Origin of the sequence: Reinekea blandensis MED297 (assembly GCF_000153185.1) — a bacterium.
In the GTDB taxonomy this organism is placed as follows: domain Bacteria; phylum Pseudomonadota; class Gammaproteobacteria; order Pseudomonadales; family Natronospirillaceae; genus Reinekea; species Reinekea blandensis.
This window is the reverse complement of sequence record NZ_CH724153.1, coordinates 212359-327701: the sequence shown is the minus strand read 5'-3', so window position 1 is coordinate 327701 and position 115343 is coordinate 212359. Positions and strand designations below refer to the sequence as shown.

Below are 115343 nucleotides of genomic sequence, written 5' to 3'. Positions count from 1 at the left end.
TTTGTGACATGTCATTATTCAACGCCAGATCCTGGCGCCAGAACTGTGCAAACTTGCGCTGACTCCACCGTCCGGCCGTGACTTTCATGACCATTTTCTGAGGACGGGTATCGGCGATGATGGCCTGTCGGTCCGCTTCCGCTTCCGGCAGATACAACGCACCGATGTAATATTCTTTACTGAGCTGTTCGTACGGGGAAATCCCGTTCAGGTAGGTCTGCGAAAAGGCAGAGCCGATCAACAGGGCAAACAAGGCACTTAAAAACAGGAAACGCATCATAATCAAAATACAAATCGGTCACAAAACTGCAGGCGATTGTAAAGAATCGCCCCATTACCGCAATTTTATTCACGACATTGATGCAGATTAATGAGGCAGCGGAAAGGATGGTTCTAATTTGACCAGCATTTACAGGGAAAATCCCGAGATCGGGGCCCGAAACCGCCCTGACAGACCGTGTCGGGCAGTCGCTATGACTGGCTTGTAAAAAAGCTCAATGATTGGCTGTCGAACACCCCCGAACCGGCGGCGCTCAAACGGCGATTGAAACTTATTGGAAGTAGGCGTTTTCGGTTACGGTGTGGTCGGTGACGTCCCGCACTCCGGCAAGTTGCGGAACCCGCTCCATCAGTGTTTTCTCAACACCGTCTTTCAACGTCATGTCCACCGCAGAACAACCCTGGCAGCCACCACCAAAGCGCAATACTGCCACATTATCGTCAGTCAGCTCTTCCAGCGAGACATCCCCGCCGTGCGCCGCCAGACCTGGGTTAATCTCAGTGTACAGGATGTAATTGACCTGATCCGGCAATGGGCTGTCTTTGGTCACTTTCGGCATTTTGGCGTTCGGTGCTTTAATCGTCAGCTGTCCGCCCATGCGATCTTTCGCGTAGTCGACCTCGGCCTCATCCAGATACGGCAGACTGTTTCGCTCCAGATACACACGAATATGACTTAACTCGACGAGTTCATCATCGGGTTTTTCTTCGCCGGGGCGGCTGTAGGCAAGACAGGTCTCGGCATACTTGGTGCCTGGTTGGGTGACGAACATCCGCACGGCCATGCCTTTGGTGTTCTGTTTTGCAAGCAGTTCAGCCAGATACATCTGAGCTGACTCGGTAATATTCAGGGCAATGTCCATCCAATACTCCAAAGACGTCTGTATTTTTGCCGCATTCTACCCAATCCGGCGCTGATAAAAAATACCTGAGTAATTTAGTCAGCTTTATGGCGATCGTCCAACCAGAAATCAAGGGGTTGTTTCGTTTCGGCCAACATCGCCTTTCACGACCAGCAAAACTATATCAAAATATTTTGATATAGCTTGAATTTCGCGTGTTTTTAGGCTTTCATTGCGCTCATCATCCGTTTCGAAGGCAGTATCCGACATGAGTCACCGAGAACAGCGAATCAAAAACCTGCATCAGGCCATCCGTGAACGGATTCTGATACTGGACGGTGCCATGGGCTCATTGATCCAAAGCTATCAGCTTGAAGAGCAGGATTACCGCGGCGAGCGCTTTGCCGACTGGCCTTCTGACCTGAAAGGCAATAATGACCTGTTGACCTTAACCCGCCCGGACGTGATCGAAGCCATTTACACGGCCTACCTGGAAGCGGGTTCGGACATCATCGAAACCAACACCTTTAACAGTACGGCGGTCTCTCAGGACGATTACGGCATGCAGTCTCTGGCTTATGAACTGAACCGTGAAGGGGCCGCGCTGGCCAGACGGGCCTGTGATGCCATGACCGCGAAAACGCCGGAAAAGCCACGTTGGGTCACCGGCGTTATTGGCCCCACCAGCAAGACGCTGTCCCTGTCACCAGACGTCAACAACCCGGGCTATCGGGCCATTACCTTCGAAGCGCTGGTCGAAGACTACAAAACCGCGACCCGAGGCCTGATCGACGGCGGTGCCGATCTGCTGCTGATCGAAACCATTTTCGACACCTTGAACGCCAAAGCCGCCATCTTCGCGATTCATTCGGTGTTTGATGAAGTCGGATTCGAACTGCCGATCATGATTTCCGGCACCATCACCGATGCGTCCGGACGCACCCTGTCCGGCCAGACCACAGAAGCATTTTATTACTCGGTCAAACACGCCAAACCACTGACTGTGGGCCTGAACTGCGCATTGGGGGCAGATGAACTGCGTCCTTATGTCGAGACGCTGTCGAGCATTGCCGACTGTTATGTGTCTGTGCACCCCAACGCCGGGTTGCCGAATGAGTTTGGCGAGTATGATGAGTCGCCGGAAGAAATGACGTCGGTCGTTGATGAGTTTGCCGCCTCTGGCTTTGTAAACATCATCGGTGGCTGCTGCGGGACCACGCCAAAACACATTGAACTGATTAACGCGGCCATGCAGAAGCATTCGCCACGACAACCAGCAGCGGATCCGCATCGCATGGCCCTGTCAGGCCTCGAACCCTTCGTGCTGACCGACGAGTTGAACTTCGTGAACGTGGGTGAGCGAACCAACGTCACCGGTTCGGCTAAGTTCCGCCGTCTGATTAAAGAAGAACTGTATGACGAAGCGCTGGATGTAGCCCGCGAACAGGTTGAAAACGGCGCGCAGATCATCGACGTCAACATGGATGAGGGCATGCTGGACTCCGCTGATGCGATGACGACGTTCCTGAACCTGATTGCCTCTGAACCTGATATCGCCCGTGTACCGATCATGGTGGACTCGTCTAAGTGGGACGTTATTGAAGCCGGTTTACGCTGCGTGCAAGGCAAAGCCATCGTTAACTCAATATCGCTCAAAGAAGGCGAAGCAAACTTCCTGCATCAGGCCAAACTCTGCCAGCGCTATGGTGCAGCCGTTGTGATCATGGCGTTTGATGAAACCGGTCAGGCGGATACCCGAGAACGGAAAATTGAAATCTGTCAGCGCAGTTATGACTTACTCACTGCGCACGGCTTTCCGCCCGAGGACATCATCTTTGACCCGAATATTTTTGCGGTTGCCACCGGTATTGATGAACACAACAACTACGCACTCGATTTCATCGAGGCGACCGATCACATTCGCCGTAACATGCCTTATGCCAGTGTCAGCGGCGGGGTATCCAATGTGTCGTTCTCGTTCCGGGGGAACAACCCGGTTCGTGAAGCCATTCATTCCGTGTTCCTCTATCACGCCAGTAAAGTCGGCATGAACATGGGCATCGTGAACGCCGGCCAGCTGGTGATTTACGATGACATTCCGGATGAACTGCGTGAGCGTGTCGAAGATGTGATTCTGAACCGGCGCAATGACGCCACTGACCGACTGCTGGAAATCGCCGAAAAATACCGAGGCGATGGCAAAACCGAGGTCAAAGAGGATCTCGAATGGCGTTCTCTACCGGTCAACAAACGTATTGAGCACGCGCTGGTCAAAGGTATTACCGCCCACATCATTGATGATACTGAGGAAGCCCGACAACAGGCGACCGCCCCCATCGATGTCATCGAAGGGCCATTGATGGACGGTATGAACGTCGTCGGTGATCTGTTCGGTGCCGGTAAAATGTTCTTACCGCAGGTTGTGAAATCGGCCCGGGTGATGAAACAGGCCGTCGCCCATCTGATCCCCTTCATTGAGGCGGAAAAATCAGCCGACGCCAAACCGAAAGGTAAGGTTCTGATGGCGACCGTGAAAGGCGATGTTCACGACATTGGTAAAAACATCGTCGGTGTGGTGCTGGCCTGTAATAACTTTGATGTGATCGACTTGGGCGTCATGGTTCCGGCTGAAAAAATCCTCAAGGTGGCCCGTGAAGAGAACGTCGACGTTATCGGTCTGTCCGGTCTCATTACCCCCAGCCTGGATGAAATGGTGCACATTGCCCGCGAGATGCAGCGACAGGACTTTCATCTGCCGCTGATGATCGGCGGTGCCACCACGTCCAAAGCTCACACTGCGGTAAAAATTGATCCGCAGTATCATAACGATGCCACCATTTATGTGACCGATGCGTCCCGGGCGGTATCTGTCGTGCAATCGCTGTTGAATCCAAAACAGAAACCCATTTTCGTTGCCGAAAGACAGGCCGAATACGAAACGGTTCGAGAGCGGAACAAAAACCGTAAGTCCAAAGCACTGCACCCCTACCCACAAGCCTGCGAGAATGCCGAGAGCTTTGACTGGGACAGCTATACACCGCCTGTGCCGGCCTTTACCGGCACCCAGGTGTTTGATAACTACTCCGTCAAAGAGCTGCGCGACTACATCGACTGGACACCGTTTTTTAATACCTGGGACCTGCACGGTAAGTACCCGAAAATTCTCTCTGATGAGAAGGTCGGTGAAACCGCAACGTCGCTGTTCCAGGATGCGCAGGCCATGCTGGACAGAATCATCGACGAAAACTGGCTGACACCGAAAGCCGTCGTCGGTTTCTGGCCCGCCGCTCGAACGAGCGCCGATACTATTCAGGTTCAGGAAGATCATGGCACAACGGATCTTGAGCACTTGCGCCAGCAGAGCATCAAACCCGATCAGCAGCCAAACTATTCGCTGGCAGACTTCATTGCACCCGACGGTCACGGCAGTGACTACCTTGGTGGCTTTGTGGTCACCACTGGACACGGTGTCGATGAACGTGCCAATGCCTACGAACAGGCCGGAGATGATTATAACTCCATCATGCTGAAGGCACTGGCCGATCGTTTGGCCGAAGCCTTTGCCGAGCGCATGCACGAACGGGTGCGTAAGGAGTTCTGGGGCTACGATCGTGACGAATCGCTCAGCAACGACGAGCTGATTAAAGAGCGTTATCAGGGTATTCGACCGGCACCGGGTTATCCGGCCTGCCCGGATCACACAGAGAAAGCCAAACTGTTTGATCTGCTCAATGCCACGGATGCGACCGGCGTAGCACTGACCGATTCTTTCGCGATGATGCCTGCGGCCAGCGTTTCCGGCTGGTACTTCAGCCATCCTCAGTCGAAATACTTTGGTGTCGGAAAAATCAGCCGTGATCAGGTTGAAGACTATGCTCAACGCAAAGGCATGACGATGGAAGAAGCCGAACGCTGGCTGAGCCCGAACCTGGCGTACGAGCCGACAGCCTGAGACATTTTCCGTTCAGTTAGATTGCCTGTGCTATAGTCAAAAAAGGCATCTGACTGGCTGGGATCATGCGTTGGTACCACCGACCATTACATGTACTGATGGCGATCACTCTGACGATTTTCGTTGGAACGGTACTGATGTATCTGCTGAACCATTGGCAGGATCTGGCCAAGGCTCAGAGTGATCCGCCCAGCGGACTGTCCTACGAGTTTGCTTATCTGAAAGAGGAGGTCGCGGTTGCTGACCTCCTTCGCCTGCCGGATTCGGCCTTTACCGGCAGTGACTGGAATCAGATCCCGTTAGGCTTTAGTGATCAGACCTATTGGCTCCGCATTACCCTAGATAACCAAACCAGCTCTGCCCGGGACCTCGTTTTAGTTCTGGACAACCCAATGATTAATCGTCTCGAGGTTTTCAGCACCAACGCTGATGGGTTGCCTGAACCCTTGTTGGTGACCGGAGATCAAACGCAAAACCCCGTTCGTCTGCAACTGATGCTGCCTCATGTTCCGTTCCGCCTATCCGATATCCCCCAGCGCTTTTATATCAAAGCGCAGACTAACGGCGCGCCCATCGTTCCCGTGACCATTCTGACCGCAGATGGGTTCAACCAACTGGAACAAAGCCTCCATCTGATCTGGGGGTCGTTCTGCGGCATCATCCTGTTAATGGTGGTTTATAACCTGGTGTTGTACATGGGTTTGAAAGACGAAACTTATGTTTACTACTCCGGCTATATCTTTTCACTTCTGCTGTTATTAGGGGTGGCGCATGGTTACGGGTACTACCTGTTTCCCCGCTCACTGCAACAGTGGTTGTCTGCCAACATCATCAGCCTGAACGCGCTGGCTACCTTAATGACTTTTTTGTTTGCGAGCAGCTTCCTGCGTTACTCGGCTGAACAGGGACCATTATCCCGAGTCATGCTGACCGTTCGTCATGCGTTATGGATCTACCTGGCATTCACCCTGGTCGCTCCGGAACACATCGAGGCGCAGATCTACCCATTCATTCAAGCCGTGGGTTATGTCGTAGTGATGGCGATGATCCTTTACCGGATACCGGAAAAACTTACCTGGACACGTTACTACATTATTTCCTGGCTACCTCTGTATATCGGTGGCGCTATCGCATTCCTGTTATTCAGCGGTGACATTGAGTACAGCTTCCTGACACGCCACGCCTTTTTGTTTTCCATTGTTCTGGAAATGGCGCTGATTTCGATGGCCCTGGCGGATCGTTTTTCGACCCTCGAAAAAGTCAGGCTTTATCAGGCGACTCATGATGAAGTTGTCGGACTGGCCAACACCGGCTTGCTTAAAGAGGCCATAAAAACATCGATGGCTCAGAGCATCGAACCGCGCCTGACGTTAGTTGCCATTGAAATTTCAAATCTGGATTCCATACGCCCCTACCTTCGGGATCAGGAAATGAGTGATCTGTTCCACGCGATCAGTCAGTCGTTTGATACCGAACTGAGTGGCTATGGACATCTGCATACCATTGATGATCAGTCTGTTCATCATCGACATTGCGCCGTGTTGCGTGGCGAGATTCTGTGCTTTCTGATGGATAATCACAGCCGTTCCCATCTGGATGCAACATTGAAAGCACTCAGTCAGCGCGATAACTACAATCCAATGCCAGACTCCTTGCCATTTCGCATTCAATGCCATTTTGCCGGCGCGATTTTACAAAACAACACTCAGGCAACAGAACTGCTCAGACAGGTTCGCCACGCGTTGCAGACCGCTAAAACCAGTCAACAGGCCTATCACATTTACCAGCCACTGGAAGTTCAAAGCCAGGGGCTGCATGTTCGCCTCGCTCAGGATCTGGTGAATGCCATCGAAGCGGGCGATCTGGAGTTATACCACCAACCGCAAATCAGTTTAACGCAACCTGAAGACCGAGCTTCTGAAGTGCTGCTGCGCTGGCATCATCCGACCGAAGGTTTGATCCCGACCATTGATGTCATCACCATCGCAGAACAAACCGGCCTGATTCGCAGCTTGACCCGATGGGTACTGAGCGCTGCGTTTTCGCAAACCAAAACACTGCGACAATTGGGCTACTGCGGTATCCGCGTATCCATCAACATTTCGGCAAACGATTTATCCCATCGGGGATTTTCATCCGACGTCATTGGTCTGCTGGACAGCACCGGGTTACCCGCCGACATTTTCACCCTGGAAGTCACGGAGAGTATGCATTTGTCCGATCAGGCCGTCTTTCAGCAGAATTTCACCGAACTGAGGGATCATGGATTTCTCTTTGCCATTGATGACTTCGGTACCGGCTATTCATCGCTCAGTTACGCGAACGAACATCCCTTTTCAGAACTGAAAATTGACCGAAGTTTTGTCACCGACATGCTGAACGATCCAAAACGCCAAACGATCGTATCCGCGACGGTGTCCATGGCTAAGAAACTGAAACTGATTGTGACGGCAGAAGGCATCGAAGACGATGCGACCGCCGAAACACTGAAAGCTCTGGGTTGCGATAAATTACAGGGCTTCGGCTTTGCACGTCCGATGCCCTTCAGTGACTATCAAGCCTGGCTCAATGAGCAACAGGGCCCCTTGAGTGAACACGCAGCGAAATCTGATGCAGAAACCACGTCAACGCTGCGGGAAGATCGTCACTGACTCTCGGCGTGTTTACCGATTTGATATTCGCGCAGTTTGTTGGCAATCGCGGTGTGTGACACACCCAGTTTTTTGCCGAGCTGTCGGCTGCTTGGGTAAGCCGGATACAACCGCTTTAACAACTCCGATTCGAAGCGTTTCATCGCCTCTTCTAACGTTCCTTCAAAGCTTTCGTCAACGTATCCCCAACCGCTTGAGAAACTGGGCAACTGTAAGTGCTCGGGTTCCAATAAATCCCCTTCCACCAGCGAAACGGCGCGCAACAAGGCGTTTTCCATTTGCCGGACATTACCGGGCCACGGATATTGCTGCAAAGCATTCTGGCAAGCCGAAGATATCCGGACGCGTTGACGATGAGGTTCCGCAAAGCGGGCAATAAAGCGCTCAGCCATAGGAATGACATCGGACTTACGATCGCGTAACGGCGGAATATGCAGCGTAAGAACATTGAGCCGGTAATATAGGTCTTCACGAAACTCGCCAGATTGACACAACTCCAGCAGATTTTTTTGCGTCGAACAAATGATCCGTACGTCCGCCGTGTATTCCTGCTCGTCACCAACACGCCGGTAGGAGCCATCCTGCAACAGACGCAGAAATTTATTTTGCAGCAGGCGGGACATGTCGCCGATTTCATCAAGGAAGACGGTTCCGCCTTCGGCCAGTTCAACAATGCCTTTCTTTTCGGTGGTGGCCCCTTCAAAAGCACCGGCCGCATAACCAAACAGCTCACTTTCGGCGACATCATCGGGTAACGCCGCACAGTTCAACACCAAAAACGGCTTGTCTTTGCGCAGACTGTGTTGATGACAAGCCTTGGCTAACAGCTCCTTACCGGTACCGGTTTCACCGCTAATCAGCAAGGGCGCATCCAAACCCGACATTCGTTTGGCCTGTCGTATTACTCGCTTCATGCTCTGGCTTTCAGCGATGATCATTTCGAACTGACCGGTCTGCTTATGATAGGCCGTCATCTGGCGACCCAGTTTTTCCGGCGACTTAAAGGTGATGACACCGCCGGCAAACAGCATGCCTTCTTCGTCGTTTTCAATGTGCACAGGATAAATGTCGGCCAGGAAGGTACGACCTTTGAATTGCAGATGAACCGACTCCGACTCCGGATCTTCTGTGGATAGCCATTTATTAAAGTTAAATCCGCGCACCCAGTTCTTCAGCAGTTTCCGACGAACTTCGTCTTCCGGCAGCTGAAGAATGTCCAGAGCCGCTTCATTGGCAATAACAACGTATCCTCGTGAATCAATGGAAATCACCGGTTCTGGCAGCGTTTGCAACAAGGTTCGCATTTCCTGTTGCTCACGCTCCTTCGGCATATAGGGCACCAGGGAAACGTCATGCACACCGGGAATCAGCCGTATTTCCGGCATCAGGTGCTGAAACTCATCGAACTCCACGGTTGGAAAATTAAGAAATATCTCCCCGCTGGGGTCAATTTCGATCCCACGCAGGTCGATTTCGTGATTGACCAGAATATCCAAAATTTCCGCGCAGATGCCCAGGCGCTCTTCGCAACGGATGTAAAGTCGCATGTCCGTTCTCTCCGACAAAGACATGGGTCGCCCTTAAAGCGCCCATTATTTCTTGTAATTAATTATTTGCAGGAGAGCAAATTGCACGAAATCGCCATTTTTGTCAATCAGACTTTACGACTAAGTGCTATTGGCGTTCAATTTTGGATCATCGTCCTCAAGCTGTCAGCGCAGGTTGACGATCATGCGGACTCGCCACCTGAGGCAGCTCAACCCCTTGCCAGGCCACTTTGACCAACTCATCAAGTGATTGCTCAGGAAAAGTCATCAGCCAGCGCGCCAGTAACTCAGGCACATCCGGGTAATTCACCTGACAGACCACTGCTTGCGCCAGGAAGCGCTGAAGGCTTGCCGTATCGATACTGCGTGTCGATAAGCCTAAACCCAACTGACTCAGTGCCAGGGCATTGGATGACTGCTCCATCTGCCCTTTCAGGGGTTTTACCATCAGGCGTCGCCCCAAGCTCAGAGCCTCGGAAGCCAGCTCAAAGCCCGCGTTACAGATCACACCATCGGTGGCGTGCAAGCTGTCCTTAAAGCCGTCGCGGGAAAACCCTTTCACAACCACATTTGAATACCGTCCGGGTTCGATGTCCGCACAATGAAAAACGAAGGCATGATCCACTGACTGCAATGTCTTCAGTACGGAGGCACTGTGCTCGAATGGCAGGTAGACCAATGTCCGATTCACCCGAACCACGTCAGTCGGATGATCCGCCTCAATGATCGGCGGCAAAATGGGTTGATTGAAGTGATGCCAATGAACACCAACACCCAGTGAAACCGGGGCGAACCACTTCATAATGGCGTCACTGGCAAAAGAATGTGCCGCCTTTGGAATGTCATGGTCAAACGCATATTGATGGCCAATACCAATGCACGGCAACCCTTGTTTTTTGGCTGCCCAGGCAACCACCGGTTCGAAATCAGTAACGGCCAGATCATACTGAGACAAATCGAGCGTACGAATATCCTGATACATCTGCCCCAAGGAGGCTTCGGCAAATGTCTTCAGCAAATCGATTTTTCCGGACTTCGTTGCGAACGTCAGTCCCTTAAAGACTTTAAAGTCCCCAAAGGCCTCCATATCAAAAAATTTGCTCCGTTCACGCCCGGAGAACACCCAATCGACCTCGATGCCTTTTACCGCAAGCGCTGCCTGCATGGCCCGCGCGCGGGTAATATGCCCGTTACCAGTCCCCTGAACCCCATAAAGCAGCTTCAAAACACACCTCCTGATGTTAGAACGACGAAACCGACCGTGCTGCCCAATGCCGCCCCGACCAGGGTGTCCGTGGGAAAATGGACGCCCAGAAACACTCGCGACAACCCCACCAGAACGCCCCAAAAGACCAGTAGAGGCAAAAGCGAGGGAAACTGAGAGGCCACCAGCACGGCAAACAGAAAGGCCGCTGAGGTGTGGCCGGATGGAAAACTGAACTTGTCCGAAGGAATAATGAAACTGGTGAAATCGTGAATGGCATCCGCCGGGCGGTTGCGTCGGCAGCTGTTTTTCAACACCCAATAGATCAATCGCTCGATCAGGAAGGCCGACACAAACAGCCGCACATAGGCATTACCTTCCGACCATTCCAGAGCGCCATAACCCACAATAAAGACCAGATACAGCCAGCCATCGGCGGTCCTGGATACCGCACGACCAATGGCGGTCAGGGTTTCCCGACGGCGACGGGCCATACACCACTTAAACAATGACAGGTCTATCTGCTGAACCGGCTCCAACCAACGCATAACGCATCCCCCTTGTTATAGGGATCATTATTCAGTTACGTATGTCACTTCCGGGTCAGGACGATGAAGATTTAATGACAACGCCCGGTGCCAGGGGATCACAGGACGTTCATGAGCTGGCCGGTGAGAAAGACCGGCCAGAAGGCGTGTTTATACGGCCGGCTTAAACGTTGAAGTCTGCAGCGCTTCGCGGAGCACGCGGATTCGCTGATCCAGCTCAGCGGCCTGGTAGGCTTTTGGAGGCACGGCACCCCACACCGGATTTGGCCAGGCCGCATCGTCTTCGCGACGGACCACATGGTGAATATGCAACTGGGGCACGACATTGCCCAACGCTGCGATGTTCATTTTGTCGCCATCAAATGCCGACATCAGTCGCTCAGCAACAAAGGAGCTTTCCCAGATCAACTGTTCCTGCGAGTCGAGATCCAGTTGAAAGATCTCACTGATGTTCTCGCGCTGAGGCACCAGTATGATCCAAGGGTAGTTCGCGTCCTTCATTAACAAGATGCGACACAGTGGCAGGGAACCGATGTCCACGCAGTCGTTTTCCAACCGGTAATCCAACTCAAACATGACCTTTTCCTGACAAGCTGTTCAAAACTGGCACAACTCTACCGTTTAATTCGATTAATTCAACAATATAGGGTCACTGACAGGCATTTTCATCCTCAATAGTCGGTATTCCAAGCGCTTTGCTGGCAGATGTACCTTTAACAACGGTGTAGCGCTTCTGCCCCCGCTTACATCCAGCAAGCCAGACACATCGTAACTACTCACAGATTCAACGGCGACATACCCAGCAGCGGGTCTGTCTTTTCATCCGGCACTGCCACTACAATGAACGGTCCGACCTTCAGGAATGTCACTCACAATGCAATTGAAACTGCATGAACAATGGCCGGAAACAGCCCCAAACAGCGAAAACCCGTTCATCAGCCGGGCCTTTCTGGCGGCGTTAAACGATAGCCACGTCTGCGAACCCGAAGACGGCTGGAAGGCTCAGCATCTGGAGCTGGATAATCGTCTTTACCTACCCGCTTACCTTAAGGGGCACTCTTGGGGAGAGTACGTCTTTGACTGGGCCTGGGCACAGGCTTATGAGCAGCACCATCTGGACTACTATCCGAAGCTCATCATTGCGGCGCCGTTTACGCCAAGCCAGGGACCACGTTTACTCGGGGCCGAAACCGCCGCGGACGCAGACCTGATCAGCCACGCCCTGAAAAGTCTGTGCACTCAACAATCCCTGAGTGGCTTCCATATACTGTTCCCCAACCCTTCTGAGCAAAGGCTGTTGAATGAAACAGAACTCCTGCGGCGCACCGATGTTCAGTTTCATTGGTACAACCAAGACTATCGGGACTTTGACGATTTTCTGGATCGGTTTTCATCTCGAAAACGAAAGAATGTCCGCCGCGAACGGCGCTCGATGGCGGCTCAGGGCATACGCTTAGCCACCCTGGAAGGTTCTGAGATCAGCGATCATCACTGGGACGCTTTTTACCGTTTTTACCACGCGACCTATTTAAAGCGTGGTCGGGCCGGGTATTTGAATCGCGCCTTTTTCGATCAGATCCGGCACACCATGGCGGACCAGATCGTTCTGGTCATGGCCGAGCAGCACGGCGACCCCGTCGCCGGCGCCCTGTTCTTTAAAGACCAGAACACCCTGTACGGTCGCTACTGGGGTTGCCTGAGTGAGATTGACAACCTCCACTTCGAAGCCTGTTACTACCAGGGCATCGAGTACTGCATCAAACACCAGCTGAAACGATTCGACCCTGGTACGCAGGGCGAGCATAAAATTGCCCGTGGATTTGAACCGACCTACACCCACTCGTATCATTGGCTTCAGCATCCTGAATTTTTTCAGGCCGCCAAACACTTCTGTGACGAAGAAGCTCGGATGACGGCTGATTATTTTGCACACACTCAGGCCGCGTTGCCGTTTAAATGTACCGACGATCAAGGATAACGCCATTCATGAAATACCTGCATACCATGGTTCGCGTCAAAGATGTTGACGCTTCTCTGCACTTTTATTGCGACCTGTTGGGTCTGAAAGAAATTCGTCGGACTGACCACCCGAAAGGCCGCTTTACACTGATATTCCTGGCCACAGAAGAAGGCGCCCCCGAGTTGGAGCTGACGCACAACTGGGACCCGGAAGACTATGATGAAGGACGCAACTTCGGTCACCTGGCTTACCAGGTCGACAATATCTACGAAGCCTGCCAGACCTTGATGGATGGGGGCGTCACCATTAACCGTCCGCCACGGGATGGCCACATGGCCTTTGTCCGCAGCCCGGATAACATTTCCATCGAGCTGTTACAGAAAGGCGATGATCTGCCACCGGCGGAACCCTGGGCGAGCATGGAAAACACCGGCCACTGGTAAGCCCTCCGGCCTGCGCTTTTCAGGCGCAGGCCTTCCGTTTACAATGCCTGCCCTGTTTTTATACCCGAATACTTAAAAAGGAACGCTCAATGCGCGCGAGTCGATACCTCCTGGCGACCGTCAAAGAAACCCCTGCTGATGCGGTCATTGTGAGCCACAAACTCATGCTGCGTGCCGGCCTGGTCCGCAAACTGGCCTCTGGGCTCTACAACTGGCTGCCAACAGGTCGGCGGGTTCTGAACAAAATTGAAACCATCATCCGTGAAGAACTGGACCGGTCCGGGGCTCAGGAAGTTCTGATGCCGACCATTCAGCCGGCCGAACTGTGGGAAGAAAGCGGACGTATCGACAAGATGGAAGGCCAAATGCTGAAAATGCAGGATCGCCATCAGCGTGATTTTGTGTACGGCCCAACCCACGAAGAAGTCATTACCGATATTGCCCGTAACGAGCTGACCAGCTACAAACAGTTACCGATGAACTTCTATCAGATTCAAAACAAGTTCCGTGATGAGTTCCGCCCACGCTTCGGTGTTATGCGCTCGCGTGAGTTTGTCATGAAAGACGGTTACTCCTTCCACGTTGATCAGGAGTGCTTAAACAAAGAATACGACAACATGTATCAAGCCTACTGTCGTATTTTTGATCGTCTCGGACTGGACTACCGGCCCGTCCTCGCAGATACCGGCGCCATGGGCGGCAGCGCATCTCATGAGTTTCAGGTACTGGCCGATTCCGGCGAAGACTACATCGTCTACTCCACCGACAGCAGCTACGCCGCCAACATAGAACAGGCCGAAGCGCCGATGCCTGCCGGTGAACGGGCCGCACCGACGGCTGAGATGACAGAAGTCGATACACCCAACGCCAAAACCATTGAAGACCTGGTATCTCAGTTCGGTCTGCCGATCGAAAAAACCGTCAAGACCCTGATGGTTAAAGCCAGTGACGAAGTGGACAGCGACCTCGTCGCGTTGTTGATCCGCGGCGACCATGAACTCAACGAAGTCAAAGCCGAAAAACTGCCGCAGGTTGCCGCGCCATTGACCATGGCCACCGATGAAGAAATCCGGGCTGTCATGGGCGCAGGCCCAGGATCATTAGGACCGGTAAACGCTTCGGTCCCCTGCATTATTGACCGTACCGTCAGCAAGATGTCCGACTTCGGCGCCGGTGCGAACATCGATGGTAAACACTATTTCAACATTAACTGGGAGCGCGATGTCGCGTTACCGGCCGTTGAAGATCTGCGCAATGTGGTAGAGGGCGATCCCAGCCCGGATGGCCAAGGTACGCTGAAAATCCTGAAAGGCATTGAAGTGGGCCACATCTTTCAGTTAGGCGACACCTACTCCAAATCGTTGAAAGCCGAAGTGTTGGATCAGAATGGTAAAAGTCAGGCGATGCAGATGGGCTGTTACGGTATTGGGGTGACTCGAATCGTCGCTGCCGCCATCGAACAAAACCACGATGAAAACGGCATCATCTGGCCGGACGCCATTGCACCATTCCATGTTGGCATTGTGCCGCTGAACGCGCATAAGTCGCCGGAAGTGATGGAAGTGGCCGAAAAACTGTACGCCGACCTGCAGGCTGCCGGTTACGACGTCTTGCTCGATGATCGGGATAAAAAAACCAGCCCCGGCGTGAAGTTCGCTGACATGGAACTGGTCGGTGTGCCGCACCGTATTGTTGTCAGTGACCGTGGCCTGGCCGACGGTAAAGTCGAATACAAAGCACGTCGGGCAAGTGACAAAGAGGAAATTGCCCTGACCGACATCCTGGCGCACATCCAACAACAATCGGCTTAATAGATTGCCAAATCGGGCGCACAAATCGGAGCATTCGTCGAATGCTTCGATTTACACTTTCGCCTTTCAAGACTACTATAAATTCATGAGATCAGTGTGATTTCAGCGCCAGTTGTCATTAGCGCAACCGGCCCGAATGCCTGATGTCCGCCTATATAATGACAAAAAGGAACTGCTCATGAGTGTTCAAGCTTTAACCGTTGCAGATTGCATGGTCCCCGCTCGGTTGACCGTTACTCCGGATACAACGATCCCTCAGGCTGTCGAAAAAATGCTCAATGCCAAGCTCATTGGCGCACCTGTTGTCGATGAAAATCAACGGGTAGTGGGTTACATTTCTGAGCAGGATTGTCTGCGTTACATGATCAGTGACAGCTATTACGACGACCAGCGTGAACTGGTGCGCGATGTCATGAAACATGAAGTATTGTTTGCAGAACCCAGCATGTCGATCGTCGATATGGCGCAATTGATGTGCGGCAACAAGCCGAAAAAGTATCCGGTTTGTGAAAACGGACGTCTCATCGGTGTCATTAACCGGACACACGTGATTACGGCCCTGTTAAAAGCCACCAGCCATAAGTAAGTCCCTACTCGCTTTTGCGCCGGCCATCCCTCCGGCGCAAGAGTCTGATTCACTATCTGCAGTTTCATTTTTCGGCCTCTCAACTCGTATTAGCTGACAAATCCGTTAAAATACCGGCCTGCTTATGATGATCGGTATCCTGCCATGCTCGCGCGCTTACATCACCTGACTGACGTTCAACAACAGTATCTGGACTTTTTATCGGCCGTTGCCGCCGAAGGTTTTCAGGGTGAACTCTGTCCGGATTACGCTAACCGAACCGTTTTGGCCACGGACAACTCGATCTACCAGGTGTTACCTCAAGCCGTCGTCTATCCGGCTTGCGTTGAAGACATTCAAACCCTGACCCGGCTTGCGGCCACGGATCAATGGCAATCGATTGTATTGTCACCTCGTGGCGGCGGCACCGGCACCAACGGACAATCCCTGACCGATGGCATCGTTGTCGATTTGTCCAAACACATGAACCGTATCCTCGAGATCAATCCGGAGGAACGCTGGGTTCGTGTTCAAACCGGGGTCGTCAAGGACCAACTGAACGCAGCGCTTAAACCTTATGGGTTATTCTTCGCGCCAGAACTTTCCACCAGTAATCGGGCAACCATTGGCGGCATGATCAACACCGACGCCAGTGGGCAAGGCTCCGTTCTGTACGGTAAAACCCGAGATCACGTGCTGTCACTGGAAACAATATTGCTTTCCGGCGACCGTTTGGTCAGCGGCCCGCTGTCCGATGACCAGTTGTTGCACCAGCGGCAGAGCACCGATCGTATCGGGCAGATTCACGCCACGGTTGACGATATCTATCAACGACGAAAAGACGATATCGCGGCGAAGTTTCCCCCACTTAACCGTTGCCTGACCGGTTACGATCTGGCCCACATTTATGATGATGGCCAATTTAACCTCAATAACATCCTCTGCGGTTCTGAAGGCACTCTGGGCTTCATTACCGAAGCCAAGTTAAATGTTCTGCCGATTCCAAAAGTTTCGGCACTGGTCAACGTTTTCTACGATTCCTTTGAATCGTCACTTCGCGATGCGCAAGCGCTCATGGGCGCACAACCCACGTCTATTGAAACCATTGATTCGACGGTTTTGGAACTGGCCCAAGGCGACATCATCTGGCATTCCGTCAGTGAGTTCTTCGATGCCAATGGTCAGACCATCAAAGGTATTAACCTGGTTGAATACACCGCCGACAGTCAAGCCGATCTGCAGGCCGGTATCGATCGCCTGACTCAGCAACTCGCTGAACAGGCCAGCTCTGGTTACTTGGGTCATTCGGTGGCAATGGGCACGGATAACGTCAAACAAATCTGGGCGATGCGCAAAAAATCGGTTGGGCTACTGGGGAATGCCAAAGGCGAAGCGCGTCCTATCCCGTTTGTTGAAGACACGGCGGTGCCACCGGAAAATCTTGCTGATTTCATCATGGAGTTCCGTGCGGTACTGGATCATTACAACCTGCGTTACGGCATGTTTGGACATGTCGATGCCGGCGTACTTCATGTCCGTCCTGCGCTGGATCAGAAAGATCCGGCGCAGATGGCACTGGTTCGAACGATAACCGACCAGGTCGTTGAACTGATCAAAAAATACAACGGTCTGCTCTGGGGCGAACATGGTAAAGGCCTGCGTTCTGAGTTTGCACCGGAGTTCTTTGGCGATTTATATCCGGAACTGCAGGCCATCAAACGTGCTTTTGATCCTTTTAACCAATTAAACCCCGGGAAGATCGCCACTCATCATCACAGTATCCCGTTGATTAAGATTGATGAGGCAACAACACGGGGAGAGCTAGACCGCACCATTTCTCTCGAAAACTGGACTCAGTTCGGCGACGGCATGTACTGCAATGGCAATGGTGCCTGCTTTAACTATGATCCGGCCGATGCCATGTGCCCTTCGTGGAAAGCGACCCGAGAACGCAAGCATTCACCCAAAGGCCGGGCTTCGCTGATTCGGGAATGGCTGCGACTGCTTGATAAACAAGGGCAGAATACCGTTGCACTGCAACGCACTGAAAAACGTAAGCTACCGTTGTTGCACTTTATACCCCGTGCCTATCACAGCTGGCAGAAAGCCCGCGGACAGTATGACTTCAACCATGAAGTGGCCGAATCGATGGCCGGTTGTCTGGCTTGTAAATCCTGCACAGGACAATGCCCGATTAAAGTCGACGTCCCAGAGTTCCGGGCTCGTTTCCTGCAACTTTATTACAGCCGCTACCTACGACCGTTAAAAGATTACTTTATCGGCATGCTGGAGTTCATTATTCCTCTGCTGGTGACACAGCCGTTCAAGAGTCTGTATAACACGCTGATGCGCTGGTCTGTGATTAAAGCGATATTGAAGTCAGTCGCGGGTATGGTCGACAGTCCATTAATCCATCCGATGAACTTCCGTAAAGAACTGCGTCAGCGAAAAGTCATGTATGCTGATGCGAACATGTTGCAGGCGCTCAGCGACTCCGAAAAAAACCGTTCGGTCATCATCGTGCAGGATGCTTTCACCAGCTTCTTTGAAACGCATGTGGTGATGGACATTGTGGACTGCCTGCAGGCACTGGGGTTCCGAGTTTGGATGATGCCCTATGCCGCTAACGGAAAACCCTTGCACGTTCATGGGTTCCTACACACCTTCCGCTGGATTGCTCAACGCAACCAGAGAAAACTGAAAGCACTGGCAGACTGTGGCATCGCGCTTGTCGGTATCGACCCATCGATGACGCTCACTTATCGCGCCGAATACGCAAAGTACGTAGACGAAGCCGTCCCCCGAGTGGACCTGCTGCAGGAATTTTTAGTCAAACACCCCGATCGGCTAAAAGCCGCGGCGTCAAAAGTAAGCGCCGGCCAGGTTGGACTGCTTGGGCACTGCACCGAGAAAACCAATGCGGCCTCAAGCATTCAGGACTGGGTCACTGTACTGGGCTTACTGAATCAGCAATGCCGGGTCATTCCAGTAGGCTGTTGTGGCATGGCCGGCACCTACGGCCATGAAACGCGAAACAGGGAAACGTCTGAGGCTATTTACGATCTCTCTTGGCGAGAGGTCATCACCACAGATACCAATCAGGAAACTCTCGTGACAACGGGTTACTCTTGCCGCAGTCAGGTAAAACGACTTGACCAGCAGATCTTGTTGCACCCGCTTCAACAGGTGCTGACTCAGCTTATCGGGTGATGCTTTCATTCACCCTTTCTCGACTGCCATGTAAACAATTATGGACATTTCCTCAAGGGCTCTGCCCTTGCGGACTTTGTCCGAACTGACCCCTATCAAAACCGGACATAATGATTTCGCGCATGCTATAACGATTTAAAGCAACGCACATAACAGAGCGTCTGGAGACCTCGATGAACAAATCCTTTACCCCTTCCGCCGATACGGATCTTAACTCACTTGCTCAGTCGCTTTTTGATGCGCTCGACGGACACATCGTCATGGGTGTTCCCATTGGGATCGGTAAAGCCACACACCTGATCAACGCACTTTACGGCGTTGCTAAAAACAACCCGACCTATTCTCTTGAAATCCAAACGGCCTTATCGCTCGGACGACCTCCTTTAAAATCGGACCTGGAAAAACGCTTGCTGACACCCTTCTTTGAGCGTCAGTTTCAGGGAGTTCCAGAACTGGATTATGTGCTTGACGGACGCAAAGGGCGCATCCCTGACAACATCCGTATTGTTGAGTTTTATTTCAAGCCGGGTGAAATGCTGCATAACCCCAAAGCGCAGCAAAACGCTCTGTCGGCCAACTATACACATGTTGCCCGCGACATTGTCACCCGTGGCGTGAACCTGGTAACCCAGATGATCAGCAAACGAACCGACGGTGACCAGGTTCGCTACAGCCTGTCTTGCAATCCGGACGTCACCCTGGACCTGCAACCCATGATGAAGGCGCAATCAGAGAAAGACGGAAAACCCCGATTCATGATCGCTCAGGTGAACGAACAACTACCGTTTATGCCGAACGATGCCGAAGTCAGCGCCGAGTTCTTCGATCACATTGTCGATCAACCCGACCTCTACTCCCCCATCTTTGCGACGCCTCAACAACCGATTTCACCAACAGACCATATGATCGGCCTCTACACCAGCGCGCTGGTCAAAGACGCTGGTACGTTACAGATAGGCATCGGTTCACTCGGTGATGCCGTCGTCAATGCGCTGCGGGTTCGTCACCAGCACAATGCAGAGTATCGCCGATTATTCGACACTCAGTCCGCGTTGGAGCGATTTCCGGTATTACAAACCGATGGCGACCTTCATACCTTCGAGGAAGGTCTGTACGGCAACACCGAAATGCTGGTTTCAGGTTACATGGAACTGATTAAAGGCGATATTCTGAAACGTCGTGTATACGATGACCTCGCCATTCAGACGCTCATTAATCAAGGGTTGAAAGCAGATGCAATCTCACGCGAATGGATCATAGCCCTACGGGAAATGAATCGACTCCAGTCGCCGTTAACAACTGAGGATGTCGAGTGGCTCAAGCACTGGGGTATATTCCAATCCCATGTCACCCTGCAAGATCAGCAATTACACGCTCATGATCAACAATGCTCTGCCAATCCGGATTCCGCTGAGGTACTGGCTTGGCTCGAAGAACATGCCCTTGCTACTCACCTTAATCACGCTCGCCTCATTCATGCCGGTTTTTTTGTCGGTAATGCACATTTTTATGAAGACCTTCGCCGAATGGACGATGAGCAACTCAACGAAATCAACATGACGACCGTGTCCTACACGAACCAGTTGCTCGGCGACGAAGCACTGAAGCTGGCACAACGCAAACATGCCCGTTTCATCAATGCCTGTATGAAAATGACACTGAGCGGTGCAGCCGTCAGCGATGGGCTGGCTGATGGAAAAGTCGTTTCTGGTGTCGGCGGTCAGTTCAACTTTGTCAGCATGGCGTTGGATACGCCCGACGCTCGATCCATTTTGATGATGCGGTCGACGAAATTCAAAGGCAACAAGGTCGTCAGTAACATTGTCTTCAACTACGCACACGCCACCGTTCCGCGACACATGCGAGACATCGTCGTGACGGAGTATGGTGTCGCCGATTTACGGGCAAAAAATGATGAAGAAATTGTAGATGCGTTACTTAAAATCACCGACTCCCGCTTTCAGGCTGGCTTAATCCGTGAAGCCAAAAAAGCCGGCAAACTGCCAAAACATTATCGGCTGCCGAAATGGGCAACTCAGAACACGCCGGAAAAGGTTCAGGCAACCCTGAGTGGACAGGCTGCCACGTTTTTCCCACCCTTCCCATTCGGTAAAGAACTGACCGATGAAGAGGTCGCTATTGGCGGCGCCCTTAAGCGCCTGAAACACAAACTCAGTGCAGTTTGGCCGCTGATACCAGCCTTGCTCACACCCATCAAAGACAGTCACATTCAAGCCAACCTGCCCTATTTGAAACGTATGGGGCTGGAGCAACCGAACAATATTCGGGAAAAGGTTTTCCGACGGTTACTGCTAAGTCAACTGCCCGTGAAAGAGACGACGTCAGCCAGCAACGCCCGGACCTGACAAGACACTGGATTTTCATGTCAATTCCACTGTAAGCATCGAAACATTGTCTATACTTCCGGTACATCCTGACAGAAGTAATCTCAATGCTTCGATGCTTTTGTGCCTTTCTCTTAGTGTCACTGTCGATTCAGGTTCTGGGCGACGACAGACCACTGAGAGTTTTTACCTGGCCAGAATACTTCGATCCCGAAATGGCCGATCGCTTCCAGTCCGAAACCGGCATTGAGCTGGAGTTCATCTATTACGACAATGACGAAATACGCGACCAGATCATGGCCGAAACTCAAGGTTTCGGTTTTGACGTCATTTTGATCGATGATGCGGAAGCCGGTTCCTATCGTGCTCAAAACTGGATTATTCCGCTGCAAGCGGACAAGTTGTCGCACCTGAGTGACCATGGAAATCAATGGCAACTTCGTGCACAGGACGCCGTCGACCATGTCGTTCCTTACGGTTGGGGCTACTACGGTGTGCTGTATCGCCAAGATCAATTGGAGCAACCGCCCGCACACTGGTCAGACCTGTTTCGCGATGATGCACCCTGGGCGGGTGCCGTACAAATGCCAGCACAGGTCTCAGAGCTTTTACCGATTGCCTTGATGGCAAAGGGCCTACGCCCCTTTATTCCGGATACAGACGCCATAAAAACGGCAGAACAGGCACTGATCAATCAACAACCACTGGTGTCATCCTATGGCATGCCAGATCTGGAAGCTGATGAAACGAAATTAGCTCAAGGGGAAGCTTTGGTCGCTGTCACCTATAATTCAGACGCCATGTTTTTGATGGAAGAGGATGACCGGCTGGCGTTTACGATTCCAAAAGGAGGCAACATTCAATGGGTCGATTTCTGGACGATAAGCGCGCGCAGTGAGCACATTGACGGCGCATACCAGTTCCTGGATTTCACCCTTCGTCCCGACGTCACCGCGGCCAATGTTCAGTACCATTACTCGGCCACTTACAGTAAGCCAGCCATAGCGCTATTGCCCCAGTCCATGCAACAAGACGACCGTCTGTTTCCAGAGTCGGCAGATAGCTTTTACGTTTACCAACATCCTGATCGTGAAACCATTCGCGCACTCATGAGACTGATTAACACCTTGGATGTTGATTGACGATGAAACTGCAAACCCGGTTTATGATGAACCTGAGCTTTGTGGGCCTGTTAGCCATGGTCACCTTTGGATTTTTGATCGAGTCTCAGCTCGCCAAACTTCTGGACAAAGAAATCAATAGTCAACTGACAAGCCATCAATCGCTCAGTACCGCCTATTTGTCAGACACAATTACAAACATTCAGACGGACCTCGATCTGATCACCAACAATGCACTGACCCGACAATATTTTTCAGCCTCAGAAACCATCCGATATCAGCTCTTCCACAGCGAGTTAACCCGGGTATTACAACGGTACCTGAAATATGGCGAACACTATGGAGAAATAGCGGTGGTCTTGCCGGATGGGTTTAAGGAAATCACCGCCTTTAATGGAAAAGTCCCCTTTCGCGACATTGATGATACCTTTATCCGGCTGCAGGAACATGATGAGCTGAACGCCTCTGAAGTAACCTTCGCGACCGGCCGAACGCCCAGTGGGGAATATCTTATTTCAGCCTACTCCCCTTTACGTGAGTATTCAGATCTCATCCAAACCAATGACAACCCCACACTGGCGTACATTAAAATCACACTGCCATTAAAGGCCCTTCTGAACTCTCTTAGCACCGACAATATTGCCGTCTCTTTAAGAATACCCACACCGCCTGGCAGCAATACCCGCTGGATTACAGTCGCTGACAGCTCTTTTACCGAAAAAGAGAAACAAGCTTTCAGATTCCTTGAAAGTGATATCAACGATCAGTTTCGGTTACGTTCTAGTCTGGACCCGGAGCTCTACACCAGCAATACCAGCCAGTTTTACCGACTCAGCCTGATAATTATGCTGCTGGCACTGTTCAGTTTAATTGTGGTCACCTACCTGCTCCTCAGAAAAGTCATCCTGAAACCACTGGATCAGTTCAGCGAGCTGGTCGATCAATCAGACCTGAACGCCGATATGCATCCCGCATTGACGGCCTATGACCAAAACGAGTTTGGACAACTTAAGGAAAAGTTTCATGGCATGTTGTCCCGCCTGAAGCAACATTCGTCCGACCTGAAACGTCAGGCGTTTACAGATACACTGACCGGACTGCCCAACCGCGCCGCACTCTATGAGTTACTGGCTAAGCGCACCGTAAACCCAAGCCAACCACTGTCGGTTTTGTTCCTGGACCTCGATGGGTTTAAGAACGTGAATGATATTTATGGTCATGACCTGGGTGATACGCTGCTCAAAGCCGTATCTCAAAAACTGTTGTCAATTGTGCGTGACGATCCAAACCTGCCTCTGGATAGCATAAACATTCGTAACGATGCCGTCTTTCGACTCGGGGGGGATGAGTTTACCGTGGTGCTGATGGCAAACTCGCACGCGGCGTTAGTGGCTCAGCGAATCATCGATGCATTTCAGAATGGCATTCAGATCCACGACAAGTTGCTTTATACCGGCACCAGTATCGGAATCTCGGAGTTTCCCAAGGATGCCATCGACCCCTCTTTGCTGATTCAGTACGCCGATATGGCCATGTACCAGGCCAAGCAAGAAGGAAAAATGCGCTACAGCATCTTCACTTCGGACTTAGCAGAAGAAGAACAGCGTCGGCTGAAACTGGAACAACTGGTGCGAGAAGGCGTTGAATTTGGTCGGTTCGAAACCCACTTTCAGCCCAAAATTCAGGCCAGCACAGGCAAACTGATTGGCTTTGAAGCACTCGCACGTTTAAGAGACGTTGATCAACAACTGATCCCACCAGGTATTTTCATTCCCGTTGCACAAGAAAAGGGGGTGCTCGAGTACATCACCTATCGGGTCTGTGAACAGGCTTGCCAGCTGCTTCAGGAAAGTAATAACCCAGAGCTGATCGCATCGATTAATATCGCCCCCAACCAACTGAGCGATCTGCGTCTGATCGCGGATATTCGCAGCATCATGTGGCGCTACCAGATCACGCCGAGACAAATAGAGTTTGAAGTAACCGAAGAAGAGCTGATCAGCAACTTCCGGCAAACTCAACGAGACCTGGAACTCATTCGTAACTTTGGATTTAAAACCGCACTCGATGATTTTGGTTCCGGCTACAGCTCTTTGGGACAACTGAAAAAATTTCAGTTTGATACGTTAAAATTAGACCGCGTCTTCGTCAGTACCGATGATTTTGATACCGAATCATCAATCGGAGTCCTATCCAGTATTAAAGAACTGGCGGACCGACTGAAAATGACTGTGGTGGCAGAAGGAATCGAAACGGCCAGCCAATTAGCGTTTATTCAATCGTTCAACATCGATATCATCCAAGGGTACTTCTATTCACGCCCTATCTCCGGACCGCAGTTTTCTGCCAGATACTTAAATAAACCTAACTCTCTCCCCGACATGAGCTCTTCGTCACTGAAACTGTAAACCAACACGCAAGATGCTTGCACTCAGTAGCAAGAGCAACTTATCTTTGCACATTCTTCATTAGCATTGCTCGTTGATATCCATAGAATAGCCTCTACGTAACTCACAGTATCATCATTGGAACCCTCAACATGACCCATTGGACGCCGGATTCATGGCGACAAAAAACCATTCGACAACTTCCTGAATACCAGGATCAAGCCGCCCTTTCTGCCACTGAGCAGGAGCTGTCTCAGCTACCGCCTCTGGTTTTTGCTGGTGAAGCCCGGCAACTGAAAGCAGAACTGGCAAAAGTTTCACGCGGTGAAGCCTTCTTACTGCAAGGCGGTGACTGTGCGGAAAGCTTTAGCGAGTTTCACAGCAATCATATTCGTGACACCTTTATGGCATTGTTACAGATGGCTGTCGTCCTGACCTTTGGTGGTCAGAGCCCGGTGGTAAAAGTTGGTCGTATGGCCGGTCAGTTTGCCAAACCAAGGTCGGCGGATATGGAAACCATCGATGGTGTGACCTTGCCTTCGTACCGCGGGGATAACATCAACGGCATCGATTTCACACCAGAGTCCCGGGAGCCGGATCCCGCAAGAATGCTCAAGGCTTATCATCAATCGGCATCGACACTGAACCTGTTGCGAGCCTTCGCTCAGGGTGGCCTTGCTGATTTGCACAAAGTCCATCAGTGGAACCGGAACTTTGTCGCGAAAAGCCCGCAAAGTGACCGCTATCAGTCGATGGCCAACCAAATTGACGACGCTCTGGCTTTTATGAGCGCGTGCGGTATTTCGCCGGAAAACACACCACACATCCGGGAGACGCAGTTTTACACCTCACACGAGGGTCTGCTGCTGCCATTTGAACAGGCACTGACCCGACAGGACAGTCTCACCGGTGACTGGTATGACTGCTCCGCACACATGATCTGGATTGGTGATCGAACCCGTCAGCTGGACAGTGCGCACATTGAGTTCTGCCGTGGCATCCATAACCCACTGGGTTTAAAAGTCGGCCCAACGAGCAATCCGGATGAGCTGATTCAACTGATTGACATCCTCAACCCGAATAACGAAGCCGGTCGCTTGAACCTGATCGTGCGCATGGGCGCCGACAACATTGCCGAGCATTTCCCGGCGCTGTTGCGGAAGGTGACCGAAGAAGGTCGTCAGGTTGTCTGGAGTTCAGATCCGATGCATGGCAACACCATCAAAACCGGTAATGGTTATAAAACCCGCGCGGTTGAATCGGTTCTGTCAGAAGTGAAAGACTTCTTCAACATACATCAGGCCGAAGGCACGTATGCTGGGGGTGTTCACTTTGAGATGACCGGTCGAAACGTCACCGAATGCATCGGTGGTGCTTTCCAGATCACCGAAACCGACCTGGCTGATCGCTACCACACGCATTGCGACCCACGACTGAACGCAGACCAGGCACTGGAGCTGGCATTTCTGATCGCCGATCACCTGCGCGGCAGCCGGTAACACGGATCAGAAAACAGTATGAGTCGCACATCAAAAAAGCCGGTCCCTGTCGTGGGTACCGGCTTTTTTTTGTACTGTAAGGGCCTGTATCAGACGACCCGAATGTGCCAAGGCTCGTAACGAACCCCCAGTTGGTTATCGGCCGTATAGCGGATACGCACGTAGCCGAGATCCTGCAGACGCTTGAACTCATCAGTTTCAGCAAAGGCGGCCGTAAAATTCTGCAAACCACCGCCAACCTGGCCAACGTCGAAGTCACCGATCGCGTGGTAGGAATGCCCTGGGGGAGCCAGTGAGCGACTTGCCCGCGACATGTTACCCGAAGCCTGGACGGTTTTTGCCAGAAACAGCTGATACTGCTTCATTACGTTTCGAACGCCACTGGTCAGAATGAGTGAATCACCCACTTCGTTGCGGATCTGATTATAAAATTTCTCTGAGTGACCACGGAACACATAATGCCCGGTGCCAGGCATCTTAATCACGTCTTTTTCTGAGATCACATGCGTCTGCTTACCTACGACCTTTTCACCAAAGAAGCCTAACTGGCTTGAGTCGTAGTGAAACATCTTGTCGAGAAACTCAAGTTCCGCCTTCGTAAACTCACCGATTCGAGGAGAGTAACGGGCATACTTTAAGGCATCGTCGAACGACAGGATGTTGAAGTTACCAAAACCGACATAGGATTGTACGCGGTTCACACGCTCCAATGATGCCACCAGCATCTGGTAGTCTTCTTCCGTCAGTACAACATCGTCATGGAAGTTGGCTTCAAAGTTTGCAACCTTTTCCTGAACACTTTCTGCCGATTCATTCAGGTCGCTCGCGCTGACCGGACCACCTGTTGGACGAGTATCAGACAGTACGATTTCTTCAATAACCGGGGCGTCTTCGTTTTTGGCAAAGGTCGAGATGCCTTCTGCAGGGATCTCGGCCATCAAACGTTCAGCTTTATGCTGCTCATAGGCCAGAGCCGGACGCGAGTGTACGCGCAGCTCCGGTTTGGCCTCAGCAATCACCGACGACAGAGTGTCGAGCATGGCTTCGTCACTGGTCGGGTTGCCATCGGCCACCACGCGGGCCGCAGCTCTGAGACCCCGTTCCTTCACGGTCATTTCCGCGACGGGTTGAGTGCGACGAAACATATCAAATGAAGCATAACCGGTCCCGACGACGACAGCGGATGCTGACAGGGACTGTTTAATAAAATCTCGACGCTTCACCAGGGTTCTCCGTGCAGCTGTAAATGGTTTACTCAGTTCGGAAAGGTCGTTTAATAATCCAACAGGGCGGAGCCTGACAGGCATCAAGTGCGCTTTTCCTGAGTCTAATTATTGTCGCTATCGGACAGATATGCCAATACTTTACCATGCATCCAGCTTTCTTACAGCGATTAAGCCATAGCCTGCTTTTATGGCAGCCATTAGCGTTTGAAAGCGTCATTTTTTCGACGCAAAACGGCCTGAATTCTCAATGTTGAGCGGCAGATTTTGCACGGATAAAGTGCGAATGGTGCAGATGGAGCATGTCGCAAACCCGACGGATTCGATGATCTTCAAACTTGTCTAATTGTCCGTCTGCAAAAGCGACTCGCCAAAGGTCCACAATCAGTTCATAACGCTGGTCTTCATCGAACGTGTCATTTATGACACGAGTAAACTCAAAGAGGTCGTGGGTTTCCTGCTGACGGTCCATGGCAACCTCAACACAGATTTCCGCATCACTTTTACTGACCGACATTCTGCGCGCCAGGATGTCCTGTATGCAGTCTTTTTCCCGATGATCCAGATCATGGTCGGCCATCATTACTTCGATCAATAATACGGCTGCCGCGTCCTCAGCGGACAGCGCAGGTTTGTCGTCTGTCTCAGACTCACCTTTAAAAAACGCTAATATCTGTTCAATCATGTTTGGATCACCTCTTCAGACCGTGAAGACTGCAGTACCCGTTCATTAAACCGGGCTCAAATGCTCTGTCAGCAGGCAACGGTTGCCTCAGCGGATGATTCATTTGATCGCCAGAAGAGACACTTTAAATTACACCTGTCTGGGACAATATAGGTTTTAAGGGTGGCATTTAAAACGGTGCGACCGAGAAATGGGAGTAAAAAAGCTGTATGAACATCACCACGCCGGCCCTGTTATTTCCGGCCATTTCACTGTTGTTGCTGGCCTACACCAATCGCTTTCTGGTGATTGCCCAGTTAATCCGGTCTCTTTACAAACAAAACGATGAAGACCCCAGTGCTGACATCCGCAAACAGATTCTTCATTTGCGCATTCGAATAATCGCTATCCGTCGCATGCAGGTTGCTGGCGTTATGGCGTTTATTTTCTGCGTGGTCACTATGTTCGCGCTGTTTTTGGATTGGGCATTTATTGCCAACATCCTGTTTGGCGCTTCACTCATCCTGTTACTGATTTCATTGGTTTTCAGTCTGTATGAGGTGCAGATCAGTGGCCAGGCTCTTAACCTGCAGCTTAAGAGCCTTGAAGATCGACGTGAGTAAGTTTCTTCTCAGCGATTCGCCAACAGGTTAACCATAATGCCGTAATACATTTCGGTTAGGGTATCCAGATCGGCGCTGGCAACACATTCGTCAATCTGATGAATGGTTCGATTCACGGGGCCCAGTTCAACCACCTGAGCACCGGTTGGCGCAATAAATCGTCCATCAGAAGTCCCGCCCGCTGTTGACAGTTCCGGCGCCTGACCCGTGACTTCGGTCACCGCCTGCACTGCCGCCTGTACCAAAGCACCGCGATCGGTCAGAAATGGCTGCCCTTTTACTTCAAATCGCAGTTCATAGTCGAAACCGTGTCGATCCAGAATCGTTCGTGCACGTTGCTGAAGCTCTTCGGCTGTCACTTCGGTGCTGAATCGGAAACTGAACATAATCTCGGCGGTTCCCGGTATGACATTGGAAGCGCCCGTTCCAGAATTAATATTAGAAACCTGGAAAGAGGTTGCCGGGAAAAAGTCATTGCCTTCATCCCAGACTTCAGTCGATAAATCAGCAATGGCCGGAGCGACCAGATGCACAGGGTTCTTTGCCAGATGCGGATAAGCGACATGGCCCTGTTTGCCCTTGATAGTCAGGTAGCCCAGCATCGAACCACGACGGCCATTTTTGATCACATCGCCAACCTGATCGGTACTCGAGGGCTCCCCGACCACAGCCCAGTCAATGCGCTCGCCTCTTGCCGTCAGCCGCTCCATCACCGCTACTGTACCGTGATAAGCATCGCCCTCTTCATCGGAAGTGATCAGATATCCCAATCGCCCCTGATGGTCCGGATAATCACGGACAAAGCGTTCGGTGGCGACAATCATTGCTGCAAGACTGCCTTTCATATCCGCCGCGCCTCGACCATACAGCATGCCGTCTTGCTCAGTTGGTTCAAACGGAGGGTACGTCCAGGCGCTGGAGTCACCGGTCGGTACGACGTCGGTATGGCCCGCGAACACCAGCAACGGCCCCTCCTGGCCATGCACGGCCCAGAGGTTATCAACATCTTCGATACGCATAGCTTCTATTTGAAAGCCACAGGCCTTCAAGCGATCCGCCATCAACGTCTGACATCCCTGATCATCCGGCGTTACCGAGGGGCGTTTAATCAGGTCACAGGCTAATGTCAGGGTTTCAGATCTCATCTCTCAGGCTCGCATTCTAATAATAAGGCCGGCTATGATACGCACAATTGTCACCGGAATTAAGAGCGCAATGAGACAACCACTGGTCCACTGGCTGCAAAAACAGACTGAGGATGACCGCCAATCAATCTCGGGCTTTACCGGCGGTGGATTTGTCTTTGCGGCCGGTATGATGGCGATTATACTCGCCGATCGTCTGATGCCGCCCAGCGTGTCACAAGAGTGGGCCACGCTCATTGGTTTGATCTTTGTGATCGGTGGTGCTGCCCGTGCGCTTTGGGGTTATTTGCGCATCAGCCTGTTTAAAATACTGCTGTTATTATTGGATAAAAATCATGACTGACGTTGCACCGACGGACATAGAAATCTACGTCAACAAGCTCAACCGGGACGATGCGGAGGCCTGGCTGACCACTGTGTTCGGAACGCTCCAGCCTCAGAAAAAACGCAAAGGTATGCCAAAATCGGCGTTTCCCTATGTTGCTCAATGGCATGACACCACCTTCCATCTCATGATTTTTGAGCAGGTTGTTCCTGGCTACACAAGCCTCTGGTTTGATACCACGGCATTACCGTGGCCCGATGATCAGGCGTGCGCCTTAGCGGCCGCGGACTTTTTTAAGAAACCGGCTCGAATTACGGCAGGAAGCTGGGCAACGGGGTCAGATCCGGATGCCTGGATTGAAATAATGCCCGATGGGCAAAGCCGGGAAATAATCTGGAAGGAATGAGGCAGCCAGGCTGCCTCTGTTAGCCGTCAGCTCAGCGCTGACGGACGATGGTCACATCTTCTGCTTGCAGACCTTTGGAGCTTTCAACCACCCCGAAGCGCACGCGCTGGCCTTCCTGTAAAGACCGATGTCCACGCCCGCGAATTGACCTGAAATGAACAAAAACGTCCTCGCCATTGTCACGGGTAACAAAACCAAACCCTTTGCTGACGTTGAACCATTTCACCAGACCTTCTTCACGATCGTCTTCTTCAATGCGTCCAAGTAATGGCTGCAAAATAGCTTGATAGATAAGAACCAGCACCAAGATGCTCAGCGCCAGCAACAGATAAACACCTAACGTCAAGCCAACCTGTTCACCGGCCAGCAAAGCCGACACGGTAACTTCTGTGGATCCAGGCACCAGGGCAACGGCCGCAGCCAGAATAATAGGTCCCAACGCAGCGACGATTAAACCGACACCCAGACGAACCAACCATGTTTTCAACTTCATATGTATGCTCATATAACCTGTTAATCTGTTATCCTGCCGCGGCACTCCCTACCGCCGGATCACAGTCATCTGTCACGACTCACGTTCAGATCAGTCCATGACCTGTGTAATGTTCGCCGAAAATTGGCGATCAATCCCGCATAATGCCAAACTTCGACCTGAAATTGCAACGAACGGAAAAACATGACTGACCCAGACCGCCTGACCGATCTCGAAAGCCGACTGATGCACCTCGATGACACGGTTGAACAACTGAACAGCATTATTGTTGAACAACAAAAGGCCATCGCACGCCTGGAAAAAACATTAAGAAAAATTACCGAAGAACACGTCGAAATGAAGGAGCAGATGGCCCCGGACATTGTTGACAGCCGCCCACCACATTACTGATCCGAGTCAACCGGAATGCTTGCTGCACGATGAAATGAGGCATCCATTTGCCGGTCAGATGATCGAGTTTCCGGGCAGAAACGGGTAAACTACGCCTTTTTAGATTTGCGCTGGATACCGAATCACGATGTCGTCTTTCCGATCAGGACTGCGTAAGCTCGTCCAAACCGTTCTTTTCTGGTGGGTCAAAGTCCCTCAAAACCCCCATCACACTGACCTGGAAACATTAAAGCGCCAAAAACACTGCGTTTTTGTGCTCGAGCATCAATCGACGGCCGATGCATTAGTGGCCGATCATGAGCTAAAACGCTTAGGCTTTCCCGGCATTTATCAGTCCATTGATTTACCCGAACTCAAAGATGAAGCGGCACTGCTGACTGTCCATGCCCGCCCTTCGGTCATCCGACGCCATAAGGCAGGCATTACCCCCCGAATCGAAACCTTATTGAACTATCTTGCTGAACACGAAGGCGAAGACATTTACCTTGTTCCCGTTGCCCTGTTCTGGGGGCGGGCGGCCAACAGTAAAAACGGGCTGATCAACGCGCTGCTGTCATCTAACTGGACCGTCATTGGCCGATTCCGCAAGCTTTTAACCGTGATATTCAACGGTCGCAACACCTACCTGGAAATCAACGAGCCGGTCTCACTCAGAGAGTTGGTCAATGACAACCCGGATATCAGTAAGGCCACCCGCAAGGTCGCTCGTGTGCTTCGTGTGCACTTCCGCCATGTGCGTACGGCCGTCATCGGACCGGACCTGTCACATCGCCGGGTTATGATCGATCGCCTGCTGAAAACCGATCCGGTTCGTAATGCCATTGAGCAACATGCTCAAGCGAAAGATGTTTCCATTGAAAAAGCTCGCGCCCTGGCCCATAAACACGCCATGACCATCGCCGCGGATGTCTCTTACGGTACGATACGGGCGCTGGATGTACTGCTGACCCGGTTATGGAACAAAATTTATAATGGGGTACGTATTCACGGCATTGAGCCGGTGCGTGAACTCGCTAAAGACAATGAAATTGTCTATGTTCCCTGTCACCGGTCCCACATTGACTATCTACTGTTGAGTTATTGCCTCTATAAGCATGGACTCAACGTGCCTCACATTGCCGCCGGTGAAAACCTGAACATGCCGGTTGTTGGCACCATTTTGCGACGCGGCGGTGCGTTCTTTATCCGTCGGCGATTCGGTGGCGATAAACTCTATACCGCCGTGTTCAATGAGTACATACACACCGTTTTCTCCCGGGGTTATCCGGTTGAATACTTCGTCGAAGGCGGTCGCTCACGAACCGGCCGGATGCGCACCCCGGCAACCGGCACCCTGGCGATGACCGTGCGCAGTCATTTGCGCGACAACAGTCGGCCTGTGGTGTTCATTCCCGTCTACATCGGCTATGAAAAAGTCTTTGAAAGCCGCTCCTACCTGGGCGAGCTGAAAGGCAAAGAAAAGAAAAAAGAAAACCTGTTCGACCTGGTAAAAAGCGTTAAGCAGCTGAAAAACTATGGTCACGTCTTTCTGAACTTCGGACAACCGCTGTCGCTGAACGATCAACTCAATACTAAACAGCCCCAATGGCAATCGAGCACCTATGGCCCGGATGATCGCCCGGCCTGGATGTTTAACTTTGTCGACGAGCTGGCCACTGACGTCGTGACCCGCATTAACTCGGCCGCGGCATTAAACCCGGTGAACCTGATTGCAACGGCGTTGTTATCAACTCCCCGCCAGGCCATCGAAGGCAAGCAGCTGCGCGCACAATTGCGGTTATTGGTGCAACTGCAAAAAGATTCCCCCTACAGCGATTTCATTACATTACCAGAAGGCGACGCCGAAAGTTGGATCGACTACGCCGTACAGATGGGTACGCTCAGATTAATTCCACAGAAACTCGGTAATCTCTATGGCCTGGACAGCCAGAACACGGTCCTGATGTCGTATTACCGCAACAACATCCAACACCTGTTTGCGCTTCCCTCATTGATTGCCGCGCTGATTGTCCGTTCCGATGGAATCAACAAGGACACACTGCGCAGCCGCATTCGGACCATTTACCCTTACATTCAAAGTGAGCTCTTTATTGAAGGTGATACGGATCAGGCATTAAGTCGCAGCGATCGCATTATTGATGTTCTGAAAGATCAGGGCTTAATCATCGAAAATGAACAGGGTGCGTTGATCGGCACAGACAAGAAACAAGACCAAAACCTTCAGTTACAGTACCTGTCAAACATCATGCTACCTACACTGGAACGATACCTGTTGACCCTTTCAGTGCTTGTGCGTTTAGGGTCCGGTGTCAGCAGTCAGAGTGTACTGGAAAACCAAGCACAACAGATGGCACAGCGTCTGGCGCTGCTAAACGGCCTCGACGCGCCAGAGTTCTTCGATAAGGCGTTGTTTAAAAACTTCATTCAGGCGTTAAAAAACAACCGGATTCTGACCTTAAACAGCGACGGTAACCTCGAGTTTGACGATCGGATACCAGCGATCATTAACCAGGCTGCCAGCGTCATACCCGATGAAATCTGGTACAACATTTATCAGGTCACCAAGCGCACACAGCCTGGCTCAGAAGGCTGACCAGAACGGTTCAAACAGGGTGTCAGAGGTAAACCCTGACACCCTAATCAGGTGTGTGCGTCCGGAATCGCTTTGCGGGTATAGATATCAAAGCGGCTGCTCTTGCCCGCCAGACTCAGTGACGGTTTTCGTCCCGCCAGCTCAGGGGCTCCTTTGGGCCGCTTAACAACCACCCGATATTCAGCGAGATCCAGCGCGGGCTCTAACAAATCGTCGGCATCCGGATCGGTACCGACCAGATCATGAAACAGCGCCATCTCTTTTTTAACCTTGGCAGACTTACTTCGCTCCGGAAACATCGGGTCGAGATAAATTACTTCTGGTGGAACCGAAACATCATTCGCTGAGGACGGCATTCCCTCAGTCACCAAGGTCATCCGATCATAAATCTCCATTAATGCCGGTTCCGCACTCAGCGATAACCGGTATAAACCATCCTGAAGCAAGGCCTGGACAACCGGATGCCGCTCGAACAGACACACATTGGCTCCCAAGCTTGCCAGAACATAGGCATCTCGCCCCAACCCTGCCGTGGCGTCCCAGACTGACAAATCCCGACGTTTTTTGAGCCCCACGGCTTTCGCCACAAGCTGTCCGGTCCCACCTCCATGCTCCCGCCTGAAACTCGCCGCACCTGACAGAAAATCAACGACGACCGGATGTACCTTGGGCCAGTCGGCCGAGGCAATGCCTAAACAGCCATCATTTATGATCAGGAAAGGTTGATCAGCAGGATGGGATATCGTCTGTATCCAAGGCACATCACTCAGTCTTCGAATCAGATTTTCGTTGGCTGGATCGTTGGGGTTCGGGCAGTACAGAGGATAATTCATAGACCTGACGCTTCAAAAATTCATTGCGTCGGTATTGTATGGCAAGTTGTCGTCTAAACGTAGACATCAACCCGGAACAGGCTTGGGTCCTGAGTTTGTGCATTGTCGACTCCTTGCTGAGCAATCTGTCGATACTGGTTAACGGCGAGGTTTTGAGATTCATCTGTTGTCGAAATAGTCTCACGTAACGCAGGGTCTTGCGGCGGCACTTCGACTTCATTAGGTGAGGTGACACGCTCAGGTGCCTGGACTGTCGCCTGGTCACGAGATTGTGGTGCAGATTGGGATTCTTGCGCTTCGGTAGCTCTGTTCGGAGTTGCGCGCTCCGGCTCACGGGCGGGACGGTTGTCGGCCGCCGGTGACGGCCTGGATGCAACAGGAGCTGTCAACGGAGTTGACGTGAATGAGGTCGGCAATTGCATCGTGTACGATCCTGTCCAGCCTGATAACCGGATCTAATTTAGCGTATTCCCGACAATACACCAGCCACCGTTACGAAAAGTACACAAAAAACAGAAACGCGCCCAAAATCAACCGATAAATCACAAAAGGTAAGAAGCCGGACCGTTCAATCCACTTCAGAAACAACACGATGCAGGCGAAGGCACTGACAAAGGACAGCGCAGTCCCATACACAATCGCCGACAGGTCAAATGCGGACGGCGTCTGAATCAGATCCAATGTTTTCAGCAACCCCGCCGCCAGTATCAACGGAATCGACAATAGAAAACTGAACCTTGCCGTATCACGCTTCTTCATGCCGAGCATCAACCCGGCGGTCATTGTGATACCTGAGCGAGAAGTTCCGGGGATCAACGCCAGAGCCTGAGCCAGGCCAATCAATAAAGCGTCTTTCCAACCCAGATCTTCCAGTGAACGTTTGGCAGGAGCCTGAACATCGGCCCACCAAAGAAGCAGCCCAAAAACCGTTGTGGTGATGGCAATCACCAGAATGCTGCGTAGATGGGTTTCGATCAGGTCTTCGAAGACGTACCCGAAAATCACAGCAGGAATGGTTGCAAGGATGATCAACCACGCCAACAAGGTTTCGGACTTGTCATGAGGACGGCGCATTAAAGACGCTATAAAACTGGTCGCCAGCCTAATGAGCGTCTGACGGAAATAGATGATCACGGCCATCAGCGACCCGACATGAACCGCAACATCAAAAGCCAAGCCCTGATCCGTCCAGCCAAGTAACTGGCTCGGCAAAATCAGATGCGCGGAACTGGAGATCGGCAAAAACTCAGTTATACCCTGAATAACAGCCAGAACAATCCATTGCGTAATACTCATAAAATCCTCTTAATCAGGAACCCACTTTGGGTTTGTTATCCCAGGTCACATTGTCGCGCAGATACACCGGTATGGCCTGATCGGCACTGACAGGTGTTGCCATGTCAGCCGCCAACAAACGCTGGGCAAGCTTAAGGCTGTCAAACGCATCAGGCAGAGCGAACTGCACAGGCTTTTGATCGATGTTGACTTGAACCGCCATTGGCAATGTATAACCCGCCTGCCAGCCATTGCCAACCAGAAGGACAGATGCTGACAGTTCTTCGGTAATGGCCGAAGGCGGTAGCACCTGCTCTTCATCAATTGCCACAGGAATGCCCTGCTCGTTCACTACATATCGGGCGAAATAGATTTCGTTCATCCGGGCATCCAGCGCGGTCCAGATACAGTCGCCGGCAGCCCCTTGTGAGCTGAAAGCAAGACTTTGCAATGTGCTTACCGGCATCACAGGGCAGCCCGCCGAAAACGCCAACCCCTGCGTAACACCTGCCGCAATCCGAACCCCGGTGAAGGATCCGGGGCCGCGACCAAAGACGATTAAGTCCAGATCCGGAACGGACAGTTCTACCTCAGTCAGTAATCGCTCAATTTCAGGTAATAGAATTTTGGCGTGTTGACGGGGGCGTTGCTCATGAAAGCGAACCGCGCGGTCCGGTGTCTGCACGGCAATCGAGCAGATATCAGCCGTCGTATCGATTGAAAGTATGTTGTTCATAGCCAATTATTCTGGGGTTGTAAAAACCGGCGAGATTCTATCATAGAGAATCCTGAGCTTCGCCACCCAGATTGGCTGAAAAACAGGATTTGCCTTTAAAAGCAGGCCGCTAAGCGTGCAATAAAGAAACTGCAGGCACAAAAAAGGCCCGCATCCGGGCCTTTTCATCACAGAATCAGCGTTTCTTACTTCTTCTTTGGCGCTGCTTTCTTGCGAGTTGTTTTCTTAGCGGCTGGTTTCGCCGTTTGTTTCTTTTTCAGGGTAGAAATCTTGGTTTTTACTTTCTTAGCGAAGACTTTACCCTTGGCGGCTTCTTTTTTCTCGAAAGCTTTCACTTTCTTAGCATCAGCTTTCTCACGGGCGGCTTGCCATTTTGCTTCGAATGCAGCCAGCGCTTTTGCCAGATCATCGCCGCGCTTAGCCTCTAAGGTAGACGCGTAATCAGCAACTTTTTCTGCACTTTTAGCTGCGTTCTCCTCGACCGTGGCTTCGATTTGAGCAACTTTCAGGTCAAACTTAGCCGTTTTAACAGAATCTTTTGCTTTTGCTACGGCTTCTTTGGCTTTAGAGACACCATTTCGGGCGGTTTCAAGCTGCTTCTTAACCGCTGCCGTCTTAGAGGTTGCTGCTTTCTTAGCAACCGTGGCTTTTTTAGCATTGGCTTTGGTTAAGGCATCTTCCGCTTTTTTCAGACCAGCTTCAGCTTTATCAACCGCTTTCATTGCTGACGTTACGGCTTTGTTTTCAGTCGCAACGGCTGCTTTCTTAGCCGTTGTTTTTTTAGCTGGAGCTTTTTTTGCGGTAGTCTTCTTAGCCGTTTTTTTTGCAGGCGACTTCTTAGTAGCTGCTTTTTTCGGGCTGCGTTTCGCAGTTGTTTTCTTCTTGGCTGCTGCCATAGTTTTTATCCTCGTATTCACGCACTTGAATGACCAAGGTTTTCTAATGCCCCTTGATTAAAATCTAATTTAGCTTTCTCAAAGTAAATTGCAAATGAATCGCTCCTAAATTCAACTTTTTTTGTGCTTTTTTTTGCATTTAACGATTTATTTTTACTTTGCTTTGTGTTTTTCGAGTCAGAATCGAAATTAAACGTACGATCACGTTCAATACACCATCGTTTCGATCAAACCTTTTCGATAAAATGAAAACAAATCTAACATTGAGTTTCAAACCAAAAACTTTACCAGCCGATCAACTCATTACCGCAAAAATATGCTTGTGAATGCGATTAAGTCGATCACTTAGTCAAGACCACATGTCTCGAAACTAAGTAACGCCATCGAAGCATTGATAAAGAACATAGAGAAAGAACCCAACTCGACGGCAAAAAAAACAGAAAGGTCTTATTGAGTTGGTTATTTATCTATTAAGTAACGCGACGAAAACGGTTTTGGATGATGGCGTTGCAATAAACTCTTGGGATGTTAAATCCTCGGTTTATGTTTCCGGTGAAGCATTCCTATAAAAACAATCGTTAAGAGACAGATGACACAAAAGGCGAGCGTTTCTGTTCAAGAACAGCAGGTTAAAACCCATCGATAACAAAAACCTCAACCCTTGAACTGGGTTGTAAGGTTTTACGACTTACTTGGATCAATCGGTAGCAATCCAATATCGACTCACTTTCACGTAACTAACCTGCCACGGTAAATACGTTAATCACCCCTGCTTTTGAAGATTAACAAAGTGACTTATCCCATCAATACATAGGCAAACCAGATAAATAGCCAGGCTATGGTTTGTTTGGTTCAACATGGTGCCAGTCCGATATAACTGAAGAAGCAGGTAGAGGAAATGCCTCCCATTGCGCTTTCACTCCATTGAAACGGGTTACAATAAATAACATATGCAGCAAGGCCGATTAATGCTCATGCTGGCGGTGAGTGAGCACTCTTCATCAGGGAAAACACATCTTATCCACAGAACGTCCCCAAGGTTATCCGTTGCAGCTCACTTGATAAGCGCAGTAGCTTAGCCATTCCAAATGAGGAATGTACCCATGCTGACTTCAGAACCAAGCCCACATCAGGGACATACCTCGAACCTGCTGTTCATGCGACGCCGACAAGCTGCAGATCTGCTGTTAGCACTCGCTGATGGTCCGAGTCATTCGTTGCCCGAACGCAATCTGCTGCTAGATGCCTTATATCAGTTACCAACCGGATGCTTTATCGCGGATGACTGGACCGTCATCCTGACACGCGTGACACGATTACTGTTGCTGCAGGAAGACAAAAATGGTGCAGGGATGCCCACTCACCTCAGTCGACTGCTGGCGAAAGTGAACCAACGGCTGGCGGTGCGAACGCACTGAGGTTCGTTATGTACCGTCTTTTTTTAAAGGTCGGTCGATTGCAACTGCCATTGATTCTCACGCCAAACGAAAACGGCCTGACCCGTTGTGGGTTCTGCCAAGGTGTTTAACAGCTTGGCCAGGTCGTCATTCCGTCGCAATGACGGCGCCCACAACCACGGTGCCGGCTGAGAAAGCTGCCAGCGAAATGAAACCTGGTACAGGATCTGAGACGACTCCGGCTGCTGTTCGGTCTGCCAACGATCAATCCCCAAAACATCAACCAGACCCATCACAATGCGACTGCCAGGGCGATTCTCTCTCAAACGGTATCGAAATCCCCGGGTTATCAGTGCACCTTGGCCTTCAGACTCATGAATGACAACGTCGCGCTGAAGCAGGCCTTCTTCGCTGAGTACGTCGTACAGGCGCCGGGCATCGGTGTCCGCTGACTCATCGATTTCTGTTGGAAACAGACTTTGATTCACAACCAGAGGATGCGCCCGATAATGTTGCTCCAACATTGACTGAAACTTCAACATCAGGCGCTGACGGTCATACCCGCCGATCACCTCGGCATTCGTATGCGCAATGAATAAGAAATAATAAATTAATAACAAAAAATCTTACGTTGCAGCGTCACTAGAGATCCCTCTGAAAGCCAGCGCTCAGCGGTTAAGTCTTAAAGTGTGACAGAAAGTCAGAATAAATAATCCCATTGACGATTTCGAGACAGCAATGCTCATTTTTTGGACTATATTAATCCTTACTGTTGATCGTAGCAGCAGCAGTATGGTGACTACTCCCATGTGGGCTCTGCCCCATGACTTTCGGACACTGACTTTCAGTGTCCGTTTTTTTTGTCACGGAGGAAGCGAATGTCCGACCAGCACTTTACAATAGATCAGGCAGCAAAACTGCTCGGTGTCACCGAAGTAACCCTGAAACGATACATTCGGGAAAACCTGCTGCCCACTGAAGATGTTCAGGGCATGAAAATGCTGCCCAAAGATGCCGTTCAGCGTTACAAAGCCATTCAGGATCGTCTTCAGCGCCGCTAGCGATCAGGATGTCTGCCGGTTAGTCCACGAATCTGATAAGCTTCGGCCTTTGCTAGCTTAGACAGACATCATGACACCAACGCTTCAACTACTGGACCGGCATCGGGACGAACTGTCCCTGACGCCGGTTTCCTGGTTTGATACACCATTGCCTTCCAACCTGATTGACTCTGATGATCGCGTTTTTAACCTTAACTGGGCACCGGACAATCAATTTTCCAGTGAATCCACGGGATTAGCGACCTCACCGCTCAATGTTCTGCATTACCCGAAAGCTAAAGACCGACTGGCGTGGTGGCTGGACCGATTGCAAAAGACGTTACAGCCGGGACAGCGACTGTGGATTGTCGGCGAGAACAACGGCGGCATTAAAAGCTTGCCTAAACGTCTGCCGCACTGGGAAGTAACAAAGCTGGATTCCGCACGACATTGCAGTTTATTTGAAGTGACCAACAACACCGATCAGCCATCCGCCGAAGAACAGTGGACAACATTCAGCTGGCAGGATTTAACCGGCTATGCGCTTCCCGGTGTGTTCAGTGCCGGTCGACTCGACAAGGGAACCGAAGTCCTGTTGTCGACGTTACCAGAGTTTCACGGTGAGCTGCTCGAGTTCGGGGCCGGTAGCGGGATTCTGACCTCGGCGTTAGCTAAGCAGCCTTCAGTCCGCCGGGTCGATGCCGTTGAGATTGATTTACTCGCCGTCAGATCGGCAAACCGCACGGTGCAGGAAAACCAACTAACGAACAAAGCCTTCATTCACTGGAGCGATGGACTGGAGAGTTTACCGGCACAGCGTTATGACGCCCTGGTGAGCAATCCGCCATTCCACCAGGGTTTACGTACGGCTTATGCCGCAACAGAAAAACTTTTTGCCCAGGCACATCTGTGGTTAAAACCCGGAGGTCAGTTCATTTGGGTGATCAATGATTTTCTGAACTACCAGATGCATCTCGATTCGGCTTTCAGTGCGCCGGAAACGCTGGTGCGTGAACGTGGCTTTAAAGTGCAAAAAGTGACGCTTCGCTGACTTTCAGGCACAGCAAAGGTGCCTTCTTCAGGGACTGACGTCACCCACAAACAAATAGCCTTTTGACCGAACGGTCTTGATGCGTCTGGGGTGGATCGGGTCATCACCGACTTTGGGTCGAATCCGAGACACCCGAACATCAACAGAGCGGTCCTGACCGTCGTACTCTATGCCCCTCAGCTGGGAGAATATTTCCTCACGAGTCAGCACTTCTCCAGCATGACTTGATAGCAGCCACAATAGGTCGAACTCGGCGCTGGTCAGGTCAATCGGTTGGCGATCGAGCCAGGCTTCCCGCATGGTGTTATCGATAATCAGGTCACCAAACTCCAGCCGCTCATCGGAGTGTCCATTGTGGGACAACTCCAGCCGTTCTGCCCGACGCAAGATGGCCTGGCAGCGTGCAAGAATCAGTCGAGGGGCGGTCGTGCGAGCTATGTAGTCATCAGCCCCCATATCGAGTCCGAGCACCTGATCGAGCTCGTCCATCCGGTGGCTGAGCAATACCAATCCGCCGCGGAAATCTTTTCGGGATAACTTACAGATGGTCAGACCAGACTCGCCCCGAAGGTCGACTTCCAGGATGACCAGGTCGGGCTGATCGTCGCGAATGCGAGACAATGCGGTGGAAGCATCGGATTCAATCGACACGTCATACTCATTGCTGCTCAGATACTCACGTAAACGCGAAGCAAACTCGTGATCATCATCGACGATCAGGATATTTTTTTTCTGAACCGCATCTGCACTGTATCCCACTGGCGCACCTGCCCTGCTATTTTTTGTTGGGTTGGAAACCCGGATAGGTCGTTTAAAACACCCCTTAATTTAGACGGTTTTCGCTAAAATGCGAGATTTTGGTGACAATTTGTTAAATATTGTGAAGCCTTCAGCGCCGCGACACAATCGCAGCTCTGAAGGCGTGAATTTAAACAGCGTTCAGCGAGTACCGAACAGCTTGTCTCCGGCATCACCGAGACCGGGGACAATGTAACCATGTTCGTTCAGCTTTTCATCCATGGCCGCAACATACAGATCTACATCCGGATGCGCTTTTTCAATGGCGGCGGCCCCTTCAGGCGCGCCAATCAGGCACAGGCCCAGAATGTTTTTACACCCTTTCTGCTTGAGCATATCGATGGTAGCCACCATCGACCCGCCGGTCGCCAGCATCGGGTCGACAATCAACGCGGTTCGTTCAGCGACATCTTCAACCACTTTGTCGAAGTAGTAGACCGGTTCGAGGGACTCTTCGTCCCGGTACAGACCGACCACACTGACTCGAGCCGACGGAATGAGCTGCAGTACGCCATCCATCATTCCGAGCCCCGCTCGCAAGATAGGCACCACGGTAATTTTTTTACCCTTAATACGCTCTACAGTCAGGCGACTGCCATCCCAGGCATCAATTTCAACCTCGTCGGTCGATAAGCTTCGGGTCGCTTCATAGGTCAGCAGATTGCCGATTTCTGACGCCAGCTCCCGGAACTGCTTCGTTGAAATACCCTGCTCACGCATGATGCCGACTTTGTGTGCCAACAATGGATGTTTAATCTCGATAACGGCCATTTACAGTCCCTCCAAAAAATCGAGTTCGGCCTGCTTACGGATCACTTTACGGTGATTCGCCCACAGCTCCTGAATTTTTTCCTGATTGCATTGCTGGCGATCCACCAGCACCTTGGTACTCAGCTCTCCGCGCCGCTGTCCATTTAACAACGGCACTTTTGAGAACACAAACTGATTCGAAATCATGTCCATAAACGGCCCGGACTTACTGGTCGGCATAATAAAGAGCAATTGCAGTCCTAACGACTCCGTCAGGTAGCGAATCACCTCTTTAGACCGGGTTTCATCCATTTTTGAAAAGGCTTCATCGACCAGCACCATGCGCAGATGGCTGTCACCTTCGTTAAACCGGAAAGCCGAAGTAATCGCCGCCGACCGGATGATGTAGGCCGGTGTTTCAAGCTGACCACCAGAGCCGGTACCGTACTGACTCAGCGCAATGGGTTGTTTGCCTTCCGGTTGTTTATAAATTTCATAACTTCGGTAGTTACGATAATCAGAAATCCGTTCCAACTCCCGTAGCGCTTTCTGTTCGTCCGCGTCCAGCAGCATCTCCATCAACTGATCGCGTATTTTCAGCGATCGGGCACTTAAGGTGGTGTCAAAAAGCGTTTTGCCTTCACCAATGGATGGGCTTTTGTAAACTTCATCAAAGAAATGCCAATACTCTTTAAATTCCGGCACCCATTCGTAATCAAACCAGTAGCGTTCGCGATCCGCACCGAAGCGATGGTGTTCCAGTTCCCGGTTCAGGTCCATCAACACCTTTTTACCATCATTGATCGCCTGGTGAATCGAGTGGCACAGATTGGTCACAAACGCGCTGTTAAAGCTTTCTTTCAAAACACCAAGCTGGTCAACCTTTTCCACCAGGACGTTGTTTTTAACACGGTTATGCACCCGATCTACGTCGCGCGCCAACCCGACCATGCCTCGGAAAAACTCGACGTTGTGCAACACGCTGTAGTTCAGTTCGACAACAATGGCATCCTGTGGCTGACAATCCTGATTATGTTCTTTTAACAGCTGCTCGAACTCATGCGACTTGGCATTTAACTCACTTTCCAGCGATTTGCGCAGATTCTCTTCTGTATCTGCGTCCGAATCTTCGGCTTGCTGGTCGGCTTCAGCCAGACGTTTTTCAACATCAAAGTTTGGCCAGACTTCAACGATATCACGCAGATACTGCTCTTTTTCTTCTGCCCGCAACTCGGTTTTTTCCTGTTGAGCGCTAAGCAACTCGCACTGGCGAGTCAGGGCTTCAATCCGCTGGTTCAGCGACCCTTTCTTCTCATCACCATCGCGAATCTTCTGGTTCAACTCGTTAAGCTGTGTAACCACCGCGCGATACTCTTCTTCAATACCTTGAGCATCGCTGAGGTCAAGTGCTGCAAGTGCCTGTTCGGCTTTTCGCAACTCACGCTGAGTTTCCAGCATGTCACGCATTAACTGCCCATGCTGCAGGTGTCGCAACTGGTTCACTGCTTTGTAGAGCTCACTGACCTCACTGACACGCGCCTGTAACTCATTAGCCTGCGTCGCCAGTTCGTTCAGCTCTCGCTTTTTGGCCGACAGCGCTTTTTCCCGTGCGCCCTGCCCGAACACCAGTTCGCTTTCCGGAATATCACAGCGATACATAGCATAGGCACCACTGCCCAACCCGTTCGCGGTGACACCACGCCGAATCGACTTCAGCGCCTGAGCGTCTTTTGCCTGTTCCACCAGACCATAACTGGCGGTGACATAAGCTTTGGCGACGGCATGATCAAAAGACATCAGGTGCACAATAGAGTTAGCTGGTAACGACACCCTAGCGGCATCCTGACGGGCTTTACTGCCCTGAATGACGCGGGCGCGATTGTCTTTCGGCAGGCCGCGGACGATTTGAATCGCCTGTGCTTCATAGTCGGCTTCGACAAGGATCGCAAAACGGGCACCACCCATATAGCCTTCGACGGCCGCCTGCCATTTTTCGTCTACCACCTCGACGTGGTCGCAGAGAACGCGAGTGTCGGCTTCAGGACACTCTCGACGAATGGCTTCCAGAGCCATCCGCACATGATACGGATAGTTGATCTGCTCAGTCGACAGACTGTCGATGTCCTGCTGCTTACGTGACAGATTGGTGCGCACCTGCATCAGTTTCTGTTCACGTCGATCCACCAGTCTTTGCAACTGATCGCGGCGCGATACACCATCCGCATGCAGTTCAGCATTGAACCACAGTTCCCGCCATTCATTGAGCAGTGCCTGTTGTGCGATGGCCGAGTCCAGATGTTGTTCCAGCGGCGAAATATCGATCCAATCCTGATTGAGCAAACTGCGAAAATCGATACCCAGCGCCTGAGACTGAGCCACTTTTTTGGACGTCTGCAGCAATGACTTGTCAGCCATCGACGGCAACTCAGTCGCCAGTGACGACGTTAACAGCGTTTTATGAATGACAGCCGAGGCTGACAAGGTACCTTCCAGAGCATCGTTCTGCTCCAGCAACGGCGTTGCCTGTTTTTGCAATGTCGCGGTTGAGGCTGCAATTTTGTTTTCAAAACGGTCTTTATCCTGCAGAGCACCGATACCCAGCCTGCGGGCCTCCATCGACACACGCTGTTCATCGGTCTGGTTGCGACGCTCCGTGGCAATGTCCAGGTCGTCGTTGAGCTGATCCAGTTCGTGTCGCACACGTTGCTGCTCAGACTTGGTGGCCAGGTATTTTTTCTGGTCAGCAAGAAAACGGGATTTGGCCGCCACATAATCGGCAACATTGTACTCAATCCAGCGATCAACATAGCCATTAGCCTGCGTTCGCGCCCGGACCAGACGATCGATAATCGATTTCAAACGGTTAGCTTCGCCTTCGAGACCATTAATGGTTTTCATCAGATCGGAGACGGTGCGAATGGCTTCGCCCAGATCTTTTTTCTCAAGAATTTCCTGAGCCACAAAGCCATCAATACTTTTTACCGGTTTGTACGCCATAAACCGTGAGAAAGAACGCGCAGCGTTCATCGCCTCGCGCTCACTGATCGCATCTTTACGACCACGCAGAGCAGAATACAGACGCCGCAGATATTGCTTTTTAGTGTCGTACTTTTCAGCGGACTCAATTTTCTGATGTTTGAAATGCGCGTTCAGCCGATCCAGTGATACGACACGACTGACGCCATCGATATCCTGCACGAAATCAGCCTTGGTGAGTTCAGCATCGGGGACGATCATGTACATCATATCGGACTGACGTGCCACGGGTGTCGCGCCTGCTTTGTCGATGTAAGCCGTGACGCCGATGATGGCCGTGAACGGTTCGGCACTTTCACCCTGCGTTGGATGGAAGACTGCGGCCAGATAACCCACCGTGGGTTCGGTGCGGGCAAAGGAGCCATCATCACAACCCATGACATACGACGCCAGCGTACGGACTTGTTTACCGCGGCCACGTTGCGTCGCTTCATCCTGTCCCGGGTTGAAATGAAACAGTGTGTCGTGCGCAGCCGTCATAATGGTCTGAATGGCATCCGCCGCCGTGGTCTTTCCGGAACCATTACCGCCGGAAAACAGATTAATCGGTCCGAACTCGAAATCCATGACCGGGATGTTTCCCCAGTTAACATATATAAATCGTCTTAACCGCATGGCAATTTATTCCTTGGTAAACACAGAATGATCTTCAGGCAGATCATCCGTCAGTAAACGGGGTTCTTCTTCGGTGTCGGCCGTCGCTGCTGTTTCAAACTCAGGCTCCGTCACAGTTTCAGAGTCCGACGAATGTTCACCCAACAAGGTGGACAGAACATCGTCAGAGACATAGCTGATGATCATCGGGCGGATACGAATCCAAAGATCGGCCGAGTCTTCATGAATTTCCTGATTCAATTGAATCAGGCGAAGCTGTCGCAGACGACCAAACAATTGGCGACGCTCCGTCAGTTTGTCCGGCAACGTTCGTTTCAACAGGTTTCGCAATGAGATGGTGATGTTTTCGATGGACACCAGCACACAGCCCTGTTCATCGAGCTGACCTTCCCGCAGTGCGCGGTCGTAGAGACTGCGCAGAATCAACACGAGGGCCACTTCGGATTGATTCAGCTTAACGCGGAAACCGTTGTTAAACGGTTGCTGATGCGGCTCAGCCATACCCGGAACTTCGGCGCCGGGCGGAAACAGGCGAACAAAATGAAAACGGGGTTCGTGCTGAATGCGGATTCCAATGACTTCCAGATAATCGGCAACGAGACCATCGATACGCAGGTAACGGTCATACAACACCTGCTCCGTTTGGCTTTCATCACGGCACAACACACCGTAATCCAGCAGTCGAATCAGCAACTCACTGTATTCGTTGCGGGTGATCCCGGCTTTGTCGAGTTGTTTTTCCAGATCATGAAGCATGGGGAGATTCCTCAGATGCCGGCACGCTCGCATCACGCAGCCGGATTTCAAACAGGTCCTGTTGGGTAAAGTATTCTGTAGCAACGGGCGCGTCACCAACGTAGGTGACATCAAACAGCAGCTCACTGGACAACGAGTTAGCGCTACCCACTTCAATGGCATGCGACAGATTCAGCAGGTCGGCGGCACTGCGCACTGGCAGGTCATCCGTTCGGATGGATTCGCCAGCCATCAGATGCCGGACCAGAAACTCACGAACCTGATTGTCGTTAATCAGAAATGCCTGATCCAGCCACTGCTGAACCACCAGTTCCTTATGGGCATCGCGGTCAAACTCTTCGTCGCTGTCCGGTACCACATCCAGAGCCAGTGAACGTTGAATGCGCCGGTTGTGTAACCGCATATGAGCCGGGTCTAACAAACCGATTTGCGGTACAGACATTAGCTGACTGGCGCGATCAAGCAGTGCTTCCTGCTCTGTTATCGGTTTTTCAGTGAACTGCTGCAGCACCTGTACCATGTCGTTATGCGTGGAGCTGGCCAGATAATTCATCTGACGGATGATGATGTCGGCACGCTTGGTAAAACTCTGCAGCGACCGCCTCAAGGCCGGCAACATGATGTCACTCGCCGCTTGCAGACGATGCTCAATGCTGTCGAGCACCATCCACAATACACTTTGACCGTCCTGAACCATATCCGGCAATAACTCTCGCAGGCGGCGTTCGGCCTGCTGCTTAAACCCTTTGTCCTGCTGACGGATCTGTTGGATCTTCTGGCTGATCTCATTGCGATATTTTTCAACGTTGTCCGCTGACAATCGAATGGCCAGGTCCGGCTGAAACCGCTTTTCCATAAAATCAAAAAAGTCGTTGGTAGCCTGCTGAATCATCACCTGATTTTCCATCTGCTGCACCAGGGAGCGTTTGCGGTCATCGAGTTCGGCAATGACATCGGTGAAATCACTGATGATGCGCTCGGAGTATTCCCACGCATCCAACAGATCATAGGCTTCACCGTTTTCCAAAAAGGAACTCATGGCGTTACGCACGTTGCGGGTGTTGCGATGCCGAGTGCGAACCTGTGAGGCATCGGTGGCCACAAAAGGTTCGGTAAAAGTGCGACCAAAACGGCTGAAGTTAAAACTGCTCTGCAAGGTGGCTTCATCCACCTGTTTTTCCAACCACCCAAACTCAAGCAGCTGATTAAGTACCCAACCCGCCTGCTCACGTGAGGTGCGAAACCGACCTTCGGTATCGTCATCATCCGTCTGCAAAACCGGTGCGCGAACCAGTGCGGCACTGAAGGTTTCGATCACATCATCCCGCGTCAGAGCGTGACCGTAATCGGCACTGGAGCTGGTATAAAGCCGGCGATACAGCTCGCGCAGACATTCAACCACCTGCTCGCGGTACTTACTCGTCAGCGGGCGAAAAAACTGAACCCTGTTTTGGTCAAAAAACATAATAAAATCAGCCGTTTGGCATTGGTCAACTCAGCCCTCTAGCATACCTGATTTCCAGTCGTACGGCATCCGTTAAACCGCCGAATATCCGTGACTGGTTCATCCATTTTGACCGGTTTTATCGTAGAATACCGGTCGACACATACCTGAGAAACGAGGAGAACATCATGCCGGTCCCACCCCTGGAACTTCCCGCCACCGGAAAAGCGGCCCCTGCTTTCACCACCGTGAACCAGAACGGTGACAAGGTCGCATTGAAAGATTTCAAAGGCAAAAAGGTGGTTCTGTACTTCTACCCGAAAGCCATGACGCCCGGTTGCACCACTCAGGCCTGCGGTCTGCGGGACACTCAAGCGGAGTTGGCCGAGCGCAACACCGTCGTACTCGGCATCAGCCCGGACGCCCCCAATCGGTTGGTCAAGTTCATTGAAAAACACGATCTGAACTTTGATCTGCTCAGCGATGAAGATCACAGCATTGCCGACAAATACGGCGTCTGGGCGCTGAAACAGTTCATGGGTAAAGAGTACGAAGGCATCCATCGCGTGACTTTCATCATTGATGAACAGGGGAAACTCGCTCACATTATCGAGAAGGTGAAAACCAAAACCCATCACGACGATGTACTGGCCATTCTCGACGCCATGTAATCCAAGCGTCTTCTTGCAGATAGAGCGCCAGAACAGCGATCAGCTTAAGGAGCCACACATTGAAACCTTTCTACCTGCTTCTGGCGATCTTGCCCGGGCTGGCACTCTGCTGGGACAACGACTCTCTCGACGAAGCCTGGCGACAGGAACGTATCACCCCCTTGATGACCGCCGCGCAACCGGGCGAGGACTTTCAAGCGCTTTATGCACACTATCGGGTCGCGATGATTGCCTTACGCAATGACGATAAAAAACAGGCAAAACGCTCACTGGAGATTGTCCAGGACGCACTGGAAGACTATCAATCCTGTGATGAAGCCGCGTTGTATGCCGCTTCCATTGGTCTGTCCATTTCGATCAAACCCTGGCAAGCAGCGTTTATTGCCGGTCGAGCTGAAGATGCTCTGGCGACTTGCGAACAGAGCCAGGGCCACGCCCCAACCCTGATGGTCAAAGGAATCGCGAGCTTTAACACACCAGCACTGCTCGGCGGTGATCGTGAGGCGGCCCTGGCGTTATTCAACGATGCCTTAACTCAATATGAAACGTCGGATGCCTGGGGACATGAGGACGCCTGGCTGTGGAAAGTCAAAACCCTCAGCGCTCTGGAACAGACCGCCAGCGCCAAAGAAACCTGGAAGCGCGCTCAAGCCCGCTACCCGGATTTCCGGGAATTACTGGAAATTGAACCCTGACAACGGCACCTTTATGATCGCCGCGGACCCACATTAAGAGCACACAGGCATGTCGACGTATCTGATCATCAATACCGGCGGAACCATCGGCATGGTTACCGGACCAAAAGGGCTGACCCCTCACCCGGACGCGATTTCCCAGGCTTTTACAACCCACTCGTCGCTGCAGGACTGGCAACAGCACCGGCTGATCTGGAAGCACTGGTCGCCATTGCTGGACTCTTCAGATCTGCAGCCAGAACATTGGTTTGAGCTGAAACAGACGGTTGAGAACCAGCCCGACGTAGACGGCGTGTTGATCATTCACGGAACCGACACGCTGGCCTATACCGCCACCGCTTTAAGTTTTTTGCTGACATCACTGAGCATACCGGTCGTGATCACCGGGTCCATGCACCCTATCAGCGCGCCCCAAACCGACGCGATTGACAATCTGAACAATGCCCTGGCAACACTCAACTCAGGACGCGCCGAAGTGATGGTTGCTGTGGGTCAACAGCCATTACCCGGAAGTCGGGTGACTAAAGCATCCACTTTGGAAAACAACGCGTTTGCCGCGCCGGGTTGGGACCTCAACCTATGGCCGACTGTGCCAAAAACCCATCCGGTGGCATTTAACCCGACCTGGCGTACGCAAGATGTCCGGGTATACACCCTGTATCCAGGGTTTAGCTTGCCGACACGGCAGCAATTGCAAACCGACCGCCCGGACGCGATTCTGATCAATGCTTATGGCAATGGCAACGCGGCCGATACCGCCGCGAATCGTGCCAGCCTTCAGGCGATGCAGGATCTGGACATTCCGATTTTTGTCCGCAGTCAGTGCCATGAAGGGGAAGTCAGTTTTGGGCAATATGCCGCCAGTGCACTATTTGCAGAGAACGGCGCCGTCAGTTGTGGGCGAATGAGTTTTGAAGCCGCACTGACCAAAATCCTGCTGCTTTGCAACGAAAGCAAAGATGCCCAATGGATACAACAGCAGTTTGCGACGCCATTCGCCCGGGAATGGCAGAACGATTGATCAGCCCGGAATCGGCAGCTCTGCCTGAGCCAGAGGATGCCCGGCGACACGCGCCATCTCATAGTATTGCTGTGCCCGCTCCGGGTCCGCTTTAAAGCCAAGCACATCGCCTTTACTGAACACCTGATACAGCTGCCAACAGACCTTAGGACGCTCCGGGCTGACGCACATCATCAGATAGCGAGCCCCAGCCGAACGACTGCTGTCATCCTGCCCCCGGTGCAGCAACAGAAACCCGTAGAGTTCCTGAGCTTCGGCATGACCACGATCGGCATGGTTGGCAAAACCTTTCATCAGCCACTCGTGCACCCGTCCGAATCGGGTCAGGAACCGGCGATGAAACACCCATTGCAACAATCCAAACGGCATGACGCACTCCTCTCGATGGATTTTCAGGATTCTGTTGATTTTTCTCAGTAAACCTCCAATATCCGGTTCAGCTTCTGTTTTTTCAATCACTCAGGTCGGCTATCTGTTTATTCAGACCTGAGTCATCAAAGAGGATCGCATTATGACTGTAGGTTCCTGGGAACCCGGTTCCGACTTACCGACCGTTCCATCTGACGCGGTTCAACAGGCATTAACCTTAACCGACGCCGATCACTTTCCGGCCGCGGCACCGGAAACCGTCCAGCCGCTGCAACCCTTTATGACGGCGTCGGAGTCGGACTGGCACGAGGCAATTGCCGCGCGTAACAGCAACGACCTCAAACAGCTTTGCCGGTTTTTCACGTTGGCAGAAGACCGCTGGCCGGACTGGTTTGCCGGAGATCGTAATCCTGTGATCTGGATATGTCGTGAACTGAAACAGCGCGGTGATTTTCCCGACAAAGCGCTCACCGCCTGGATTAAACAGAACACGCAAAACCGTTTCTTACCTTACGGCAATGTCCTTGGCTGAACACGACCTTCCGATTGCCGCTATCCGCAACCCGGTGCTGAATGCCTGGAACGAACATGGCGGCGCTATTATCAGTGCCCCGCCGGGTTCCGGAAAAACCACTCAGCTACCCCTATGGTTTTTGGATTCTGGCGAAGCTCCGATCTTTCTGCTGATTCCGAAACGACTGGCCGTACGAATGGCGGCACGGCAACTGTCGGATCAGCTGGCCGAACCGGTAGGTCAACGCGTCGGCTACCAGTTACGTGACGACGCCAAGACCAGCGCGTCAACGCGCCTGGTGGTCACCACCTACGGGACCTTTCTGCGCATTCTGCTGAATGATCCAGACCGGATCAGCGGCAGTACCGTTATTTTCGATGAGTTTCACGAACGATCGGTCGATCAGGATCTGAGTTTTGCCTTGATTCACCAATACATCAACGAGCTGGACGATTCCGTTCGCCGACTGATCATGTCTGCAACCCTGAACATCAGGGAGCTCGCGACACAAACCGGACTGCCGGTTATCGAATCTGACGGTCGTTCCTATCCGGTTAAGCTGACGTATCAACCAACAAACATCAAGCAACCTGCGGACATTGCACGGGTCATTCGCAACGAATATCAGCATGTCGAGCACCACATACTGGTATTTCTTCCGGGTATTCGGGAAATCCGAGCCATTGAACGGCACTTAGATATGCCGGTTCTGATTCTTCACGGGACGCTCAATGCCACGCCCGATGTCCAAGCCCTGAGCCAGGCACCCGCCACCGTGATACTGGCCACTAATGTCGCTGAAAGCAGCATCACACTGCCGTCGGTTCACACCGTTATTGATACCGGCCTTGAACGGTACGCGCAGGTTCATCCGGTCACCGGGTTAACCGAACTGAAAACCCGCCGAATCAGCCAAGCCAGTGCAACTCAACGATCCGGGCGCGCAGGTCGCCTGGGACCCGGCAAGGGCATCCGGCTCTGGTCTGAAGATGATCAACAATCCCTGGTGCCACATCTGCCACCGCCCGTTCGCGAAAGCGATCTGACCGAGTCAGTCCTGTTGATCGCCGGCTGGGGTAATCGGCCAGCAGAAATCCCCTGGCCGGAAACACCACCAAAGCAACGGTTGGCACTGGCCGTAGAAAAACTGACGACCTGGGGCGCCTTGTCGGCCGACGGCCATATTACGCCTCACGGTCGGGCGATGCTTCGCCTCGGGCTACCTCCCTGGCTTGCCCACTTGCTTGCATTGGCACAAACAGAAAACCGGCTGACGGCCGCCGCCCTGCTTGCCGCGCATATTGGCAAAGGCCTGATGCCGGCTTACGACTTTACCCAACCGCAAACATTGAGCGACTTTTCCGACGATATCCGCAAAGAAACCATTCGTTTGATAAGTCGATTCCAACTAGAACCAAACAGCACCATCGAACCGATCTCAGAGTCACTCCTAGTGCGAGCCCTGTCCGACCGGGTGATCCGGTTTCATGGGAAAAACGACGGTCAAATGATCAGTGGTACCCGCGTACAGACCCAGGTGCCCAGCTCATCCGAATGGGCGTTACTGATCGATGGCATTCGTCGCGAACAGCACATCCTGGGTTTTGCCTGGGTGGCCGTTTCCGGCAAAGCAGTCCTCGAGACCTTACCAATCGAGACCGATGTCCTCTTTCAACCCACCCAAAAAGCCGCCTTCCTTCGCCGTCGGCGACTCGGCCGCCTAAATCTGGACGAGACGCCCTACCAACCCGAACCGGAAGAAAAGATTCAAGCATGGTCTCACCATATCGACGCCTTTGGCGAAGAGGCACTGTCATGGAGCGCAGAAGACCGGGCATTCAAGCGGCGTTGCCAGGTAGCCGAAGCGCTTCTGGATGACTGGCCAAAGTGGCCTGATGGCAGCGAGTGGACCGATTTAGCAATGCCATTCCTGAATGGCCTGAAAAGGTTGGACGATCTGGTTTTATCGCCGGTGCTCGAACACTGGCTCGGTTATGAACGCCTGCAGTGGCTCAACCGCACCCTGCCCAGGCATTGGACCGCGCCGAGCGGCCGAACGGTAACACTTGAGTACCTGCCTGAAAAAGCCACCGCGCGCGCGACTTTAAAACTTCAGGAACTCTTTGGTCTGGCTGAAAGCCCCACCATCGCCAGTGGCACTCCCATCGAACTCGACCTCTGTGCGCCTAATGGCCGCAGTGTAGCCAGCGTCATCGACCTGTCACACTTCTGGGCCAACATCTATCCGGAGGTTCGAAAAGAGCTTCGGGGTCGATATAACAAGCATCCGTGGCCGGAGGACCCGTTAAGTTTTCAGGCAACCCAGAAAACCAATCGTCAACTGCGATCCGACGCCTGACACCCACTGTTCAACAGGTTTCATCGCCGATATGATGCCGACTCTGCGATCACAACAGGATGGACTATGCCGATCCAGAATGACCGACCCGCTCAGGGTTTACGCCGCCTGCTGAACGCAACCCGGCACAGCTGGCGTGGTTTGTGGGCCACCGCCCTGCACGAAGAAGCGTTTCGCCAGGAGCTCCTGTTACTGCTGATTGCCTGCCTGTTGACGCCATTTCTCGCCCAAAGCTGGTTTCACGCCATTGCTCTGCTCGGATCGGTGATCCTGATTCTGATTGTTGAGCTATTGAACAGTGCCATTGAAGCGTTGGTGGATCGGGTAGGATTGGAGTTCAATGAGCTGTCGGGAAGAGCCAAAGATATGGGCTCCGCGGCGGTATTTATGAGTATCACACTGACGGTGATGATTTGGGGAGTTTCAGTGGTGCAATGGCTGTTTTAACTGAGCCAGTTAAAAGTCACTGATGGGCCACATGGTCACGGGACGATCTTCAACTCGCTCGATTTCACCGATTTCACGATTAATCATCGCCATGATACGCATGGCAATTTCAAACTCGTTCTGTTCTTCCAGGCCATTTGTCGTCACCGCAAAACAGATCCGCCGCCGGGTGCGCATTTGCGCCCGGACCGTCACGACATCGCTGGCCAATCGATTCACCAGCGGGGAAAGGCGTTCAGGTTGTTCCATGGGATCGACCAGCGTCAACCACCATACGCGCTCATAGCAATGTGCCGCCAACCGGATTCTCGGTGGCATGGGTGGAAACTGACCTTCAGAATATAAGGGCGTTTCTGAATGCATACGCTGGACATTCGCCTTTGTCATAGTTAAAACCCCGTTCCAGGTGTTCAATCATGGATTCGGCGAGCCTGACATCGATAGAGTCAACAATAGGGCACCCGATCCGGATACTTCCCTGGATGTTCAACAGACAATAAAGCAGTGATGTCCCTAATAACTGCGCTGACGCACACAACTACCGACTTGATCCGCCAATGTCAAATGTAACACCGTTCATAACGGACACAGATCACGGTTTGGCCACACACAGAACACAGTAGCAAAAAGGGCGAGACCTGATCAATAAATGATCTAATTTGAGATATTGAGTCACCTTTATGTGACGTGACTCACAAAAAACCGATCATGTCCGATCGATTTGGAAGAAGTGAAGCGCTGAATCAGGTCTTACAGTAAGCGTTATAAAGCACTTCTATCACCTTTTCCGCTTCCGGGCTGGAAATGCGGTAATAAACCGTTTGAGCTTCTTTTCGGATCGTGACCAATGCGTCTTTACGCAAACGGGCCAAGTGTTGAGACAAAGCAGACTGGCTCAATGGAATGCGCTCATTCAGCTCACCAACACTCTTTTCACCTGAAACAAGATTACACAGAATCAACAACCGGCTTTCATTGCTCAGAGCTTTCAGCAACGCTGCCGCGTCGGTCGCGTTGTTTTCCAGTTCAGCGATAGGCAGATTTCGAGAGTCCATCAAGCGTACCAATTATGTAAAGCTTTCATTTTAAAGGAAATTTGGCAGGTTACCATAGCCGATGTCCAGTATTTCTTATTCTGCTCAGATGACCTATCCTGCCCGTCATCTGCAAGATTAACGATAGGAGCCGTAATTGAACCCGACCTACCGAGCCCACACACTCCGAGCGGTGGGTGCCGTAATCTACGATGGGCTGATCATGCTCGGCTTACTGATGATAGCCGGCGCCCTGGCATTGCCGGTAAATCGGTTGCTCACCGGCGACGCTTCCGATGGGTCTCACCCACTGTTCCAGATATATCTGCTTCTGGTTCTTTCTGGCTATTACCTTTATTTCTGGAAACGCTCCGGTCAAACGGTTGGGATGAAAGCCTGGCGGTTAAAGCTGGTCGCGCAGAGCGATGAACCCATGACCATTCGACAGTTGCTGATTCGTCAGGTCACTGCCATACCCGCTTACCTCTTGATCGTCGGTGTCTTCTGGCAATACTGGGATAAAGATGAGCTAAACTGGCAGGATCGGGCCAGTGGTACCCGACTGATCTATCTGGGTAAGAAAAAGTAACCAACCCAGTCCCTTGCAAAATTGCCGAATGCCACGACATTCAACCACCTATAACCATAATTACAGCTACAAACTCACTGATTGACGGAATACAACGATGAAAATTATTGCCTCACCACCGGAATTCACCTCGATCACACAAGATCTGCTGGCGGTCTTCCATTTCGAAGACAAAGACAGCGACAGCCTGACAGCGCTAAAATCGGCCAACGCCGGCTTAATCGATGGCCTCATCGAATCAAAAGTCATCAAATCTGCGACCGGGTCCGTTACCCCACTGTTTGGCCATTCAGATCTGCCTGCAAAACTTGTATTGGTGATCGGTTGTGGCCAGTCTGATAAGTTCACAGAATCCGTTTTCGTGAAGACACTGCAGACCCTGGCGGCAGAAGCACAAAAAGCCGCGGCGGCAGCCATTGCGCTGCCGATTGATGACATCAAACCGGCGCAGCGTACCGCGCAATGGTGTGTCGAAAAAGCCACAGAACTGGTGTTGACCAGCCTGTACAAGTACGACACGACCAAAAGCAAGAAAAATGATCCGTCCTCTTTGCACGAGCTGGCGTTTTTAGCCGCCGAACAGAATCTGGACCTGGCGATCAAAACCGGTAAGTCCATGGCACACGGCATTAACGTTTGTCGGGAACTGGGCAACCTGCCGGCTAACATCTGTGATCCTGCTTTCCTGGCAGAGCAAGCTACGGAACTGGCCGATGCCTGCGACGAAATTGACGTCGAGATTGTCGAAGAAGCCGAAATGGAAAAACTCGGCATGGGTGCCTTCCTCGCGGTCTCTCGTGGCAGTGAAAAGGCCGGTAAAATCATCGTCATGAAATACAATGGTGGCCAGCCGGATCAGGCACCCCACGTTCTGGTCGGTAAAGGCCTGACCTTCGACTCCGGCGGTATCAGCCTGAAACCCGCGGCCGGCATGGAAGAAATGAAATGGGACATGCTCGGTGCAGCATCCGTTATGGGCGTGATGAACACGCTGGCCGAGCTGCGTCCTAACCTGAACGTGATCGGTGTGATTGCTGCGGCCGAAAACATGATCAACGGCGCTGCCACCCGTCCAGGGGACGTGGTGACCTGCATGAACGGAAAAACCGTCGAGATCATCAACACCGACGCTGAAGGTCGACTGGTTCTGTGTGACACACTCAGCTATGTTGAAAAGTTCAAACCCGCCAGCGTCATCGACATCGCCACCCTGACCGGTGCCATTGTGATCGGCCTGGGGCATCATGCCACGGCCGTTTATGCCAACAATGAGACCCTGCAGGACAACCTTATTTCCGCAGGTAAAGCCACCTGGGACCGAGGTTGGCCAATGCCGTTATGGGATGAGTACAAGCCTTATCTGGAAAGCCCATACGCCGATATGAAGAATGTCGGCGGCCGCGCGGGCGGTTCCATTACGGCGGCCATGTACTTGAGTGAGTTTACTCAAGGTTACGACTGGGCTCACCTGGACATTGCCGGCGTCGGCTGGGAAACCGCCAAAGCCGGTCCAACCGGACGTCCGGTTGCTATGCTGACGCAATATCTGCTCGACCGCATTCAATAAGCGGATCAGCGATTGGGTCATCGTTGCCTGAACGTTCAGGCGGCGATGACCAACGACTCCCACCTGACCAGATAAGGTCGGTACCGACAAATAGACGTCGTTTTCAAACAGAAGATGAAATTCCGTCACACACACCCTAGAATCAGACCTTATCCTGATCACACTGCGTAGCGTATGACCAAAATTGATTTTCATATTCTGCCTTCGGCCGACGACAGCGCCACCTATCATTATGTCGCCCGATTGGCGAACAAAGCCCGCGGCAAAGCCCATCAGGTACTGATTGCCGTTAATTCAAGTGAGGAACTTGAACCGGTCAGCCAGGCACTGTGGTCGGTGTCGCCAGACTCGTTCCTGGCTCATACGAACTGTGCCACTGCACCCTTCCCGTTGCAGCTGACCGCCTCCGAGGAGTGTGGTGATCACCACGATGTGCTGATTAACCTGTGCCATGAAACGCCCACATTTTTTTCCCGGTTCAAACGCGTGATTGAAGTTGTCAGCCAGGATCCCATCCGCCTTCAGGCCAGCCGCTCTCGATATCGTGATTACAGCGACAATGGTTACCCCATTGAACGCTTTGACTTACGTCGCTGAGGTTAATCATGAGCGACTCCACCCCGAGAACATTACTGGAAGACCTTGAGGCAATTCGCAAAAGCCTGGACAAAATTGCCCGCTCGGAGCCTCAGATACCCACGCTCGAGGAGATTGTCGGGCACCGCGCTCCAACCACCGTCAACCCGGACAACCCGTTCCTGAGCAGTCAATCTTTGTCTGAGTTAATTCGCATCCGCAACGAAGCTGAAGCTCGGGCCGCCGAAGAACTGGCCAAGGTGGAACCTATCCGCCCGATCACCGACATATTAACCAGCGAGCCCAAACCACAGACCGGCCCTGTCGCTCCCGATCCTGAGGCCATCATTCAACAGATGGAATCTCTGTTTGATACCTGGATTGAACATTCTGTGAACGAATACCTCACTGTTTTCGAGTCGGAACTCAGAAACCGCCTGCAGCAGGACTTTCGTGACCTCGTTGAAAACTGGTACGAAGAGCACCAACTGCCGATTCCGGAATCGTTTCGCTCTGCGAACGAGCGTGACTCCGAATCCGCTGATACAGAAACCGAGTAACCACTCACACCCGTCATCTGCACCAACCACCTTATCGACGCCGCCTCAACTATGTATAATCGGCGGACTTATGCCCAAAGAAAGAGATATCACCCCTCATGGAAAAAACGTATCAACCGAACGCGATCGAACGTAAGCATTACGATCACTGGGAGAACCAACAATACTTCCAGCCGACCGGCCAAGGCGCGCCCTACAGCATCATGATTCCGCCGCCGAATGTCACCGGTACGTTGCATATGGGCCACGCCTTTCAGCAAACCATTATGGACGCCCTGACCCGATATCATCGAATGATGGGTCACGACACACTCTGGCAGCCGGGAACAGACCATGCGGGCATTGCCACCCAGATGGTCGTTGAACGCCTACTCGGTGCTGAAGGGAAAACCCGCCATGACCTGGGCCGGGAAACCTTTATCGATCGAGTCTGGGAATGGAAAGGCCAATCCGGCGGAACCATTTCTCAACAAATGCGCCGTCTCGGCGACTCGGTTGACTGGACACGCGAACGATTCACGATGGATGAGGGCCTGAGTGAAGCCGTTCGGGAAGTCTTTGTGCGTCTGTACGATGAAGAGTTGCTCTATCGCGGCAAACGGCTGGTCAACTGGGATCCGAAGTTCCACACCGCCATTTCAGACATCGAAGTCGAAAACAAAGAAGAACAGGGCTCACTCTGGCACTTCCGTTATCCTTTGGCCGATGGTGCTAAGACCGCCGATGGCAAAGACTATCTGGTGGTGGCCACCACGCGGCCCGAAACCATGTTGGGCGATTCAGCCGTTGCGGTGCATCCGGAAGATGAGCGCTATACATCACTGATCGGCCAGTTCGTTGATCTGCCTCTGGTTGGACGCCGCATCCCGATAATTGCCGACGACTACGTCGATATGGATTTCGGAACCGGCTGCGTCAAAATCACCCCGGCGCACGACTTCAATGACTACGAAGTGGGTAAACGCCATAACGCCCTGCTGATTAACATCTTTGATAAAAGCGCAGCCGTACTGGCACAAGCCGAAGCCTTCAGCTATGCCGGACAGCCATTGGACGACTTCGACGGATCTTTGCCGGATGGCTACGGTGGCCTGGACCGTTTCGACGCACGGAAAAAGATCGTCGCCGACTTTGACGCTTTGGGCCTGCTCGAATCCATCAAAGACCACACATTGATGGTTCCCCGCGGTGATCGTTCCCACGACATTATTGAGCCTTGGCTGACCGATCAGTGGTATGTCGCGTCCACGAAAATGGCCCAACCGGCCATCGATGCTGTCAAGGACGGACAAATCGAGTTCGTACCTAAAATGTACGAGAACGAGTATTACCACTGGATGAACAACATCCAGGATTGGTGTATTTCCCGACAGCTCTGGTGGGGTCATCAGATTCCGGCCTGGTATGACAACGACGGCAACGTATACGTCGCCCGCGACGAAGCCGAAGTGCGAAGCAAGTACTCACTGGCGGACGACGTTGAACTGACACGCGACGAAGACGTGCTCGACACCTGGTTCAGCTCGGCGTTGTGGACGTTCTCGACTCTGGGTTGGCCTCACGACATGGAAACCGTGATGCGATTCCACCCAACCGACGTGCTGGTCACCGGTTTCGACATCATTTTCTTCTGGGTGGCCCGCATGATCATGATGACCATGCATTTCATCAAAGACGACGATGGCAAGCCGATGATTCCGTTCAAGAAGATCTACATGACCGGACTGATTCGCGACGAAAACGGCCAGAAGATGTCCAAGTCGAAGGGCAATGTCATTGACCCCATCGACCTGATCGACGGCATCGACATCGACGAACTGGTTAAAAAACGCACCAGCGGCATGATGCAGCCTCAACTGGCGGCCAAAATTGAAAAGAACACGCGTAAATCGTTCCCCGAAGGCTTCGCCGAAAGCGGTACCGACGCGCTGCGCTTCACGCTGACCTCACTGGCTTCACTGTCGCGTGATATCAACTTCGACGTGAAGCGACTCGAAGGGTATCGTAACTTCTGCAACAAGCTGTGGAATGCCGCTCGTCTGGTTCAGATGAACACCTTTGAATCCATTGAAGACAGCGATGAACTCGGCGCACCACTGGACTGCGGCCAACACGGCGGTGACGTCGAGTACTCACTGGCCGATCGCTGGATTCGTTCACGGCTGCAAACTCTGATTGCCGACGTGCACAAACACTATCAGCAATACCGATTCGACCTGATGAGCCAGACACTGTACAGCTTTATCTGGGATGAATACTGCTCTTGGTACCTGGAACTGTCGAAACCGGTTTTCTGGAATGAGCACAGCACCGAGGCTCAGTTGCGGGGTACCCGTCAGACAGTGGTTCACGTCCTTGACCAGCTTCTGCGCCTGATCCATCCGATCATGCCGTTCATTACCGAGGAAATCTGGCAGAGTCTGAAGCCCGTGTCCGGCGCGACCGGCGATTCCATCATGATCGCCGAGTTTCCTAAAGTCGATGAGGCTCAAACCGATCCGACGGCCGAGGCCGATCTGGAATGGGTAAAAGAGGTTATTACCGGTGTGCGGAACATCCGAGGTGAAATGAACATCGCCCCGGGCAAACCGATTCCGGTTCTGCTGGCGAATGGGGATGAGACCGATGAACGCCGATTCCGTGAAAACGAAAGCTTCCTGAAACAACTCGCGAAGCTGGAAAGCCTGACCTGGATGAACAGTGGCGATCCGGTTCCGGCGTCATCACAGGCATTGGTCGGGCATTTAAAGGTGTTGGTACCGATGGCCGGTCTGATTGATGTCGCGGCAGAAAAAGCCCGGATTAACAAAGACGTGGAAAAAACCAACAAAGAGCTGGCCCGAATTGAAGGCAAGCTGACCAATGAAAAGTTCGTCAGCAATGCCCCCGATGCGGTGGTTCAAAAAGAAAAAGAAAAAGCGGACGCCATGAAAACCAAACTGGCCGACCTGCAATCTCAGATCGATCAGCTGAATCAACTCTGATCAGCCCGTTCTGATTCAAAAGGGGGCGCAAGCCCCCAGTCAGCCTCATTCACTTGCCACCTGAGCGCAGAAGACAACTGTATTGGACGGTCCCATGACGATTGATACCCAGTTTGACGCCAATCATCTCTGGCACCCTTACACTTCAACGATCAATCCCCTCCCCTGTCAGGGTGTCAAAGCCGCCAAAGGTGTGAGACTGACTCTGGACGACGATCGTGAGGTCATTGATGCCATGGCGTCGTGGTGGTCTGTCGTGCATGGCCATAACGTTCCGGAGTTGAACACAGCGCTCATCGACCAGGCGCAAACCATGGCTCATGTCATGTTTGGTGGCATTACCCATGAGCCGGCCGTGGCGCTCGGCAAACAGCTGGTCAACATGACGCCGGAACCACTGCAGAAGGTCTTTCTCGCCGATTCAGGTTCGGTTTCTGTTGAAGTCGCGTTGAAAATGGCCATCCAATACTGGGCGGGAAAACAGCAGCCTCAGAAAACCCGAATGGTCACGGTTAATCATGGTTATCATGGTGATACGTTCGGCGCGATGAGCGTATGCGATCCAGTCAATGGTATGCACAGTCTCTTTGAGCAGGTGCTGCCGAAATCTTTGTTCCTCGGTGCCTTACCCACCGGTTATTCGACCGACATTGACGAGACGCTGGCCCAACAGTTTGAGCAACAGATCGCCGACCATCAGCATGAACTGGCAGCGTTCATCATCGAGCCGGTCGTTCAGGGCGCCGGCGGTATGCGGATATACAACCCGGAATGGCTGAAGCGGATTCGACAATGGTGCGACCGCTACAACATACTTTTAATCTTTGATGAAATTGCCACAGGCTTTGGTCGAACCGGAAAGTTGTTTGCTCTGGAACATGCCGAGGTTGTCCCTGACATCCTTTGTTTGGGCAAAGCACTCAGTGGTGGTTACATGACATTGGCTGCCACGCTGACCAGTGATGCGGTCGCAACGGGTGTCTGTGAATCGGACGCGGGCGTCTTTATGCATGGACCAACCTTTATGGGCAACCCATTAGCGTGTGCGGTCGCTTCGCGATCGCTCGCCCTGCTCGTTGAGACTCACTGGTCGGAGAATGTCTACCGGATTGAACGCCATCTGAAAACCCAACTGCTGCCGTTAATTCGACATCAGGCCGTTAAGGATGTTCGGGTACTCGGAGCGATCGGGGTGATGGAAATGCAGGCGCCGGTCGACGTTGCGACCGCACAAAACTTTTTTATTGAACGAGGCGTCTGGATTCGGCCATTCGGTAAACTGATCTATATTATGCCGCCCTTTGTCACCGACAATGATGACCTCACGGTGATCACCCAAGCCATGCGCGATTTTGCCGAAATGAAATCCGCCTGATTGTGCGTTATCCGTTTAAGATTCAGGACCGACGACGAGACGCCGGTTTGGGGGCGTTAGCAACAGGCTCTGTCTTTTGTTTCCGTGCGGCTCGAATTCGAGCCTGTTTTTTCTGATGATGACGATGCACCATCCTCAGGATCAGAACAACGCTCACCATCACGGCTAAAAACAACAGCACGTTCATTATTTCCGACGAGGCACCCTCGCTGTTCATGTAGCGAGCCATGCCCTGAATACGATCCGTTTGGTTAACCACCTGCAGCGGCAACTGAAACGATCCGGAATCAAACACAGGCATCCCCCTTAATGAACATTGCGGTAATCACCGGTCAGACCAAACGATCATAACCAAGATAGGCACCGGCAAGTATGGCATACCTCGCCCCTTTTCCGAGTGTCAAACACAGTACTGTGGGCAATCGGCGAGTTTTCAACAAGCCACCGGCAATCGGCAACAGATCACCAATGAGAGGCAACCACGCCAGCAGCATGGCTAACGGGCCGAAGGTCCGGACTTTGGGTAGCCAGTAATCGAAGGCTTCACGTCTGGCACTCAGTTTTTGTTGAGTCCATTGCGAAAACCACCCCGCACACTCATACATTAACCATGCACCTGCCGAGTTCCCCAGAGTCGCTATCAAAAGCAGCCACCAGACAGCGTCAGGATTCTGACTCACCAAACCAACAAACACGACCTCTGAAGCCATTGGCCACAGAGTCGCGGACACGAACGCAACGAGAAACAGAGTAAAAAACATGACTCAGCTCACGCCACAAATAGGCGTTGCAGAATTAGCATGATTTTATTGCGCCAGCTCAATTTTCTAACCTCGGTTTTTATCGCAGTTGATTTATAGTAGGCGCAATTCCAGTGAGCGAAGGCAACAGGAAAGCAAGACCCGAGCTTTCACAGAGGATCGTCACCGCAACGTTGTTTATGCAAAACAACAGCACCGGCCACAAGCCAATCATGCGACCCTCTGTGAAAGCCAGGCTGACTTTATCCAGGTCGGTACTGGACCGCTTTTTATATTACATCGGAGACGATATATGTACGACAACCTGCTCGCTCTTGGCATTGATGATCTTGATCAGATCAACGGTTACAGTCTGTCCACGGAAAAGGACCGAGACATTCTGAAAATCCGTTTTCGGCCAGGACGAGGCCATATGTTCAAGCGCTATGAACGTTTTATTTACCCACGCCAACACAAAATTGTCACTGTCGACAGTGGCACGGGTTCGAAAGTTCATATGACGGAAATCAGTTCAACGTTACGCTACGTCATCGAAGAACTTGACCAGATCGCTTGTCACTGATTCTTCAGGCAAAAAAGCGCATCACCTCACTGACGCGATCTGCGTTGTCAGATGGCAGTTCAGACACCCCGAGCTTACGGGCAAGCGCGCTCGTAAGCAACAGGGTATGACTCTCCTCAGTTTGCTCATTCACTAACGCATTGGCAAACGCAACCACATCCCGCACCGTTATTTGATCGGACTCATCCGGCTCCAATCGTTCATGCCCGGTCACCAGTGCCACCAGTTCTGGTGAAAACTGCCAGTACATTAAAACCAGATTGCCGGCTTGCCCATGAAAAGCTTTGAGACCCGGTAAAAACTCTGGATCCCGCAACACCTCGTCCGGCTCACTGCGGGCAAACTGGATCAACGGAAGATAGCCAACGTCATGCAACATGCCACCTAACAAGGCCTTATTAGCATTGAAGTCGATTTGGCTTTCGCACAGCACATAGGCTTGAGCGGCCACTTCAATGCTGTGATCTCGAACTTGTCGAATCAAATCCCCATAAGCCCCTTTGGGGGGATTCATCAACTGCATCAACGCGAAGTTGGTGACCAGCGTTTTAGTGTGCTCCAAACCGACGCGGCTGATCGCCTGCTGCAGGCTTCCGGTATTAAAGCTGAAGCCGAAGAGTGAGCTGTTCGCAACTTTCAGGATACGCGCGGATAGTGCGGGATCTTTGGCGATTTCCCGGGCCACTGCAATCGCGGATGCCTGGTCTGAAGTCGCGACCTCACGCGCCCTGAGCGCCGCTTGCGGAAAGGCTGGCAGCACCAAACGATTCTGACTCAACGTCTCGACCAGCCGATTGAACACAGTGTGATTCATAGACCACGCCCCCTTCACTGCATGGATCACCATAGATAGGGAGTATAGGCGGCCCTGAGAGGTCTGTGAGTGTTTCGATAGTCAGCATCTTGTGCTGACAAAGGGCATACCCAATAGATGAGGCTTCTGCTGAAATTGTCCCGGGCCGGGTCAGTTGTGGCAGAATAAACCCATACTTAATCGGGAACGACCATGAGCGAACGTCAGACCATACTGAACTCACTGAAGACCGGAGGCCAGCTAACCGCAGCAGACGCGGCACGAGCTACCGGACTGACCAGCATGGGGGCCCGCGGACATCTGGAGCGTTTAGAACAGCAAGGTCTGGTAACCTATCATGAAACCGTGCAGGGGCGCGGTCGACCCAGACGCTACTGGACCCTGACCTCGGCGGGCCACCAGCTGTTTCCGCAGCAGTATGATCACCTGTCCATCGAGCTGATTGACAATGTCCGGGAATTGTTTGGTCAAGACGGACTGAACCAGGTCATCAGTACCCGCCAGGACAAAGCCTTGCAGAAATACCGCCGCCATCTGGATCCATTGAGCCGTACAGAGGATAAGTTACGGGAACTCGCCAGGTTGCGCACGCAAGAAGGCTACATGGCTGAAGTCATCGCAACCGATTCTCAGACCTGGGAACTGATCGAGCATCATTGTCCGATATGCGCTGCGGCAAAGAATTGTCAGGGGTTCTGCACTGCAGAACTGGAAGTCTTCAAGGCGTCGCTGGGTGATGAGTTAGAGGTCACCCGACGTGAACACCTGCTAGCCGATGGCGAACGCTGCCGCTATCAGATTCGACCCGTTGAAAAGGAGTGAACATGGCAACGTCCCGCTTTTTTGCCTATCTGGATCGTCTGCGCTGGATTCGTCGTTGGGGATTGATGCGCAATGTAACCGAAGAAAACGTCATGGAACACAGTTGGCAGGTTGCCACCATCGCACACGCTCTGGCGTTGATCCGTACAGACGTACTCAATCTGAACGATGATGGTTTTACACCGGAACAGGTCGCAACAACAGCGCTGTATCATGATTGCAGTGAGATCATTACCGGGGACATGCCTTCCCCCGTAAAATATCACTCGCAGACTATTTCTGACGCCTATAAGCGCATTGAAGATGAAGCAGAAGAAGAGATCCTGTCTTTGTTGCCCGCGCCGCTCACAAAAAGCTTTTCATCGTTTTTGCTGCACCGAAACATACATCCTGACATTGCCGCCATTGTAAAAACCGCAGACCTGATCAGTGCTTATCTGAAATGCCAGGCTGAACTACATGCGGGGAATAAAGAGTTCACCCGGGCAGAAACAGAAATCGGCCGCCAGATTCGCCAATTACAGCGTCCCGAGGCCGATTACTTTATGGCGCACTTTGTTGAATCTTATCAGTTAAACCTGGACGAACTGCTCAGCCAGCATGACGCTGGCTAAGCATTACAAAACGGTTAGCCGCGCGCGCGCTCAGGCAGCTCCAGCCCTAAGCCACCTAAAATAACGCTGGACAGCGTACGCGTTGCAACCTGGAAGTCTTCTTCTGTCAGCTCTTCGCGCCCCAGACACCAGGCGACCTGTGTCCCGAAGTCGGCGTAGTGCTGAGTGCTCGACCAGATCAGGAAAACCAGGTGCGCGGGCGCGACTGGTTTCATACGGCCAGAATCGATCCACGCCTGCATCACCTGTGATCGCTCTTCAATCCAATTGTACAGATCCTGAGCTAAATATTTCTCAAGATGTGGAGCGCCTTGGATAATCTCCATCGCGAACACCCGTGAAGCCAGCGGATGCGTGAACGAGTATTGGATCTTGGACTCGATATAGCTGTAGATCACTTCGGCAGGATCAGAATCCACAATGGCGTCATTAAAAGCCTGATTCCACATTTCAAGAATATCCGCCAGAACCGCCCCATACAGACCGAACTTACTTTTGAAGTAGTAAAGTATGTTGGACTTCGGCAGCCCCGCACGGTCTGCAACGGCATTCAGCGAAGTGCCTTTATAACCGTTTTGAGCAAACTCAACTTCGGCGGCGCGAATTATGTTGGCTTCGTTCTGTTGCCGAATCCGGCCAGCCTTCTTGCGGGTACGAAAGGCATCATTCAGACGTTGTTGTGCAGTATCCAAAATAGTTTCTCTCAGGTTACGACAGTCACATCGCGCTAATGTACCACATTACCCGCCATTGTCAGGGACTGTTCAATCGATTTTGTGCAAAACCGTATAAAAGTTGATCAGTCGCATACCTGATCGTCGAGACCCGAGAGTAACTATGGCAGCATCAAATCGACGATCGCGCCGGAGTGTTCGCTGGAGTTACTCAACTGCAGATAACCTTTCCGGTCACCATCCTGATGCATCTTGGCAATCTGCTGGCAAAAGTACAAACCAAGCCCGGTCGCACCCGATTGAAAGCAGACAGAATCGGGTTGATCCAACAAAGTGATCATAGCATCCGGAAAACCCTCGCCATCATCCTCAATGCGAATGTTCAGCCAGCCATCTCGCTCCCGAACCATAATTGTCAGCCGGGACTGCGTATAGCGAATACTGTTGGTCAGGATGTTCCCCAATACCCCTTCAATCAGATTCGCGTCCATCAGCCAAACCAGGTCCTCATCTTCATAGTGCACCTCAAGTTCAATGCCCATGGACTGCAGCAACTCACTGTACCGCAACACAACGTCCTGGATAACATCCGGCACAAACACCTCATCCATTGAAGGATTAAAGGTGCCTTTATGCAGCTTGTATAAACCCAACATATGGACCATGCCATTATTGATCCGACCGCACTCCAGTTGAATCCTGCGGATTTCCTGAGCGCTTTTGTCATCGGTACCTGACAATTTCCCGACCAGCTCATTCAGTTGATCATTTATCAACCCAAGTGAGTTTTTAACATCATGGACGGTCGATGCCATGATTGTCTGCATTTCCATAACGTTCTCCAATTGCGGAACTCCGGTGAACTGACCTCATTCGATCAGCTGATGGATTCAAGATTCGATTTCAGTTTGGTAAATCGCTCATATTGATAGTGGTCTTTTGGAAGGTATTCCAGCCGTCGAATAATAGCGAGACAGTCCCCAACTTCGTCTGGATTAACGCCTTCAGATTTCATCCGCAACAAATGCGACTGCACCAGATTCAGAATGATGCCAGGATGGCGTGGTGACAGTGACATTGCATCCTGAAAAAACCGTATGGATCCGGCAAAGTCTTTGTTTTTATAGAGTTCGATGCCTTTCAGGTTCAGCTGCTTCGCTTCCGTTTTCGATGCCATCGATACCGGTTCAGCCTGTAGCTCATCAAGACGACGAATCACATCGGGCTGATCGGCAAAGCGCTTGCGGAACTGAGTGACCAACGAGTCAGCATCGTTCAGACGTTCCATTTGATAGTAGGTTTCGACGATGATCAACGCCGTTTCCGGTTCAATTTGTTCAAAGTGATCAAATACATCCGTGAACAACTTGTTCAAAACGGTTTCATGTTTTGCCGAACCGGACTGCTTGTCGTTCTGGATCGCCAGCGCCGTGCCAAACAGATGGGCATTGATATCGTGCGGAAATCGATCATGAATCTTACGGGTAACTGACGTGATTTCCCGGGTGATTTCACGTCGCCTTTCGTCTGCGTCTGCGGCATCCGCTTCTGTACGAAGATTCCGGATATACGCAAAGTAATGACCAATATTTTCATGCATCGTTCCGGCAGACATGTTCATCACATCCCGAGCAGCCGTACTGGCACGCCGATAGTCCTGATTATTCTGCGCCAGATGCACCAGTTTTTGTTGACGCTGAATGTTTTTAGGCGAACGACTCACGGCACGTTCCAGCCAGGACTGTGCCTCTTCAAGTTTATCCTGTTCTATTAACGACTCCACAAGATACTCATAGGCATCCATCATGTTGGGGTCTCGTGTCAGTACTTCGATCAAGCCGGTTTCAGCCGCTTGATATTTTTTCTGCAGTAAATCCACCCGATACATCTGGGTCTGGGCCCAGCTTTGATAACGTTTATCCAGAACGCCGGCCAGAAAATTCTCCGCGGCCGTGTAATCCTGCTGTTGAATTAAGGCTTCAGCGTAAGCTTTCTGCGCAATGGAGCGATGCCGCGGATGGTTTTCTATCACTTCTTTGGCCATTTGAGCCGCTGCGGACCAGTCTTCTTTTTCCAGAGAAACCAACAACGGCAACAAGGTGTTTCGTCGTTCAAACCAACGATGCAATCGGTTTTCCAGAACCTCCATGGTGAAAGGTTTCGCCAGGTAATCATCAGGCTGGAACTCCAACGCACTGATGACCACATCGCGAGCCGTTTCGGCGGTGATCAGCACAAAAATGGTGTCCGGCCGAATCATGTTCTTCAGCCGCCACTCCTCCAGTAACCGAGCACCATCACGGCCTTTTCCCAGATTGTAATCGCAGAGGATTAAATCAAACCGGGTTTCTTTGACGGCATTCATGGCTTTATCCGGGCTGGCCGCCTCCCAGACCTGTTCAATACCCAGATCCATCAATTGCCCACGCACCGATCTGCGCACGTTTGCAAAATCATCAACGACCAGAATTTTTTTCTTTTTCAGATACGATAAATCCATAATTTTCCAGACTGTTTGAGACCGATGGCCATCCTGACTGACATCGTCACCAACACGCTTACCGCAAAAAGCTCGCGCAGTGTTGGTCATCAATGAGTTGAGAGTCATGCTGGCCGAGTCTCGCCAGATGGTGACCACCAACGCTTAACTCATGACCTTGGTGAACTCTAGCTCAGGAACTATAAAGTTTCTTCCTCTGAGCCCGATAAAACGGCAGAGAACTCGGAGTTTTGGTGACACCGGATGAACATGATTTCCACGGTATCCCTTCAACTTTTTGGAACAGACGGTTATTCTGAAGCGAAACAGCGTTCAGACGAACTATTCAGGCAAGACTATACTTGGAAGGTTTGGCTTTTCGATCATCTCTGCTGAAAAAACGGAAAACGCGACTGCCAACAACCTTTCCAAATTGACCAATAAATTTCAGGAGCTCAGCCTACATGCGCTGCACTGTGTTGTTTCTACTGATGATGTTGTCCAGTATTGCAGTGGCAGAACCGGTTGCGACCGTAATTCGAACCGAAGGCGCCGTCACTCTCACGGCTGAAGATGGGCAACAGGCTCCGCTTCTGCGCCAGGACACCCTCGTTGAGGGGGATCAACTGAGCACTGGTGACGAATCGACCGTCACGCTGCGGTTTAACGACAATACCTTAGTCAAACTCGATGCCCAATCTGAGTTGGTTATTACGAGCTACCAACCCGCCAGTCCCGACGAGTCACGCTTCTTTCTCGAGCTGCTCAATGGTCGACTGAGGCTGTTAACGGGCACCCTGGCTAACGAACCGTCGGCTTTCGAACTCAGAACCCCCCACGCCAGCATTGGCGTTCGCGGTACGGAGTTCGAAGTCCGCGTGGTGTCAGAGCTTGAAACAAGGGTCAGGCAACTGCAGGGGCGTGTCCTCGTTCGAAGCCTCGAATTCCAGGGCCAGATTCTCACGCTTTCTACCGAAGCCCCCTTGGCCACCATCTCTCTCGACACCCCGGCGCAACCTATTACCGTCGATACTATTGCGCCCATGCCACCGTTCGCCGCCGGTTTACTCGCCCCCGAACCAGAAGTTCCAGCCGTCTTGCCACTCGCCGCAGCAACCCCGGCTAACACAGATGCCGCGCTTCCGGACCCGATGACCACATTAATCGCCCTGGTGAATGAACAACAATGGCAAGCCGCCCGAGTGGTCGCAGACGAACTGCAGGAGCGCTTCGAGGGGTTGCCAAGGTATGACCTCTATACCGGCCTTATCCAGATGCAAGAAGGCGCTTACGATGAGGCCATCTTTTCCTTCGAACGAGTCCTGATTTTTGAACCCAACCAGCATCGGGCAAGACTTGAACTGGGCCGGGCTTACTACCTGACTGGCAACTTTTACCGGGCCAGAGAGGCACTTCAGCAGGTATTGGCAGTGGACCCGCCACAGGGCGTCCGTCAGCGAGTTCAGCTGATCCTCAACCGGATTGACCAGGCTGAAAGACGACAGCAAATACAAACTCATGTTGGTGGCACATTACTGATGGGCTGGGACAGCAACGCCAATACCGGCAGTCAGCTTAACGGCCCCTTGGACAGCAATCTTCTGAACCTGACCGAACTGACCGAGGCTTCCCGAGCCATCTCCTCGCCCTATCTTCAGTGGACCTTTGCAACCGGTGCCTATGAGCCGACCAGCCAGCGCTCCGGGCGCCAGTTCAGCGTTGAGTTCAGTAACAAGAACTTTATCAACGACGCCCTACCGGACAGCAGTGCCCTGGCCGTGACTGGTCAGATACTGCAGCAGTCGGACCGCTGGCGTACCCGACTACCAGTCAATGCACAATGGAGCTGGCTGAATGGCCAGTCCTGGAGTACTGGGGTCAACCTGTCGGTGTCCGAACAGTTCAACATCTGGGGCCCGCTATGGGCGGGCGTCAAAATCGGCACTGAGATCTCAGTCGGGCTACACGATTCATCAGACACGACTGTCAAAGATTTGGCAGGCCTGGTTTTTGACGTTCAAGAACGCGGACGAGTTCACACTTTATCCTCCACCTATTTGCGACATCGGCAAGCCGGACAGGATGATGAGCATGTCGAATGGTCTGCTCTGTCGAACGAATATCGATTAAGCGGGACGGTTGTCTGGAAACTACAGGGAGCCTTCAGCGCGGAGCATCAGTGGCGGTACTACCGCGGAGATGACCTCCTGTTCACGGTCGATGACGAGTCGACCACGCGTAAGCGAAGACAGGATCAGGTGCTTTCTCTGGACGCGCAGCTGTCCTGGCCGGCGGCTGACTGGCTCCTGGTACTGTCAAACCTGGGATGGGAGATCGTCGACAGCAACATTAACGCGTACAGTCGCAACCGACTGGTGATCAGTCAGGCTGTACGTCTTCGGTTTTAGAGGGGACTACTATGCTTACCCGACTGACAACACTGTGTTCCATTGCTCTATTCATATTCGGTCTGTCGTCGCCCCTGTTTGCTGAAGTGGGCAAAGTCATCATTGCAAAAGGGGAAACCTTTGCTCTGGATGAAGCCAACGGTGTGCGCGAGCTGCAAAGACGCTCTGACATTCTTCCCGGCGATACGCTGGTGACAGGCGACAACAGTGAGCTGCACATTCGTTTTCAAGACAATGCAGTGCTGGCACTGAGAGCCAACTCCCGCCTTAAAATCAACGAATATCATGGTTCCACAGCCGAGCGCGACGAAAAAGTATTGATGGAGCTGCTTTCCGGTGGCTTCCGAACCATTACCGGCACCTTTGGCAAATCCGATTCAGATGCGTATCAAATCCGCACCCCCAACGCGAGCATTGGTATCCGTGGGACAAACTACGAAGCCCTGTTAACGGATCGGGAGCTGTTGGTCGGCGTCTACGAAGGCGGCGTTCGGTTGACAAACCAGGCCGGGGCATTCGATCTCGGTTTAGACAGTGCGTTCAGCTTCGCGAAAGTCAACGGCAACAATCAGGTCATCCAGGGCCTAGTCGAGCCACCCAGTGAGCTGAAAATCCCGTTGGCCACCAGCGTAAACACCCCGGCAGAACCGAATGAGGAGCGCGAGGAAGAAACCACCGCGAACCTGAGTTCTGACGACGATGACCTGTTGATCAGCAATCTTTTTGACGAACCGGATGCCGACAGCGACGATACCCAACCCACGCTCGTCATCGACGACAGCGCTCCGACCCTGCTGACCAATGAAAGCAGCACAGAATCGTCAGATGCCGTTGATGAAATTGCTCAGCAAACCGATTTGTCCCTGTATGCCGACGTTCGGTTAACTCAGGATCAGATACTGTCTTTGTTGAACTCAGAAGCGAAAGCCGGTTTTGTCGTCGTCAGTGACGACCCTCAGGGTTATCGCGCCTCCGTTTACGAAATGCCATACGATTATGGTCAGACGGTTTATAGCACAGCTGCAGCCGTTGATTTCACCATCAGCGTGCGCAGTGGTGATCAGACGATTCAATACAACATCAGCATTCCGGCCAGCAGTAATAATCTGATCAGCGAAATTGAGACGCAAGTTGCGGCACAAACCAACAGTGGCAGCACGCTGACCGCCCCGCCTTTGCTTAACGTGGACACTGTTAATGGCAAGCTGGTGTTTACTTCATATCTGAATGATCCCAATGTCGAAATCGTCTTTTCCGATTTTACCGGTGCAGATGCCACACTGGCCCAACAAGAACTTGGCTTATGTGATTTGAGCGATGCCTCAACCTGCATGGGTACCTACGCGGCCAGTAACGTCAGCGTAAACGAGTACAACAAGGCCACCCACTTTGGCTACATGGTCAAGAGCAAACAGGGACCGGTTTTCGTCAACTGGGAAAGCGAAACCCTGTCGATCATCGGCGACACCTACAAAACGCCAGACAATGTGTTCCGCGGCAACAGCAACGCCACCCGAACCGTGCTGAACTCGGTTGATATCCGTGAAGATGGCACGAATGCCATTGAATGGGGCTATTGGAACACCAGTGCAACGGCACCTGCTGTGCTGTTAAAAGACCCGGCTGATCTTGCCATGGCGGAATCGATTGATGCCCCGTTCTTCTATGTCACCGCGCCACCGGCCAGTAAAGCACGTCTGACCGGTACCCGATCGATGACCTCTGTGGTCAACTGGCATGCAACGTCATCCACCAGCAACGGTTTGATGAGCGACGGCAATGGCTCAGCAACCCTGACGGCGACACTGGATGTCAGCTTCGACGATGCTGAAGCCGTCGGCAGCCTGACTCTGATGGATATCGGCGCCACCCCCGATTGGTCCTGGTCGGTGAACTATTACGGCACCATTCAGGGTGCCCAGTTTCAGAGTGATTACGGCTACGGCAATCTGAGTCTCGACGGTGGTAACCAGTCGTATGGCGCCGTCGGTCATGTGGATGGATTATTTACCAACACCGCGACCGATGTGGGTTTTGCGGGCGGGTTTAATCTGCAAACCACAGACGACAGCCATTATGCCCAAGGCGTCTTTGTCCTGAAGTAAGCCGAATCGGACGAAAATACTAAACCCAACACCGTACCAGCCGATAACCGGTTGGTACGGGTCGGTCATGTGCCGTGTTTGTCCCGGATTCTGACTTCTCTGACCGGTGGACTCTATGATCATCATCACTGCTGTCGTTGCTCTGCTAGTGGGCTTAGTGCTCGGCTACTTCCCTGCCCAGAGACGACATAACCGACAACAAGCACAGAACACACATCATCAGTTGCAACTGACAGACCAGTTAAAAGACAAAGATCAATCCCTTCAGGCCATGTTTGGTCTGATCCTGAAATCCGCGCAAAATACCCAGAACAGTTTAACCCGGGTGATGGGCGATCTGTTTGAGGAAACGTCCAAACAGGCTCAGAACAGCGCAGCCAACATGGCCGATATTGCTAAACGGGTCGAACACAGCCAAACGCAGATGTCATCGATGATGTCTCAGATGAGTGCGCTGGCTGAGCAAACCCAAGGCGGGTCAGCACTGATGCAACAACTCAATGACACCCTCACCGACTTCCGCAATACATCAGCTCAGTTTGGTAAAATCCAGGAAAGCTTTCTCAGCATTCACGAAAAAACGGACGCGATTAGAACCATCGGTCAGGAAGCCGAAATGCTCGCACTGAATGCCGCCATCGAAGCGGCGCGTGCGGGAGAGGCTGGCCGTGGTTTTGCCGTGGTGGCCGACAACATGAAATCACTGGCGAAATCCAGTCAAACAATGAGCAACGACATTCAGGCTGTATTGAACACCAGTCATTCCGATATAGAACAGACGACGGGGGCACTGCAGGAACGCTCCAATACTTTATTAGAACAGACCAATGCCTTGGTGAAGGTTTATCAGGAAGTCAGTGATTCGGTCACTCAATGCGACCAGGCATCGTCGACTTTGAACATGGACTTCGAAGAGACACTGGGCATCGTCAGCCGTGAAACCGAGTCAACGCGGACCAGCATGGAGAACCTGGTGCGGGAGTTTGCCGTGAAAACCAGCGAAGTTACTGGATTGACTGTCACGGACCTGTCACCCAATGAAGCTCACCGACGATTACATGAGTTCGACTATTTAATTGATGTCCGTCGACCCGAAGAATACAACGACGATCTCAGGCACATAGAGGGTACGGAACTGGTAACACTGCAAACCGAGTTTCCTGAGCGAATCAAGCAGCTACCGAAAGATAAGCGCTATCTGTTTATTTGTCGTTCCGGTGGTCGATCCACCAAAGCGGCCCAACAGGCTCAATTGCAAAACATTGCTCAGGTATACAACCTCGATGGTGGAATGCTGGCTTGGCGCAAAGCCGGTTTCTGATCGCTCCCGGCTTCGGCAAAATCGCTTAACTGAAAAATCGTTCCGTTGCCCGGCGAACCCAGTTTTTCTGTTCCTGCATGGGCGTGGTCAGCAACTGTTTGCGAACCTGAGGGGCATAGCTCTGATCGTCGGTCATAATATGCTTCAGTAACCACGTCAGGAGCATTTCAGAAAGCTCTACGGCCACTTTTTCACCCTGATCATGACGGGCTTTTAACCGTTCGATCTGACGTCGGAAAGAGTCGTGAGTCAGCTTATGTTCGGCCAGCTCCTGATAACCCACATCTTCCATCAGCGCTTCTTCGAACGCAAAATGCGACAGCGTATAATCGACCAAGCTGGCAAGCACATCATTCATCGCTTCCTGATCGCCTGACTGTTCAAAATCATCAATACGGTTAATGTACTCCACAATCCGCTGATGCTGACCGTCGATCACGCCAATACCAATCTCGTATTCATCTGTCCATTGCATTTTCATGGGTTATCGCTCCCTTATCCGAACAGACGACCAAACCAGGACCCTTTACGTGCCTTAGCACGCTTCGTTGCCTGAGCCATATTGGCTTTCACATCAGCCGAGTAATCCTGATCGTCTCGCTGAATATGGTTAACCAGCCAGGCTTTAAGCACATGCAGCAACTCCTCGGTGATGTCTTCACCGGCGCGAGCCCGCTTCTGGAAGGCTTCAACCCGTTTAGCAAAGAGGCGGTGAACTTTACTGTGTGCATTGGCAAAAGGATAACCCGCCTCCTCCATCAGGCTTTCTTCAAAGGCAAAGTGCGATATGGTGTAGTCAACCAACTCGTCCAGTACGTCCAACAGCTCTTCCCGGCTGTGAGTCTTCTGTACATGTTCGACCTGATTAATATATTCAACAATACGGTGATGTTGAGCGTCGATAACCGGAATGCCGATTTCCAGCGCGCTCGTCCACTTAATGGTCATAAGGTTACCTCCAGTCGGTATGAACTTACCGCACCAGATTAATGCCTCTATTGTGACAATCCTGAATTCAGATCAATAAACTTTCAGAAACCTGTGATCTAGAAAGTGATTTTCGGGCTTACCTCATGAGATGTCGATTTTTTGACCTGCTCGCTCATCCACGTTAGCCATCAGGAGTCCGTGCCTTGACGCCGGAGAAGCACACAAGATACCTGAACGAAAGCCCCCTCAGTTCATTGTCATCATACGGTTGAAAATGATGCCTTCAGTCATTTACCACAGAACAACCAAGGGACGAGTCATTACGGCAAATTTCTGTCGTAACGATGTCAATATCGATCAGATACACCAGTGACTCCCAACCCCAGGGCGGACGGCCGAGGTTGTGATAAAGCAGACCCGTGGCAATTTCGTCTGCGCTGAAGCGTTCATGATGCTCGGCAAAATAAGCGGCCGCTTTGCCCAGCTCACGGCCGGTTAACAGCTCCGTCATGTGTCCGACACCGCTGTGATAGGTTTGCATAAGCAATCGGGCAAACAGCGCCTGCTGTTTATCGGCCGGTAAATGCCCAAAGCGCTGTTCAAAGACGGGTTGCAAATTACGGCGGATGAGCACATACAATCGGGCAGCGCAGTCAACCTGAGCCATACGGTGCCGGTAAAAACGGGCGTCCAGGCCGCAGTCGTCCAGTGCCTGGCGGCGCAGCTGAAGGATTCCAATCGCGTTATCAGCCGATTGCGCCTGCTTCACCGCACCGCTCTCCACCACAAGTTGCGCCATGAACTGCTCCAGGTGAATGCTTTCAAGCGGATCGTCAAAACCGGCTTGTCGGTGTTTCCAAACCTGGGTCACCAGTTCTGCCAACGACACCGGCTGCTCTACACTGCCAGCGGTCAAGCCATCCCAGGTGCCCCATAAGCGGTCCTCGGGCGAGGTGCCGAACAGCCGGGCCATGGCTAACGGGACATCCACATGTGGTTGGTCACACGCCAACGCAAAGGGATAGCCACGGCTCGATTCCGACCCGGGCAACCAGGTATCGACCCGGCCTTGCTCAACCAGCGTCTGACGGCGCTCATTCAGTTTTTCCTGAGTCTCGGCATCGGTTTCCGCATCCGACATCCAGCCCACAAAGCGCCCCCGATCATCAAACAGGATGTGACGATCAGGCTGCTCACAATAAGACTGCCCCATCAGTACCCATTGCCGAATCGTGGTCAGATTGTCGACCATACCTATGCTGTCGAGATAGGGCTGCTGCCGGATGATCGCTGTCCAGTCATCATTATCCGCTGACAAAGCGGCCGACAACAGACAGGTACAAAGCACGGCAAGGGTTCGGAACATGGGACCTCTATGGATTAAAGAGTATGGATCAGGCAGCGCGGCCCTCTGGGCGGAGTATAGTCAGTCTCTTCAGGCGACCTGAAGCCTCTTTACACGCCGCGAACGGCCGTGAACAGCGGATAGTAAATGATCTTTTTCCTGCCGAGCATGAATCGAACCCCGTTTTTTTGCTATGGTGCCAGCCAAAATCACGAATCTTGGAATCGAACATGTCTGAACGCCCTTCTTCTTTCGACAAAAACGATCTGATCGAATGTGGTCATGGTCGGATGTTTGGCCCCGGTAACGCCCAGTTGCCCGTCGATAACATGCTGATGATGGACCGCGTCACGCTGATTACCTCAGAAGGCGGTGAATACGGCAAAGGCATGATTCGGGCCGAACTGGACATCAATCCCGATCTCTGGTTCTTCCAATGCCATTTCCCGGGCGATCCGGTCATGCCGGGCTGTCTGGGCCTCGATGCCATGTGGCAGCTGGTTGGCTTTTATCTGGGCTGGCGCGGTAACCCGGGCAAAGGCCGGGCTTTAGGGGTTGGCGAACTGACGTTTAAAGGCCAGATCATGCCGGAGGCCAAAAAGGTCATCTACAAGCTGGAAATCAAACGCGTCATTGAAAGCCGACTGGTCATGGGCATTGCCGATGGCATTGTGGAGTGTGATGGCAAAGACATCTATTTCGCCAAAGACCTGAAAGTCGGTCTGTTCAAACCTGAACAAATGAAGTGAGGAAGCACATGAAACGAGTAGTCGTCACCGGAATGGGGATTGTGTCGTGCATCGGGAACGATGTAAAAGCGGTCACAGACTCACTGAAAAACGGGAAGTCCGGCATTTCTCACAATGCAAAATACGCCGAACTGGGCATGCGCAGCCACATCAGCGGTACGCCAGACATCGACCTGTCTGAGCACATTGACCGTAAAGCCATCCGCTTTATGGGCGATGCCGCCGGCTATGCCTATGTTTCCATGCAGCAGGCCATCGCAGACGCTGGTCTGACAGAAGATCAGGTCTCCAACATCCGCACCGGCATCGTGGCTGGTTCCGGAGGCGCCGACTCTGGCAGCCAGACCGAAGCCGCCAACATTCTGCTGGAAAAAGGTTTGAAGCGTGTTGGACCGTATCGCGTCACCCAAACCATGGGTTCAACTGTATCGGCCTGCCTGGCGACGCCGTTTAAGATTAAAGGTGTGAACTATTCCATCAGTTCCGCCTGTGCCACCAGTGCACACTGCATTGGTAACGCCATGGAACTGATTCAACTGGGTAAACAGGATGTTATGTTTGCCGGCGGTGGTGAAGCCGAGCACTGGACCATGAGCAGCCTGTTCGATGCGATGGGCGCCCTGTCGACCAAATACAACGACACACCCGAGAAGGCCAGCCGCGCCTATGACGCCGACCGTGATGGCTTCGTCATTGCCGGCGGCGGTGCCATGCTGGTTCTAGAAGAACTGGAACACGCTAAAGCGCGCGGAGCCAAAATCTACGGCGAACTGGTTGGCTATGGCGCCACCAGCGACGGTTACAACATGGTGGCCCCAAGCGGTGAAGGTGCGGTCCGTTGTATGCAGATGGCGATGGAAAACGTGAACGGCGACATCGACTACATCAACGCCCACGGCACCAGTACGCCAGCCGGCGATGTCACCGAGCTGAAAGCGGTGAAAGAAGTGTTCGGTGAAAAAATGCCACCGATTGCCTCGACCAAATCGTTGACCGGCCACAGCCTGGGCGCGACCGGCGCACAGGAAGCCATCTATTCACTGATCATGATGCAGGAAAACTTCATCGCGGCCAGCAAGAATGTCGACAACCTGGACCCGGAAGCGGGTGAAGCCAATGTAGTCACCGAGCGCGTAGACGACGTTCAACTGAACAACGTCATGTCCAATAGCTTCGGTTTTGGCGGGACCAACTCGACGTTGGTGTTTGCTCGTTATCAGGATTAATTATCCTCGACCGGGCTGTTAACTGTTAGCAGTTCGCAGCCCGGTCAAAGTCCTTCAAATCAGATAAATCCCATCCAATGCGATCATTTCGTTTTTGAGAACTGCGGCAGTTCAGCCAGGAGTTCTTGCAGTGTCATCGTAGGAAGACGAGCACAAAAATCGGCTTCTTGAGCGTCAATAAGTTTAGTTAGATCCGAATGCTCACTCACAAACGCCCGAAACGTTTCAATCTGAGCAACAGCTGCATCATTGTTGAGAATACTCTCTGGACGCGCTCGTACAATCGGCTTTTCTGCCTGCAAGTCAATCTCTTGAATAATGGGATATCTGGGCCACATGGAGCGTGACGTAGGCAAGCCACATAACCCTATGTAGTCGACACGGCTGATCGATAGCAACTGTCGATTTCCTATGTACTCCCAATAGCTACAATCGGCAGACAAAACCTCCAACTACCCATTCCTTACCATGGCTAAATACCCCTGATAACCACAGTTCCCACCCAACTTATCCAGTTGAAGAAAAGCTCCTTGATGATCACCCTGACTTAGAAATAAAGCCGACCGTATCAGAGGTGCCTTATCAGATTCAAAACTGAACTTATTGACTACCTGATCTTGATATCGAATAGCGACACTATGGTTCTGATGATCCGTTGAGATACTGATATCGCCATGAACAACACCGGACATCAACAGCAGTACAAACCAATATTTCTTCATTATTTCTCCTTGATAGGATCTAAATTTAAACGGAGTTCAAACTCTTGGAAGTACTTTATCAGAAGACCAAAATCGTCCATATAACTAAAAACGAACAACATTGATCTGATACCACCCGACTCACCATCCAAAGTTCATGGCCAACAGCTCCAATGGGCTTCAGAACCAGTGCCAAAAGTTAAGTAAAAAAAGACTCACGGTCTTCCAAAAACGTCTGCTGGTTAGTGGGAATATGAAAGCTCGGACTAATCACCCGTGTTATACTTCTTTTTTGATTTTCAAACTTCGGAGGTCGCCATAAACCGCCCAGCTATTTTCCAAGGCGACAGCCTGATTCTCTTTATCGTGAACGTCATTACGGCCATGGCCTACTCGTTTGTGTTGCCGATCATGAGTCTGTTCCTGATCCAAAACCTTAATGCACCACCGGCTATGATTGGTTTTTTTACCGTTACTACCGCCCTGCTCAGTCTGGTCACCAATCAGCAGGCGGGAAAGTTTGTCGACGCCGGCACCAACGCCAAAACCCTGCTTATCATTTCGCTGGTCGCGCTGGTCACCACCGGTCTGTTGTTTTCCATTTTTACTCATTTCTGGCAAGCCGTTCTGATCGGTGCTCCGATCTTTGCGCTGGGCAACACCAGCATTCCGATCCTGCTCAGCATGATCCGCCAACACGCAGATCAAAGCGGACTGCAAAGCACCAAGATAAATGCGCAAATGCGCTCGGGTGTGTCGCTGATGTGGATCATCGGCCCGGCCATGTCATTTTCCGTGGTGGGCTGGCTCGGGTTTTCCGCGACTTATCTGACAGCCTCTACGATCGCCTTCATTGCACTCGCCCTGACGTTTTTCAGGCTGCCCGACTACACCCGCCCCGTCACACAACGGACCACGAAGGAAACCGTACACGGGCCGGTGCCGATGCGTTTCTGGTTGTACAGTGGTGTCATCCTGTTCGGCAACCTGGCGAACGCGCTCTACATTACGGCCATGCCGTTGGTCATTACCGAGTCGCTTAACATGGCTGAGTCTTGGGTCGGGATACTGATGGGTATCACTGCGGCGCTGGAAATTCCGGCTATGTTGATGGCGCCCCGCTGGAGCGAACGCTTTGGTCGTGCGCGACTGGTGACGTTTGCATTTTTACTCGCGATCATTTTTTACGGTTGCCTGCTGTGGACCCAACACATTATTTTGTTAATGGTTTTACAGTTGCTCAATGGATTGTTTTTCGGCATCTTCGTCGGCTTGGGCATCAGTATTCTGCAAGACGAATTGCCGCAGCGAGTTGGATGGGCGTCTGCCTTCCATACCAATACCATGCGTATCGGATCCATGGCGGGTAGTTCAACCGCAGGCATTCTGGCTCAGTGGTTTGGTTTCCAGCAGGCGTTCGCCGGTTCGTTGATTTCTGCGTTGCTCGCCATTGTTCTGCTCATCATCATACGAAGTAAGGCTTTTCGACATGCTTATCCGTCCCTTTCAGAAACCTGATCAGCCGACCGTTATTTCGCTGTGGCACGACTGCGGCCTGGTTGTCCCCTGGAACAATCCGGAAAAAGACATCGACCGCAAACTTCGGGAACAACCTGAACTGTTTCTGGTCGCCGAACAGGACGGGGTTGTGGTCGGTACGCTGATGGGCGGTTACGAAGGGCACCGAGGCTGGATGAACTATCTCGGCGTTCGCCCTGACCTTCAGGGTGAAGGGATTGCACGGCAAATGATTACCTTTCTGGAACAGCGACTGCTGGAACGGGGGTGTCCGAAAGTCAATCTGCAGGTTCGCTCCACCAATACTCAGGTCATCGAGTTTTATCGTCAATTAGGGTATTCCGAAGATCATGCCATCGGTATGGGTAAGCGGTTGATCCCCGACAATTAGGGTCAGCTCCCCTCAGGCATCACCATTGCCAGGGCGGTTCATCGAGCATGCCCTGATCGACAACCTTGGTCGCACCAAACTCTTTTTCCAGCTCAATAGAGTGACAATGGTCGGCCTTGTTCAACGCAGCGATTAACCGACTTGCGTGCGACACCACCCACACCTGAGTCTCTTCAGACACCCGGGCGATCAGCCTCGCCAATGCTGGCAACAAATCGGGATGCAGGCTGGTTTCAGGTTCGTTCAGGATCATCAAACTGGGCGGCCGGGGAGACAGCAACGCGGCCATCAGTAACAGATACCTCAGGGTGCCGTCAGACAATTCGGCAGCGGTCAGCGGACGCAGCAACCCTTCCTGTTGGAAATACAAGGTGAAGCGTCCGTCGGCTTCGGAACCGACATGAATACTCGCTCCCGGAAACGCATCATTAATCGATCCATCGAGCAATGCTTTATCGCCGATTTCCATTATGGTTTGAATGGCGGCGGCGAGATCGTGTCCATCCTGACTTAAAACCGGCGTCCGGGTTCCCAATTGAGGTTGGCGTGCGGGCGCATCTTTGTCGGTCCGAAAATGATCATAGAAGCGCCATTGTCGAATAAACTCACGTAGCTGAAACACCTCCGGTGCCGATACCGGATCGGCAAGGGTGTCAAACAGGCTGGTAAAGCTGGGCGTATGCTCATGAATTACCCGCCATTGGCGACCGTCGCGAGCGCGAACCATCGGCCCCTTTCGCTCAACCAGGCTCGATGCCGGACGACACACGGAACCATGCCAGATCACTTCGCGTTTGATTTCCGGATCGAGAGAAAAAGCCGACGTCGATGGCACGGGCAAGCCTAGCGTAATGCTGTAGCTGAACGCATCGCTGGCAAAGCCGAGCTGAAGCTGCACCCGTGACTGCCTGGGTCCTCCCTGCACTTCGACTTCACGGGCCTTCATGCTCCGGGTCAGTTTTTCAGGGCCGGCCCAAAAAGTCGATTCCAGACCACCTTCTCGGGCCAGCGAATGCACGACGCCACCTCGTGCGGTTTCAGCCAATAGACGTAAGGATTTATACAGATTGGATTTGCCACTGCCATTAGGCCCGGTAATCACGGTCAACTGAGACAGGGGTGCTTTCAAGTCTAAGATGGAGCGATAGTTACGAATGGCAATGGCGGTGAGCATGCGCAGTCCTTACGACAAAAACAAACCATTCACGCCATTGGCGACAAACTGAATCGCCAGCGCCGCCAGTAAAACGCCCAGCAAACGCTGAATGATTTCATCGCCGGTCTGCCCCAATACTTTCCGAAGCTTTCCTGACAACACCGAGAGTAAAACTGTCACCAATAACACAATGACTGCGGCAACAATCACCATCACCTGATCCACCGTTTGCTCGCCATTGGCCATCAACAGAACGGTCAGGGTCAGCGTTCCCGGGCCGGCCATCAGTGGTATAGCCAAGGGGTACACGGTAATGTGACCAATGCGCACATCGTGTGGCGACTCGTGATGCAGGCTCTGATCTTCCGGCACTTTGGTGATCATCCGGAATGCGGTATTGAACAGCAGTATGCCGCCCGCAACACGCAAGGCATCCATAGAGATACCCAGCGCGGTCAGCAACCGTTCCCCGGCGATGGCAAACGACAGGATGATGCCGAGTGCAATCGCCATCGACTTGAGTATGGTTTTGGCTTTTTGCCGAGTCGATTGGCCGAGCGTCAGTGAATAGAAGATCAACGCACAACCAATCGGATCGATCACCACAAAATAGCTGGTCAGTGCGTTGAAGAAGAACGTGGTATTCATCACCATTCCAAAATGACTTTTCCGGATTGCCCGGAGCGCATGATATCAAAGCCCTGCTGATAGTCATCCACACTGAAATGATGGGTGATGATGGGGTTCAGATCGAGACCGGATTGAATCAGACCCGCCATCTTGTACCAGGTTTCAAACATTTCCCGGCCATAGATGCCTTTCAGCTCCAGGCCTTTAAAAATGATGTCGTTCCAGTCGATGCCCATCTGTTCGGGTGGAATGCCCAACAGTGCCACCTTACCGCCATGATTCATCGCTTTGAGCATGGAGCGAAAGGCGCTGGGTACGCCGGACATTTCCAAACCGACGTCAAACCCTTCGGCCATCCCCAGTTGCTGCATTACGTCTTCAAGCCGTTCTTGTGCCACATTGACCGTCCGGGTCGCGCCCATCTGGCTTGCCAGCCCTAAGCGGTAATCATTGACGTCGGTGATGACAATGTTTCGTGCCCCAACGTGCTTTGCAACGGATGCGGCCATGATGCCAATCGGCCCGGCACCGGTGATCAACACATCTTCGGCGACCAGGTTAAAACTCAATGCCGTATGGACGGCGTTACCAAACGGATCGAAAATCGACGCCATATCATCGGTGACTTCATCCGGCAGTTTGAAAGCATTAAAAGCCGGAATGACCAGATACTCGGCAAAGGCACCGGCCCGGTTCACGCCAACGCCTTGCGTATTACGACACAAATGGCGACGACCCGCGCGGCAGTTGCGGCAGTGACCACAGGTGATGTGCCCCTCACCGCTGACGCGATCCCCGACTTTAAAGCCCTGCACTTCCTGACCCATGCCGACGACTTCACCGGCGTATTCGTGACCGGTCACCAGACCCAAAGGCACGTTTTCCTGCGACCAGTGATCCCAGTTATAAATATGAACATCGGTGCCGCAGATCGCGGTCTTGCGGATCTTAATCAACAGGTCGTTATGACCGACCTCCGGTTCCGGCGCATCGGTCATCCAGATACCCGGTTCGGCCTTTAACTTCGCTAACGCTTTCATGCAATGACTCCAAATTCTTTACCCACTTCAATAAAGGCATCGATGACGGTATCCAGTTGCTCAGGCGTCATGGCCGCGTTCATCTGGGTGCGGATGCGCGCCTGCCCTTTTGGGACCACCGGATAGCTGAAGCCAATCACATAGACGCCTTTAGTCAACAATGCATCGGCCATTTTTGAAGCCAGGGAGGCATCGCCAATCATCACCGGAATGATGGCATGGTCTTTACCGGCCAAAGTGAACCCAGCGTCCGTCATGCGCTGTCGGAAATGCCGTGCATGAGACCAGAGCTGCTGACGCAGGGCATCGCCGTCACGGATCAGCTCTAACACCTTCAAACTGGCGGCCGCAATGCTTGGTGCCAGTGAGTTGGAAAACAGATAAGGTCGCGAACGCTGCCGCAACCAATCGACAATCGGCTGACGCGCGGCCGTATAACCACCACTGGCACCGCCCAGGGCTTTACCCAGGGTTCCGGTGATGATGTCCACCCGACCCAGCACATCGCAATACTCGTGGCTGCCACGTCCGTTTTCACCCATAAAACCAACCGCGTGACTGTCATCGACCATGACTAGGGCATCGTACTTATCCGCCAGGTCACAGATGCTTTTCAGGTCGGCAATGACACCATCCATCGAAAACACCCCATCGGTCACAATCAACCGGGTGCGCGCTGATTGAGCATCCTGCAGAGCCGCTTCCAGCTCGGCCATGTCGTTGTTCGCATAGCGGTAGCGTTTGGCTTTACACAGGCGCACACCGTCGATGATTGAGGCGTGGTTCAGGGCATCGGAGATTACGGCATCCTGCTCATCCAGCAGGGTTTCAAACAAACCACCATTGGCATCAAAACAACTGCTGTACAAAATGGTGTCGTCCATGTTCAGGAACTCGCTGAGCGCCTTTTCCAGTGATTTATGCACTCGTTGCGTGCCGCAGATAAAGCGAACCGATGCGGCACCGAATCCGTATTGATCCATACCGGCTTTGGCGGCCTCGATCATCTCCGGGTGATTCGCCAGACCAAGGTAGTTGTTGGCGCACAGATTGATCACATCGCCCGCCTGGGTATGAATATCCGGCCCCTGAGGTCCGTCAATCACACGCTCAGACTTAAACAGCCCTTCAGCTTTGAGCTCATCGAGCTGTTGAGGTAAACGGGTCAAAAGAGACTTAGACATGAAACCTTTCCATCAGATGCATAGACCTACAAGGGTCTGGTTGAACGTCCGGAAAATCAATGTTGACGGGCGAAAAAGGTGTTGAAAAAGGCGTCATGGAGCCTTTCCAGAGCAAAACACACGAACGAACACTGTTTTTGAGGCATTATTGGACCGGTTTAGCGAGGCCTTTTCATGAAACGAGTCACAAAAACGTGCAGCCTTGAACAGGATTTGAGAAACTAACTGCCATAACACGAGTGGCACGATCCACCCGGCAGGCCTTTACGATGGTCATTCCTAACCATCAACCGGCATGCACTATAATAAGTTGGCAGACCCCGGCGGCAGGAACCGCAGAGGTTCAGGATGCCATGACAGACAATCGAGGGAAGATATGAGTGAGTTACAAGACCAGTTAGAGGCACTTGAGAAGGCTATCGAAGACGCCGAAGCCGAAAAACGAGCCTTTGTGAAGGAAAACCCAAACGGTACCGGCGATAAAAAAGAACGGGTTCGGCTGTACGGCAAAGTCGAAGGTGCCCGCAAAGCCTTAAGAGACTTTAAACGAGCCAATCCGCAGTTGCTGTAAAACGGCCGGTTTGGCGACATCGGGGCCGGTACAACCGGTACCCGACAGTCAAGCCCCGCAACAATTCCATCCTCACCCCCCGCCTGTCATCGATAAACTTTCCAGCCATCGGTTATCAGCAACAGGCTTCCCATGACAACTCTATCGCTCTCTTCACTGCACACACCGACCGTCTCGGATAAATTGGAATGTCTGGTCACCAATGGTACCGGCAGTTTCGCCAGCCTGGCCATTCATGGCGGCTTATCGCGCAAGTTTCATGGGTTGTTGGTGCATTCGGTCGTCCCTCCGATGGACCGGATGATGACCTGGCACCATTGCGCCGAAACGCTCAATGGTGTGTCACTCGACAGCCGCCAATGGCTGACGGAAGAGCAAACCACCCATCGTGCCGGCGGTGAAAAACACCTGCTCAGCTTTCAGGCTCGCCCGATGCCGACCTGGGTGTACCAGGTGCACGGGTGCCAGTTAAAAAAGGAACTCTTCATGGTGCCGGGCCGGGCCTGCACGTTGCTGCGCTACACCCTGTTAGCGGCTCCCGATGAGACGGCAAACCTGACACTGCTGAACAGCGTGCACTTCCGGGCTGCTGAGGGGCATAAGGCGAGACTGACTGCAGACGATGTGAGTCAATGGCACTATTCGCCTGAGCACCGTTCGCTCAGTAACGATACGGTGCAACTGCGGTTCGGACTGCAAAGCACCGAAGCCAAACGAAACATCACCGAGCAATGGCTGCCGTTGGACACTGCGCAACAACAGCATCATCTGGTCTACCCACTGGAACGGGAAGATCAGGGATACGATCAGTTCGACGCGTCGCTGCCGGTCTATCAAGCCGACGTCACCCTCGGTGTTAACCAGAGCGTAACGCTTATCGGTACCCTGGAAGACACCTGGCCGAATGCCGAGCAAGCCTATCAACGAGCGCTCACCGAAGGGCGAACACGGATTTCAGACAACGACTTCTTCAACGACCTGACCACCAGTGCCCTGCAATTGGTGGCCGACCGGCAATCCGTTCAGGGAAAAACCTTGCTCGCGGGCTTTCCCTGGTTCGGAGATTGGGGCCGCGACACCATGATCGCCCTTGCCGGTACCACCTTGAGTACCGGGCAGCCCGACCTTGCCCGCAATATTCTGAAAACCTTTGCGCACTATCTCAACGGTGGCATGTTACCCAACAAGTTTCCCGACCGTGCTGGCGAACCGCTGAGGTACAACACCATCGATGCCACGCTGTGGTTCTTTCGGGCCATTCAACAGTATGCCGATCATACCGGTGATTGGGCGTTCATCCGCGACGTGCTGTATGACGACCTCAAAGACATCATCCGCCATCACCAGCGTGGCACTCGTTATGGTATTCATATGGACAGCGATGGGTTGATCAGTGGCGGCGATGCCGACACCCAATTGACCTGGATGGATGTTAAGTTTGACGGCTATGCCGTGACCCCACGCTATGGCAAAGCCGTTGAAATCAACGCTCTGTGGTACAACGCGCTGAACTTTCTGGCAGACTGCGCCGAGCACTTTCAAGAGGAATCTCAACCTTACCGGGAGCTCGCACAACGAGTGGAACAGAGCTTTCAGAATACCTTCTGGAATGCTCAAGCCGGTTGCTGTTATGACTACGTTGCCAACGGCCAACCTAACGACGATATCCGATGCAATCAGATCATTGCCGTCGCGCTGCCCTACTCACCGCTGACCACTTCACAACAGGCCGACGTCTTCCATTGCGTCTACGACAAGCTCTACACCCCGGTTGGGTTGCGCAGCCTGGCGGCCGATCACCCGGATTACAAAGGCCGCTACTACGGCGCTTTGTCAGACAGAGACCTCGCTTACCATCAGGGTACCGTTTGGGCATGGCCGATGGGATGTTTCATTGACGCAGCAATGAAGGTTACCGGTGATAAATCCTTAGCCGAACACTTACTGCGAGGTATGAAGCAACACTTTTACACCGAAGCAGGTCTCAACGGGATATCGGAAGTGTTTGATGGCGATGCCCCACACGCGGCCAGAGGGTGTTTCCAACAGGCTTGGAGCGTGGCCGAAACCTTACGGGTGGTAGCGGGTTACGATCTGAACGTTCCAGACTGAGATGGAAATTGAAAGTGCGGAGCGACTCGGACGAGAGCCTGTCGCTTCGGTCATTCCAGAATAAAACCGAGCTGATGAGCTTTCAATACGAGCTGAGTTCGGTTATCACAGTCAAACGCTATCAACAAATCGGAAACGTACTCCCGAACCGTTGCCGGCGAGATTGTCATTTGGCTGGCAATTTCTTTGTTGGGCAATCCCAACGCCAACAACTCAAGCGTTTCCAGTTGTCGTGGCGTCAATGTGATGGACTCATCGCGACGTGCACTGATGACAACCCGTTCGCCATTCACAACGCTCTGCAGTGCGTCAATCATCACCGCACGAGGACTGCTTTTGGCAATAAAACAGTCAGCGCCAAGACGAAGCATCTGCTGAATACTGGCATCGTGATCGACAGTCGACACGACGATGACCGGCAACACAGGATAACGTGCTTTTATCTCTTTGAGACCATCCAAGCCCTTGGTTCCCGGTATCTGAATGTCCAAAAACAATATCGCAATGTCGTTATTCGCAGCCAGCGCCGACAATGTTTCAGGAAAATCGCTTGCTTCTAACAAACGAACTCCGGGAATCGCTTCTTCAACCAATAACCGCAGACCATCACGATACAGTTCATGGTCTTCAGTGATTAACACAGTCATACTCATCTAGCGGATATCCAGTAAAGCTGAGTCAGCCGATGGCGACTCACTACGCTCAAGGGCGTTCAACAATGCCCGCAACTGAGCCACCATCGCTGATGGTGCCAACCCTGTCCAGGATTCCGGAAGCGAGCTTCCGGGTGGGCTGATACAGGCGACGGGAGTGGTCTGCGTTATCTGCGTCAGTTGCATAACGCTCAAACTCGACTGCGCAAGCGTTTGAGAATCGCAAACCAGTATCGAAGCCGATTTCCCAGAGTGCACAAAGTCGTCGATAGAAAGGTATACATCGATTTCGAACTGCCACCGCTTCAGACGCTCCGTAAGATTCATCCGGTCTTCGGATTGGCTAACCACCAAAGCCGCGGTTTGCACAGACGCCGTTGACGACTCATCAAACCGATGCGTATCCGACTGACCGGAATAACGATACCTTGGTAAGGTGACAGAAAAAACACTGCCGCGTTTAGGAGTCGATTCCAGGTGAATGGGATGATCCAACAATTCACTCAGATGCTGAACAATCGCCAAACCAACCCCTGAACCCGCAATGTCGCCTTCAGAAGAACGACGATAAAGATCAAAAATCTGTTTTTGCGCAGATACACTGATGCCGCAACCCGTATCGGCGACCTGTAGTACAACCGAATCACCCCGACGTCGACAGCCAATCAGCACCTTCCCCTGGTCGGTATACTTAATGGCGTTGGACAGTAGGTTCCGAATCAATCGTTCTAACAATACTGGATCACTGACCACAGACACGGAAGGCTTCTGAACTTTCAGGTGAAGACCCTTTTCTTCCGCAACGCCTTGATACTCTTGCTCGAGTCGACTCAACAAACTGGACAGATGAACTACGGAAAAATCCGGACGAATTACACCCGATTCCAACTTACTTAAATCCATAATGGCGTCAAAGTTTTCGCTCAGTTGTCGATGCGTGTTTTGCAATCGATAAAAGTGCTTGCGACCCTCTGAACCAATAATATGAGGTTTTAGATACTCCAGAAAAACACGCATCGAATGCAGAGGCTGCGCCAGATCATGACTGCTCTGAGCCATGAATCGAGACTTAGCAATACTGAGAGCTTCCGCTCTGAGTTTGGCTTCCCTCAGTGATCGCACCCGAAGAATAACGGCGATGGAATGCAGCGACAGATGGGCAATCTGAATGTAAATTCCTTGGATCATTTTATAGGAGGCATCCACGACCTGAACATCACCGCGGGACCCCTGTACGATCCAGGTTACCTGAATGAGTGACAGGATAACCGGTATCCAACCCGCCAGGTAAATAATATAAAAACTGCCGTACGCCCGAACCCAACGGATCCCGGAACCGAGAATGAACAGCCCAAACAGGCAGTAGTTCAGTATGCCTAAATACATATTCGTTTCGAATGCCATGAACGGACTGAGCGTACCAAGTACCAGTGTCGTGGCGATCATTGCTCGCCAGATGAGGGTCCAGCGTTCGGAGTGCTGATGTATATCCAGAAACCGGCCAGAAAACGCAAGATGTAATGCCATAGTGGCATAGGCCAGCAACCAGAACGCCGTGCCTTTTTCATAGGTCGACTGCCACAATAACGCGGGTAAACTGCTGTGTTCTAGGTGAAAAGCCAGCATAAAAAGCGCCGATAGAGTTCCCCAGAACAGGGTTGCGTCCCGGGTTAATAACCATGCCACACCCCCAAGCAAAACGAACCCCAGGACAATCCCGATGGCCGGCTTGTAGAACAAATCCTGAATTAACACCCACTGTTGGTAATGATCTTCACTCATCAACCCGATATACGGCTGCCAGGCCACTTTCTGTGCCTTTAACTCAATGACCATCGTAATGCTTTGCTGAGGTGGAAGATCCAACACAATGGATCGACCAATGGTATTGATATCAGTCCCCGCAGAAAAACCGGCATTGCGAATGGTCCGAACATACTGTTCGTCCCCGTTTTGAATCAGTACCCTGGGTTCCAGGTAGCCAAAATTACTGATGTGCAAACGCCACCGGGTCTGGCTCGTCTCATTGCGAACATGGGTATAGAGCCAATAACGTTCATGCTCGCGAAAATTAGGGCTCAGTCCGAACGATTCATGTTCCAAACCCTGTTGGATAACATCGGTGAAACGAATCCGGTCAAAGGCCGGAAAAAAACCGGATGAATGATCTAAAGAGGTGATGGAGTACCGCTGTTCCGTCGAAGTCAGCACCAGCTCTGACATTCGTGATAAGTCCGATACATCGTCTGCCAACGCCCACAGCGGCCACCCAAGCGTCAACATTAAAGCTAAAGCTTTTAAAACCCGGAATAACCGATGACCGTGCAGAGATATCATGTCCGTGTAAACAACAGAAAAATACTACAGCACTGTATGATGGTTTTTTCGCCAACGCAATTGATAATCCCTCTCAGGTGGGTAGATCCATAGAGTTATACCCGTCGCCCGACCAAAAAAAGCCCGCCATTAAGGGCGGGCTTTGCTTGGAAAATTACCGGTTAAACAGCAATCTGTACGTTAAACTCACTGAACACCTTCTGGCGCAGATGCGAAATCCGGTCATACTCCGGATTCGAATGTGCGGCCACAGCGTCTTCGTACGATGGGTACTCCACTAAGATTAAAAAATCCTGCTTCTTACCGGAACCGAGGCTTTCCCGAATATTAAACTGACTGAGCACTTTGCCACCATAATGGCTGGCGTTCTTCCCGGCGCGCTCTGAGCATTCCTGAAACTCAGGTAACAGATGAGCGTCGGTTAAAAGTGTTCCGGTCAGTATGACTGTGCATTTTTTCATATTTAATCTCTGCTATTGGATGATGTTAAAGAATCGATATAGCGGAGCTCAAATGCACTCAATCGAGTTTAGTTAGCTTATTGAGCTCCGTAGAACCCGTCTGCGCTTGTTTTCAATGTTTGTCCTCCTTTTTCTGTTTTCGAAAAGACCCGACAGATTGTAGGTCCTCGGGTCTAGAGAGCTCCATCTGACTTACTAGAGGCGCTCTTAATGCCGTAGCTTTTTATCGCGATTGTAGTTGAAATGCTCGCCCGAAACTAAACACCACTGAATAACTGTTTAGCGTTGGTCACCGCCTCAACTCCGAGCAAAGGCCAGCTCTGCACAATACCTTCGTGTATCAACAACAACTGACCAGACTTTCCATCAAGGCCGGTGACCTTCGCCATAGCGCGGGCAATTTCTTCTTTATGCCAGGTATACATTGCCCGTATCCGTTTGCTTCCCGGATGAGACAGCACCGCATCATGAAACAGGCAACCTTGAGAATCGTTGTCTTGCATCCAACGACCAATCCGGTCAAACAGATCGGCGGCGGTATATTCAGTCTCAGAACGCTCACGTAAAAAGGCTTCGTATCGTTTATGACGATGCTCAAGCGCTAACAGGATCATGTCTTCCTTCGACGGACAGTACTTATAGAGAGTACGCAGACTGACCTGAGCTGCATTGCGCAGGCCATCAACCCCCATCTCTGTATAGCCATGCTTGGCGAATGCCGTTTCAAGTCCGGTGGCGATTTTTTCTTGAGTTTTGTTCATAGGTTGACAATGTACAACGATCACTCTACCCTCGCAAGTAAAATGATCGCTCTACTTAACGTCAGAGATCTCAACACAATCGGATCTTGCGATAACCCGGTCAGTCACCCAAACATCAGACAAAGGAGCGTTATGCACCTGTTAACCGTTTACTCCCATCCGCTACGCCACAGTTACCCAGGCGCTGTCATGGACGCATTTCATCAGCCGATTCTCGACGCTGGTCATACCGTGGACATACTGGATTTGCATCGCGAAAACTTTGATCCGCGTTTTACCAAAGAAGATCATGCCTGCTTCTGGGGAGAGGAATTACCCGTGGACATCCCACCGATGCATAGTCGGGTTGAAAATGCTGATCAACTGGCGTTTGTTTTTCCGGTCTACTGGTGGAGTATGCCAGCGTTAATGAAAGGCTGGATTGACCGCGTGTTTACGGGAGGCTGGGCCTACCAATATGGGGATGGTGTCGAAGACCGAGGAAAAGCCGCCTTAATGGGGCGACTAACCAATCTGCCAACCGTCCTGATCGGCGTTGGTGGTTCAAAAAAATCCACCTACGATAAATACGAGTACGCTAACGCCATGCGAACACAACTCGACTTAGGCATATTTGCCTACTGTGGCATCACCGATGTAGAAAGTCATTTAATCTACGATGTGGAAGGCGACCATAACACCCCTAACCGTGAACGAGGCCTGGAACTTGCGGAACAAATCAGCCAATCGTTTATTTCGCCAAGCCGCCAGCCATTGAATGCAAAAGACGCATTTTTACGCGCGCGGTCGGTCTAACTCAGACTGAGGCCAGCAAAGGCAAAGGACTGCTTAAAGCGATCATACCAGTGCGCAATGCGTTGAACGCGCCAACACACATTTGCAGAACTGTTCAATAATTGCGATTGGCAGTACCGGAGGAAAAATGGGAGTCCGCATACCGCAACCCATGTTAAACCACGATCAAAGCCGGTAACTGCGGATGTTATCTCAACAAGATTGACTGTACGTTATTCGCCGGTGATCTGAAACCTTCGTTCAAACACCTTCTATTGGAGGGTATATAAAAAGCCCTGCTATTCGTTCGGCAAACCGAGACAATCATCCGAACAAGCGCTCTAAATGACTCACACTTTCATAAAGTCGACAAAGGCTCTCAATGCGGTTGGTACATGTCGGCGGCCGGAAAAATAAAGATAATTGCGCGCAATGCTCGTCCGATAATCACTGAGCACTTCGATTAGAGCCCCGGACTTTAAGTAATCAACAACTTGCTGTTGCGTAACACAGCCAATGCCAAACCCATCCAATACCGCCTTAACCAGTAAGCCAGTGTCATTCAGCACCAACTTTGAACTCGGAACGTACGTCGACGTTTCACCAGCATGGCTCAAAGGCCAGGGGAACAAACGTCCACTCGTCACATAGCGAAAGCTGATTGTCTGATGTTGAGTAAGATCCTCGGGTAACTGTGGCGCACCGTATTTCTGAAGATACTCAGAAGACGCTACGAAGATAAGCTGGTCATCATAATCCAGTGGGACCGCAATCATATCCTGGGCCAGTGACTCGCCTCGACGGATTCCGGCATCAAAACCAGCGGCAATAAAATCGATCAGACCATCGTTGATATCCAACTCAACACTCACTTCAGGATACCGCGTTTTAAACGCAGCGAGCTTAGGGAAAATACCCTGCTCGGCACCGACACGGTGGCTGGTGATTTTGATCCGACCGGAGACTTCCTCTTTGGAGTCCTGAAAGCCGTCAATGGTCTCCTCGAGTGAATGAATACTGGGATCAAGCTTTTCCAGCAACCGTGCGCCCTGCTCTGTCAATGACAAACTGCGCGTAGAGCGATGCAGCAGACGGGTGTCCAGTTTCATTTCGAGCTTTCGGATGATATGGCTGATGGCAGACGGACTGATCCCCAGCTCATTCGACGCTTTAGTGAAACTGCCCTGGCGGCTCACTTCCGCGAATATGATCAGATTGCTCCAGACGTCTCTGTCCATTTGGCCCTCATTACTGAATCAGATTAACAAGTTCTTGAAATATACCCGCAATTATACTCATCAATCTCTCACTGTAGACTGTTTTTCGTTCATTAAGCACATAGAGGATAAGCAATGCAGTTAAGTGAGTTCCGCACCTTTGGGCAATCGGGCCTTGTCGTCAGCCCGCTCGCTCTGGGCACCATGACCTTCGGCACCCAACGCTGGGGCAGTGATCAAGCCCAGTCGTTTGAAATTTTTAAATACTATTATGAAAACGGAGGCAACTTTATCGATACCGCCAACGTCTACTCCGGAGGCACCAGTGAAACCCTAACCGGCAAGTTCATCCGAGAGTTAGCGATCCGTGATGAAGTCGTACTTGCCACGAAAGCCGGCTTCAGCAGCGGCCAGCACCCGCACGCAGGAGGAAACGGACGTAAGCACATTCACACCGCGCTGAACCAGTCACTGCAGCGCTTGGACACCGACTACATCGATTTGTTCTGGATTCACATGTGGGACAGGGTGACACCGCCAGAGGAAGTACTGCTCACGGTATCTGCGTTAATCCAAGCCGGAAAGATTCGCTATTGGGGACTGTCAAACGTGCCAGCCTGGTACGCCGCCAAAATCATCACATTGGCGCGGACGTCATCGTTACCGGCTCCTATTGCTCTTCAACTGGAATACTCATTGGTTGAACGAAGCACCGAGCAGGAACACCTGCCATTGGCAAGAAACGAGCAACTGGCTGTCCAGCCCTGGAGTCCGCTCGGCGGAGGCTTTTTAACCGGCAAATATGACCCGTCGAATGCCAATAACGTCGCGGGCAAACGCGGAGCCGCATTACCTGACGGCGCGCCGGATCAAGGTACCGAGAAAGAACGTTTGTCCGGTGACAACCCTTTCGGCGACAGCAAGTTTACTGAGAAAAACTGGGCGATTTTAAACACTGTAAAAACCATTGCGAAGGCCTGTCATTCGTCACCGGCTCAGATCGCGCTGAACTGGTTAACGACGATGCCAGGAGTTCAGGCCCCGATTATCGGCGCCAGTAAGCTTGAACAGGTCAAAAGTAATATCGCCGCGTTATCAATAACACTCGATGACAGCCAAAAGGCTGACCTGCTGAAGGCCAGTCAACCAACATTGTCGTATCCGTCATCATTGTTCAATGACCGAGTACAGAAGTTCGTCTTCGGCGGAGTCAATGTCACCGGAGGGATGGGATAACCGTCTGTCTGTGGCCAGCAGCCTGCTGAAAGCGTCTGGGTGTACCCGGGCTTGCGGGCGGCCTCGGCCTGATTCTGGGTCGAACATCAGGGCGATGAAAGTCGGAGATGGGCAGACCCATCGCCCTCTCAGGGTTAACGCGGTTATCGGAAAAAACCGTTTTTAATACTGAGTGCCCACGAAACTCAGGCATCGAACCGAACCTGAAAACCCGTCTTTGACGCCTCAAAACCCGAAGACCGATAAAAGCGATGAACGTCCGGATCCGTTGAGCCGGTCATTAAAGCCACTTTATAGCAATCTTGCTTTTTAGCGTGCTCAACCGCAAAGGCCAAAACGCGCTGACCGATCCGCTGGCGTCTTTGGTCTGGATCCACGATCACATTCTCAATCATCCCAAAGGGGCGTCCGCCCCAACTCAGGTTCGGACAGATAACCAACGTACAAGTACCTACCACCGATGAGCCCTGGCGGGCAACCACCACCCCGCCGCCGGTATTATCAATCCGCGCGAGAAGTCGTTTTTGTTGATCAGGTGCCGGCCAGGGCGTTTTGGGGCGGTCGTAACAATCGAGCAAACCGAGTACTCCGGCCAGATCGTCGCTAGTCGCCCAACCGATTTCAATCGTATCCCGATGTGTTTTCAAAACGCTGTCTTCTGGGTTCATGACTTTTTAATCTGGCAATTGCTTCCGGCATCGTGGTGCAAAATCGGCGGATTCCCCATGTCTCTTAGACCAAGTGGTGAGCGATGGACGCGCCTATTCGAGGTGCTTAATCACTTTTGCTGGCACGCCACCAACGACGGTATTCGCTGAAACATCTGCGGTAACCACCGCACCGGCGGCGACCACGGCATTTTCACCGACGGTAACTCCCGGCATGATGGTAGCGCCAACGCCAATCCAGGCACCACGTTTAATCAGCACGGCTCCGGGTACCAACGTTCTGCGACGGCTGACCTGAACCGGATGCGTTTCTGAGGTGATGTTAACCCTGGGACCAATCATCACATCGTCTTCTACAGTGATTCCACCCAGATCCAAAAATGAGCACGCATGATTAATGAAAACATTGCGGCCCAACCGAGTGAATTTTCCGAAGTTCGTATGAAACGGAGGAAAGACGGTCGTACTACGGTCAACCTCCGTACCCACGATCTCAGACAACCAACGCCGAACTTCGTCGGCATTTTCGGAGGCATTCAGCTTCTGCAGCAGAGCGTGCGTTTGCTTAACCGACGCCCCTATTTGATGATACTCGGGATCGTCCATAGCCACAGGTTGCCCAGCCTTGAGCCTTTTAAATATTTCGGAACTGCTCATCTAACCTCCAACTGTGCAGAAATAATTTAATAGATTACCGCTTACCATCAGCGATGTTTTATCAGCATAAGCTATGAAGCATTGCCTCTCGACTCGGCTCGCCACCTGAACTCAGCAAGAAAGGCGACTAAAGGATGTGCATCATCGCGCATTGCCTTGACCTTAGACTTGCCTGTTTTTCGGTGTAGCACACCAAGGCTCCTGAGCACCGGGTGTGGTGAAGACAAACAGTCTTGGGCAGAAAGATTCAGAGACTCAAACGCCATAATTTTAAAATCAAGGCTACTGAACTCTCCGGGCTCAAACAGCCTATTATGTTGACGTTCCGACTCTTCAATTTTTTTATGTTTCAAACAGACGGTCGGTGTCAGCTCATGAAAATAGGCTCCCAGGTTCCTCCAGGAGTCGCAATCGGTGAAACTGACTTCTTGCTTGCCGTCAATGACCATCCAGCTTCGAGAGATGTCATCTTGCCTTCTGTAGGCCGTAGTGAAGATTTCAACGCGGTTTTTTATAGAATCCGCGAAGTTTTCTTCAACCCTTTTTTTCAACTTCGACCACTGCATTTGGGCTCCCCATCTGTACCGTTCCTAAAAAACGCTAAATAACGTCGGCTTACCACCCTATGGTTTGGAACACTGGGTCGCGATATTAACACCTACTCCGCTTTCGATAACTCATATGTGTTTTCCAGGCTGACGCAATATCCGATAAAACATGATCTAAATCCATCACAAAGATCACACTAACCCCGTATTCAAGCCAAAAGCCAGACCGATCAACTCACACAACCAGAAACCCGGTAACAACCCTTAGTTTTTAACCATGATATTTGGAAAAAAGCTTTTTTTGACCCAATTGAGATGAATCAATGATTTGACCATTGATCGATCGCGTTTTTTGAAGTTTACCCTGCTAAATATGTCCTATTCTCGGTCGATAACCTTTCTTAAATCACCCTAAATGAGAGCGCCAGGTTCTTCTATGATTCAATTGGCAAGCAATCCAAAGCAAGTTGAGTTCTCACCCGATGAGATGATCATCACCAAAACGGACGTCAAGGGTCGCATCACCTACGCCAACCGTACGTTTATGCGCGTTGCCGACCTGAGCGAACCGATTCTGATGGGCCAACCCCATGCCATCATCCGTCACCCCCATATGCCTAGGGGGGTCTTTTATGGCCTCTGGAAAGCGCTGCAAGCTCAACAGGAGTTTTTCGGCTTTATCCAAAACCTGACCGGCTCAGGGAACTATTACTGGGTGTTTGCCAACATCACACCCGACTATGAAGACGGCAAGGTTCAGGGGTACTACTCCGTGCGTCGCACGGCGCCCAAAGAAGCCGTTAACACGTTAAAAGCGATTTACCAATCAATGAATGAGATTGAAAGCTCGGCCTCACGCAGTAGTGCTCCTGAACAGTCCTGGTCCTGGTTGATGGATCACCTGGCGAAAGAGCATGGCATCAGCTACGAAGAATTCATTCTCAATCTCTATCATGATCATCAGCCAAAGGAGCTTGCCTGATATGACGTCGAATCACATCAGCAAACGCATCCCTCTGTTGTCGCATAAGTTCTTTATATTATGCGCGGTCTTTATCAGTCTGACGCTGATTCTCTCGGTCACCGCCATTATGGATCGAGGATTCCGGCTGATTTATGTTATGAACCCGATCATCGCGATCGGTTTCGCCGTATTTTCTTACCTGGATCATCGGCCCGCATTGAAAGCACTGGAAACAATCCGGGCCACCTTGGTAGAAGCAACCGCAGGCCACACCCGGGTGCGTGTTACTAACACCAAAGGACTCGGCGAAGTCGGCCACATTGCCTGGGCACTCAATGACTTTCTCGACATCGTCGAGACCAACTTTAAAGAACTGGGCAACAGCTTCCAGAATGCCAGTCAGCGAAAGTTTCATCGCAAAGGCATTGTGCAGGGAATGCCGGGGGAATTTGCCGGCATGATGAGTAAAGTCAACACCGCCATTGATGCCATGGAAACCGCTGACCAATACGCCCGCAAAAACCGATTGCTCAGCGAACTTCACCATCTGAACACATCCAACCTGTTGAACAACCTGAAAAACAATCAGGCAGAGCTCAGTACGCTGTCAGACTCCATGGACGACGTCGTCAGTATCGCACAAACCAGTCGCGACGGTGCCCATGAAAGCCGGGATGCCGTTGCCGAAATCCGTCAATCGCTCACCGATACCAATGCTCGCATGGAGAACATGTCCAAGGTCGCTCAGAACCTCGAAACTGAAAGCAAACGCATCGGCGAGACCGTTAAACTGATTACGGATATTGCTGAACAAACCAACCTGCTGGCGCTCAATGCCGCCATCGAAGCCGCCCGAGCGGGAGACGTTGGCCGGGGCTTTGCGGTGGTTGCTGACGAAGTCCGAAGCCTCGCGGATCGCACCCGATCGTCGACCGCCGAAATCGATGAGGTCATCCGAAGCATCCAGATCAACATCCACGATATGGTCGAACAGACGCAGACGGTGGGTGAGGCAACGAACGCAATCAATAGCAAAGTTGAATCTTTTTATGAAAACTTTGCCTCTGTGGCGGATGCATCTCAAAGCACAATCGAAAAAGCCGGTAACGCTAAAGACCGCACATTCACAACCTTGGTCAAGCTGGACCACATTGTGTACATGCAAAATGCCTACATCGGACTTGAGAAAGAAAACAAAGGACCCGAAGCGGAGGCCGTTAAGGTCGATCACTTTAACTGCCGACTCGGCCATTGGTATTACGAAGGCGATGGCAAGTCTCAGTTCAGCCACCTGCCAGCGTTCAGTGGCCTTGAAAAGTACCATGAGGCCGTCCACAGCAATATCCATGTTGCGTTGAGTTACGCAGGCCAGAACTGGATGGAAGACGATACCGTCATGGACGGCTTACTGCAGCATGTCGCCGATGCCGAGGAAGCCAGCAAGGGCGTTATCCATCAACTGTCTGACCTGCTGGATCAAAAAGGTCGAGCCTGACAGGCGGAGGACTTATTGATTAGGCCTGTTGTCTGTTCTGGATTGAGGTAAACTATCGGATAGTTATTCCTCGGTTCAAGGACAGACAACCGTATGTCAGCAGAACAACCCTATTGCCTGGTACTCGGCGGCGGCGGCGCCAAAGGTGTTTATCACATTGGCGTCTGGCAGGCCCTGAAAGAACTCAATATCCCCGTTAATGCATTTATCGGTAACTCGATTGGCGCCGTAATCAGCGCATACCTGGCTCAGGGTGCGGAAGACGAGCTTATTGAAATCGCTCGGTCGATGAACCTCTCGAAACTGATCCGTCTGAACAAAGATGAAGCGCTGGCGGATGAGAACAGTATCCGAGAACACAGCTTAAGCTACTGGCAGGGAGTATACCGGAACATCGTGGAAAGACGCGGGCTGGATACCAGCCCGATGCGTGAATCGCTGGAGTCCACACTCGATGAGGACATTATCCGGGAAAATCAATACGACTTCGGTGTCACCACCGTTAATATCTCCGACTTCAAACCCCGGCAGGTTTTTATTGAGCAGATGGCGCCCGGTCAGTTGATTAACTATGTGATGGCCAGTGCCGCCTTTCCCGGGTTTGAAAACCCGATGATTGATGGCAAAAAGTACGTAGATGGCGGTCTGTTTGATAACGTGCCCTTTACGATGGCCAAACATCGGGGCTATCGGAAAATCATCCTGGTGGATATTTCCGGCATTGGCTTAAACCGACGGCCAAGAACCGAAGGCACTCAAACGGTTTACATCAAGAACTCGATCGACATGGGCAACGCCTTCGATTTCGATCCGGACTTCATCCGCGATTTCTGGCAACTCGGTTATCTCGATGCCATGCATGCCTTTGGTCGACTGGTTGGCTACAACTATTTCATTGAGCCAGACGATGCTGCCGAATCTGACTGGGATCTGACCGTTGACTCCGCACTATGCCCTGACACTATGCAACACGACAGGCGGCATCGGCTGAAGTCGATGGAAATCTGCGCGACACTTCTGGACATTCCACGAATCAAACAGTACACCTATGAAACGCTGAACGATGCCATTCTGGCAAAAGTCGGAGAGATCAATGACGCCGTGGATGCGTTAATCGACGAAAAACAACTGGATGACAGTGCCCGTTCTTCGGATTTACTGGATACCTTCCTGGCCGAAGTGTTTGACAATAAAATCCGGAAACGTAACCCCTACTTTTATCTGGAACTGATTTTGCACTTCAAACCAACGACAGCGCTGAAGCTGGCAGAAAAGGCGCTCCGTAAGCTTTACCCGCGCCTAGCCATTCTTGAACAGTATCTGGATAAGGTTGGTGCGGTTACGGAGCCTGAACGCTAACCTTTGATGCGGCTACTCATTGGAGAGGAATGTGCAAAAGCGTTTCAGGAGTGGATGCGCCTTTCAGTGTTGTGCGCTGATCATTGGCCGATTGCACGGGTGTAATGGAGATATCGGTATACCCGGATAGAACCGGAACCCGAATATGATAGATACCGGACTGTACTTGCATAATCTGATGCTCAACTTCTAAACCATCCGGGTTTAGTGGTGAGCGAATCACGTCTGGCGAACGGACGAAAACGGTTTCAATCTGATCCGCCCCCTGCCAAAAATGTACGGCAAGCATGTCTTTTGTGGGTTCACGCACCATCATTGGAAATGTCTGTTCCACTGTCCATTCACGTTTCAGTTGGTGTTTTCCGTCGATCACTTCCACTTCCAAAATTAATGTGTCAGCTTGCGAAAACGCTGACAAGCAAATCATTGCGGTAACCAGTAGACGTTTCATCGTTACTCCTCGCTGACCATCAACTGCCAGTTCAACTCCTGACGAGCTCTTGTCGTCAGGTCTTTGCGTATTACACCAGACTGGTCGGTAATGATAGCTGACACCTCAGCCGTTCCAGCGGCACTTGCCGTGAACAGAAAATATAACGGATCATCGGCGGCAACCGTTTGAGGCTCCCCATCAACAAACCATGTCACGCTCAGGTTGGTTTCATCATAAAGCGGGTTCAAGGCAAACCACATCGACTGTCCCAATGACATCGAAAGGTTGGTTTCTTGCGGATGATAAGTAAGTACCGGATCAACAGCATCATAAACCGCACTGGCCCACCCTTCGGCATTCACGGGTCCAAATGGCTGTCCAAGTTGTCTCATGATTGATGTTTCTAAAGGTCGATAAACACCCGTACTGACATAGCTGCCACCTTCCCATACACCAACCTGGTCACCTTGGTTCAAAACCACCTGACTCGGATCTTCAATCCAATGATTCCATTTGATCGTGAATGGATCATTGTTTAAGGTCACGTTAGCCGCGGCTGGCTCTGATGAAGGTGGTGACGAACCGCCGTAGGTATATTCATCGGCTAAATGCGCAAAGCTGTGTCCGATTTCGTGTCGGATTAGGTTGACCACTGCTGAAGCCAAAGACGCAGTGGCAATACCAGAGCCATACCCAGCCCCACCATACTTCTCGCTGTTCACCAGCACCAAAATTTCATCGTACTGTGGCACATAGTTGGCGACTTCCCGGAAAACGGAATTGGCATCAACGCATAACAATCGTTCGGTACCACCACACCAGAAGTTAGCGCCAAAACGAGTATCGACAAGTTCGCCCTGAGCGGTGGCATGGTCCGCTCCAGACTCAGCACTGGCAAGGCTCAGAATATGAATATTCCAGGCCGGCAAATGGGTTCGCAACGGATGGTAATCAAATGCCTGATCGACGCGAAGTTGAGCGTCCTGCACAAACTGCTCTAACTGTGCCTCGGTATAGCCTTCCGAAACCACGACAAGGTCGATACCGACACCATCGTTCCGACCCATATAAAGCTGGGCGCCTTGTTCACCGGACACCGTTATCGCATGATAAACAGGTTCTCCCGGAACGGTCGAAAACTGAGGGCGATCCGGTACATTTACAGACCCGTCATTCGGGTCACTACCATTATCTCCGTCATTCGACCCGAATGATTCAGGAATGGGGGTATCCCAACTTAGCCAACTGGATTCGCCATGGCTGTTTCCGGCGCGAAGCTGAACAGTCAAGTGATTGCCCGCCGGAATGGATGTGACCGATAGATGCTCTGTGTTTGCGGCTGTAAAGACCGGTACGCTCCAGCTTTCAAGATCTGACCGCCAACGTAACTCGAAGAAGTTCTCCTCTTCAGAGGCGTCTTGCCAGCTCAGTTCCAGGCTGTCTGAGTACCAGTCGCCCGTCAACGCCTGTGGCATTGATGGCTGTTGTTGACTGTCTTTTGTGTCGAGAGGTGCAAACTCGTTGCTCAGCTCACAGCCACTCAGCAACACACCCAAAGCCATCAATCCCGCTGTTCCTACCCGAATCACTGTGCACTTCCGTTCTAAATGGTCGTCGTAGCTTAACACAGCGAAGGAAACGGTCTATGAAGGGGTCGACATTTCACAATCGAACTCAAAAAATCGCCAGTGAAACGGAGCAACAACAATCAGCGGTTAGGATTGTCATCCTGGCGTTCGGGCATTGCGGCCTCAAAAGCCGGCAGAGTCAAACAATGACGATATATCCGGCTTATAGTCGGAAACGGCCCCATGTTGACGGAGAAGCGATGTGCGTTCCAGACCTGAGGAATCAGATACAGGTCGGCCATGGTGACTTCATCACCAAAGCAAAAGGTACCCGCATGTTGCGCCAACAAAGCTTCCAGCGGCGCGAAGCCACGTTCAACCCAATCCCGATACCAAACATCACAGGCCTCTTGGCTGGCGGAAAAGTTCTGCTTAAGTTTTTCCAGAACACTGAGGTTGTTCAATGGATGAATATCACAGGCAATGAGGTTAACAATTTGGCGCACCGTCGCCCGGGCTTTCACCGTTCCGGGAAGTAAATGGGGGTTGGGGTACTGCTCTTCCAGATATTCCAGAATGGCGGTACTTTGGGAAAGATGAACATCATTATCAACCAGAAAAGGCACCCGGGCTTCTGGGTTCAGGTGCCGATATTCTTCCTGATACTGTTCATCCTGTCCTGGTTTCAGGTTGACATAAACACTCTGATAACGAATGTCTTTCAGGTTCAGCGCAATGCGAACCCGAAACGCTGCCGAGGATCGAAAATACGTGTAGAGCTTCATGCTCAGCCCTCTTTTTGGGTCACCGTCTGGTCAATCCGCCCGAATATCGATTGACCGTCACGATCAAACATTTCAATGCGAATCCGATCACCGAAATCCATAAATGGGGTGCTCGCTCGCCCGTCGTTGATGGTTTCAATCATGCGGATTTCCGCAATACAGGAGTAGCCTAAACCGCCGTCTTTAACCGGACGTCCCGGCTGACCATCCTCTTTGTTTGAAACCGTCCCTGACCCAATGATAGCACCGGCTCCCAGATTGCGCGTTTTTGCGGCATGGGACACCAGCTCTGAAAAATCGAACGTCATGTCTACGCCGGCGTTTGGCTCGCCGAATTTTTCCTCATTGAGGTGCGACACCAATGGCCGATGAACCTTATTGGATGCCCAGTCTGGCCCCAACTCATCGGGGGTGACGCAGACCGGGCTGAAGGCACTGGACGGCTTGGATTGGAAAAAACCAAAGCCTTTGGCCAACTCACCGGGAATCAAACCACGCAACGACACATCATTGACCAGGACCAACAGTTTAATGTGGTCACCGGCTTTATCTGCCGGTGTCCCCATCGGTACGTCATCGGTAATGACACACACTTCGGCTTCGAAATCCACGCCCCAGCCTTCTGTTTGCGGAAACTCGATATTGTCGTGTGGCGCCAGGAAAGTATCGGAGCCCCCCTGATACATCAGTGGGTCCTGATAAAACGATTCCGGAACCTCGGCACCACGGGCTTTGCGCACCAGTTCAACATGGTTAATGTAAGCCGAACCGTCCGCCCACTGAAAGGCTCGCGGTAACGGCGAGGCACAGTCGGCTTCAGTGAATGGTCGGGCATTGATTTTACCTTCGTTCAGTTTCTCATAGCGTTTTTGCAGTAACGGTTCGACTTCAGACCAATCGTCCAGCGCCGCCTGAAGAGTCGGGGCAATGTCACTGGCATCCGCCATCTGTGTCAGGTCTCGGCTGACCACCACCAGCTTGCCATCCCGTGCGTGTTTTAATGAAGCGAGTTTCATAACGGTTCAGGGTTCCTTGACTGTATCGCCCATTGCGGGCTTGAATTCACCATCGCCATGCAACCAAGCCGCATGTTTAGGCGCTTGTCGGGTCCGGCTCCATTCTTCCAGCATAGCCGGAGCAACGCGTTTCAGCTCTTCCAGCATACCGGGCTCGTCTGTATTGGCGGCCAGTTCAATGCGATGTCCATTTGGATCAAAGAAATAGATGGATTTAAAAATGGTGTGATTAGTCGGCCCAACCACGGTTATACCATCGGCTTCCAGCCGGGCTTTGGCAGCTTCCAGAACATCCACACTATCGACTTTAAAGGCAATGTGTTGCACCCACACCGGGGTATTGCCATCGCGGCCCATGTCCGGTGAGTTTGGCAGCTCAAAGAACGCGAGCACATTGCCGTTCCCGGCATCCAGAAACACGTGCATATAAGGGTCGGGCTCTTTGGTTGAAGGCACTTCGTTTTCGGCAATCGCCAACAGAAACTCCATGTCGAGATACTTCTGGAAGAACTCAACGGTTTCTTTCGCATCTTTGCAGCGATAAGCGACGTGATGTACGCCGCCCAGTGACAGAGTCATATCCACTCCTCAGGAAGCTTTCGCTTCGTCAGCTTTCTGACCAATTACGCCTCGCGCAACCTGATCCCGTTCTATGGATTCAAACAACGCCTTGAAGTTGCCTTCACCAAACCCTTCATCTTTTTTACGTTGAATAAACTCGAAAAAGATGGGACCAATCTGAGTCTCAGAGAAAATCTGCAGCAGTAATCGAGGATCCCCTTCTTCAGTGGACCCATCCAACAAGATGCCGCGTTTTTTAAGTTCACTGACTGGTTCGCCATGCCCGGGCAGTCGCTCATCCAACATGTCGTAGTAAGCATCCGGCGGTGGCGACATGAAAGGAACACCGTTGGCTTTCAATTTATCCCAGCAGCCGAGCAGATCGTCACAGGAGAACGCGATATGCTGAATACCCTCACCGTTATACTGCATCAGATACTCTTCGATCTGGCCACTGCCGCCGTGTTTTTCTTCGTTCAGCGGAATTCGAATCAGGCCATCGGGTGCCGTCATGGCACGGGACACCAAGCCGGTGTACTCACCTTTGATATCGAAATAACGGATCTCCCGGAAGTTGAAAAAGGTTTCGTAAAACGTCGACCAAAAATCCATACGTCCGCGATACACGTTGTGAGTGAGGTGATCAATCACCTTGAAGCCACAACCTTCTGGTCGTCGATCTACGCCTTCATGCCAGATGAAATCGATGTCGTAAATGCTGTTACCGTCGGTGTATCGATCAATCAGATACAGCGGCGCTCCACCAATGCCTTTAATGGCCGGCAATCGCAGCTCCATCGGACCGGTGGGCACATCAATGGGTTGCGCACCCATTTCCAGCGCCCGGTTATAAGCTGCTTGAGAATCGCGAACGCGAAACGCCATTCCACAGGCACAGGGACCGTGTTCTTCGGTGAAATAAGCCGCCGGCGTTTTAGGTTCGTAGTTAATGATGAAATTGATATCGCCCTGGCGCCACAGGGTCACCTCTTTTGATCGGTGCTTGGCCACTTCGGTAAAGCCTAATGCGCTGAACACATCTTCCAGCTGACCTCGTTCCGGGGCCGCAAACTCAACAAACTCAAAGCCCTCAAGGCCCATAGGATTCTCAAACAGATCTGCCATATCTCACTCCGGTGTAGACACGCCCTACTTGCAACGATGCCGTTTGCTGACGTGTTTTTTGTTGTTGTATTTGACGAACACATTAGTTTCATATGAAACTATTTACAACGCAGTGAAGAAGATGAGGCAGTACACCCACCATGCCGGACGTAAATAAAACTGTACTCAGGCTGGATCGCTTCCTGCCCTACCGATTGTCTGTACTGGCGAATCGCATCAGCCGGTCACTCGCTGACCAGTATCAGGCAGAGTTTGGCATCAGCCGCCCTCAATGGCGGGTTTTAGCGGTTCTGGGCGAGACCGATAACCTTTCCGCTAATGACCTGGTTGACCGGACCGCCATGGATAAAGTTGCGGTCTCCCGAGCCGTGTCAGGTTTGGTGAACAAACAGCTGATAAATCAGAGCGACGACAAAAAGGATAAACGGCGTTCGAGATTATCATTAACCCCGAAAGGACTGCAGATTTATGCGGCCATCGTGCCTGCGGCATTAAGCTTTCAGCAAAATTTGCTGGCCAATCTGAGCGCAGAGGACATCCATCATCTGGATGCTATTTTGGAAAAGTTAGGGAACTGACAAGCGATCAAGCTATTAAGACGTTCGCCCGAGATCAGGCACTCGGACGCCCTGGAAAGACCCGCCATAAACTGACCAGCAACAGCACCAGAAATAACTGACTGCTCAGTGCCATACCATTACTGACTCCGGGGATCACGTCGGTCAACACAGTGAGTGGCGGGCTTGGTTGATAATCGGAAAGTACACTGCCACTGACCATCCAGATGACCCAACTGAGTGTCAGAAATGCCAGCCGTGCGTAAAAATTACGGAAGCGTTCGGCGCCGAAAGCGACTGCGCATAACAACGCGAGCGGCAGGAGAAACCCAACCGACAGTAAAATCAGGTTCATGAGCAAACAGGTGATTAACAGTGACAAGCTTGTATCATAACGCAATCCGGCGCCATTGACAGGCTCTCTGACAATGACGCGATGCAGGATACGACCAAAGGTTTAAGGATATCTCTTAATACTGATCAGGAAAACGGGCGTTAAACTGACCAAAATACTCGTAACAGGCCCGTTCGTCTTTTTCCAAGTCGCCACTGGGATAAAACAGATCGCCCAGAATAATGGCTTTTTTCTGATAATCAAAAGACACTCGAAACACTGGCACATCGGCAGCAATGGCCATGCGCAGAAACCCGGTCTTAAGTTTACCGACTTTGGCTCGGGTGCCTTCCGGGGCAATGGCCACATGCAGTTTGTCATGCGCATGAAACTGATCCGCCACCTGCTCTACAAAGCCTCTCGGGGCATGTCGATACACAGGAATGCCGCCCCAGGCACGCATCAGAGGGCCGAGTGGCCATTTAAACAACGAATGTTTGCCCAGCCAGTTCACTTTGAAATCAATGGCGAACATGGCAAAGAGCCCGATTAAGAAGTCCCAGTTACTGGTGTGTGGTGCCACGGTGAACATCAGTTTGGATTGATTGGGCAGTTCGCCTTCGATGTGCCAACCCAGCACTCGTAAGCCGGTTCGACCGACCCATCGACTGAACGCATTACCAAAGGGCTCCCAACCGTTGGGAACTTGCGGAATCTGATTCAAAAAACACCCCGAATTTCTGTACAACTGTTCAATAATCGGAGTTTAGCCACTTAATCGGGCCTTTTCATCTGTTTTTGGAACAGAACGGTTATTCCCGTTTGGAACAGATTGGCACATGAAAGCCACCTCGGTACACTGCCAGTTGTGTTCACAATCGTACGGTTGCTATGCGCTTGATACTGAGTCGAAAAGGGTTCGATTCTTCGGCCGGCGGGTGCCCGAGCCCGATCCTTCCCGATGGCCGGTTATTAAGCCTGCCGATACCTGATACGCAATCGGACATCTGCTATCGGGATGTCCAACTCCAGGGACAATCCATCGCTAAATGGGTCAACAACCTAACCGGCAAGCCACGCTTTGCGCAACAGGGTGCCCATCTGGACCCGGATCTGAGAGAGGATGCGTTACCTAACCGGCATCAGGAATGGCACGGCATTCTCGGTCAGCATGGCGCCGCTCAAAGCCATTTAATGAATGAATCGGTCGACTGCGGCGATCTGTTTCTGTTCTTTGGATTGTTCCGCCCCATTGAAATGGTTAAACGGCGTTGGCGCTTTGTACCTGGTGTACCGGCCAGACATGTGATCTGGGGATGGCTGCAAATCGACTCGATTGTAAGCGTTGATAGTCTCGCACCGAACGCATTACCTTGGACTCGCTATCACCCGCACCACCGATACCCACCAGACCCCACCAACACGCTGTATCTGGCGCGTCAGTCGTTAACCTTAAATGGCCAGCCAACTCCGCACCGCGGCTTTGGCATTTTTAACGACCTTTCGTCAGGCCGAACATTGTCTCATCCTGAGCATAGAACACCGTCGGATTGGATCTTGCCGTTGTGTTTTGCACCGCGACCGGATGAACCTGCGTTGAGTTATCATCGCAATCCTTCGCGATGGCAAATAGGCAAAACGGGCTGTTCCCTGAGAGCAGCCGCGCGGGGACAAGAATTTGTTTTAGGTAAGCAGGCAACAAAAAAGTCGCTGCCGTGGATTGAGCGTCTTTTTAACTAAACAATGGCAGTTCTCCATCAGAGCGTGGTTTTAAACTGCCCAACCGCTTCCACCACTTCCCGCGCACTCTTCTGAATATCTTTCATCACCTCTCCGGCTTCACTCGACATCTGCAAGGCCTGCTGAGCATCTTCAACACTGGCCTCAATGAGTGAGACCGATTGCTTAGTCAGTTTTTTATTTTCAGTCACCACTTCGATAATCTGTTCGGTGGTATCGCTGGTTCGGGAGGCCAGCTTTCGGACTTCATCGGCCACCACCGAGAATCCTCGCCCCTGCTCACCGGCTCTGGCCGCTTCTATGGCCGCATTCAGTGCCAACAAACTGGTTTGCTCGGCAATGCCCCGGATGGCATCGACCAGCGCAAAGACCTTTTCAGATTGAACATCAAGGTTGTTAATCTCCCGGTTGGCGTTCTCCATTTGCCTGGAAAGCCCCTCGACTTTTTCCAGTGTCGATTGTAAGACCGACATACCATTGGCGGCATCCGCATCGGTCTTTTTCGATACGTCATAGGCGATGTCGGACGTTTCAGAAATCGCGAACTCGCGCTCCATTTGTCGGGTAATATCCGTGGCCAGTTTGACCACTTTGTAGTTATTGCCCTGGTCGTCATAGATGGGATTGTAAGTCGCTTCTAACCAGATGATCTGCCCATGTTTATCCACTCGCTTAAAACGGTCGGACACGAACTCGCCACTTCGGAGCCGTTCCCAAAACGCTTGATACTCCTGTGACGCAGCGGTCTCGGCGGTACAAAAAATCCGGTGATGCTGGCCAACAATTTCGCTTTTCTTATATTTCACACAGTTAAGAAAGTTTTCATTCGCGTCCAGAATGATCCCGTCAAGCGAGAACTCAATGACAGCCGATGAGCGTTTCAATGCCGTCAACATTGACTCCTTCTCGATCGAACCGGAAATGGTTCGGGTCAACTCGGAGGCATAGGAAATCAGTTCATTCTGAGCGTCAGATTTCGGATTGGGCTGAAAGATACAACGAAACCAAGACTCTTCGCCTTGCTTATTCATCATTTGCAGTGCACCGTGCCAATGACGACCCAACTGAATAGACTCCAGCATTTTCTGACAATGCGGTTTAGCGATCGATGACGGGACCAGGAGTTCTTTTAACGGCTTACCCAGTACATCTTTTTGATAATAACCCGTTGAGGTGCAGAAGTTATCATTAACATCCGTTAGCACCCCATTTTTGTTAACGGTAAAACTGATCATTTCTGACTGAAGATCCGACTGGACGTCTGAAAACACCTTCAGCTCTTTACGTAACCGTTCAATCTCCGCAGATCGACGTTTGAAAATTCCGAACATACTTTTTGCACCTTGCGTATAAGACATCGTCTATATGACCAGCTATCAATGCTTCAGCTGAAAGACACTCACAACAACCCAGTAGTGTAGATACGGATCCGACAACCTTTCAGTTTTTTTGCACCAAGCACCAAAGGATAACCATGACCGAGCGACGATAGGTTGACCACCGAACCCCCGAGTAACGTTTTTTAACATGCGCTCATGCCCATCAAACACAAATAAAAAAAGCCGCTGAATCAGCGGCTTTCCATATCGCTCTTAGACTTTAAACGTCAGAAACTCAGTGAGACATCTCGGTGAACCGATTTACAAGCCGCGATCGATAACGCCTGATCCCGGGTCAGTGCCGGTTGCAGACGCGCGCCAATGGTTTTAGCCAGCTCCCGATCCAGTTCTTCCAAAGCCGGTAACACCTGCTCATTGGCGGCTCGCATCCAACGAACATCCTGAAGCAGCTGTTCAACGGCCCGGTTTTTATAGAGAACCGCCTCAACGGTATCAGCATCGCCACCGCGTAAAGCGCGTCGTGCTTTAGACAACAAGCCGGCAACATCGGCTGCGCCCGGTATCTCGAACAACTGATCTTCGACTTCACGAATCCGATCCATAGCCGTGTCTGCATCGTCAGATAAGATGACTGACTCCAGACCTTCAACAACTGATTGCATATCGGCAAGGTTCTGAGGCTCAGAGATAACCGTCATCAGCTCCTGAATCGGCCGATAAACGTTATCGACATGATTCTGATACTGCAAACGCGCCATTTTATGATCTCGCAGCAACTGCTGATAGCGCTGATTGGCTTCAGCCCAGCCATCAGGGATCGTCTGTTCCAGCTCGGCAATTTCTGAATCAATGTGCTCAATCGCCTGTTCTGCAGTATCGATATCCGACTCGCTGATGTCATCTTCGAATCGCGCATCGTCGATCAGTTTTTCATGCTCCTCTTTTTCAACCAGCAACCGACGAATGTGCGATTCAACTGCGCGAACTTCGCCATGCAACACTGAGTAGTCTGGCGATGCCTCGTCGATGGCCTGCTGTGCCTGCATGATCACGTCAATCTTGTCGCCCGTCTGACGCCCCTGGTCTAACGCCCGGGTCAGGTTGCCCTGATAGAACTCCGGTACCATGCTGATGTCGACTTTCGCCATTGCATCGATGGCCGCTATGACACGATCACCATTCGCGTCGTAATAGGTAAAGACATCTTCTTCCAAACATTGCTGCAGGTTCGGGTTCAATGGCGGTGGCGCATTCTCTGACGTCAGGAACGTTCGGTTAGGCAGGTAGTTCACCAATGGTGGGAACACACCAACAATAACCAATGCGAGCAATTGCAAACCGATAAACGGCACCACCCCTTTGTAAATATCCAAGGTTTTAACAATTTTCGGTGCCACACCACGCAGGTAAAACAGCGCAAAGCCAAAGGGTGGTGTCAGGAACGACGTCTGCATGTTCAGACCGATCATAACGCCTAACCACACGGCCGTGACATTTGCATCCGGCGCGGCCAGAAGAATCGGTGCCACCAGCGGTACCACAACCACGGCAATTTCGATGAAGTCCAGGAAAAAGCCCAGCAGGAAAATCACCAGCATGACCACGATAAACTGAGTCCAGAAACCACCTGGCAAGCTGGTCAGCGCATGTCGAACCAACTCCTCGCCACCAAAGGCTCGGAACGCGGCGGTCAACATGGCAGCACCCAACAGAATAATGAACACCATGCTGGTCGTTTTAATGGTTTCGATCATAACTTCGTTGAGGGTGTTTCCGGTTTTATAGACGCGCCATGTACTCCAGAAAACACCTACCGCGACCACCAGCGTTAAACAGATGGCGGCGACCAGGGCAAAGACTTCGCCCCCAGTCGTCAGGTTCTTAACATTCAGATCCCAAATGCTTAGCAACACACCCAGGGCAATCACGCCACCCATGGCTAACGCTGCCGGCAAAAAGACACGACGATTGCCTTCAAACAGGCGATAGCCACCCATCAAAATGGCACCAATGGCACCGATGGCACCCGCCTGGTTCACGGTTGCGACACCGGCCAGAATTGAACCCAACACCAACACAATCAATGCCAGTGGTGGAATCAACGCTTTGATCATCGAGAACAAAAACTGACGATCGTAGGCGCCTTCATACGGAACGGCCGGAGCGGCTTTTGGTCGCAGATACGCGGTGATCAGGATATAGAGAATATAAATACCCACCAGCAATAAGCCGGGGATGATGGCCCCCATGAACATGTCGCCTGCAGATGCCGACACCACGTCCAGTTCGGACGGCATGGAAAACTGACCGGTAGTTTCGCGATATTCAGTTGCCCGAATGGTCGATGCCTGATCGGCCGCCGAAGACAACTGGTCAGCCAGAATAATCAAGACAATCGACGGTGGAATAATCTGTCCCAGCGTTCCGGAGGCACTGATGGTTCCCGTGGCTAACGACTTGTCATAGCCATTACGCAACATGGCCGGTAGCGAAATCATGCCCATCGCCACGACAGTTGCGCCGACAATACCGGTCGTTGCGGCCAACAGCGCACCCACGATGACGACTGAAATACCCAAACCGCCACGAACCGGACCAAACAACTGGGCCATCGCCACGAGCAGATCTTCGGCAATTTTGGAGCGTTGCAGCATGATGCCCATGAAAATGAACAGAGGAATGGCAATGAGCGTATCCCGCTCGGCTTCCCAATAGAGACTCCTGAAGTTCGTAATCCCGGCCGTCAGCCATTGCACTGGCCCGCCTTCTTCGAAAAAGAACGTGCTGTCACCGGCAAACAGCCAGCCACAGAGTCCTGCAAGCGTAATGGCAATGATCGCCGATCCAGGCAGTGCAAACGCTACAGGAAAACCCGAGATTAACGCCCCAACCATCAAACCAACGAGAATGATTAAAAATAAAACTTCCATACGTTAATCCCTATGCGCCAACTTCGTCATGATGGTCATCGGACACTTCTACTTCGTTTTGCAGAATGGCCATATGTTTGAGCAGATAACTGCAGAA

At 51.9% G+C, this 115343-nt stretch carries 108 protein-coding genes (2 of these 108 only partly in view); 50 read left to right on the top strand and 58 right to left on the bottom strand.

The features are described 5' to 3' along the window. Together MED297_RS16285 and nfuA are read right to left on the bottom strand one after the other, a co-directional pair. Nucleotides 1-280: the 5' portion of a TonB family protein gene (locus MED297_RS16285; RefSeq protein ID WP_008046858.1), read on the bottom strand. The gene continues 1322 nt to the left of window position 1, outside the view; only the first 280 of its 1602 coding nucleotides appear in the window; it begins with the start codon at nucleotides 278-280; its stop codon lies off the left edge, out of view. Between the two features lie 271 nt (nucleotides 281-551). After that, nucleotides 552-1142 (bottom strand): Fe-S biogenesis protein NfuA, encoded by a 591-nt coding sequence (gene nfuA, locus MED297_RS16280; RefSeq protein WP_008046857.1) that lies wholly within the window; start codon nucleotides 1140-1142, stop codon nucleotides 552-554. Between the two features lie 247 nt (nucleotides 1143-1389). Between nfuA and metH the strand changes: the two genes are divergently transcribed. Together metH and MED297_RS16270 are read left to right on the top strand one after the other, a co-directional pair. Beyond that, a complete protein-coding gene (gene metH / locus MED297_RS16275; RefSeq protein ID WP_008046855.1) occupies nucleotides 1390-5073 on the top strand; it encodes a methionine synthase in 3684 nt (1227 codons plus the stop codon). A gap of 65 nt (nucleotides 5074-5138) precedes the next feature. After that, a complete protein-coding gene (locus tag MED297_RS16270; protein WP_008046854.1) occupies nucleotides 5139-7724 on the top strand; it encodes an EAL domain-containing protein in 2586 nt (861 codons plus the stop codon). Here the strand turns inward: MED297_RS16270 and tyrR are convergent. The 4 genes from tyrR to MED297_RS16250 all read right to left on the bottom strand — a co-directional run bounded on the left by tyrR (nucleotide 7718) and on the right by MED297_RS16250 (nucleotide 11599). Beyond that, nucleotides 7718-9271: a transcriptional regulator TyrR gene (gene tyrR, locus MED297_RS16265; RefSeq protein ID WP_008046853.1), complete on the bottom strand. Its 1554-nt coding sequence runs from the start codon at nucleotides 9269-9271 to the stop codon at nucleotides 7718-7720. The two genes, MED297_RS16270 and tyrR, sit on opposite strands and share 7 nt — an antisense overlap. A gap of 157 nt (nucleotides 9272-9428) precedes the next feature. After that, a complete protein-coding gene (locus MED297_RS16260; protein ID WP_008046851.1) occupies nucleotides 9429-10496 on the bottom strand; it encodes an MJ1255/VC2487 family glycosyltransferase in 1068 nt (355 codons plus the stop codon). Next, entirely contained in the window at nucleotides 10493-11023 is a 531-nt protein-coding gene (locus MED297_RS16255; RefSeq protein ID WP_008046845.1) for a phosphatase PAP2 family protein, read from the bottom strand. The genes MED297_RS16260 and MED297_RS16255 overlap by 4 nt, the downstream gene beginning before the upstream one ends. Nucleotides 11024-11173: 150 nt before the next feature. Then, a complete protein-coding gene (locus MED297_RS16250; RefSeq protein WP_008046844.1) occupies nucleotides 11174-11599 on the bottom strand; it encodes an HIT domain-containing protein in 426 nt (141 codons plus the stop codon). Nucleotides 11600-11897: 298 nt separating this feature from the next. On the opposite strand from MED297_RS16250, the gene MED297_RS16245 reads away from it, so the two are divergent. The 9 genes from MED297_RS16245 (at nucleotide 11898) to MED297_RS16205 (ending at nucleotide 26364) form a co-directional block, all read left to right on the top strand. Next, nucleotides 11898-13001: a GNAT family N-acetyltransferase gene (locus MED297_RS16245; protein WP_008046836.1), complete on the top strand. Its 1104-nt coding sequence runs from the start codon at nucleotides 11898-11900 to the stop codon at nucleotides 12999-13001. A gap of 8 nt (nucleotides 13002-13009) precedes the next feature. Then, nucleotides 13010-13426, top strand: coding sequence for a VOC family protein (locus MED297_RS16240; protein ID WP_008046835.1), 417 nt, complete (start codon nucleotides 13010-13012; stop codon nucleotides 13424-13426). Nucleotides 13427-13515: 89 nt separating this feature from the next. After that, complete coding sequence (locus MED297_RS16235) at nucleotides 13516-15237, top strand: proline--tRNA ligase (protein WP_008046834.1); 1722 nt, start codon at nucleotides 13516-13518, stop codon at nucleotides 15235-15237. A gap of 178 nt (nucleotides 15238-15415) precedes the next feature. Beyond that, nucleotides 15416-15823 carry a CBS domain-containing protein gene (locus MED297_RS16230; protein ID WP_008046833.1) on the top strand — a complete coding sequence of 136 codons (408 nt, stop codon included), beginning with the start codon at nucleotides 15416-15418 and terminating at the stop codon, nucleotides 15821-15823. A gap of 144 nt (nucleotides 15824-15967) precedes the next feature. Next, nucleotides 15968-19012, top strand: a complete 3045-nt coding sequence (gene ydiJ, locus MED297_RS16225; protein ID WP_008046832.1) for a D-2-hydroxyglutarate dehydrogenase YdiJ — start codon at nucleotides 15968-15970, stop codon at nucleotides 19010-19012. A 173-nt stretch (nucleotides 19013-19185) separates the two neighbouring features. After that, entirely contained in the window at nucleotides 19186-21378 is a 2193-nt protein-coding gene (locus MED297_RS16220; RefSeq protein ID WP_008046820.1) for an acetyl-CoA hydrolase/transferase C-terminal domain-containing protein, read from the top strand. Nucleotides 21379-21464: 86 nt separating this feature from the next. After that, nucleotides 21465-22499 (top strand): ABC transporter substrate-binding protein, encoded by a 1035-nt coding sequence (locus tag MED297_RS16215; RefSeq protein ID WP_008046818.1) that lies wholly within the window; start codon nucleotides 21465-21467, stop codon nucleotides 22497-22499. A 2-nt stretch (nucleotides 22500-22501) separates the two neighbouring features. Next, complete coding sequence (locus tag MED297_RS16210) at nucleotides 22502-24886, top strand: putative bifunctional diguanylate cyclase/phosphodiesterase (protein WP_008046817.1); 2385 nt, start codon at nucleotides 22502-22504, stop codon at nucleotides 24884-24886. A 131-nt stretch (nucleotides 24887-25017) separates the two neighbouring features. Next, nucleotides 25018-26364, top strand: coding sequence for a class II 3-deoxy-7-phosphoheptulonate synthase (locus MED297_RS16205; protein ID WP_008046815.1), 1347 nt, complete (start codon nucleotides 25018-25020; stop codon nucleotides 26362-26364). Nucleotides 26365-26453: 89 nt separating this feature from the next. Here the strand turns inward: MED297_RS16205 and MED297_RS21515 are convergent, their stop codons facing one another. Together MED297_RS21515 and MED297_RS16195 are read right to left on the bottom strand one after the other, a co-directional pair. Further along, nucleotides 26454-27587: a M15 family metallopeptidase gene (locus tag MED297_RS21515; protein ID WP_161599311.1), complete on the bottom strand. Its 1134-nt coding sequence runs from the start codon at nucleotides 27585-27587 to the stop codon at nucleotides 26454-26456. A gap of 247 nt (nucleotides 27588-27834) precedes the next feature. Continuing rightward, a complete protein-coding gene (locus MED297_RS16195) occupies nucleotides 27835-28272 on the bottom strand; it encodes a tellurite resistance TerB family protein (protein WP_008046812.1) in 438 nt (145 codons plus the stop codon). 209 nt (nucleotides 28273-28481) lie between these two features. Between MED297_RS16195 and MED297_RS16190 the strand changes: the two genes are divergently transcribed. Then, nucleotides 28482-28874 carry a DUF2721 domain-containing protein gene (locus tag MED297_RS16190; RefSeq protein ID WP_008046811.1) on the top strand — a complete coding sequence of 131 codons (393 nt, stop codon included), beginning with the start codon at nucleotides 28482-28484 and terminating at the stop codon, nucleotides 28872-28874. An 8-nt stretch (nucleotides 28875-28882) separates the two neighbouring features. Here the strand turns inward: MED297_RS16190 and dapE are convergent, their stop codons facing one another. After that, complete coding sequence (gene dapE / locus MED297_RS16185; RefSeq protein WP_008046809.1) at nucleotides 28883-30019, bottom strand: succinyl-diaminopimelate desuccinylase; 1137 nt, start codon at nucleotides 30017-30019, stop codon at nucleotides 28883-28885. Nucleotides 30020-30089: 70 nt separating this feature from the next. Between dapE and MED297_RS16180 the strand changes: the two genes are divergently transcribed. Continuing rightward, complete coding sequence (locus MED297_RS16180; protein ID WP_008046806.1) at nucleotides 30090-30362, top strand: hypothetical protein; 273 nt, start codon at nucleotides 30090-30092, stop codon at nucleotides 30360-30362. Further along, nucleotides 30355-30750, top strand: a complete 396-nt coding sequence (locus MED297_RS16175) for a hypothetical protein (RefSeq protein ID WP_008046805.1) — start codon at nucleotides 30355-30357, stop codon at nucleotides 30748-30750. Before MED297_RS16180 ends, MED297_RS16175 begins: the two co-directional genes overlap by 8 nt. Before the next feature lie 31 nt (nucleotides 30751-30781). Here MED297_RS16175 and MED297_RS22645 read toward each other — a convergent pair whose 3' ends face one another. Continuing rightward, nucleotides 30782-31243 carry a cold-shock protein gene (locus tag MED297_RS22645; RefSeq protein ID WP_008046803.1) on the bottom strand — a complete coding sequence of 154 codons (462 nt, stop codon included), beginning with the start codon at nucleotides 31241-31243 and terminating at the stop codon, nucleotides 30782-30784. Nucleotides 31244-31426: 183 nt separating this feature from the next. On the opposite strand from MED297_RS22645, the gene MED297_RS16165 reads away from it, so the two are divergent. Continuing rightward, nucleotides 31427-31633, top strand: a complete 207-nt coding sequence (locus MED297_RS16165) for a SlyX family protein (protein ID WP_008046802.1) — start codon at nucleotides 31427-31429, stop codon at nucleotides 31631-31633. A gap of 127 nt (nucleotides 31634-31760) precedes the next feature. Further along, complete coding sequence (gene plsB / locus MED297_RS16160) at nucleotides 31761-34226, top strand: glycerol-3-phosphate 1-O-acyltransferase PlsB (protein WP_008046801.1); 2466 nt, start codon at nucleotides 31761-31763, stop codon at nucleotides 34224-34226. Between the two features lie 47 nt (nucleotides 34227-34273). Here plsB and MED297_RS16155 read toward each other — a convergent pair whose 3' ends face one another. From MED297_RS16155 to MED297_RS16135, 5 genes are all read right to left on the bottom strand, one after another. Then, on the bottom strand, nucleotides 34274-35059 hold the full coding sequence (locus MED297_RS16155) for a class I SAM-dependent methyltransferase (RefSeq protein WP_008046800.1): 786 nt from the start codon (nucleotides 35057-35059) through the stop codon (nucleotides 34274-34276). A gap of 53 nt (nucleotides 35060-35112) precedes the next feature. After that, a complete protein-coding gene (locus MED297_RS16150) occupies nucleotides 35113-35481 on the bottom strand; it encodes a hypothetical protein (protein ID WP_008046799.1) in 369 nt (122 codons plus the stop codon). A 70-nt stretch (nucleotides 35482-35551) separates the two neighbouring features. Then, nucleotides 35552-36355 carry an undecaprenyl-diphosphate phosphatase gene (locus tag MED297_RS16145; RefSeq protein ID WP_008046798.1) on the bottom strand — a complete coding sequence of 268 codons (804 nt, stop codon included), beginning with the start codon at nucleotides 36353-36355 and terminating at the stop codon, nucleotides 35552-35554. A gap of 13 nt (nucleotides 36356-36368) precedes the next feature. Continuing rightward, nucleotides 36369-37070: a tRNA (adenosine(37)-N6)-threonylcarbamoyltransferase complex dimerization subunit type 1 TsaB gene (gene tsaB, locus MED297_RS16140; protein ID WP_008046797.1), complete on the bottom strand. Its 702-nt coding sequence runs from the start codon at nucleotides 37068-37070 to the stop codon at nucleotides 36369-36371. 185 nt (nucleotides 37071-37255) lie between these two features. Beyond that, complete coding sequence (locus tag MED297_RS16135) at nucleotides 37256-37966, bottom strand: hypothetical protein (protein WP_008046796.1); 711 nt, start codon at nucleotides 37964-37966, stop codon at nucleotides 37256-37258. A gap of 1103 nt (nucleotides 37967-39069) precedes the next feature. Between MED297_RS16135 and MED297_RS16130 the strand changes: the two genes are divergently transcribed. Further along, entirely contained in the window at nucleotides 39070-39384 is a 315-nt protein-coding gene (locus MED297_RS16130) for a hypothetical protein (protein WP_008046795.1), read from the top strand. A 23-nt stretch (nucleotides 39385-39407) separates the two neighbouring features. On the opposite strand, the gene MED297_RS16125 is transcribed toward MED297_RS16130, so the two are convergent. Next, complete coding sequence (locus tag MED297_RS16125) at nucleotides 39408-39983, bottom strand: hypothetical protein (RefSeq protein ID WP_008046787.1); 576 nt, start codon at nucleotides 39981-39983, stop codon at nucleotides 39408-39410. 258 nt (nucleotides 39984-40241) lie between these two features. Between MED297_RS16125 and MED297_RS16120 the strand changes: the two genes are divergently transcribed. After that, nucleotides 40242-40424: a helix-turn-helix domain-containing protein gene (locus tag MED297_RS16120; protein WP_008046785.1), complete on the top strand. Its 183-nt coding sequence runs from the start codon at nucleotides 40242-40244 to the stop codon at nucleotides 40422-40424. Nucleotides 40425-40494: 70 nt separating this feature from the next. Next, the gene (locus tag MED297_RS16115) at nucleotides 40495-41454 is read left to right on the top strand and encodes a class I SAM-dependent methyltransferase (protein ID WP_008046783.1); all 960 of its coding nucleotides are present in this window, start codon (nucleotides 40495-40497) and stop codon (nucleotides 41452-41454) included. Between the two features lie 27 nt (nucleotides 41455-41481). Here MED297_RS16115 and MED297_RS16110 read toward each other — a convergent pair whose 3' ends face one another. The 5 genes from MED297_RS16110 to MED297_RS16090 form a co-directional block, all read right to left on the bottom strand. Then, a complete protein-coding gene (locus tag MED297_RS16110; protein ID WP_008046781.1) occupies nucleotides 41482-42213 on the bottom strand; it encodes a winged helix-turn-helix domain-containing protein in 732 nt (243 codons plus the stop codon). 180 nt (nucleotides 42214-42393) lie between these two features. After that, nucleotides 42394-43023 (bottom strand): uracil phosphoribosyltransferase, encoded by a 630-nt coding sequence (upp, locus tag MED297_RS16105; protein ID WP_008046779.1) that lies wholly within the window; start codon nucleotides 43021-43023, stop codon nucleotides 42394-42396. Continuing rightward, entirely contained in the window at nucleotides 43024-46653 is a 3630-nt protein-coding gene (locus MED297_RS16100) for an ATP-binding protein (RefSeq protein ID WP_040557468.1), read from the bottom strand. A gap of 6 nt (nucleotides 46654-46659) precedes the next feature. Further along, entirely contained in the window at nucleotides 46660-47409 is a 750-nt protein-coding gene (locus MED297_RS16095) for a DUF4194 domain-containing protein (protein WP_008046776.1), read from the bottom strand. Further along, a complete protein-coding gene (locus tag MED297_RS16090) occupies nucleotides 47399-48874 on the bottom strand; it encodes a Wadjet anti-phage system protein JetA family protein (protein WP_008046774.1) in 1476 nt (491 codons plus the stop codon). Before MED297_RS16090 ends, MED297_RS16095 begins: the two co-directional genes overlap by 11 nt. Before the next feature lie 167 nt (nucleotides 48875-49041). Between MED297_RS16090 and bcp the strand changes: the two genes are divergently transcribed. From bcp to MED297_RS16075, 3 genes are read left to right on the top strand one after another with little or no spacing between them, the layout of a single operon-like run. Beyond that, on the top strand, nucleotides 49042-49524 hold the full coding sequence (gene bcp / locus MED297_RS16085; RefSeq protein WP_008046772.1) for a thioredoxin-dependent thiol peroxidase: 483 nt from the start codon (nucleotides 49042-49044) through the stop codon (nucleotides 49522-49524). Nucleotides 49525-49583: 59 nt separating this feature from the next. Further along, nucleotides 49584-50219 carry a tetratricopeptide repeat protein gene (locus tag MED297_RS16080; protein WP_008046757.1) on the top strand — a complete coding sequence of 212 codons (636 nt, stop codon included), beginning with the start codon at nucleotides 49584-49586 and terminating at the stop codon, nucleotides 50217-50219. 49 nt (nucleotides 50220-50268) lie between these two features. Continuing rightward, nucleotides 50269-51240, top strand: coding sequence for an asparaginase (locus MED297_RS16075; RefSeq protein ID WP_008046755.1), 972 nt, complete (start codon nucleotides 50269-50271; stop codon nucleotides 51238-51240). Here MED297_RS16075 and MED297_RS16070 read toward each other — a convergent pair whose 3' ends face one another. Next, nucleotides 51241-51609, bottom strand: a complete 369-nt coding sequence (locus MED297_RS16070) for an SEL1-like repeat protein (protein WP_040557467.1) — start codon at nucleotides 51607-51609, stop codon at nucleotides 51241-51243. It abuts the gene before it with no gap. A 142-nt stretch (nucleotides 51610-51751) separates the two neighbouring features. Here MED297_RS16070 and MED297_RS16065 point away from each other — a divergent pair, with 142 nt between their 5' ends. The 3 genes from MED297_RS16065 to MED297_RS16055 all read left to right on the top strand — a co-directional run bounded on the left by MED297_RS16065 (nucleotide 51752) and on the right by MED297_RS16055 (nucleotide 54929). Next, complete coding sequence (locus MED297_RS16065; RefSeq protein WP_008046746.1) at nucleotides 51752-52141, top strand: hypothetical protein; 390 nt, start codon at nucleotides 51752-51754, stop codon at nucleotides 52139-52141. Then, nucleotides 52134-54482 carry an ATP-dependent helicase C-terminal domain-containing protein gene (locus MED297_RS16060; protein ID WP_161599310.1) on the top strand — a complete coding sequence of 783 codons (2349 nt, stop codon included), beginning with the start codon at nucleotides 52134-52136 and terminating at the stop codon, nucleotides 54480-54482. The genes MED297_RS16065 and MED297_RS16060 overlap by 8 nt, the downstream gene beginning before the upstream one ends. A gap of 66 nt (nucleotides 54483-54548) precedes the next feature. After that, on the top strand, nucleotides 54549-54929 hold the full coding sequence (locus MED297_RS16055; RefSeq protein WP_008046741.1) for a diacylglycerol kinase: 381 nt from the start codon (nucleotides 54549-54551) through the stop codon (nucleotides 54927-54929). 9 nt (nucleotides 54930-54938) lie between these two features. On the opposite strand, the gene MED297_RS16050 is transcribed toward MED297_RS16055, so the two are convergent. Together MED297_RS16050 and MED297_RS16045 are read right to left on the bottom strand one after the other, a co-directional pair. Then, a complete protein-coding gene (locus MED297_RS16050) occupies nucleotides 54939-55316 on the bottom strand; it encodes a hypothetical protein (RefSeq protein WP_008046739.1) in 378 nt (125 codons plus the stop codon). Between the two features lie 356 nt (nucleotides 55317-55672). Further along, entirely contained in the window at nucleotides 55673-55984 is a 312-nt protein-coding gene (locus tag MED297_RS16045) for an ArsR/SmtB family transcription factor (protein WP_008046737.1), read from the bottom strand. Nucleotides 55985-56120: 136 nt separating this feature from the next. Here MED297_RS16045 and MED297_RS16040 point away from each other — a divergent pair, with 136 nt between their 5' ends. The 6 genes from MED297_RS16040 (at nucleotide 56121) to bioA (ending at nucleotide 63614) form a co-directional block, all read left to right on the top strand. After that, the gene (locus MED297_RS16040; protein WP_040557465.1) at nucleotides 56121-56552 is read left to right on the top strand and encodes an RDD family protein; all 432 of its coding nucleotides are present in this window, start codon (nucleotides 56121-56123) and stop codon (nucleotides 56550-56552) included. A gap of 97 nt (nucleotides 56553-56649) precedes the next feature. Further along, a complete protein-coding gene (locus MED297_RS16035; RefSeq protein WP_008046728.1) occupies nucleotides 56650-58119 on the top strand; it encodes a leucyl aminopeptidase in 1470 nt (489 codons plus the stop codon). 174 nt (nucleotides 58120-58293) lie between these two features. After that, entirely contained in the window at nucleotides 58294-58716 is a 423-nt protein-coding gene (locus MED297_RS16030) for a DNA polymerase III subunit chi (protein ID WP_008046727.1), read from the top strand. 8 nt (nucleotides 58717-58724) lie between these two features. Next, on the top strand, nucleotides 58725-59255 hold the full coding sequence (locus MED297_RS16025) for a hypothetical protein (protein WP_008046726.1): 531 nt from the start codon (nucleotides 58725-58727) through the stop codon (nucleotides 59253-59255). Nucleotides 59256-59353: 98 nt separating this feature from the next. Then, nucleotides 59354-62239 carry a valine--tRNA ligase gene (locus tag MED297_RS16020; RefSeq protein WP_008046725.1) on the top strand — a complete coding sequence of 962 codons (2886 nt, stop codon included), beginning with the start codon at nucleotides 59354-59356 and terminating at the stop codon, nucleotides 62237-62239. 94 nt (nucleotides 62240-62333) lie between these two features. Next, nucleotides 62334-63614 carry an adenosylmethionine--8-amino-7-oxononanoate transaminase gene (gene bioA, locus MED297_RS16015; RefSeq protein WP_008046724.1) on the top strand — a complete coding sequence of 427 codons (1281 nt, stop codon included), beginning with the start codon at nucleotides 62334-62336 and terminating at the stop codon, nucleotides 63612-63614. Nucleotides 63615-63636: 22 nt separating this feature from the next. On the opposite strand, the gene MED297_RS16010 is transcribed toward bioA, so the two are convergent. Both MED297_RS16010 and MED297_RS16005 read right to left on the bottom strand, forming a co-directional pair. Next, entirely contained in the window at nucleotides 63637-63909 is a 273-nt protein-coding gene (locus MED297_RS16010) for a hypothetical protein (RefSeq protein WP_154650978.1), read from the bottom strand. Between the two features lie 37 nt (nucleotides 63910-63946). Continuing rightward, nucleotides 63947-64375, bottom strand: coding sequence for a YqaA family protein (locus MED297_RS16005; RefSeq protein ID WP_008046722.1), 429 nt, complete (start codon nucleotides 64373-64375; stop codon nucleotides 63947-63949). Between the two features lie 292 nt (nucleotides 64376-64667). Between MED297_RS16005 and MED297_RS16000 the strand changes: the two genes are divergently transcribed. Next, on the top strand, nucleotides 64668-64937 hold the full coding sequence (locus MED297_RS16000; RefSeq protein ID WP_008046716.1) for a DUF3461 family protein: 270 nt from the start codon (nucleotides 64668-64670) through the stop codon (nucleotides 64935-64937). Nucleotides 64938-64941: 4 nt separating this feature from the next. Here MED297_RS16000 and MED297_RS15995 read toward each other — a convergent pair whose 3' ends face one another. Next, nucleotides 64942-65751 carry an HDOD domain-containing protein gene (locus MED297_RS15995; protein ID WP_008046714.1) on the bottom strand — a complete coding sequence of 270 codons (810 nt, stop codon included), beginning with the start codon at nucleotides 65749-65751 and terminating at the stop codon, nucleotides 64942-64944. 192 nt (nucleotides 65752-65943) lie between these two features. Between MED297_RS15995 and MED297_RS15990 the strand changes: the two genes are divergently transcribed. Both MED297_RS15990 and yfbR read left to right on the top strand, forming a co-directional pair. Further along, a complete protein-coding gene (locus tag MED297_RS15990) occupies nucleotides 65944-66573 on the top strand; it encodes a helix-turn-helix transcriptional regulator (protein ID WP_008046712.1) in 630 nt (209 codons plus the stop codon). Between the two features lie 2 nt (nucleotides 66574-66575). Next, nucleotides 66576-67187, top strand: coding sequence for a 5'-deoxynucleotidase (yfbR, locus tag MED297_RS15985; RefSeq protein ID WP_008046711.1), 612 nt, complete (start codon nucleotides 66576-66578; stop codon nucleotides 67185-67187). A 14-nt stretch (nucleotides 67188-67201) separates the two neighbouring features. Here yfbR and MED297_RS15980 read toward each other — a convergent pair whose 3' ends face one another. From MED297_RS15980 to MED297_RS15970, 3 genes are all read right to left on the bottom strand, one after another. Further along, the gene (locus MED297_RS15980) at nucleotides 67202-67879 is read right to left on the bottom strand and encodes a TetR/AcrR family transcriptional regulator (RefSeq protein ID WP_008046709.1); all 678 of its coding nucleotides are present in this window, start codon (nucleotides 67877-67879) and stop codon (nucleotides 67202-67204) included. A gap of 143 nt (nucleotides 67880-68022) precedes the next feature. Then, nucleotides 68023-68694 carry a sensor histidine kinase gene (locus MED297_RS15975; RefSeq protein WP_008046708.1) on the bottom strand — a complete coding sequence of 224 codons (672 nt, stop codon included), beginning with the start codon at nucleotides 68692-68694 and terminating at the stop codon, nucleotides 68023-68025. Between the two features lie 44 nt (nucleotides 68695-68738). Next, a complete protein-coding gene (locus MED297_RS15970; RefSeq protein ID WP_154650977.1) occupies nucleotides 68739-70469 on the bottom strand; it encodes a tetratricopeptide repeat-containing response regulator in 1731 nt (576 codons plus the stop codon). A gap of 335 nt (nucleotides 70470-70804) precedes the next feature. Between MED297_RS15970 and MED297_RS15965 the strand changes: the two genes are divergently transcribed. The 3 genes from MED297_RS15965 to MED297_RS15955 all read left to right on the top strand — a co-directional run bounded on the left by MED297_RS15965 (nucleotide 70805) and on the right by MED297_RS15955 (nucleotide 76174). Then, on the top strand, nucleotides 70805-72748 hold the full coding sequence (locus MED297_RS15965; protein ID WP_008046703.1) for an iron dicitrate transport regulator FecR: 1944 nt from the start codon (nucleotides 70805-70807) through the stop codon (nucleotides 72746-72748). Between the two features lie 11 nt (nucleotides 72749-72759). Further along, nucleotides 72760-74853, top strand: a complete 2094-nt coding sequence (locus tag MED297_RS15960; protein ID WP_008046701.1) for a FecR family protein — start codon at nucleotides 72760-72762, stop codon at nucleotides 74851-74853. 115 nt (nucleotides 74854-74968) lie between these two features. After that, entirely contained in the window at nucleotides 74969-76174 is a 1206-nt protein-coding gene (locus MED297_RS15955) for a methyl-accepting chemotaxis protein (RefSeq protein WP_008046699.1), read from the top strand. 25 nt (nucleotides 76175-76199) lie between these two features. On the opposite strand, the gene MED297_RS15950 is transcribed toward MED297_RS15955, so the two are convergent. The 3 genes from MED297_RS15950 to MED297_RS15940 all read right to left on the bottom strand — a co-directional run bounded on the left by MED297_RS15950 (nucleotide 76200) and on the right by MED297_RS15940 (nucleotide 78470). Beyond that, nucleotides 76200-76655, bottom strand: a complete 456-nt coding sequence (locus tag MED297_RS15950) for a bacteriohemerythrin (RefSeq protein WP_008046697.1) — start codon at nucleotides 76653-76655, stop codon at nucleotides 76200-76202. A 14-nt stretch (nucleotides 76656-76669) separates the two neighbouring features. Beyond that, on the bottom strand, nucleotides 76670-77122 hold the full coding sequence (locus MED297_RS15945) for a bacteriohemerythrin (protein ID WP_008046695.1): 453 nt from the start codon (nucleotides 77120-77122) through the stop codon (nucleotides 76670-76672). Between the two features lie 265 nt (nucleotides 77123-77387). Next, nucleotides 77388-78470 (bottom strand): hypothetical protein, encoded by a 1083-nt coding sequence (locus MED297_RS15940; protein WP_008046694.1) that lies wholly within the window; start codon nucleotides 78468-78470, stop codon nucleotides 77388-77390. A gap of 209 nt (nucleotides 78471-78679) precedes the next feature. Between MED297_RS15940 and fabA the strand changes: the two genes are divergently transcribed. Next, a complete protein-coding gene (gene fabA, locus MED297_RS15935) occupies nucleotides 78680-79198 on the top strand; it encodes a bifunctional 3-hydroxydecanoyl-ACP dehydratase/trans-2-decenoyl-ACP isomerase (RefSeq protein WP_008046691.1) in 519 nt (172 codons plus the stop codon). An 8-nt stretch (nucleotides 79199-79206) separates the two neighbouring features. After that, nucleotides 79207-80424: a beta-ketoacyl-ACP synthase I gene (gene fabB, locus MED297_RS15930; protein ID WP_008046689.1), complete on the top strand. Its 1218-nt coding sequence runs from the start codon at nucleotides 79207-79209 to the stop codon at nucleotides 80422-80424. 83 nt (nucleotides 80425-80507) lie between these two features. On the opposite strand, the gene MED297_RS15925 is transcribed toward fabB, so the two are convergent. Both MED297_RS15925 and MED297_RS15920 read right to left on the bottom strand, forming a co-directional pair. Continuing rightward, nucleotides 80508-80726: a hypothetical protein gene (locus tag MED297_RS15925; protein WP_154650976.1), complete on the bottom strand. Its 219-nt coding sequence runs from the start codon at nucleotides 80724-80726 to the stop codon at nucleotides 80508-80510. Between the two features lie 150 nt (nucleotides 80727-80876). After that, complete coding sequence (locus MED297_RS15920; RefSeq protein ID WP_008046687.1) at nucleotides 80877-81146, bottom strand: hypothetical protein; 270 nt, start codon at nucleotides 81144-81146, stop codon at nucleotides 80877-80879. Between the two features lie 255 nt (nucleotides 81147-81401). Between MED297_RS15920 and MED297_RS15915 the strand changes: the two genes are divergently transcribed. Continuing rightward, nucleotides 81402-82643 carry a sugar efflux transporter gene (locus tag MED297_RS15915; RefSeq protein ID WP_008046684.1) on the top strand — a complete coding sequence of 414 codons (1242 nt, stop codon included), beginning with the start codon at nucleotides 81402-81404 and terminating at the stop codon, nucleotides 82641-82643. After that, a complete protein-coding gene (locus MED297_RS15910) occupies nucleotides 82615-83034 on the top strand; it encodes a GNAT family acetyltransferase (protein ID WP_008046683.1) in 420 nt (139 codons plus the stop codon). The genes MED297_RS15915 and MED297_RS15910 overlap by 29 nt, the downstream gene beginning before the upstream one ends. A gap of 19 nt (nucleotides 83035-83053) precedes the next feature. Here MED297_RS15910 and MED297_RS15905 read toward each other — a convergent pair whose 3' ends face one another. Genes MED297_RS15905 through MED297_RS15890 form a run of 4 tightly spaced genes read right to left on the bottom strand, consistent with a single transcriptional unit; the run spans nucleotide 83054 to nucleotide 87044 of the window. Continuing rightward, complete coding sequence (locus tag MED297_RS15905; protein ID WP_008046681.1) at nucleotides 83054-84208, bottom strand: AAA family ATPase; 1155 nt, start codon at nucleotides 84206-84208, stop codon at nucleotides 83054-83056. Between the two features lie 9 nt (nucleotides 84209-84217). Then, nucleotides 84218-84838, bottom strand: coding sequence for a MarC family protein (locus MED297_RS15900; RefSeq protein ID WP_040557537.1), 621 nt, complete (start codon nucleotides 84836-84838; stop codon nucleotides 84218-84220). Next, nucleotides 84838-85860: an L-threonine 3-dehydrogenase gene (tdh, locus tag MED297_RS15895; RefSeq protein WP_008046669.1), complete on the bottom strand. Its 1023-nt coding sequence runs from the start codon at nucleotides 85858-85860 to the stop codon at nucleotides 84838-84840. The genes MED297_RS15900 and tdh overlap by 1 nt, the downstream gene beginning before the upstream one ends. Then, entirely contained in the window at nucleotides 85857-87044 is a 1188-nt protein-coding gene (locus MED297_RS15890; RefSeq protein WP_008046667.1) for a glycine C-acetyltransferase, read from the bottom strand. Before MED297_RS15890 ends, tdh begins: the two co-directional genes overlap by 4 nt. Nucleotides 87045-87420: 376 nt before the next feature. Between MED297_RS15890 and MED297_RS15885 the strand changes: the two genes are divergently transcribed. Both MED297_RS15885 and MED297_RS15880 read left to right on the top strand, forming a co-directional pair. After that, complete coding sequence (locus MED297_RS15885) at nucleotides 87421-87615, top strand: hypothetical protein (protein ID WP_008046666.1); 195 nt, start codon at nucleotides 87421-87423, stop codon at nucleotides 87613-87615. A gap of 132 nt (nucleotides 87616-87747) precedes the next feature. Next, nucleotides 87748-89727 (top strand): amylo-alpha-1,6-glucosidase, encoded by a 1980-nt coding sequence (locus tag MED297_RS15880; RefSeq protein ID WP_008046665.1) that lies wholly within the window; start codon nucleotides 87748-87750, stop codon nucleotides 89725-89727. A 50-nt stretch (nucleotides 89728-89777) separates the two neighbouring features. Here MED297_RS15880 and MED297_RS15875 read toward each other — a convergent pair whose 3' ends face one another. The 4 genes from MED297_RS15875 to MED297_RS15860 all read right to left on the bottom strand — a co-directional run bounded on the left by MED297_RS15875 (nucleotide 89778) and on the right by MED297_RS15860 (nucleotide 93939). Then, nucleotides 89778-90380, bottom strand: coding sequence for a response regulator transcription factor (locus tag MED297_RS15875; RefSeq protein ID WP_008046663.1), 603 nt, complete (start codon nucleotides 90378-90380; stop codon nucleotides 89778-89780). Next, nucleotides 90381-92663, bottom strand: a complete 2283-nt coding sequence (locus MED297_RS21505; RefSeq protein WP_237613452.1) for a sensor histidine kinase — start codon at nucleotides 92661-92663, stop codon at nucleotides 90381-90383. It abuts the gene before it with no gap. Between the two features lie 215 nt (nucleotides 92664-92878). Beyond that, complete coding sequence (locus tag MED297_RS15865) at nucleotides 92879-93178, bottom strand: DUF1330 domain-containing protein (protein ID WP_008046659.1); 300 nt, start codon at nucleotides 93176-93178, stop codon at nucleotides 92879-92881. Between the two features lie 257 nt (nucleotides 93179-93435). Further along, entirely contained in the window at nucleotides 93436-93939 is a 504-nt protein-coding gene (locus MED297_RS15860) for a TetR/AcrR family transcriptional regulator (protein WP_008046657.1), read from the bottom strand. Between the two features lie 132 nt (nucleotides 93940-94071). On the opposite strand from MED297_RS15860, the gene MED297_RS15855 reads away from it, so the two are divergent. Then, nucleotides 94072-94734 carry an NAD(P)H-dependent oxidoreductase gene (locus MED297_RS15855; RefSeq protein ID WP_008046656.1) on the top strand — a complete coding sequence of 221 codons (663 nt, stop codon included), beginning with the start codon at nucleotides 94072-94074 and terminating at the stop codon, nucleotides 94732-94734. A 329-nt stretch (nucleotides 94735-95063) separates the two neighbouring features. On the opposite strand, the gene MED297_RS15850 is transcribed toward MED297_RS15855, so the two are convergent. After that, entirely contained in the window at nucleotides 95064-95951 is an 888-nt protein-coding gene (locus tag MED297_RS15850; protein ID WP_008046655.1) for a LysR family transcriptional regulator, read from the bottom strand. Nucleotides 95952-96065: 114 nt separating this feature from the next. Here MED297_RS15850 and MED297_RS15845 point away from each other — a divergent pair, with 114 nt between their 5' ends. Continuing rightward, nucleotides 96066-97166 carry an aldo/keto reductase gene (locus MED297_RS15845; protein ID WP_008046654.1) on the top strand — a complete coding sequence of 367 codons (1101 nt, stop codon included), beginning with the start codon at nucleotides 96066-96068 and terminating at the stop codon, nucleotides 97164-97166. Nucleotides 97167-97351: 185 nt separating this feature from the next. Here MED297_RS15845 and MED297_RS15840 read toward each other — a convergent pair whose 3' ends face one another. From MED297_RS15840 to MED297_RS15830, 3 genes are all read right to left on the bottom strand, one after another. After that, a complete protein-coding gene (locus tag MED297_RS15840) occupies nucleotides 97352-97834 on the bottom strand; it encodes a GNAT family N-acetyltransferase (protein ID WP_008046653.1) in 483 nt (160 codons plus the stop codon). A gap of 93 nt (nucleotides 97835-97927) precedes the next feature. After that, nucleotides 97928-98491 (bottom strand): DapH/DapD/GlmU-related protein, encoded by a 564-nt coding sequence (locus MED297_RS15835; protein WP_040557464.1) that lies wholly within the window; start codon nucleotides 98489-98491, stop codon nucleotides 97928-97930. A 71-nt stretch (nucleotides 98492-98562) separates the two neighbouring features. Beyond that, on the bottom strand, nucleotides 98563-99057 hold the full coding sequence (locus tag MED297_RS15830; protein WP_008046651.1) for an SF0329 family protein: 495 nt from the start codon (nucleotides 99055-99057) through the stop codon (nucleotides 98563-98565). Between the two features lie 418 nt (nucleotides 99058-99475). Between MED297_RS15830 and MED297_RS15825 the strand changes: the two genes are divergently transcribed. The 3 genes from MED297_RS15825 to MED297_RS15815 all read left to right on the top strand — a co-directional run bounded on the left by MED297_RS15825 (nucleotide 99476) and on the right by MED297_RS15815 (nucleotide 102857). Next, complete coding sequence (locus tag MED297_RS15825; protein ID WP_008046648.1) at nucleotides 99476-100021, top strand: PAS domain-containing protein; 546 nt, start codon at nucleotides 99476-99478, stop codon at nucleotides 100019-100021. A 1-nt stretch (nucleotide 100022) separates the two neighbouring features. Continuing rightward, nucleotides 100023-101498 (top strand): methyl-accepting chemotaxis protein, encoded by a 1476-nt coding sequence (locus MED297_RS22640; protein ID WP_008046647.1) that lies wholly within the window; start codon nucleotides 100023-100025, stop codon nucleotides 101496-101498. Between the two features lie 93 nt (nucleotides 101499-101591). Next, entirely contained in the window at nucleotides 101592-102857 is a 1266-nt protein-coding gene (locus tag MED297_RS15815) for a patatin-like phospholipase family protein (RefSeq protein ID WP_008046646.1), read from the top strand. Between the two features lie 16 nt (nucleotides 102858-102873). On the opposite strand, the gene MED297_RS15810 is transcribed toward MED297_RS15815, so the two are convergent. From MED297_RS15810 to hppD, 6 genes are all read right to left on the bottom strand, one after another. After that, complete coding sequence (locus tag MED297_RS15810) at nucleotides 102874-103308, bottom strand: hypothetical protein (protein WP_008046645.1); 435 nt, start codon at nucleotides 103306-103308, stop codon at nucleotides 102874-102876. A gap of 2 nt (nucleotides 103309-103310) precedes the next feature. After that, the gene (locus MED297_RS21500; RefSeq protein WP_154650975.1) at nucleotides 103311-104879 is read right to left on the bottom strand and encodes a M64 family metallopeptidase; all 1569 of its coding nucleotides are present in this window, start codon (nucleotides 104877-104879) and stop codon (nucleotides 103311-103313) included. A 119-nt stretch (nucleotides 104880-104998) separates the two neighbouring features. Continuing rightward, nucleotides 104999-105643 carry a maleylacetoacetate isomerase gene (gene maiA, locus MED297_RS15800; protein WP_008046643.1) on the bottom strand — a complete coding sequence of 215 codons (645 nt, stop codon included), beginning with the start codon at nucleotides 105641-105643 and terminating at the stop codon, nucleotides 104999-105001. A 2-nt stretch (nucleotides 105644-105645) separates the two neighbouring features. Continuing rightward, entirely contained in the window at nucleotides 105646-106659 is a 1014-nt protein-coding gene (locus MED297_RS15795; protein WP_008046642.1) for a fumarylacetoacetate hydrolase family protein, read from the bottom strand. A 6-nt stretch (nucleotides 106660-106665) separates the two neighbouring features. Then, nucleotides 106666-107238: a VOC family protein gene (locus tag MED297_RS15790; protein WP_008046640.1), complete on the bottom strand. Its 573-nt coding sequence runs from the start codon at nucleotides 107236-107238 to the stop codon at nucleotides 106666-106668. A gap of 9 nt (nucleotides 107239-107247) precedes the next feature. After that, complete coding sequence (hppD, locus tag MED297_RS15785) at nucleotides 107248-108345, bottom strand: 4-hydroxyphenylpyruvate dioxygenase (protein WP_008046638.1); 1098 nt, start codon at nucleotides 108343-108345, stop codon at nucleotides 107248-107250. Between the two features lie 140 nt (nucleotides 108346-108485). Between hppD and MED297_RS15780 the strand changes: the two genes are divergently transcribed. Beyond that, entirely contained in the window at nucleotides 108486-108923 is a 438-nt protein-coding gene (locus tag MED297_RS15780; RefSeq protein ID WP_008046636.1) for a MarR family winged helix-turn-helix transcriptional regulator, read from the top strand. A gap of 34 nt (nucleotides 108924-108957) precedes the next feature. Here the strand turns inward: MED297_RS15780 and MED297_RS15775 are convergent, their stop codons facing one another. Together MED297_RS15775 and MED297_RS15770 are read right to left on the bottom strand one after the other, a co-directional pair. Beyond that, the gene (locus MED297_RS15775; RefSeq protein ID WP_008046635.1) at nucleotides 108958-109257 is read right to left on the bottom strand and encodes a hypothetical protein; all 300 of its coding nucleotides are present in this window, start codon (nucleotides 109255-109257) and stop codon (nucleotides 108958-108960) included. 115 nt (nucleotides 109258-109372) lie between these two features. Further along, nucleotides 109373-109960, bottom strand: coding sequence for a lysophospholipid acyltransferase family protein (locus MED297_RS15770; protein ID WP_008046634.1), 588 nt, complete (start codon nucleotides 109958-109960; stop codon nucleotides 109373-109375). A 167-nt stretch (nucleotides 109961-110127) separates the two neighbouring features. Here MED297_RS15770 and MED297_RS15765 point away from each other — a divergent pair, with 167 nt between their 5' ends. Continuing rightward, the gene (locus MED297_RS15765; RefSeq protein ID WP_008046633.1) at nucleotides 110128-110976 is read left to right on the top strand and encodes an Nmad3 family putative nucleotide modification protein; all 849 of its coding nucleotides are present in this window, start codon (nucleotides 110128-110130) and stop codon (nucleotides 110974-110976) included. 17 nt (nucleotides 110977-110993) lie between these two features. Here the strand turns inward: MED297_RS15765 and MED297_RS15760 are convergent, their stop codons facing one another. The 3 genes from MED297_RS15760 to MED297_RS15750 all read right to left on the bottom strand — a co-directional run. Beyond that, nucleotides 110994-112307 (bottom strand): methyl-accepting chemotaxis protein, encoded by a 1314-nt coding sequence (locus MED297_RS15760; protein WP_008046631.1) that lies wholly within the window; start codon nucleotides 112305-112307, stop codon nucleotides 110994-110996. Nucleotides 112308-112582: 275 nt separating this feature from the next. Further along, entirely contained in the window at nucleotides 112583-115246 is a 2664-nt protein-coding gene (locus MED297_RS15755) for a TRAP transporter large permease subunit (protein WP_008046630.1), read from the bottom strand. 10 nt (nucleotides 115247-115256) lie between these two features. Further along, on the bottom strand, nucleotides 115257-115343 hold the end of the coding sequence (locus tag MED297_RS15750; protein WP_154650973.1) for a TRAP transporter small permease subunit. 933 nt of this gene lie beyond the right edge of the window; the window shows 87 of its 1020 coding nt (coding positions 934-1020); its start codon lies off the right edge, out of view; the stop codon is at nucleotides 115257-115259.

What these genes read in the sequence shown, in the direction of transcription:
- nfuA (WP_008046857.1), bottom strand. Translation starts at nt 1,142, where the DNA reads ATGGACATTGCCCTGAATATTACCGAGTCAGCTCAGATGTATCTGGCT.
- metH (WP_008046855.1), top strand. Translation starts at nt 1,390, where the DNA reads ATGAGTCACCGAGAACAGCGAATCAAAAACCTGCATCAGGCCATCCGT.
- MED297_RS16270 (WP_008046854.1), top strand. Translation starts at nt 5,139, where the DNA reads ATGCGTTGGTACCACCGACCATTACATGTACTGATGGCGATCACTCTG.
- tyrR (WP_008046853.1), bottom strand. Translation starts at nt 9,271, where the DNA reads ATGCGACTTTACATCCGTTGCGAAGAGCGCCTGGGCATCTGCGCGGAA.
- MED297_RS16255 (WP_008046845.1), bottom strand. Translation starts at nt 11,023, where the DNA reads ATGCGTTGGTTGGAGCCGGTTCAGCAGATAGACCTGTCATTGTTTAAG.
- MED297_RS16250 (WP_008046844.1), bottom strand. Translation starts at nt 11,599, where the DNA reads ATGTTTGAGTTGGATTACCGGTTGGAAAACGACTGCGTGGACATCGGT.
- MED297_RS16245 (WP_008046836.1), top strand. Translation starts at nt 11,898, where the DNA reads ATGCAATTGAAACTGCATGAACAATGGCCGGAAACAGCCCCAAACAGC.
- MED297_RS16240 (WP_008046835.1), top strand. Translation starts at nt 13,010, where the DNA reads ATGAAATACCTGCATACCATGGTTCGCGTCAAAGATGTTGACGCTTCT.
- MED297_RS16235 (WP_008046834.1), top strand. Translation starts at nt 13,516, where the DNA reads ATGCGCGCGAGTCGATACCTCCTGGCGACCGTCAAAGAAACCCCTGCT.
- MED297_RS16230 (WP_008046833.1), top strand. Translation starts at nt 15,416, where the DNA reads ATGAGTGTTCAAGCTTTAACCGTTGCAGATTGCATGGTCCCCGCTCGG.
- ydiJ (WP_008046832.1), top strand. Translation starts at nt 15,968, where the DNA reads ATGCTCGCGCGCTTACATCACCTGACTGACGTTCAACAACAGTATCTG.
- MED297_RS16220 (WP_008046820.1), top strand. Translation starts at nt 19,186, where the DNA reads ATGAACAAATCCTTTACCCCTTCCGCCGATACGGATCTTAACTCACTT.
- MED297_RS16215 (WP_008046818.1), top strand. Translation starts at nt 21,465, where the DNA reads ATGCTTCGATGCTTTTGTGCCTTTCTCTTAGTGTCACTGTCGATTCAG.
- MED297_RS16210 (WP_008046817.1), top strand. Translation starts at nt 22,502, where the DNA reads ATGAAACTGCAAACCCGGTTTATGATGAACCTGAGCTTTGTGGGCCTG.
- MED297_RS16205 (WP_008046815.1), top strand. Translation starts at nt 25,018, where the DNA reads ATGACCCATTGGACGCCGGATTCATGGCGACAAAAAACCATTCGACAA.
- MED297_RS16195 (WP_008046812.1), bottom strand. Translation starts at nt 28,272, where the DNA reads ATGATTGAACAGATATTAGCGTTTTTTAAAGGTGAGTCTGAGACAGAC.
- MED297_RS16190 (WP_008046811.1), top strand. Translation starts at nt 28,482, where the DNA reads ATGAACATCACCACGCCGGCCCTGTTATTTCCGGCCATTTCACTGTTG.
- dapE (WP_008046809.1), bottom strand. Translation starts at nt 30,019, where the DNA reads ATGAGATCTGAAACCCTGACATTAGCCTGTGACCTGATTAAACGCCCC.
- MED297_RS16180 (WP_008046806.1), top strand. Translation starts at nt 30,090, where the DNA reads ATGAGACAACCACTGGTCCACTGGCTGCAAAAACAGACTGAGGATGAC.
- MED297_RS16175 (WP_008046805.1), top strand. Translation starts at nt 30,355, where the DNA reads ATGACTGACGTTGCACCGACGGACATAGAAATCTACGTCAACAAGCTC.
- MED297_RS22645 (WP_008046803.1), bottom strand. Translation starts at nt 31,243, where the DNA reads ATGAAGTTGAAAACATGGTTGGTTCGTCTGGGTGTCGGTTTAATCGTC.
- MED297_RS16165 (WP_008046802.1), top strand. Translation starts at nt 31,427, where the DNA reads ATGACTGACCCAGACCGCCTGACCGATCTCGAAAGCCGACTGATGCAC.
- plsB (WP_008046801.1), top strand. Translation starts at nt 31,761, where the DNA reads ATGTCGTCTTTCCGATCAGGACTGCGTAAGCTCGTCCAAACCGTTCTT.
- MED297_RS16155 (WP_008046800.1), bottom strand. Translation starts at nt 35,059, where the DNA reads ATGAATTATCCTCTGTACTGCCCGAACCCCAACGATCCAGCCAACGAA.
- MED297_RS16150 (WP_008046799.1), bottom strand. Translation starts at nt 35,481, where the DNA reads ATGCAATTGCCGACCTCATTCACGTCAACTCCGTTGACAGCTCCTGTT.
- MED297_RS16145 (WP_008046798.1), bottom strand. Translation starts at nt 36,355, where the DNA reads ATGAGTATTACGCAATGGATTGTTCTGGCTGTTATTCAGGGTATAACT.
- tsaB (WP_008046797.1), bottom strand. Translation starts at nt 37,070, where the DNA reads ATGAACAACATACTTTCAATCGATACGACGGCTGATATCTGCTCGATT.
- MED297_RS16135 (WP_008046796.1), bottom strand. Translation starts at nt 37,966, where the DNA reads ATGGCAGCAGCCAAGAAGAAAACAACTGCGAAACGCAGCCCGAAAAAA.
- MED297_RS16130 (WP_008046795.1), top strand. Translation starts at nt 39,070, where the DNA reads ATGCTGACTTCAGAACCAAGCCCACATCAGGGACATACCTCGAACCTG.
- MED297_RS16120 (WP_008046785.1), top strand. Translation starts at nt 40,242, where the DNA reads ATGTCCGACCAGCACTTTACAATAGATCAGGCAGCAAAACTGCTCGGT.
- MED297_RS16115 (WP_008046783.1), top strand. Translation starts at nt 40,495, where the DNA reads ATGACACCAACGCTTCAACTACTGGACCGGCATCGGGACGAACTGTCC.
- upp (WP_008046779.1), bottom strand. Translation starts at nt 43,023, where the DNA reads ATGGCCGTTATCGAGATTAAACATCCATTGTTGGCACACAAAGTCGGC.
- MED297_RS16100 (WP_040557468.1), bottom strand. Translation starts at nt 46,653, where the DNA reads ATGCGGTTAAGACGATTTATATATGTTAACTGGGGAAACATCCCGGTC.
- MED297_RS16095 (WP_008046776.1), bottom strand. Translation starts at nt 47,409, where the DNA reads ATGCTTCATGATCTGGAAAAACAACTCGACAAAGCCGGGATCACCCGC.
- MED297_RS16090 (WP_008046774.1), bottom strand. Translation starts at nt 48,874, where the DNA reads ATGTTTTTTGACCAAAACAGGGTTCAGTTTTTTCGCCCGCTGACGAGT.
- bcp (WP_008046772.1), top strand. Translation starts at nt 49,042, where the DNA reads ATGCCGGTCCCACCCCTGGAACTTCCCGCCACCGGAAAAGCGGCCCCT.
- MED297_RS16075 (WP_008046755.1), top strand. Translation starts at nt 50,269, where the DNA reads ATGTCGACGTATCTGATCATCAATACCGGCGGAACCATCGGCATGGTT.
- MED297_RS16070 (WP_040557467.1), bottom strand. Translation starts at nt 51,609, where the DNA reads ATGCCGTTTGGATTGTTGCAATGGGTGTTTCATCGCCGGTTCCTGACC.
- MED297_RS16065 (WP_008046746.1), top strand. Translation starts at nt 51,752, where the DNA reads ATGACTGTAGGTTCCTGGGAACCCGGTTCCGACTTACCGACCGTTCCA.
- MED297_RS16055 (WP_008046741.1), top strand. Translation starts at nt 54,549, where the DNA reads ATGCCGATCCAGAATGACCGACCCGCTCAGGGTTTACGCCGCCTGCTG.
- MED297_RS16050 (WP_008046739.1), bottom strand. Translation starts at nt 55,316, where the DNA reads ATGACAAAGGCGAATGTCCAGCGTATGCATTCAGAAACGCCCTTATAT.
- MED297_RS16045 (WP_008046737.1), bottom strand. Translation starts at nt 55,984, where the DNA reads ATGGACTCTCGAAATCTGCCTATCGCTGAACTGGAAAACAACGCGACC.
- MED297_RS16035 (WP_008046728.1), top strand. Translation starts at nt 56,650, where the DNA reads ATGAAAATTATTGCCTCACCACCGGAATTCACCTCGATCACACAAGAT.
- MED297_RS16030 (WP_008046727.1), top strand. Translation starts at nt 58,294, where the DNA reads ATGACCAAAATTGATTTTCATATTCTGCCTTCGGCCGACGACAGCGCC.
- MED297_RS16025 (WP_008046726.1), top strand. Translation starts at nt 58,725, where the DNA reads ATGAGCGACTCCACCCCGAGAACATTACTGGAAGACCTTGAGGCAATT.
- MED297_RS16020 (WP_008046725.1), top strand. Translation starts at nt 59,354, where the DNA reads ATGGAAAAAACGTATCAACCGAACGCGATCGAACGTAAGCATTACGAT.
- bioA (WP_008046724.1), top strand. Translation starts at nt 62,334, where the DNA reads ATGACGATTGATACCCAGTTTGACGCCAATCATCTCTGGCACCCTTAC.
- MED297_RS16005 (WP_008046722.1), bottom strand. Translation starts at nt 64,375, where the DNA reads ATGTTTTTTACTCTGTTTCTCGTTGCGTTCGTGTCCGCGACTCTGTGG.
- MED297_RS16000 (WP_008046716.1), top strand. Translation starts at nt 64,668, where the DNA reads ATGTACGACAACCTGCTCGCTCTTGGCATTGATGATCTTGATCAGATC.
- MED297_RS15995 (WP_008046714.1), bottom strand. Translation starts at nt 65,751, where the DNA reads ATGAATCACACTGTGTTCAATCGGCTGGTCGAGACGTTGAGTCAGAAT.
- MED297_RS15990 (WP_008046712.1), top strand. Translation starts at nt 65,944, where the DNA reads ATGAGCGAACGTCAGACCATACTGAACTCACTGAAGACCGGAGGCCAG.
- yfbR (WP_008046711.1), top strand. Translation starts at nt 66,576, where the DNA reads ATGGCAACGTCCCGCTTTTTTGCCTATCTGGATCGTCTGCGCTGGATT.
- MED297_RS15975 (WP_008046708.1), bottom strand. Translation starts at nt 68,694, where the DNA reads ATGGAAATGCAGACAATCATGGCATCGACCGTCCATGATGTTAAAAAC.
- MED297_RS15970 (WP_154650977.1), bottom strand. Translation starts at nt 70,469, where the DNA reads ATGACTCTCAACTCATTGATGACCAACACTGCGCGAGCTTTTTGCGGT.
- MED297_RS15965 (WP_008046703.1), top strand. Translation starts at nt 70,805, where the DNA reads ATGCGCTGCACTGTGTTGTTTCTACTGATGATGTTGTCCAGTATTGCA.
- MED297_RS15960 (WP_008046701.1), top strand. Translation starts at nt 72,760, where the DNA reads ATGCTTACCCGACTGACAACACTGTGTTCCATTGCTCTATTCATATTC.
- MED297_RS15955 (WP_008046699.1), top strand. Translation starts at nt 74,969, where the DNA reads ATGATCATCATCACTGCTGTCGTTGCTCTGCTAGTGGGCTTAGTGCTC.
- MED297_RS15950 (WP_008046697.1), bottom strand. Translation starts at nt 76,655, where the DNA reads ATGAAAATGCAATGGACAGATGAATACGAGATTGGTATTGGCGTGATC.
- MED297_RS15945 (WP_008046695.1), bottom strand. Translation starts at nt 77,122, where the DNA reads ATGACCATTAAGTGGACGAGCGCGCTGGAAATCGGCATTCCGGTTATC.
- MED297_RS15940 (WP_008046694.1), bottom strand. Translation starts at nt 78,470, where the DNA reads ATGTTCCGAACCCTTGCCGTGCTTTGTACCTGTCTGTTGTCGGCCGCT.
- fabA (WP_008046691.1), top strand. Translation starts at nt 78,680, where the DNA reads ATGTCTGAACGCCCTTCTTCTTTCGACAAAAACGATCTGATCGAATGT.
- fabB (WP_008046689.1), top strand. Translation starts at nt 79,207, where the DNA reads ATGAAACGAGTAGTCGTCACCGGAATGGGGATTGTGTCGTGCATCGGG.
- MED297_RS15920 (WP_008046687.1), bottom strand. Translation starts at nt 81,146, where the DNA reads ATGAAGAAATATTGGTTTGTACTGCTGTTGATGTCCGGTGTTGTTCAT.
- MED297_RS15910 (WP_008046683.1), top strand. Translation starts at nt 82,615, where the DNA reads ATGCTTATCCGTCCCTTTCAGAAACCTGATCAGCCGACCGTTATTTCG.
- MED297_RS15905 (WP_008046681.1), bottom strand. Translation starts at nt 84,208, where the DNA reads ATGCTCACCGCCATTGCCATTCGTAACTATCGCTCCATCTTAGACTTG.
- MED297_RS15900 (WP_040557537.1), bottom strand. Translation starts at nt 84,838, where the DNA reads ATGAATACCACGTTCTTCTTCAACGCACTGACCAGCTATTTTGTGGTG.
- tdh (WP_008046669.1), bottom strand. Translation starts at nt 85,860, where the DNA reads ATGAAAGCGTTAGCGAAGTTAAAGGCCGAACCGGGTATCTGGATGACC.
- MED297_RS15890 (WP_008046667.1), bottom strand. Translation starts at nt 87,044, where the DNA reads ATGTCTAAGTCTCTTTTGACCCGTTTACCTCAACAGCTCGATGAGCTC.
- MED297_RS15885 (WP_008046666.1), top strand. Translation starts at nt 87,421, where the DNA reads ATGAGTGAGTTACAAGACCAGTTAGAGGCACTTGAGAAGGCTATCGAA.
- MED297_RS15880 (WP_008046665.1), top strand. Translation starts at nt 87,748, where the DNA reads ATGACAACTCTATCGCTCTCTTCACTGCACACACCGACCGTCTCGGAT.
- MED297_RS15875 (WP_008046663.1), bottom strand. Translation starts at nt 90,380, where the DNA reads ATGAGTATGACTGTGTTAATCACTGAAGACCATGAACTGTATCGTGAT.
- MED297_RS21505 (WP_237613452.1), bottom strand. Translation starts at nt 92,663, where the DNA reads ATGTTGACGCTTGGGTGGCCGCTGTGGGCGTTGGCAGACGATGTATCG.
- MED297_RS15865 (WP_008046659.1), bottom strand. Translation starts at nt 93,178, where the DNA reads ATGAAAAAATGCACAGTCATACTGACCGGAACACTTTTAACCGACGCT.
- MED297_RS15860 (WP_008046657.1), bottom strand. Translation starts at nt 93,939, where the DNA reads ATGAACAAAACTCAAGAAAAAATCGCCACCGGACTTGAAACGGCATTC.
- MED297_RS15855 (WP_008046656.1), top strand. Translation starts at nt 94,072, where the DNA reads ATGCACCTGTTAACCGTTTACTCCCATCCGCTACGCCACAGTTACCCA.
- MED297_RS15850 (WP_008046655.1), bottom strand. Translation starts at nt 95,951, where the DNA reads ATGGACAGAGACGTCTGGAGCAATCTGATCATATTCGCGGAAGTGAGC.
- MED297_RS15845 (WP_008046654.1), top strand. Translation starts at nt 96,066, where the DNA reads ATGCAGTTAAGTGAGTTCCGCACCTTTGGGCAATCGGGCCTTGTCGTC.
- MED297_RS15840 (WP_008046653.1), bottom strand. Translation starts at nt 97,834, where the DNA reads ATGAACCCAGAAGACAGCGTTTTGAAAACACATCGGGATACGATTGAA.
- MED297_RS15835 (WP_040557464.1), bottom strand. Translation starts at nt 98,491, where the DNA reads ATGAGCAGTTCCGAAATATTTAAAAGGCTCAAGGCTGGGCAACCTGTG.
- MED297_RS15830 (WP_008046651.1), bottom strand. Translation starts at nt 99,057, where the DNA reads ATGCAGTGGTCGAAGTTGAAAAAAAGGGTTGAAGAAAACTTCGCGGAT.
- MED297_RS15825 (WP_008046648.1), top strand. Translation starts at nt 99,476, where the DNA reads ATGATTCAATTGGCAAGCAATCCAAAGCAAGTTGAGTTCTCACCCGAT.
- MED297_RS22640 (WP_008046647.1), top strand. Translation starts at nt 100,023, where the DNA reads ATGACGTCGAATCACATCAGCAAACGCATCCCTCTGTTGTCGCATAAG.
- MED297_RS15815 (WP_008046646.1), top strand. Translation starts at nt 101,592, where the DNA reads ATGTCAGCAGAACAACCCTATTGCCTGGTACTCGGCGGCGGCGGCGCC.
- MED297_RS15810 (WP_008046645.1), bottom strand. Translation starts at nt 103,308, where the DNA reads ATGAAACGTCTACTGGTTACCGCAATGATTTGCTTGTCAGCGTTTTCG.
- maiA (WP_008046643.1), bottom strand. Translation starts at nt 105,643, where the DNA reads ATGAAGCTCTACACGTATTTTCGATCCTCGGCAGCGTTTCGGGTTCGC.
- MED297_RS15795 (WP_008046642.1), bottom strand. Translation starts at nt 106,659, where the DNA reads ATGAAACTCGCTTCATTAAAACACGCACGGGATGGCAAGCTGGTGGTG.
- MED297_RS15790 (WP_008046640.1), bottom strand. Translation starts at nt 107,238, where the DNA reads ATGACTCTGTCACTGGGCGGCGTACATCACGTCGCTTATCGCTGCAAA.
- hppD (WP_008046638.1), bottom strand. Translation starts at nt 108,345, where the DNA reads ATGGCAGATCTGTTTGAGAATCCTATGGGCCTTGAGGGCTTTGAGTTT.
- MED297_RS15780 (WP_008046636.1), top strand. Translation starts at nt 108,486, where the DNA reads ATGCCGGACGTAAATAAAACTGTACTCAGGCTGGATCGCTTCCTGCCC.
- MED297_RS15775 (WP_008046635.1), bottom strand. Translation starts at nt 109,257, where the DNA reads ATGAACCTGATTTTACTGTCGGTTGGGTTTCTCCTGCCGCTCGCGTTG.
- MED297_RS15765 (WP_008046633.1), top strand. Translation starts at nt 110,128, where the DNA reads ATGCGCTTGATACTGAGTCGAAAAGGGTTCGATTCTTCGGCCGGCGGG.
- MED297_RS15760 (WP_008046631.1), bottom strand. Translation starts at nt 112,307, where the DNA reads ATGTTCGGAATTTTCAAACGTCGATCTGCGGAGATTGAACGGTTACGT.
- MED297_RS15755 (WP_008046630.1), bottom strand. Translation starts at nt 115,246, where the DNA reads ATGGAAGTTTTATTTTTAATCATTCTCGTTGGTTTGATGGTTGGGGCG.